Source organism: Sphingomonas sp. LR55, assembly GCF_036856015.1.
Classification (GTDB): domain Bacteria; phylum Pseudomonadota; class Alphaproteobacteria; order Sphingomonadales; family Sphingomonadaceae; genus Sphingomonas.
Genome location: NZ_JASPFO010000001.1, coordinates 290,858 through 406,200, shown reverse-complemented (window position 1 = coordinate 406,200; position 115,343 = coordinate 290,858). Strand labels below are relative to the sequence as shown.

The following is a 115,343-nucleotide window of genomic DNA, read 5'->3' as shown; positions in this document are numbered from 1 at the left end:
GCGCGTATCCACCGGACCACCCATCATCGTCAGCGTCTTCGGTCGACACGGATTCTCGTCCGCGCTCATAAGAGCCGCGGCGGCGTAGCACGGCACTGAAGGCTGGCAGACCGCGAGCATGTGCGTACCGCCCTGCCCTTCGTTCGAGCCGATCTGCTCGAGGAACGCGATCAGATAATCGATATAGTCGTCGAGATCGAACCGCCCCGCCGACACCGGCACGCTGCGCGCATCACGCCAGTCGGTGATGTAGACGTCCGCGAACGGCAGCATCCGCTCGACCGTGCCGCGCAGCAACGTCGCGTAATGCCCCGACATCGGTGCCACGATCAGCAGCTTCGGACCGCCCTCGACATCCTCCCGCACGAAGCGCTTCAGCTGGCCGAAATCCTTCCGCAGCACGATCTCCTCGCGGACCGCGACCTCGCGGCCGTCGATCGTCGTCGAGTCGAGCCCGAAGGCAGGTTTTCCGCGAGTCGCATTCGCGTGTGCGAACACCTCCAACGCCGATCCGATGACCGCACCGCCGCCCAAATAGGAGAACGGGTTTGCCGGATGACTGAGCATTTCCGCACCGAAACTCGCCATTTTGCTGGCGCCCGACAACATCGATCGTTGGAATTCGTAAGCATCGTAGAGCATGCGGTATCCTTTGCCCTAATATGGGCTGCCGAAGTGGTAACGCAAATCCGCTGCGGCGCAATGCGGCATTCCAAGGACGACCCCGGCGGATCTCACGCACGATCGCCCGGTTGTCGTTGAGCGCCACCCCCGCCACTGCTAGGTCCCGCGCATGGCCAAGTCGATACCCGAAGAAAAGACGTCCCGCCGGATGGGCGATCTCGCGATGGTGTGGCGTCACGCCGCGAACTATCCGCGCCAGATCGCCTTCGCCGGTCTCGCATTGCTGACGACGTCTGCGGCGACGATCGGCATCCCGTACGGGTTCAAGCGCGTGATCGATCGCGGCTTTGGTCCCGGCGAGGGCGGATCGGTCGCCAACTCGTTCCATTATCTGCTGATGATCGTCGTCGTGCTCGCACTCGCGACCGCGGTGCGCTTCTATTACGTCTCGTGGCTCGGCGAGCGCGTCGTCGCGGATATCCGCACCAATGTGCAACGCCACCTGCTTCGCCTGACACCGCGCTTCTTCGAGGAGAACCGCCCGTCCGAGATCGCCTCGCGCCTCACCTCGGACACCGCGCTGATCGAGCAGGTCGTCGGTAGCACGGTGTCGATCGCGCTGCGCAACACCTTCACCGGCATCGGCGGGCTGATCTACCTGTTCGCGATCTCGCCGAAGCTCGCAGGCATGCTGATGATCGGCATCCCGCTGATCATCCTGCCGATCGCGCTGCTCGGCAAACGCGTGCGCAACTACTCGCGCACCTCGCAGGACCGCGTCGCCGATGTCGGTTCGATCGCTACGGAAACGCTCGGCGCGATGAAGGTCGTGCAGGCGTTCGGCCAGGAAGACCGCGAGGCGATCCGCTTCTCCGACGCGGTCAGCGCGACCTTCGCTGCCGCCCGCGCGGATCATGCTCCGTGCGGTGATGACCGCGATCGTAATCGGCCTCGTGTTCGGTTCGATCACATTGGTCCTGTGGGAAGGCGCGATCGACGTCGCCGCGGGCCGCATCAGCGGCGGCGCAATCGCCGCGTTCGTGCTGACGGGCGGGATCGTCGCAGGCGCATTCGGCGCGCTGACCGAAGTCTATGGCGACCTGTTGCGCGGCGCCGGTGCGGCCGGACGCCTGTCCGAGTTGCTTCGCGAAAAGCCCGAGATCGCCGCGCCCACCAACCCGCTCGCCCTGCCCCAGCCGCCGCGGGGCGCGCTCGCGTTCGAGAATGTTCAGTTCCACTACCCAACGCGCCGCGACGTCGCCGCACTCAACGGCTTCTCGCTCGACGTGAAGCCCGGCGAGACGGTCGCCGTCGTCGGCCCCTCGGGCGCGGGCAAGACCACCTTGTTCCAGCTGGTCCAGCGCTTCTACGATCCCGACGCCGGGCGTGTGACGCTCGACGGCATCGATCTGCGCGACGCCGACCCGGCGGAGGTCCGCGCTCGGATCGCCATGGTGCCGCAGGAGACGATCATCTTCGGCGCGTCAGCCCGTGACAATCTCCGCTACGGCGACTGGTCCGCGACCGACGACCAGCTTTGGGCCGCCGCCGAAGCCGCCAACGCCGCCGAATTCCTGCGCAAACTGCCCGACGGACTCGACACGTTCCTCGGCGAAGGCGGCGCACGGCTGTCGGGCGGCCAGCGCCAGCGCGTGACGATCGCCCGCGCGCTGCTCCGCGATGCACCGATCCTGCTGCTCGACGAGGCCACGAGTGCGCTCGACGCCGAGAGCGAGCGGCTAGTCCAGGAGGCGCTCGAGCGACTGATGGCAAACCGCACCACGCTGGTCATCGCGCACCGCCTCGCCACCGTGCGCGCGGCGGAACGGATCATCGTGATGAACGACGGGCAGATCGTCGAGGAAGGCTCGCACGGGTCGCTGATGACCAACAGCGGGCTGTATGCCCGGCTGGCGAGTTTGCAGTTCAACGAGGCGGCGTAGAACCGATCGCCGGCAGGCCGTTTTAGGTCGCGATAGTCCCCAAGCTCTCCGTCTCCCCGGACTGGGTAGGTAATCTTACCTGACCGACAATCACCTCCCTGGCGGAGGCCGGGGTCCAGTTGGGAAACGTCGATGACGACGGCTACGCTCCGTTACCGCGACCTCACCAACTGGGCCCCGGCCTCCGCCGGGGAGGTGCACGCGTTTAAAAAGAAGCGGCGTCCTAGCCCTTCTTGGCCTTGGCCTTCTTCGGTTTCGGCACAGGCAATTCCGCGGTCGATATACGGACGAGGTCTGCTAGCCACTCTGCATCGTCCCAGCGATCAGCATCGACCAGCAAACACGGTTTCGCGCCCGGATACGGCGCACCCTCGTCGATCGCCCCCGCAAACGCGCGGCCTCCTAGGGTCGGCTTCACGAACAGCTGGTCGTCGCAGATCAGGCCGACCATTTTGCCATCGCAATATAGCCCATATTCGCCGAACATCGGCTTTGCGGAGACCTCCCCCGCCGCGGCGAGCTGGTCGACGATGAACGCGACGGTTTTTCGATCGGATGCCATCTGCCGATGCTGGCAGATCGGCGCGCCGATGGCGAGCTACTCCGACGATGGTGTATAGCTTGCGACGCCGCGTCCACGCGCGCAAACTCGGCGAAACAGGAGATGGACATGCGCGACTTCGACATCATCGTGTACGGCGCTACCGGGTTCACCGGGCGGCTGGTTGCCGAATATCTCGTCCAGACCTACCCGACCGGCGTCCGCTGGGCGATGGCAGGCCGCTCTCTGGCGAAGCTCCAGCAAGTCCGCGACCTGATCGGTGCGCCCGCCGATACAGCGCTCATCACCGCCGACTCGGACGATTCCGCCAGCCTTCGCGCGATGGCGGAGCGCGGCACTGTCGTCATCTCGACGGTCGGCCCGTACCAGCTTTACGGCTCCGACCTCGTCGCCGCCTGCGCCGCGACCGGCACCGGCTATGTTGACCTCTGCGGTGAACCCGCCTGGATGCGCCACATGATCGACGCGCATGAGGACGAAGCCACGCGAACCGGCGCGCGGATCGTGTTCTCGTGCGGGTTCGACAGCATCCCGTTCGATCTCGGCGTGCTGACGTTGCAGGACGCCGCGAAGGCGAAATACGGCATCCCCGCACCCCGTGTGAAAGGTCGCGTGCGGAAAATGCAGGGGACGTTCTCGGGCGGCACCGCGGCGAGCCTAAAGGCGACGCTCGCCGCCGCCGCGCGATCCCGGCATCGTCAAGTTGCTCACGAGCCCGTTCGCGCTCACCCCCGGCTTCAGCGGCCCGCACCAGCCAACCGGGCTGATCCCCGAATACGACACGACCATTTCTGCGTGGGTAGCACCCTTCGTGATGGCGCCGATCAACACCAAGAACGTCCACCGCACCAACTTCCTGCTCGGCGAGGCGTATGGCGCGGACTTCGTCTATGACGAGATGATGGTCGCGGGACTGGGCGATCTCGGCAAGGTCGCGGCGGAGGCGATCGCGAAGTTCAATCCGTTCTCAAGCGACAAGGGGCCCAAGCCCGGCGAGGGACCGTCGAAGGAGGAGCGCGACGCGGGGCACTATGACCTGTTGTTCGTGGGCATCATGCCCGACGGTGAGCGGATCGACGCGGTCGTCACGGGCGATCGCGATCCGGGGTATGGCTCGACCAGCAAGATGATCGCGGAGGCGGCGTTGTGCCTCGTGCAGGACGTGCAGGGCGATGGCTGCATCTGGACGCCGGGCGCGTTGATGGGGGCAAAACTGCGCGATCGGCTGATAGCGAAGGCGGGGCTGAGCTTTACTGTCGGATGATGTGAAGCGGGCCCCAATCTCGCAACAGCGACCCTTTTGTTCTCCCGCGAAGGCGGGAGCCCAGTCTGGATCCCCGCCTTCGCGGGGAAACAGTCTTTGGTTCGCCGTCAAAGACTGGCGATGTCTCTATGAGCCTATCCGGCTAAACCAAAGGCAGCCTCGCCTCATTCCGCCAGTGCGAACACCGTCGCGGCAGCGGCTGCGCTGGCAACGACTCCCGACGTCGCAGCAATCGCCGCGGCCCGCCGGCGCACCGCGCCGCGAAACGCGCCGAGCCTGCCGGCGTCGAGATGATAGCGCCCCGCGCCGTCGTCGACGATCGCGCCATAGCCGCACAATCGCCGAAACGTCCCGGCGTCTTTAGCCTCATAGGCGATCGCACGGTCCGCCACGGTCGCCTTCGCCGCGACGAAATCGTTGACGATCCGCCGCCGCGATCGGCCTAGACCCAATCCGAACATGCCAGTCTCCCCCGCATGGGTGTCGCATACCGCGAGGGGTTTGCGCAAATCCTAACGCCGCTTGCCCTGATGGCGGATGTTCGCCGGGCGCCCGCGCCGCTTGATCTCACGCACCGGCTTCCGCCCGCCGCGCATGGGGGAGCAGCCCCTTCCCCTCGGGCATCTCGAAGCGCAGCGCGCCCGACACCGGGTTCGCCTCCGCCAACCGCAGTTCCAGCGTCTGGCCCTGCGCGAAGACGTCGCCGCTATGTTCGCCGGTCAGCGTCCGCGCACCCTCGTCGAAGCGGAAATACTCGCCGCCCAGATCACGCACCGGCATCAGGCCATCGCCGCCAATCCCCTCGACCGTCGCGAAGAATCCGAAATTGGTCACGCCGGTGATCCGTACGTCCATCACCTGGCCGACACGCTCCGACAGGAACGCCGCGACATAGCGATCGGTGGTGTCGCGCTCGGCCTCCATCGCACGGCGTTCGAGCCGGCTGATGATCTCGCCGACCGACTCCATGTTCGCCGCATCGTCCGCAGGCAACCCGCCCTCGCCGAGGCCGTATGCCGAGACCAGCGAGCGGTGGACGAGCAGATCGGCATACCGCCGGATCGGCGAGGTGAAGTGCGCGTAACTGCCGAGGCTGAGCCCGAAATGCCCGTGATTGCCGGGCGCGTAATAGGCCTGGGTCTGCGTACGGAGGATCTGCTCCATGACCTGAGGCCGGAAGTCCGCATCGCCGATCCGCTCGATGATATGGTTGAACGTTGCTGGCCGCACGACCTGCCCGAGCGCGAACGGCACGTCGAACGTCTCGAGATATTCCTTCAGCGCCGCCAACTTCTCGCGGCTCGGCGGCTCGTGGATGCGGTACATCACCGGCGCCTTCTTCGCCTCCAGCGCCTTGGCGGCGGCGACGTTGGCAGCGATCATGTAATCCTCGATCAACCGGTGCGCATCGAGCCGTTCACGCGGCGACACCGACATGATCCGCCCCTGCTCGTCGAGCACCACGCGCCGTTCGGGAAGATCGAGATCGAGCGGTGCGCGGGCGTCACGCGCCTTCGCGAGCGCATGCCAACAGGCCCAGAGTGGGACGAGCGATGCAGCCACGCGCTCGTCATCTACCCGGCCGTCATCCCAGCGAACGCTGGGATCTCGTGCCGCGAGGGCGTCCTCTGTGGAGGGAGACCCCAGCTTTCGCTGGGGTGACGGGCTGGGGCTATCGGACAAGATGCTGGGGCTGTCGGACGAGATAGAACCGTCGGACAGGGGGGCATCGTTCGATGCCATCCCGTCGATAATCGCCTGCGCCTCTTCATACGCCAGGTTCGCCGCGATCCGCACCACCGCGCGCGTAAAGCGCCACGACTTGAGCGAACCATCCTTGCCGATCCGCAAATGGCACGCGAGCGCCGCACGATCCGCGCCTTCCTTCAGCGAACACACTTCCGCCGACAGGATCTCGGGCAGCATCGGCACCACGCGATCGGGGAAATACACCGAGTTCCCACGCCGCCGCGCCTCGCGGTCGACCTCCGACTTAGGCCGCACATAGAAGCTGACATCGGCGATCGCGACGATCGCCTTCCACCCGCCAACGTTCGCAGGATCGTCGTCCGCCTCCGCCCACACCGCATCGTCGTGATCGCGCGCATCCTCGGGATCGATCGCGACGATCGGCAGGTCGCGCAAATCCTCGCGGCCCTCCCCCAATGGCAGTTTCGACACGCGCTCCGCCTCGTCGAGCGCCTCCTGCGAGAACACGTCCGGAATGCCAAGCTTATGGATCGCAATCAGCGAGAAGCTGCGCGCGGCAAACGGATCGCCCAGCTTCGACACAACGCGCGCCGCGATCTTCGGCGGCTTGCCCGCAAGTTCCGCCAGCACCAGATCGCCCGGTGCAGCGCCCCCGCATCCGCCACCGCAAACTCCCGCCGCTCGCGCTTGTCGACGCCGGTCAGCCACAGCCGCCCGGCCTCCTCGCGCAACACGCCCAGCACCTGCTCCGAGGCGGGCGCGAGCACCTTCATCGGATGCGCGATCCAGCCGTTTCCAGCTTCCTCGGTCCGCGCAAGGATGCGCTCGCCGACGCCCAACGCACCGCGTTTCCGCTCGCGCACCCGCAGCCGCGGCGGTGGGACTCCTCCGCTTCCCAGCGCTCGGGCACCGCCCAGACGTTACCGCCGTCGTCGACATCCGCGATCCGCAGCACCGTTACCTTGGGAATCCCGCCCATCTTGTGGAACGCGCGACCGGGGGCGCTGTCGATCAGCCCTTCGTCGGCCATGTCCTTGAGCAGCGCTTTCAGCCCGATCTTGTCCTGCGCGCTGAGCCCGAAGCCCTTGGCGATCTCGCGTTTGCCCGCGGGCACGTCGGAAGTGGCGATGAAGTCGAGGATCTGCTCGCGCGTCGGAAGACCGGCTTTTGGTTTGTACATGAGACAGAGATAGTCGGTAGGCCCAGCATTACCAAACGGCTAAAGCTCTGCACATGACGCAAAGTTACGACATTCTCATCGTCGGCGGTGGCATCAACGGTGCCGCGATCGCCCGCGAGGCGGCGCTCAACGGGCTCGCCGTCCTGCTCGTCGAAAAGGGCGACCTCGCAGGTGCGACCTCGTCCGCATCGACCAAGCTGATCCACGGCGGCCTGCGCTATCTCGAATATTACGACTTCAAGCTGGTCGCCGAAGCGTTGCGCGAACGCGAACGCCTGGTGAAGGCCGCGCCGCACATCATCCGCCCGATGCGCTTCGTCCTGCCGCACGAGAACGCGGTACGCCCCTGGTGGATGGTCCGGCTAGGCCTGTACCTCTACGATTGGCTCGGCGGCCGGATGACGCTGAAGCGGTCCCGCGGCCTGCGCAAGAGCGACACCGCCTATACCGCCCCGCTCAAGAACGGCGCACGTGGCTTCGTCTATTCCGATGCGTTCGTCGACGATTCCCGCCTCACCGTGCTGAATGCGATCGATGCGCAGGACAATGGTGCCGAAATCGCAGTCCGCACCGAACTCGTCACCGCCCGCCGCGATGGCGCATTGTGGCGCGCAACGCTGTCCGACGGACGCGACGTCACCGCGCGCGCGCTCGTCAATGCCGCCGGCCCGTGGGTCGCAGAACTGCTCGGTCGCCTCGGCATCAACGCCAGCGCCGGCGTCCGACTGGTCAAGGGCAGCCACATCGTCGTGCCCAAGCTCTACGAGGGCGACCACGCCTATATCCTGCAACTGGCCGACCGCCGCATCGTCTTCGCGATCCCCTATCAGGGCCAGACCGAGATCGGCACCACCGACATCCCCGTCGACCGCCCCGAAGACGCGGTGATCGATGCGGGCGAGATCGCGTATCTGTGCGACGCCGCGAATCAGCATTTCACGCGCCAGATCACACCCGCCGACGTCACCTCGACCTGGTCCGGCGTCCGCCCGCTCTACGACGACGGCGCCAGCGAGGCGAAGGCGGTGACGCGCGACTATGTCCTCGAACTCGACACGCTTGGGGATGCCGGCGGCGCTCCCTTGCTGTCGGTGTTCGGCGGCAAGATCACGACGGCACGCCATCTCGCCGAGGAAGCGCTCGATAAGATCGCCCCCGCGCTCGGTGAGACCGTCCACCCGATGACCCGCACCCGTGCCTTTCCCGGCGGCACGATCCCTCCGTTTGCCACCTATCTCGCGCAGGTCCGCGCGCGCTGGCCGTTCCTCGGCGATGCGCGCAGCGAACGGCTGGCGCATGCTTACGGCGCATTGCTCGACGAGATGCTTGCGGGGGTGAACGACGCAGCGGGTCTCGGCGCAGACCTTGGCGGTGGCCTGACGGAGATCGAAGCGCGCTGGATGCACGACCGGGAATGGGCAAGGATACCCGAAGATGCAATAATGCGTCGCAGCAAGATCGGGCTTGGCCTGAACGCGGAACAAACCGCCGCGTTCGAGGCATGGTGGACCGACGCTTACCCCGCGTAAATCTTACACCTTGCTTGTTGCGGCATTCGGCATATCCTCTTTTCGATCAAGAGAGGAAAACCCTGATGGCAACGTACCCGGACCTCCAAACCGATCCCGAAGACAAGAATCTCGTGATCCTGCAAAGCCTGATCTGCTTGCTTCGCGAGAAGAACGTGTTGTCGCGCGCCGACATCGAAGAGCTCTGTGACACGGTCAAGCGACGCGCGAACGACCATGCCAGCGATCCGCTCCCCTGCCAGATAAGCGGTGCCAAAGCCGCCGCCACCGAAGTGGCGCAGATCGGCGACTATATCGGCCGCAAATATGGCGGAAAGCACCGTCGCTCGATCTGAGTGCGGGTCGGGAGCGGCACGGCTTTGTGGTGCGCAGCGGATCGCGGATTATAGCCATCGCGCGACCGTGTGCGGAAGGCGACCCAACACGATTCCGTCGAGGTCGGTTCGGGCGTCTCGCTAGATGCGCACCTGCCGCCGACAAACTTGGGCGCGTTAGCGAGGTACGACGCTTAGGATCTACAGGGTCGGCTTTGGGACATAGCCGTACCCGCAACCGTTCCCCGCGAGCGCCAACGAGAAGTCTGACCGGCGCCCCGAACAGGCGATTGCAGGGCGACGCCCCCCGATCGTGCCGCGCGATCAGCTTGCGACGAAGCAGGTTTCGCCAGCGACACGCAACCGGCCGCAGATGTCCGCCGCCTGGTTCGCGCTGCCCGCATTGACGCGCAGACGGTACAGCGTGCGACCGCCCGTCGCGACCGGCTGGACCGACTTGCCCAACGCGCCGATATAGGCGAACCGCTTGGAGAAGGTCGTCCAGGCCGCGTTGGCGACCGCCTCGCTCGGATACGCGCCCAGCTGGACCAGCGAACCACCGGAGGCCGTTCCGGCACCGTTCGGCTTCGACGGCGCCAAGGGGGTTGCGGCGACCAGGCGGCCGCCCGATGCGGGCACCTGCGCGACCGCGTTGCGACCAGCCACGTCGGACGTCTTGGTCGCGACTGCCCGCTTGCCGTCGACAGGCGCTTCCGGCACGCCGCGCAGGTCGATCGCGCCGTTGCCCGATTTGCCCGCGCTGGTCGCGATTGCCGAGTCGCCCTCGCCCTTGACCTTCAGGCCGCCGGCGTCGTCGGGCTTGACCTTGTAGTCGCCCTCCTGCGCCGCGATCATCTGGCCATCGCCCGTGGGTGCGCGCTGTTGCAGCTTGTAGATGCCGAAGATGATCGCCGCGAGCACCGCCAGGCCAAGCACGACCAGCGCGATAACGCGACCGATTCCGACCGTATCCTGCTCGTCCGGCTCGACGGTTTCGAGCCAGGGGAGCCGGTCTTCCTCGCGCAGATCCATGTCTTCGGCCATCACTTCATCTCCGAAACCGCTTCGACACCCATGATGGCGAGGCCGTTATGAATAATCTGCCCTATAGCGGACGCCAAGAAAAGCCGTGCCGCAGTCGCCTGTGGATCCTCGATCACGAGGAAACGGCGATCGGGACGATCGTTGCCGACGTTCCACAGCGCATGAAACGCAGCGGCCAAGTCATAGAGATAGAACGCGATTCTATGCGGTTCGCGCGCGGTTGAGGCGATCTCGACAAGCCGCGGGAACTGCGCCGCGAGCTGCACGAGTGCCAGTTCGTCCGTATCAAGCCGGGACAAATCCGCAGAAATAGGCGTAATTCCCGCCTCTTCCGCGCGCCGATGCAGCGATGCGATGCGCGCATGCGCGTACTGGACGTAGAAAACCGGATTGTCCTTCGACGCCTCGACGACCTTGGCGAAGTCGAAATCCATCTGCGCATCGGACCGCCTTGTCAGCATCGTAAAGCGGACGACGTCCTTGCCGACCTCGCGCACGACGTCGGCCAACGTGACGAAATTGCCCGAGCGCTTCGACATCTTGACCGGCTCGCCGTTGCGCAACAGCCGGACCATCTGGACCAGCTTCACGTCGAACCGCGTCTTGCCGCCGGTCAGCGCCGCTACGCCAGCCACGATCCGCTTGACCGTGCCGCCATGATCCGCGCCCCAGATGTCGATCAGCTGATCGGCGCTCTGGCTCTTCTGGAAATGATAGGCGAGATCGGCACCGAAATAGGTCCACGACCCGTTCGACTTCTTGATCGGGCGATCCTGATCGTCGCCGAACTGCGACGAGCGGAACAGCGGCAGCTCGACCGGCTCCCAATCGTCGGGCGTCTCACCCTTCGGCGCTTCGAGCACGCCGTCATAGACGAGATCGCGCGACCGCAGTTCGGCCTCGGCCGCCTCAGGCTTCTTTGCAGCCTGCAGTTCGGCCTCGGACGCAAACACCTCATGCTCGATCCCAAGCAGCGCCAGATCGGCACGGATCATCACCATCATCGCGGCAACCGCCTGCGTGCGAAAGACGACCAGCCATTCGCTCTCGGGCGCGCCGACGTAGCGGTCGCCGAACTCCTTCGCGAGCGACTGCCCGACGGGGACGAGATAGTCGCCGGGGTACAGGCCCTCGGGGATCTCGACGGTCTCGCCGAGCGCCTCGCGGTACCGCAGGTGGACCGAACGCGCGAGCACGTCGACCTGGCCGCCGGCATCGTTGACATAGTATTCGCGGATCACCTTGTGGCCGGCGAACTCCAGCAGGCTGGCAAGCGCATCGCCGACCACCGCGCCGCGACAATGGCCCATGTGCATCGGGCCGGTCGGGTTGGCCGAGACATACTCGATGTTGACGGTGATCCCGTCGCCCTGCTTCGACCGGCCATAGTCGGCACCAGCCGCGGGGATCGCGGCCAATTCGGCGCGCCAGGCGTCATCGGTCAGCTTCATGTTGATGAAGCCGGGGCCCGCCACGCTCGCAGAGGCGACGTCCTCGAGCTTCGACAGTTCGGCGACCAGCGCATCGGCGAGAACGCGCGGATTGGTCTTGGCAGGCTTGGCGAGCACCATCGCGGCATTGGTCGCGAGATCGCCGTGGCTGGTGTCGCGCGGCGGTTCGACCGTGACGTTCTTGCGATCGAGACCGGCCGGCAGCGTCCCCGCCGCGGTCAGCGTGTCGAGCGCCGCATCGATATGCGCGGCGAAACGGGTGTAGAGCGTCATGGCAGTCCCGGTACGTCAAGGAAGCGCGCGCTCTAGACCATCGCGGCGCGGCGCTCAATTTTAATCCCGTTACCGGGTGGCCGTCCGCGCCGCCCAGCGCAATCTGCCACATGGGCAAGCGATAACGGTTCCCCCGCGGACGCGGGGGCCCAGCTAAACCACATCCTCCGCCCGAGATCCTGGCCCCCGCGTCCGCGAGGGAACAGAAGGCCGGGATAGATCTCGCGCTCAGCCCGCCACGCCCCGTCATGCTGACAGCAGCCGGGACCCAAGGTTACAGAGGGCAGCGATTGGTACCCTGGGTCCTGGCTTTCGTCAGGATAACGGGTTTGGGTGCGGGTTGGTGTTGGACAGCGTCAACAAGGACGGGCGCGGTGACGAAGGACATGGGCGAGCGGTACTACTGCCGAGAATGATGCCTCGCTGTTCACCGTCATCCGTACTCACCGTTACCCCTCCTCCCGATCGCCCCCCTACCCATCGTCATCCTGACGAAAGTCAGGATCCAGGGTTACTGGGGGCAACGCTTGGTACTCTGGGTCCTGACTTTCGTCAGGATGACGGATGTGGTTGGGGTTACCGCGGTCAGCGGACAACAATGCCTTCAGGTGCACGACTCGCTGGCACATCTACAGACCGCCTTCCCTCAAACCCGAACCAGCCCCTCAATCGCCGCAGTCCTCGCGCTCGCAGGGAACAATGCCGCCATCGCCCGCGCTGGCTCAACGCCAAAATGTGACGATACCGCGCCACCAATGAACGCATCCAGCTGCATCGTCGGCTTCAGGTCGCGTGCCTCGTAGAGCGCGGCGGGGGCGAGGCCAGGCCAGTCGGATACTACGCGGCCCCCTTCACGCCGCCGCCGAACAACATCGCGGACGTGCCGGTTCCGTGGTCGGTCCCCCCGGTGCCGTTGACCGCCACCGTGCGTCCGAACTCGGTTGCGACCAGGACCATGGTGTCTGCCCATAATGGCCCGAGCCCCGCCTGAAGCGACGCGACCATCGCGTCGAGCCCCTTCAATTGCGCGGTCAGTCGGCCGCGCTGGCCGGTGTGCGTATCCCAGCCGCCCGTCTCGATCATCGCGATCCGTGCGCCGGTGTCGGGCTTGAGCAACCGCGAGGCGAGCGCACCCGTCGCCGCCGCATTGCGCCCGCCGTCCTGCGCGAGATCGCTGGTGAGCTGCCGCGTCTCCATCGCCTCGCTCCACAAGCCGTGGAGTTGCTGGTCGCCGTCGTAGAGCATCGCCACGCGTTGCAGCAGGTCGTCGGACGCGTCGGGCAGGCTCGACGGCGCATAGGATGCCACCTCGCGTCGCCCCCGCAGCGCCATCGGCACAGTCGCCGCCACCGCGATCGCGCGCGCCTCGTCCGCGGGGAGCACGCCGAGCAGTCGGTTGAGCCAGCCGTCGCGGACCTGGTAGGCGCTGGTCCCACCCGTCTCCAGCACGTTCTGCCCGTCGAAATGCGAGCGATCCCGGTAGGGCGAGGCGATCGCGTGCGCGAACAGCGCCTGGCCTTGTTTGTAGAGCCCGGCACTCGCGGTCATCGCCGGGTGGAGCGTGAACATGCCGTCGAGCTTGGTGCCCGTGGCAAAGTCCGCCGCGAGATCGCCGCGCACGCCGGCAAAGGCCGGATCGCCGACCGCGCCGATCGTGCCGAGACCATCGGCTGCGCCGCGCTGGATGATGAACACGAACCGCTTGTCGGTCGCCGCACGCGCGAAGGCGATGCGCGGCGCGAACGCGGAGGCCAGCACGCCGAGCGTACCGGTCGAGAGGAAGGAACGACGGTCGAGCATGACTATCTCCGCAGCGATTCTGGAGCGACGAGCAACAGCGCGAGCGCCTGTGCCGGGCTTTCCGCGCGCGACAGGCTCTGCGCGGTGGTGGGGCTGAGCGCGGCGGGGAACAATGTCGGCGCCAACGCCCGCGCATCGACCGGCCCGGCGCGCGCCGCGAACCGCTCCGCCGCCTCGACCCGTCGCAGGATCGCGTCGGGCCCGGCCCAGGCTGCGGCGACGTCGTCGTAGCCGATCGGCTGCCCCGGCTGCCAGATCGGCTGGCCGAGCTGGTTCATCATCCCCACCGTCACGCCGGGCTGGACCGTCGTCGTGCCGAGCGCGCGCTGGGTCGAAACATACCATTCCCAGGGCGACTTGAACTTCACGGGTTGCGCCACCCATGCCTCGGGCGAGGCGACCAGCGCGCGGTACACCGTCGGCAGGTCGCCGCCCGATTTGAGGAACGCCGTCTTCAGCCGCGCGACCATCGCCGGCGGCGGCGTATCGCCCGCGAAATGCCGCGCGAGCTTGGTCGCGATGTGCGTCGCGGTCGCGGGGTGAACGGCGAGATCGGACAGCACCGCCTGCGCCTGTGCCTCCCCCGCCGCGGGATAGAGCTTGCCCATCACCGTCCGATCGCCGGGCTGGTGAACGTCGTCGAGGAACAGGAACGCGCCCGCGCGCGAATCGTCCTGGATGCGCGCGCCGGGACCGCGACCGATGCCCGCGACCGTCCAGCCGGTCATCGCCCGCGCGAACTCGGTAACGTCGGCCTGGCTGTAGCCGCTGCGGACGCCGAGCGTGTGCAACTCCATGATCTCACGCGCGAGATTCTCGTTCAGCCCGGTGCGGCGGCGGGTTTTCCGTACGGCGAACGAGCTGTCGGGACCGATTGACACCGCCTGATCGAGATACAGGAGCATAGCCGGATGCCGCTCGACCGCGTTCAGCATGTCGGCGAAACTGCCGAGCACGTGCGGACGGATCGCCTCGAACTCCATTGGCCCCGCGAGCGCCATCACCTCGAACTTCTCGGTCGAGACCGCGAAATGGTTGGCCCAGAAATGCACGAGGCGCTCGACGAACGGCGCGTCCCCGGTCAGCGCCGCCATCGTCCGTGCCGCGACGGCCGCGCCGTAATCGTTGCGGCTCTGCTTGCCGATCAATTGGCGCGCCTCCTGCCGTGCGGCCGTAGCCGGATCGATCGCACCCGGCATAACGGGCGGCATAGCGGGAGCCTGCGTCATTGCCGGGGGCGCAACGCCTGGCGACTGCGGCGCGGAGCTCATCGCGCCGGGCATCGTCGAGGCAGCGACGACGGGTTTCGGGTCCGTGCCGCCCATCGCTTTCGGCGTGCGCGGCCCGAACTGTGCGCGGATCGCGTTTTCCTGCGCATAATAGGCGACGAGTCTGACCGAGATGCCGGCCGTCGAGGGGGCGCTGGCGATCACGGCTGGGCGTGGCTCGAACCGTTCGCACTGCGCCATTATCCACTTCGCCGGATCGCCGGTTACGCCATCACTTGGGCCATCCCCCGGCCTTGCGCCGAGACCGAACCGATTGAGCGCGATACTGGAAGCAGACACGACACTCTCCTTCGGCGTTGGAATTAGGCGCCAAATGTCGTGGAAGTATGTCGCCTCCGCCGCTCGTCGCGTCGGCGGCGCGGTTCGTCGTTGCACGCCGTGCAATCGCGACGGATAGGTTTGCAATTGCAACCCATGCTGCACCGCAATATTGCGCTGACTCGAGAGTTGGGTGAAGACCTGATCCGGCTCGACGCACTTCGGGAGATACGATCATGCGCACGACCATCAAGATCATCGCAGCAGTCGCCGCCGCCCTCACCTCGACGATCGGCATGGCCGCCGACGCGAAGCAGAGCTTCGTCCACGAGGGCAGCACGTATGTCTATACCTCGACGCAGGACGGTGGCCGCCAGGTCATCGACGGCCGTCGCTATCCGTCGGGCCAGAAGTTCCACCTGATCGTCCGCGGCGACCGCGTGTCGGGTGTGTCGGGCGGCGTACCGGTCGCGTTCAAGACCGCAGAGGCCAATGGCGCTGCCGGCGGGATCGCTTCGGTCACTCGCTGAGCTAACCGGCTTTTAGGTGGTTGCAGCGGCGGTCGGACCTCGGTCCGGCCGCCGTTTTTGCGTGTGGCTTCGGCCTACCACAACACGTCCTTCATCCTGACGAAAGTCAGGATTCAGAGCCACTGAGGACGTCGTTCGTTACCCTGGGTCCTGACTTTCGTCAGGATGGCGGAGGGGGAGCCCGCTACGTCTCTCTCAAAACCCTTCGGGCAGGTCGATCGGGCCGACTAGGTCTCGGTAGCGCGACACCGCGTACCGGTCCGTCATCCCCGCAATGAAGTCCGCGATATGTCGGCTGCGATCCGGATCTTCCGCAGGTAACCGCTCGCGCCATTCCTCGGGGATCGTCGCCGGATCGTCGCGGTACACCGCGAACAGCCCTGACACGATCCCGTGCGCCGCATCCGCCGCCGCCAGCTGCCGCGGATGATGATAAAGATTGGCGTACATGAAGCGCTTCAGGTCGCGTTCCGCCTCGCGCATCTCGGGCGAGAAGCCGACCAGGCACTGCCCGGCGGCGCGGACGTCGTCGACGCTGCTGACGCCGCTCGCCGTGATCCGCTGGCGGGTTTCGGCGATCAGGTCGTTGACCATCGTCCCGATCTGCGTGCGGACGAGTTCGCCAACCAGCCGCTTCGGCGCGACGTCGGGGAAGCGGCGGCGCACGTCGTCCCAGCCGCGTGCGACCAAGGGCACCGCGAGCAGCTGGTCGAGCGTCAGCAGCCCCGCGCGCAGGCCGTCGTCGATGTCGTGGTTATCGTAGGCGATATCGTCGGCAATTGCCGCGACCTGCGCTTCGAGGCTCGAAAAGCTGGTGAGCGCGAGCGGGTATTCCGCGTCAGCCACCGCGAGTGCCCAGCCCGGATGCCGCACCGGGCCGTTATGCTTGGCCAGCCCCTCGAGCGTTTCCCATGTCAGGTTCAGGCCGTTCCACATCGGATAGGGCCGCTCGATCGTCATGAGCGTGCGCAGCGTGTGGCCATTGTGATCGAACCCGCCCTGGCCGGTCAGTGCCGCCTTCAGCGCATCCTCGCCTGCATGGCCGAACGGCGGATGGCCGATGTCGTGCGCGAGGCACAGCGCTTCGGTCAGATCCTCGTTCAGCGCCAGCGTCCGCGCGATCGTCCGGCCGATCTGCGCGACCTCCAGGCTGTGCGTCAGGCGGACGCGGAAATGATCGCCGTCGGGTGCCATGAACACCTGCGTCTTGTGGCGCAGGCGACGGAAGCTGATCGAGTGGATGATCCGGTCGCGGTCACGCTGGAAGGCGTCGCGTGGGCCACGGACGGACCCGTTCTGTTCCTCGTGAAGCCGTCCTTTGCTGCGCGCCGGGTCCGATGCCCAGGGCGCGCGGTAACTCACTTGGACGGCAGCTTCGTGATGATTTCGCCCGGATCGCTGGTGAAGGTGAACGTTGGGACGCCTTCCTTGGCGAGCTGATTGACGAAGGTGCGTGCCTCGGCATCGGTCTTGAACGGGCCGGCGAGCACCCGGTTGGTCGCCTTCCACGGCGCGGTCCAGCCGCCGCGAGCGCCGAACACCGTCGGTGCCTTGGCCTTCGCCTTCTTCCACGCCTTGGGCAGATCGCCCTCGGTCGCGCCGGTCGACACCTGCACCCAGGTCCGCGCGGGATTGGCGCGCGCGATCCGCTTCTCCTCCGCCGCAGCCTTGTCGGCGGCAAGCTTCTCGGCGGCGGCGGCCTTCTTCTCGGCGAGCGCCTTCTTGTCGGCGATCGCCTTTTTCGCGGCGGCTTTCTTGTCGAGTGCCGCCTTCTTGTCGGCAGCGAGCTTATCCGCGGCCAGGGTCTTCGCGGCTATCGCCTTGGCGGCTGCGTCGCGCTCGGTCTTGGCTTTCGCCTCGGCGAGCACGCGCTCCGCGTCGTCGGTGACCGGAATGGCGGCGGGCGTCACGACGGGTGCGGGATGCATCGGCGCGACGTCGAGTTCGGACGCGGGGATCGACAGACCCGCGACGATCCGCGCGAGGATCGAGTCCTCGCTGGCAGCGACCGCATGGGTCCGCGGCGATGCCGTGGCGGCCACTGCGGTCGAGGCTGGCGGCGCAGGCGTGGACGAACTGGAGAATCCGGGCGTCGGCGTTGCGGCGCTCGCACTCTGGACGGGCGCGTACTGCTGCGGCGGGACCTGCAGCGGCTGCTGCTGTACCCATGTCGGCTGCGTCGAAACCGAGGGCGACGCCGCCGCCGACGCCGCGAGCGCATTGGCCGCGCGGGTGGGATCGACCCGTGCCTGGGTCACTGGGATCGCCGCCATCTGCGTGGCTACGCTCTGGGGGAGCGTTCCCGCCGTCGAAGGCGCGGGTAGAACGCGCGCGACCGAGGTTGCCGGTACCGACGCTGTGCTAGGCGGGATAGTCGCCGCAACCACGGAATTCGTCTCCGCAGCCGGCGTGGTGCGGGCGCTCTGGACCGCGACGGTCGGGGCAGAATAGCTCGGCTGCGGTGTAGGCTGGACCGTGCGAGCCGGAAGCGGCTGGACCATCTGCATCGGCGCGGCTGCGAGCTGGACCGGCGCAGCATAGGGGGCGGGAGCGGCAGTGACAGTACGTGGCGCGGTGGTAGCCACGGGCGTCGCGGGCGTCGCGGGCGTGCGCGTGGCCGCAGCCATCTGGACTCGGTCAGGCTTGGCACGCCGGTCGCGCTTGTCCTTCTTGCCGGTGGTCGCGGCAACGGTCGGCTGCGGCGTCACCGCAGCCATCATCACCGGTGCGGTCGGGTCGGCGGCGAGCATGCCGAGCGGCGGCGCCATCCGTGCGTCGGCGAGACGCGCGGGCGTCGCGTGCACCTCGCCGAAATGCACCGCGAACGCGCGGTCGCTGGCCGGCAGGGTCGGCAGGCGCTGGAAGAAGGGTTGCAGGCCTTGCGCGGTGCCGCGCGGCATCATCGTAGTTGCGATCTTCTCGGCGCCGGCGACGTCGCCGTTCATCGCGATGATGAACGCGCGCGAGCGCCACGCGCCACGATCGCTCTTGAGCAACAACGGGTTGAGCTGCTGAATCGCGAGGTCAGGCTTTCCAGAAATTCCGAGCGACAGCGCGTAGCGCCGGATAGTCTCGTCATCGGGCGCATCGCGAAGAGCAACGCGGTAATCGCGCTGCGCTCGATCCTGCTGGCCGATCAGGTCGTAGGCGAGACCGCGGTCGGCGGCGAAATTGCGCGGGTCGAGGCCTAGAGCTTCGGCTTGCGCATAATAGCGCAGCGCCTCTCCTGGGCGTTCGGACCGGACCAGGATCGAGGCCATCCCCGCCTTGGCCCGACCGTCGCGCGGGTTCACCTTTTCAGCGCGCGCGAACAGGGCTGCGGCACCGCTGAGATCGCCGAGGCCCATCGACAGGTCGCCGGCCTTGATCAGTGCGTCGATGTTGCGGGGGTTGCTCGCAAGCTGGCGCATCACGTCGCCGAGCTTGTCCGCGTCGGTCGTGCCGGGGATCGCCTGGACGACGGCTTGCGCGGACGCGGCGCAGGGCACGGCCGCGAGCACAAGTGCCAGCGCGGCGGTCAGGAGATGATGGGACGAGCGGGTCATGAGGATCATCTGTCTAGACGCCAGCCCGACCGAACCGGCAATGTCTGCGGCGCATGCGCGCGGCGAACTGGGCTGGGGCGGCGACGAGTGAAGCGCCGAGGAGTGAGCAACGGGTGAGGGCTACGATCTGCGGAGACGACATCTGTGATCTTGGAAAAGCGTTCGTTCCGAAACGCCGCCTCCCCGGCGGAGGCCGGGGTCCAGTTGGGAGACGGAGTTAACGATGGAAAGCGCTCCGTTACATCAACCTTGCCAACTGGGCCCCGGCCTCCGCCGGGGAGGTGACGATGTTGGAAACCAATATCCCCGATCAACCCATCTCGTACCGCCGTTCTCCCGCCAAACCGAGAGAACGGCGCCCAGACTTACTGGTTGTTCTGCCGATGCAGAAAACGCGGGATGTCGAGCGGATCCTGGGGAGCCGCTTCGCCGTCTTCCTTCGCCGCGCCGCGTGCCGCATTCGACATGCGTTCGAACAGCGTACCACCCAGCTTCACGCGCGGTGCGGCCGGAACCGCCTCGGGCGCTGCCTCGGCCCCGGGAGCGAGCCAGCGGCGACGTGCACCACCCTCATCGGCAGCCGGGGTCGGTACCGGAATAGCCGGCGCGATCGGCGCACGCGCCGGCGGCACGGCCGATGCCGAGGCCGGACGCGCGATCGGACCACGACCATAGGGCTCGTCGCCATAGGTGCGCGGTGCCTGTGCCGCGTAGGTCGGCGAGGTATGCGTATGCGGCGTAGGCGCGGGCGCCGGTGCCGGAGCAGCCTGCGGAACGATCGTCTCGGCGCCGAGCACGAGTTCGTCATCGGACTTCGACGGCTCGACTTCCGACGACGCGTTCAGGTCGAGCGGCTCTTCGTCGGCGGACGAAGCAGCGGGCGCGGCCGACGAGGCGGCAGGCTCGCTCGGGCGGAACGAGGTGTTCTCGTCGGTCTTGCGCGCACCGAAGCTGAACGAACGGGTCGGCTCGGGTGCAACTTCCGGAGGACGCGCATCGGCATCGATACCGGTCGCGACGACCGAGACGCGGATCTTGCCCTCGAGCTCCTGGTTGAACGCCGAGCCCCAGATGATGTTCGCATCGGGATCGACCAGGTCGCGGATGTGATTCGCGGCTTCGTCGACTTCGAGCAGGCGCATGTCGTCGCCGCCGGTGATCGAGATGATGACGCCCTTCGCGCCGCGCATGCTGACGCCTTCGAGCAGCGGGTTCGAGATCGCCTTCTGCGCAGCTTCGAGCGCGCGGTTGTCGCCGCTAGCCTCGCCAGTGCCCATCATCGCCTTGCCCATCTCCTGCATCACCGAGCGGACGTCGGCGAAATCGAGGTTGATGAGGCCCGGCATCACCATCAGGTCGGTGATGCTGCGGACGCCCTGCTGGAGCACCTCGTCCGCCATCGTGAACGCTTCCTTGAAGGTCGTGTTCGCGTTGGCGATGAGAAACAGGTTCTGGTTCGGGATGACGATCAGCGTGTCGACGTACTTCTGCAGCTCGTCGATGCCGCCCTCGGCCGACTTGGCGCGACGGTTGCCCTCGAACGCGAACGGCTTGGTCACGACGCCGACGGTCAGGATGCCCATGTCGCGCGCCGCCTTGGCGATGACCGGTGCTGCACCCGTCCCCGTGCCGCCGCCCATGCCGGCGGTGATGAAGCACATGTGCGCGCCTTCGAGCATCTTGGCGAGCTGGTCGATCGTCTCTTCTGCAGCTGCGCGACCGATCTCGGGACGCGAGCCGGCGCCGAGACCTTGCGTGATCTTGGTACCGAGCTGGATCCGCTGCGGCGCGGTCGACTGCTTCAACGCCTGCGCGTCGGTGTTCGCCACGAGGAAGTCGACGCCCTGGACGTCGGCCCGCATCATGTTGGCAATCGCGTTGCCGCCAGCGCCGCCGACGCCGATCACCGCGATGCGGGGGGCCAGATCGTCCACTTCGGGACTAAGGAATTCGATGCTCATCGCCGTTCTCCGCACAACCCGGTAGATACGCTACGGCCGGGCCCCTGATTAATCTGTGTGCACCAACGTCACGGCCTGTTCCAGCCGAAATAACGCCAGACGCTTCGAAACTCTTAATAATTCGCGCGCCGCCTGAATCAACTTGCGCACCATGCCCATACCCTTTGGCCGATGCACCGTCGTCCGCTGCGGCGCGAGCCCGCGAAGGTCGATCGGGTTGGTCGCCGCATAGAAGGCCAACCCCGCTAGCGTCGCGAACGCCGGTCCGCCATGCGCCTCTGGCAAGGCGGTCAGCCCGCGCGGTCGACCGATCCGCACCGACCGCCCGAGCGCCTGTTGCGCATAGTCGGCGATGCCCTTCAGCTCGGCACCGCCACCGGTCAGCACGACCTGACGCCCGACCGGCCCCTCGAACTTCAGCTTGGTGAGCGCGTTGCGCACCTCGCCCATCTGATGCTCGAGCCGCTGGCGGATCACGCCGATCAGCTGCGCCTTGGTGATCTGAGCCCCTCGCCCGCGCCGTCCTCGGCGGAGATCGGCATGACCGGGATCATGTCGTGATTATCGCGGGGGCTGGCGTTGGCCGAGCCGTGGAAGCACTTCATCCGCTCCGCATTCTGCCGCCGCGTGCCGAATGCGCTGGCGATATCATCCGTAATGTCCGCCGCGCCCATCGGGATCGAGGTCAGCCCGACCAGCATCCCGCCCGCGAACAGCGACACGTTGGTGATTCCGGCCCCCATCTCGACCAGCGCGACGCCGAGCTCACGCTCCTCCTCGCTGAGGCAGGCGAGCCCTGTCGCGACCGGCGAGGCAATGATCGACTTCACCTCGAGATGCGCGGACCGCACGCAGAGATCGAGGTTGCGGACCGGCGAACCGTCCGCCGCCACGACATGGATGTGGACGCCGAGCCGATCCGCATGCAGACCGAGCGGCGTCTTCACGCCCGTCAGCCCGTCGAGCGTATAGAGCGCGGGTTGCGCGTGCAGCACCATGCGACCCTGTGGATCGATCGAGTTGCGCCCTGCGGCAAGCAACGCATCGATATCCTGCTGTTCGACGCGGTGGCCGCCCAGCTCGAACTCGACCTCGGCGACGTCGGACACGAGCCCACCGGCCGAGAAGCCGACCCAGACATTCTCGATGTTGATGCCAGCGATCCGCTCGGCCTGCTCGACCGCCTCGCGCACCGCCGCCTCGGTCGTCGCCATGTCGGCAATATAGCCGCGCTTGACGCCGCGGCTCTCGCGCTGGCCGGTGCCGAGCACGATCAGCTCGCCGCCGTCCCCCTTTTGCGCGATCATCGCCGAAACCTTCGACGACCCGATATCGAGCGCCGTGATCAGCCCTTCCGGTGCCACCTTCGCCATGTCATCCCTCCCCGCCCGTTACGTTCGCGCCCGCCGTTTGCGACGGATTAGTCGTCTCTGTAGTGCCCGTTACCGGCACGCTCGCAGGCGCCGGCACGTCGACGCTGTGCGCCAGGCTCGCGCCCGGCTTGCGCGCGACCAGCTTGGTCGGATCGCGCATGTCGAACCGGATCCAGCCGCGCCCCAGCAACGGCCGCGCCCCATCCAGTTCGGCGAACTTTACCAGCGCACGAGGTGCACCGTCTTCGGGCAGCGCCAACGTCTCGCCGCTTTCAAACGTGAGGTCCCAGCGCCGGTTGCCGACCCAGGTCGCCGCCTTCACGCGCGGCTTCAGCGCCGGCGCAGCGGCGAGGAGCGTCTGGTACGACGCCTCCTGCCGATCCGCGCCCGGCCCGATGACCAGCGGGAGATTCGGGATCGCATCCGGCTGCACCGGCTCCAGCAGCACGCCCGACGAATCGATCAGCGTCAGCTGACCATTGTCCTGCCACACCGCAGCCGGCGTCCGCTCGACGATATCGACCAGCATCGTATTCGGCAGCCGCCGCGACACATGCGCGTCCGCGATCCAGCCATAACGCAGCAGCTTCTGCCGCACCGCCTCGAGGTCGACGGACAGCATCGACGTCTGGTTCTGCTTGTCCTCCAGGGCGACCGCATAGACCGACATCCGGTCCATCCGCTTGAGGCCCGTCACCTCGATCTGCTCGACCTTGAAGCCCGCGCGCCCGGCCCCTTCGGCCACCGCCGCGCCGATCATGCCAGGGATGCCGACCCACGTCGCCGCCGCGATCGCCACCGCGCCGCCCGCACCGAGGATCGACCAGGTCGCGATTTTCCGAAGCGTGTCCTCGCTGACCGGGAGCATCCCGACCAGCCGGTCCATCACCGACACCTTCTTGACCGCGACCTTACGCCGCGGGGCGGGCCGCTTGGGCGGCGGACCGCGCTTGATCGTGCGGCTCATGGGGAGGGGTTGTCCTGCAACGCCTCGTCGACGATCGCCTGGACCAGTTCGGCATAGCTCATGCCGATATGCCGCGCCTGTTCTGGCACGAGGCTGAGCGGAGTCATCCCCGGCTGCGTGTTCACCTCGAGCAGGAACAGCCCATCGACGCCGCGCTCGTCGTCCCACCGAAAATCGGACCGCGACGCGCCCTTGCAGCCGAGCAACCGGTGCGCTTCGAGCGCGAGGCTCTTGCAGGCGTCGGTGATCTCGTCGGGAATCTCCGCCGGGCAGACGTGCACCGTCATGCCGTCGGTGTATTTCGCGTCGTAATCATACCAGCCGCTCTTGGGCTTCAACTCGGTAACGCCGAGCGCCTTGCCGCCGAGCACCGCGGTGGTCAGCTCGCGCCCACGGATATAGGGTTCGGCAAGCAATTCCTCGAACTCGCCCCACGGCCCGACGCTGTCGCGCGCGATCGGATTGCCGTAATTGCCGGAGTCAGTGACGATCGCCACGCCGACCGACGAGCCTTCGTTGACCGGCTTCAAAACATAAGGCCGAGCCATCGGATCGCTCTCGAACAAGTCCGCCGACTTGACGATCCGCCCACCTGGCATCGGCACGCCCGCGGGGACGAGCAACAGCTTGGTCAGCACCTTGTCGATCGCGATCACAGACGTAGCGAGACCCGAATGGGTGTAGCGCAGGCCCATCAGGTCGAGCAGCCCTTGCACAGACCCATCCTCACCAGGCGTCCCATGCAAAGCGTTAAACACAAGGTCGGGCTGAGCCTGGGCCAGCTTGGCGGCAACATCCCGCCCCATATCAATCCGCGTAACCCGATGCCCGAGCGATTCCAGCGCATCGGCGCAGCCGTTACCCGACATCAGCGAAACCTCACGCTCCGCCGACCAGCCGCCCATCAGCACCGCGATGTGAAGAGGCGCGCTCACTGCTCCCCTCCCGCCTGCGGGAGGGGTCGGGGAGGGGTTGATGCGAGATGCCGGTATCCAGACCGCCCTCCCCGACCCCTCCCGCAAGCGGGAGGGGAGGTATTCACCCACCCGCTGGATTTCCCACTCCAACGTCACCCCCGAATGCGCCTTCACTCTGTCCCGTACCTCTTCACCCAGCGCCTCGATCTCCGCGCTCGACGCGGACCCGAGGTTCAGCAGGAAATTGCAATGCTTCTCACTGACCTGCGCATCGCCGAGAGTCAGCCCCCGACACCCGGCCGCGTCGATCAACGCCCAAGCCTTGTGCCCCTCGGGATTCTTGAACGTCGACCCCCCGGTGCGCGAACGGAGAGGCTGCGAAGCCTCGCGCTCGGCCGCGATCCGGTCCATCTCCGCACCGATCACGGCAGGCTCACCGGGCGTGCCGGAGAATACGGCTTCGACCACGACGGCTCCCGCGGGCAGGTCCGAGTGACGATAGGTGAACCCGAGTTTCTCGGCGGACCAGACTTCGACCGAACCCTCTCGCGTAACCACGGTAGCCTCGACCAGAATATCGCTGACATCGCGACCATAAGCCCCCGCGTTCATCCGAACCGCACCGCCGACCGTCCCCGGAATCCCACGCAAGAACTCAAGCCCGGCGATCCCCGCGTCCCGCGCGGCGCTAGCAACGGTAATCCCCATCGCCCCTGCTCCCGCTCGAACACGCCCGTCCTCAACCGAAACCTTCGCCATAGCCTTGGGAAGCCGTACGACGACCCCCGGCACGCCACCATCGCGCACGATCAGGTTCGATCCTACGCCAACCGGCAGCACTGAAGTCGAAGGGTCGAGGGTCTTCAGCAACTCCGCCAGATCCTCGACATCCGAAGGCCGCACCAGCCACTCCGCCGGGCCACCGGTACGAAACCAGATAAAGTCCGCCAGACTGCCATTAGCCGTCAGAGTACCACGCAGATCCTCCCCGGCACGGGGAGGGGACCGCCAAAGGCGGTGGAGGGGGCGCTGCCAGAAGCGTTACGCTCGTGGACGCCCCCTCCACCATGCCCTGCATGGTCCCCCTCCCCGTACCGGGGAGGATTTGCGACGCGCCACTCACGCCAGCACCTTCGCGCGCTCGGCGGCGATCGCATCGGCCAGCCCGGCCGCCCATTTCGTGATGTCGCCAGCCCCCAGACAAACAACCATGTCGTCAGCCTCGATCGTCGCCGCCAGTTCCACCGCCAGCGCATCCGCATCAGCGACCACACCCGCAAACCTGTGCCCGCGCCGCTTCAGCCCCTCGACCAGCGCCGCCGCATCGACCCCCTCCACCGGCGCCTCGCCAGCCGCGTACACCGGCGTCACCAGCACCCGATCCGCGTCGTTAAACGCCGTCTGGAAATCCTCCATCAGATTGCCGAGCCGCGAATAGCGATGCGGCTGCACAACTGCGATCACGCGACCCTTTACGCCTTCGCGCGCCGCCGCCAGGACGGCGCGGATCTCGACCGGGTGATGGCCGTAATCGTCGATGATCGTGACACCATCGACTTCGCCGACGTTGGTGAAGCGCCGCTTCACGCCGCCGAACTTGGCAAACCCCTGCTGGATCGTCGCATCGGCAATGCCAAGCTCCAGCGCCACGCCGATCGCCGCCAGCGCGTTCTGCACATTATGCCGCCCCGGCATCGGCATCTCGATCCCATGAATCGTCCGCGTCGCCCCATCCCGCTCGCGCACCACGCAATCGAAACGATTGCCGCCCGGGATCGGCGTAACCTCCACCCCGCGCACGTCAGCCTGCGCCGAGAAACCGTACGTCACCACGCGACGATCACGCACCCGTGGCAGGATTCCCTGCACCTCCGGATGATCGAGGCAGAGCAACGCGGCGCCATAGAACGGCACGTTCTCGACGAACTCGACGAACGCATCTTTCACCGCGTCGAACGAGCCGTAATGATCGAGATGCTCGGGATCGATGTTGGTGACGACCGCGATCGTCCCGTCGAGCCGCAGGAAGCTGCCGTCGCTCTCGTCCGCCTCAACCACCATCCAGTCGCTCGCGCCCAGCCGCGCATTCGACCCATACGAGTTGATGATCCCGCCGTTGATTACCGTCGGATCGACCCCGCCCGCATCGAGCAGCGCCGCGACCATTGAGGTCGTCGTGGTCTTCCCATGCGTGCCAGCCACCGCGACGGTCGACTTCAACCGCATCAGTTCGGCGAGCATTTCCGCGCGGCGCACGACCGGCACGCGCGCATTCAATGCGGCCTCGACCTCCGGGTTCGAGCGCACGATCGCGGTCGACACGACCACCACCGCGGCGTCGCCGATGTTCGACGCGGCGTGGCCGATCGCGACCGGAATGCCCTTATCGCGCAACCCCTGCACGACATAGCCCTCGGCCACGTCCGAGCCCTGCACGCGGTAGCCGAGGTTCTTCATCACCTCGGCGATGCCCGACATGCCGATCCCGCCGATCCCGACGAAGTGGATCGTGCCGATATCCGTTGCGACGCCCTTCATGCGAACTGCGCCTTCGGCTTGGAGGGCGCGCCGACAGGGATGCGGGACAGTGGCGCATCGAGGCTCTCTACCAGATCGGCCAGATCGCTCGCCGCGTTAGGCCGCCCGCAACTCCGCGCACGCCCCGCCGCATTCTGCAACGCCGCCGGATCGAGCCCGAGTTTCTGCATCTGCTTGGCCAGTTCCACTGCGGTAAAGTCTCCCTGCGCGATCGTCCGCGCGCCGCCCGCCCGCGTGATCTCGCGCGCGTTCACGGTCTGGTGATCGTCGGTCGCACCCGGCAGCGGCACCAAAATCGCCGGCCGCCCCGCCGCGGTCAGTTCCGAAATCGTCGAAGCCCCCGCGCGTGCGATCACCAGATGCGCCCAGGCCAGTTGCTCGGGCATATCGGGTAGATACGTCGCCAGCTCGGCCGGGATATGATGCTCGGCGTACTTCGCACGCACCGCATCGATATCCTCGATCCGCGCCTGATGCGTCACCTGCAACCGCCGCCGGAACGTCACCGGCAGCATCGCCAGACCATCGGGCACCACCTGCGACAGGATGCTCGCCCCCTGGCTCCCACCCGTCACGAGCACACGGAAGATGCCATCCTCCTCCAGCAACGGATACGGCCGCGAGCGCAATGCCAGCACCGCCTCGCGCACCGGATTGCCGACCAGATGCGCCTTGCCCAGCAGCTTCGGCGCGAGGCGCTCGGTCGGCTCGGACGAGGTCGCAATCGCGTCCACGCGCCCGGCGACGAAGCGGTTCACGCGCCCCAACACCGCGTTCTGCTCGTGCACCGCAGTCGGGATCTTGTCCGCGAACGCTGCCAGCAATGCCGGCAACGCAGGATAGCCGCCGAAGCCGATCACGGCGGCGGGCTTAAAGGTCCGGTAAAGTTCGCGCGCCATCGCCCGCCCGCGCCACATCTCCCGCGTGGCCCGAGCCCACCCGAGCGGTCCACCGGTAAAGCGTCCCGCCGGCAAGACATGCGTCTGGATATCCTCGAACAACCCCGGAAAGCGCACGCCGCGCGCATCGCTGACCAACGCGACGCGGTGGCCGCGCTTCGTCAGTTCGGCCGCGAGCGCCGCTGCCGGGACCATGTGTCCCCCGGTCCCACCGGCTGCGAGGACATAATGCTTACTCATTCACCACTCCAGCGGACGACATAGGGGCTCCGCGTGAGAAACGGATTGCGCCGGGTAAACGCCAGCAGCAACCCCATGCCGACCGACAACGCGATCATCGACGACCCGCCATAGCTGATGAACGGCAGCGTCATACCCTTCGACGGCGCGAGCCCCGTGTTCACCGCCATGCTGACGAGCGCCTGCGCGCCGAACTGCGTCGCGAGCCCGGCAGAGGCCAGCAGCTTGAATTCGTCCTGCTCGTCCAGCAGCTTGACGAACACGCGCACGACGATCGCGAGGAAGATCACGGCGATCACCGAGCACGCGATCAGGCCGAATTCCTCGCCGATCACCGAGAAGATATAGTCGGTATGCGCCTCGGGCAGCCCGAACTTCGCCGCACCCGCGCCCGGCCCCGTCCCGGTCCAGCCGCCCGCAGTCAGCGTATTATGCGCGGCATTCGTCTGGAAATGGTCGCCCGCGCCCTCGCCCTCGACCCCGGGAAACAGGAACGCATCGATCCGCGATCGCGCCACGCCGTAGAAGATATAAGCCGCGACCAGCCCGGCCGGCGCCATCGCCATCAGCCCGAACAGCACCTTTGCCGGCGTCCCCGCGATCATCAGCAGCGTCATCCATACCGTACAGAAGATGATCGTCTGGCCGAAATCCGGCTGCAGCATCAGCAGCACCGCGACGCCCGCAGTCATCGCGCCGGTGATCAGCACGGTCGGCAGCTCGGCATCCTTCGCGCGCAGCGACAACAGCCACGCGACCGTGACGATGAACAGCGGCTTCAGGAACTCGGAAGGCTGGAACTGCGCAAAGCCGACGCCGAGCCAGCGGCGTGCGCCGTTCGCCTCGACCCCGATGAACGGCGTCACCATCAGCATCAGCACGAACAGCGCGCACCCGCCGATCGCCATCCGCCGCGCCATCGACACCGGCATCATCGACACGCCGAACAGCACGGGCAGCGACACGCCGACCCACATCAACTGCCGCCAGAAATAATAAAGTGGCGCAATCTTGTGATGCTCGCCCGAATAGCGGACCGCACTCGCCGGCGACGCCGCGGCGACCGCGATCAGCCCGATCGCGATCAGGAACAGCGTCAGCAACAGCAGCATCCGGTCGATGTCCCAGAACCACGTGCCGAGAGGCGACTGGTCGCCCCGCCCGCCGCGCCGCTTCATCTTCGCGACGATCCCGTTCTTCTGTCCGGACACACCCATATCCATGGTCCCAGCGCGCATATCGGTCATGCCAGCGACTCCACCGCAGCGCGGAACGCCGCCCCGCGTGCTTCGTAATCGCGAAACTGGTCGAAGCTAGCACAAGCGGGGGATAACAACACCGTGTCGCCGGGCTTGGCGTTGGCAGCGGCAGCGCGGACTGCGGCGTCGAGCGTGCCGACGTTCTCGACGGGCATGGAACCTTTCAAAATCTCGGCGAACATCGGACCAGCCTCGCCGATCGTGTAGGCACAGGCGACGTGACCAAAAGCTGGCTTGCACGCGTCGAGGTCGTCGCCCTTCGCGCGGCCGCCGACGATCCAATGGACCCGGTCGAACGCGGCGAGCGCCGGCGCAGTGCTCTCGGGATTGGTCGCCTTGCTGTCGTCGACATAGGCGACGCCGCCATAAGACGCGATCTGCTGCATGCGGTGCGGCAGGCCGGTGAAACTGGTGAGGCCGCGATCGATATCGACCTCGCTCACGCCCAGCGCTTTCACGACCGCGATCGCGGCGAGCGCGTTCTGGGCGTTGTGCGGTCCCTGAAGCGCAGGCCAATTGCCTTGGAACAGGCATACGCCCGGCGCGATCTTGGTGAGATGCTCGCTCTTCGCCGACAGCCCGCGCGCGATCAGCGCCGACGGCGCATCGCCGATGCCGATGACCGCCTCATGCTCGGCCGACTGCATCGCGAACAGCCGCGCCTTGGAGGCGGCATAGCCTTCGAACCCGTCATACCGATCGAGATGATCCGGCGTGATGTTCAGCAGCACCGCGACGTCGCAATCGAGCGTCTGCGTCAGGTCGATCTGGTAGCTCGACAGTTCGAGCACGTAGACGCCGCCCTCGGTGAGCGCTTCCTGTTCGAGGATCGGCAGGCCGATATTGCCGCCCATCAGCGTGGGGATGCCGGCGGTCTTGAGGATGTGGTGGACGAGCGCGGTGGTGGTGGACTTGCCATTGGTGCCGGTGATTCCGACGACCTTGTGCGGGGGAGGTCGGCGCGGGCCTGCGCGAAGAGTTCGATGTCGCCGACGACGGGCACGCCAGCTGCGAGCGCAGCGGCGGCGAGCGGGTGCGTGTTCAGAGGCACTCCCGGCGATACGACCAAAGCGTCGAACCCCGAAAGGTCCTCCAACGGCGCGACGATCAAATCCTCCCCGGTACGGGGAGGGGGACCGCCAGCCGCAGGCTGGGGGTGGAGGGGGCATCCACAAGCGTAACGCCCGTGGCTGCCCCCTCCACCAGCAGAGTTGGTCCCCCCCCGTACCGGGGAGGAATGCGTCGCGCTTGGCTTCGTCGGAGTCCCACGCGACGACCTGCGCCCCGCCAGCCAAGAGCGCCCGCACAGTCGCAGACCCTGACCGCGCCAGCCCCAGCACCGCGTAGCGTTTCCCGCGCCAAGCCTTCGCAACGATCACCGCAGCTTCAACGTCGAAAGCCCGACCAGCGCCAGCACCAGCGCGATGATCCAGAACCGAATCACGACAGTCGCCTCAGCCCAGCCGAGCTGTTCGAAATGATGGTGGATCGGCGCCATCCGGAACACGCGCTTGCCGGTGCGCTTGTAGAAGAACACCTGGATGATCACCGACAGCGCCTCGATCACGAACAGCCCGCCAATGATCCCCAGCACGATCTCATGATGCGCGACGACCGCGATCGTCCCCAGCGCACCGCCCAAAGCCAACGACCCGGTATCGCCCATGAACACGGCAGCTGGCGGCGCATTGAACCACAGGAATGCGAGCCCCGCGCCGACGATCGCCCCGCAGAAAATCGCAAGCTCACCTGCACGCGGCACATGCGGAATGCCGAGGTAATCCGCGAACTTCACGTTCCCGACCAGGTACACGATCACCATGAACGCGACGCTGGCGATGATCACCGGCATCGTCGCCAGCCCGTCGAGCCCATCGGTCAGGTTCACCGCATTGCCGAACGACACGATCGTGAAAGCGGCAAAGACCGGGAAGAACCAGCCCAGATCGAGGTACATGCGCGACGTGAACGGCAGATACAGATGCGGCCCGTTCTGCGACATGATGATCGTCGCGGCGATCCCGGCGATCGCGAACTCGAGCAGCAGCCGCGTCCGCCCGCTGATCCCCGCGGTGCTCGCCTTACGCACCTTGTCATAGTCGTCGAGGAACCCGATCGTCCCGAAGCCCAGCGTCACGAACACGCACGCCCAGACATACGGATTGCTCAAGTCCATCCACAGGAAGATCGCGAGGCACATCGAGGTCAGGATCATCAGCCCGCCCATCGTCGGCGTGCCGCGCTTCGACAGATGCGACTGCGGGCCGTCGGCGCGGATCGGCTGGCCCTTGCCCTGCCGCACGCGCAGCCAGCCGATGAACTTCGGCCCGATGATCAGGCCGATGATCAGCGCGGTCGCGACGGCACCGCCGGTCCGCACCGTCTGGTAACGGATGAGGTTCAGCAGGCCGGGAAACCCCAGATGCTCGGCGAGCCAGTACAACATTCAGTTAATCCCGCCTTTGAGGCCAGCTTGAAGACCAGCCACGACGCGGGCGAGGCCCACCCCGTTCGATCCCTTGACGAGCACGACATCGCCCGGCGCCAGGATCGTCCGTAACGACGCGAGCGCGGCCGCAGCGTCGCCCACATGGACGGTTTCGATCTGTCCCTCAAGCACCTGCGCTAACGGCGCCATCGCTTCACCGACGAGCAGCGCCATTTCAACGCGCGCGGCGAGGATCGGCTCGGCGAGGGCGGCGTGATAGTCGTCGGAGCTCTCGCCCAGTTCGCGCATCTCGCCGAGTACCGCGATGTGGCGGCCGGGTTCATGCCCGAGGACGCTGAGCGTCGCGCGCATCGAGGCTGGGTTGGCGTTGTAGCTTTCGTCGATCACCAGCGCCTGGCCTTCGCCGACGGTCACCAGCGACCGCGCACCACGGCCTTGTAGCCCGCCGAGTTCCGCGAGTGCGAGGCCGGCCAGCCCGAGATCACCCCGGCCTCTTGCACGCACGCAAGCACGCCAAGCGCATTAGACACCCAGTGCGCACCGGGCTGCGCAATCGTGAAGCTCAGCTCGTGTTCCGCCCCCTGCCCCATCCGCGCGGTGACGAACGTCCCGCCGGTCGGCAGCCGCATCGCCTCGATCGCGCGGACATCGGCGCCCTTATCGCTCCCGAACGTGACAATGTGCGCGGCATGCGGCGCGGCATGGCCGAGCAGCCGGTCGCGGTGCGGGCTGTCATAGGGCACGATCGCAGTCCCGTCCGGCTCGAGCCCGGCAAAGATCTCCCCCTTGGCATCGGCGATCGCGCTCTCGTCGGGAAAGAACGCGGTATGCGCAGGCGCGATCGCAGTGATCATCGCGATGTGCGGCCGCACGAGCTGGGTCAGCTCGGCGAGTTCGCCGGCGTGGTTCATCCCCATCTCGAACACGCCGAACTTCGCGTCGCGCGGCATCCGGGCAAGGCTGAGCGGGACCCGGTATGGTTGTTGTAGCTCTTGACCGAGCGGTGCACCTCGCCGGGCGCCGCGCGGTCGAGGCAGGCGAACAGCGCTTCCTTGGCACTGGTCTTCCCGACCGAACCAGTCACGCCGATGATCTTCGCGGACGAGCGCGCGCGGCTGGCGGCGCCAAGCGCGTTTAATGCGACAAAACTGTCCGCGACGAGGACGTGCGGATGATCGCAAGGCTCGGACACGATCGCCCCCGCCGCGCCCTGTGCGAAGGCCTGATCGAGGAACAGGTGTCCGTCGCTGGCCTCGCCCTTCATCGCGATGAACAAGTCGCCGGGGCCGACCTCACGCGAGTCGAACGCAACGCCAATGACGGCGAAGTTACTAGACACCACACCACCGGTAGCGGCAGCGATCTCTGCTGAAGTCCACAAGCTCACTGCTCCCCTCCCGCCTGCGGGAGGGGTCGGGGAGGGGCTGACCAAACAGACCGGACGCCAGTACGTACGTCGCGCCCTCCCCTAGCCCCTCCCGCAGGCGGGAGGGGAATGACGATGCCGTGCCCCTCACGCCGCGCACTCCCGCGCCACCGTCACGTCGTCGAACGGCAGCACCATGTCGCCAACGATCTGCCCCTGCTCATGGCCCTTGCCCGCGATCAGCACAATATCCTCGGGCCCAGCCTCGCGCACAGCTGCCCCGATCGCCGCGCGCCGGTCGCCGATTTCCTCAGCCCCCGCGCGCCCTTCAGGACGTCGCAACGGATCGCGCGCGTCCTCGGTCCGGGGATTGTCGTCGGTGACGATCACGCGGTCGGCGTGTTGCACTGCGACCTGCCCCATCGTCTCGCGCTTGCCCGTATCCCGGTCGCCACCTGCCCCAAACACCACGATCAGCTTGCCGCCGGCATGTGGCTTAAGCGCAGCGATTGCTGCTTCGAGAGCATCGGGCGTATGCGCATAATCAACGTACACCGGCGCACCCGACTTCGCAATCACCGCGCGTTCCAGCCGCCCGCGCACCGGCTGCAACCGTGCGAGATTGGCGATCGTCGCGGCCACATCGCCACCAGTCGCAATCACCAGCCCAGCAGATACCAGCGCATTCGCCGCCTGGTAGGCTCCGATCAGCGGCAGCGTCACCTTGTACGTCTGGCCCTCCGCCTCGATCGTCAGCCCCTGCCCCAGCAACGTCGGATCGCGCCCTACCAGCCGCAACGTCTCGCCCTGCGTCCCGACCGTGATCAGCCGGTTGCCACGTTCGCGCGCCAGATCGATCACCCGCGCCGATTGCGGATCATCCGCCCACACCACCGCTGCGCCGTCGGTCGAAAGCACTTCCGAGAACAGCCGAATTTTGGCGGTGAAATACGCCGCCATGTCGCCGTGATAATCTAGATGGTCGCGGCTCAAGTTGGTGAACGCCGCGGCAGCCACCTTCAGACCCTCGGTCCGGTACTGCGTCAGGCCGTGGCTCGACGCCTCGAACGCCAGATGCGTAACGCCTTCCCGCGCGAGCCCGGCGACATTCGACAGGAACGTCACCACATCCGGCGTGGTGAGCCCGGTCGTAACCCGCTCGTCCGCAGTCGTAACCCCCAGCGTCCCGATCGACGCCGCATGAAACCCCACCATCCGCCACAACTGCCGGGTCATCTCGACGCACGACGTCTTCCCGTTGGTCCCGGTAATCGCCACCGACGTCTCGGGAAACGGCGCGAAGAACTTCGCGGCCAGTTGCGCGAACCGCTCGCGCGGGTTGTCGTCGGCGATGTAGGTGGCGCCCTCGACCGTCAGCCCCGGCCGCGCCACCACCGCGATCGCACCAGACCGGATCGCATCAGCCACGAAATCCTCGCCATTCACACGCGCGCCTTCGAACGCGCCGAACACCGTGCCCGGCGCGACCTTGCGGTGATCGATCGCGAACCCCGTCACCTGCGCCTCTTCCGTCCCGTCGGTCAGCGCTGCGAGTTTCATGCAATAGTCCTCATTGCCCGGTCGGCTGTGTACGCGACGGGTCCTGCCACAAAGTCGGCAGGATGTCAGACTCGTCGATATCGCGGTGCGCGTCGGGCACCACGCCCAGGATCGCACCGACGCGCGAGATCGTCCGTCCGACGACTGGTGCGGTGTTGTACGCCGCAGTCTTCCACCCGCCTGTCTCTTTGGTGCCGAGCGGAGAATCGAGCATCGCGAGCACGACATACCGTGGTCCATCCATCGGAAACGCCGCGGCAAACGTCGCCACGTTGCGCGAATGATCATACCCGCCCGACACAGCGGCCTCGGCCGTCCCGGTCTTGCCACCGACGCGGTAGCCTGGCGCATCGCCCTTGCGACCCGTACCGCGCTGCACGATCAGCCGCAGCATCTGCCGCATCCGCGCGCTGGTCTGCTCGCTGATCACGCGACGACCCGCAACCGCATGACCCGGCGCGACCTTCAGCAACGTCGCCGGCCGCCAGATCCCGCCATTGACCAGCGCCGCATACGCGCTCGCCAGATGCAGCGGAGTCACCGCGATGCCGTGGCCGTAGGCGGTGGTCATCGTCGTCGTCCGCGCCCAGTATTTCGGCCACAACGGACGGCCCTTCTCGCGCAGTTCGATATCGGGCTTGGTATCGAAGCCGAGCTTTTTGAACATCGCCTGCATCTTCGCGGGCCCAACCTCGTCGGCAACCCGCGCCGTCGCGATGTTCGACGAGTAGATCAGCGTCTCGGCCATATTGAGCCAGCGCTTCGGATCGCCGCGCTCGTCGTGGATCGTAAAACGCCCGACCTGGAGCGGATGCGTCGCATCGAAACGCCGCGCGAACGATGTGACGACACCCGTGTCCATCGCGGTCGCCATCGTGATCGGCTTGAACGTCGAGCCAAGCTCGAACACGCTCTGCGTCGTGATGTTGCGGAGCTGTTCGCTGCCCGACATGCCGACGCGGTTGGGATTGAAGGTCGGCAACGAGACCATCGCGATCACCTCGCCGGTCGCCACGTCGAGGACGATACCGCCAGCGCCGCGTGCCGAAAACGTCGTCATCGCACGACCGAGTTCGCTCTCCATCGCCGCCTGGACGCGATTGTCGAGCGACAGCGCGACGGGCGTGCCGTTGAGCGCAGGATTGGTCAGCCGCTCGTCGAGCACGCGCTCCATCCCGCTCATGCCGTGGCCCGCGGTCGACAGGAAGCCCAGCGCATGCGCCGCCATCGTCGACTGCGGGTAGAGCCGCTGCGTATCGCGGTCGAACACGATCGCGGGCTCGCCGATCGCATTGACCTGCTCGACCAGCGCCGGCGACGCGCGCCGCTGGAGATAAATGAAGCTCTTGCCCGACGTCAGCAGCGCATAATAATGCGCCTGGTCGCCCGCTTCCGGCATCAACGCGGCAAGCTTGCTGGCGATCTCGGTCGGATCGCCGATCAGCTTTTTCGGGTGGACCGCGATCGTCCACGCATCGATCGTCCGCGCGAGCGGCGCGCCGTTGCGATCGACGATGTCGCCGCGTGCCGCAATCGCCGCCGAGCGCGCCTGCGGATCGGCGAGCGACGCCTGCACCGCCAGCATCCCGAGCCGACCGACCACCACCAGCACCGCTGCTCCGAACAGGAACATCAGCATCATCAGGCGCGTGTGCGCCGTCGCCACCAGTGCATGACGCTGGTTGGCGCTACGTTGCTGCGATACGGGCCGGGCGACCAAGGCGGTCACCGCCGCTTACGGCTCTCGGAGCGGGCGCCGCTCATGATGTCACCCAGCGTCGTGTCGGACAGCAGCTTGCGGTCGAGCATCGCAACCGCCTGCGGACGAACCTTCGCGACGGCGGCGAGGCGATCGGTCTTGGCAGCGCGAACAAGTGCGGCCTCGGCGGAGCGCGGCGTCGACACCGACGCGCGGATCACGACCGGCTTGAGCGCGGTCTTCGACGCAGCCTGGATCGCGACGTTCATCGCACGCGGTGCGCTAACCTGCGCCATCTGCACCGGAGCAAGCTTCACCACGGCAGGAGCGGCGGTGACCGGGACGATCGACGTGGAAACGACGGACCCCGCCCCCGACGGCACGAGCAGCGCGGCGGTCTGGACCCCATCCGCGCGCAGGCTGTTGACGTCGAGCGCCGCGAGCGCGGCCTCGCTCACGACGAACTGGCCCGCGGTCGGCGCCGACAGCGCCAGCGTGTCGCCATTCCAGCGCTCGAGCTGCGCCAGATTGCCGCGCGTGTCGAACTCGGTTTCCAGCGCGCGGATGTCGCGCTGCGCGGAGCGGATCTGACCATTGACCGCCTCCAGCTTCTTGCGCTCGGCGGCGACCTGCAGCGATACGAGGTAGAAACCAAGCACGACGGCCACGCAGCCCCCGAACCAGCCCACACCCTTCATCCGATACGCCGCCGTCATGTCGTCACCTCTTCCGTCCAAGGTTGCGCGGAGGTCCGCCGCGCCGTCCGTAATGTCGCCGAGCGCGCGCGGGTTGCGTGCGATCTCGGCCTCGCCGGCGCGAACACCGCGGCCGACATGAGAAAAACTAGGTTCCGCAACGGCTTTCACCTGCGGAAGATGACGGGAACCTGAAGGCGAGCCGCCGGAACGGGTGCGCAGGAAGCGCTTCACCATCCGGTCCTCGAGGCTGTGGAAGGTCACGATCGCAAGCCGACCACCGGGCTTCAGCACGCGTTCTGCCGCGAGCAAACCGTCGGCGAGTTCGCCCAGCTCGCGGTTCACATGGATGCGGATCGCCTGGAACGCCCGCGTCGCGGGGTCCTTCTTGTCGTGCGCCTTGTAGCCGAGCGCGCGGCGGACGATGTGCGCCAGCTCGCCGGTCCGCGTCAGTGGGCGCGCCGCGACGATCGCGCGCGACACGCCGCGACTTGGGCTCGTCGCCATATTGATACAGCACGTCGGCGATCTCGTTCTCATCCGCCTCGTTGACGAAGTCCGCCGCCGACATCCCGGCCTGCGCCATCCGCATGTCGAGCGGGCCATCCGACTGGAACGAGAAGCCGCGCTCGGCCTGGTCGAGCTGCATCGACGACACGCCGATATCGAGCGTCACGCCGTCGACCGGCGCGAGGCCACGCGCTTCGAGCTCGGACGCCATCGCCGAGAAATCCGCGGCGATCAGCGTCAGGCCTTCCTCGGCCTCTTCCATCGCGCGACCATTGGCGATCGCGTCTGGATCGCGGTCAAACGCGACGATCCGCGCGCCCGACTTGAGCAACGCCAGCGTGTAGCCGCCCGCACCGAACGTGCCGTCGACCATCGTCTCGCCGGGCTCAGGGGAAAGCGCGGCCAGGACTTCGTCGAGCAGGACGGGGATGTGCGGCGCGTCGGGGCTGCTCACAGCTCCACCCCTTCTCGGCCATGTAGAAGCGCGCCATCTCCTTGACGACGGGGGGCATGCCATCGGTGGCGATCAGCGTCGCGGGGTCCCAAATCTCGATATAGTCGAGCACGCCATAGAAGAACGCATGACCCTTGATGCCCGCATAGAAGCGCGGGAACGCGGGCATGATGAAGCGACCGGAGCCGTCGAACGGCACCGCTTCGCCGGACGCGGCGGCGCGCTTGATGTTGTAGTCGTACTCGCCGTTCTCGGACGTGTTCTCGGATCTCGCGGCGATCGAGGCGCTCGGCGAGAATGTCGACGTAACCGGGATCATACGCGACCAGGCAGCGATTCTTCTGATGCGCGCCGATGATGATGGTCCCGCCGTCCTTGCCGTTCGCCTTTGGTGCATTTGCCGAGAGCATCGTGCGGAGTGCCGAGGGGATGGCTACCCGGCCCTTGTCGTCGACAAGGCCAATACCGTCTCCTTGATAGCGACCCCGTACCGACACGCCAAAACCCTTCGAACTGGCGCGCACGCTTCACCGCTTCGAAAGACAGCCATCGCTACCTTTCGACCGCGTTTTCAGCGAACGATGAAAATGCCCCTGTATTAACCTCCATCTACCATAGCGCTTCGGGGACGCAACGGGATTTTTGGGGATTGTAGGGATTTGCGACGAGTTTCGCGCGCCGGTTTGGAGGGAATTCCGTGCAGATCGGGTTCCATCGGCGTGGCGGTGGCGATCTGGGCGGGGGATTTTCGGGGATAGGGTTATATCGGTGCGCGCGAGCCAGCGTACCCGTCGCCCAACCACGCCACCACCCCGCCATCCGTCACCCCAACCATCCGTCACCCCAGCGAAAGCTGGAGTCTCCTCGCAAGGGGTACGTTATCTGCCTCACGGGAGACCCCAGCTTTCGCTGGGGTGACGAGCTAGGTCGGGGTGACGAGCCGGGCCGCGACGTCACCCCGCCATGCCCTCACCCAGCCATCCGTCACCCAGCCACGCCATCACCCCGCCATCCGAACCATCCGTCACCCAACCACCCGTCACCCCAGCGAACGCTGGGGTCTCCTCGTAGGGCGTGCGTCATCTGCCTCGCAGGAGACCCCAGCTTTCGCTGGGGTGACGAGCTAAACCGAGGAGACGAGCTAGGCCTAGGAGACGAGCTAGGCCGAGGTGACGAGCAGGGTCGAGGCGAAGGGCCGGGTCGAGGCAGCGGGCTGGATCGGGGCACTGGGCTGATCAAGCGACGAGTCAGCTTCAAATCTGACGCAACCGCTCACCAATGGACCGAATGGGGCGTTTCAAATCGATCGCGAGGCCCGTCAAACCGAAGTTGCGGTCACAAAACCAAGGCCAAACCCTATGGCGCAGGCGCCTGGGCGTTCGCGCTCGGGGCCACGCCCATCTCGGCCAGTGGCTCCCCCGCGCTCTTCGTGTCGATTACGTTCGAGACCGCCATGTTGGCGACCACGTCCGCTTGTGCCGTCCCCGCGGTCGCGACCGGACGCTCGCGGCTGGCCGATCCGATGATCGCACTCGCAAGGCCGATCAGCAGCACGACCGCGGCGAGGCCGATCATCCCGACCTTGATGCGCTGCATGCTCTGCGAGGGTTCATGGTTTAGCTTCATCTTGCCGCGCCAGGATACCCGACCGCCGCGCCGCTGTCGATTCCCGCGCATGACGTCGCTCACCCGAGCCCCTTCGCCTCACGCCACGCCGGGTCGTACAAGGTCGACAGGTAGCGGAATCCGGTGTCGCACAGAATCGTCGCGATCCGCTTGCCTGGTCCCAGATGCCGCGCCAGCGCCACCGCGCCCGCGACGTTGATCCCCGACGACAGACCGAGGCACAGCCCCTCCTCGTCGAGCAGACGGCGGACCCAGGCATAGCCCTCCTGATCCGAGATCCGGAACTGCGTGTCGATCGGCGCGCCCTCGAGATTGGCGGTGATACGCCCCTGCCCGATTCCTTCGGCGACCGACGATCCCTCGGACTTCAGCTCGCCGTGCGCATAATAGTTATAGAGCGCGGCGCCGTGCGGGTCGGTCAGCGCGATGCAGACATTCTCGTCCTTCGCCTTCAACCCGAGCCCGACGCCGGCGATCGTCCCGCCGGTTCCTGCGGCGCAGGTGAAGCCGTCGATGCGGCCTTCCATCTGCGCCCAGATCTCCTCCGCGGTGCCGACGATGTGCGCACGGCGGTTGGCGATGTTGTCGAACTGGTTGGCCCACACCGCACCCGGCGTCTCCTCGGCGATCCGCCGCGAGGTGTGGACGAAATGGCAGGGCGAGGAGAAGGCCGCGGCCGGGACGAGCACGAGTTCGGCATTCAACGCGCGCAGGGTGTCCATCTTCTCGCGGCTCTGCGTCTCGGGCATGACGATGATCGTCTTGTAGCCCTTCGCATTGGCGACCAGCGCGAGCCCGATCCCGGTATTGCCCGCCGTCCCCTCGACGATCGTGCCGCCGGGCTGGAGCAAGCCGCGCTGCTCGGCGTCCTCGACGATGAACAGCGCCGCGCGATCCTTCACCGACGCACCGGGATTGGCGTATTCGCACTTGCCGAAGATGTCGCAGCCGGTGGCGTCGCTGGGTCCCTTCAGCCGGACGAGCGGGGTGTTGCCGATAAGGGCGAGCGTGTCGGGTGTCGTTTGCATGGAGCATATGTGGCGTCCCGAGCGACACCGGGCAAGCGAGCGAAACTTTGTCGTATCAAACCGCCGACCGCATGAACCCATCGACCGCCGAATTTAGGTCTCCCGCTTGATCTATGTTACATCGGCGCCTCATCTCTGGGCGGAGGCAAAGCATCGTGGAACCGTATCTGAACGTCCGCGCGCTTCTCGACGAAGCGCTGCACCTCCTCGACGGACTTGGCGAGACGTTGATCGCCGCGCATCTGATGACGCCGATCGCGGTGCTCGACGACCGGATCGATCTCGTTTGGCGACACGCCGGATTTCGTGCCGCCCCATATCCGGTGACGCCGCCGTCGCGAAAACGCCACGGCTCGTCGTCAGGCAAAATCGGCGCGGCGAACGTCTGGGCGAACGAAAGGCCATAAGCCTTGACGCTCCATGCTGCATGCGCGAAGCGAGGTTCCGCTATGAAAATCCTCCCCCTCTCCGCCGTCGCCGCGCTGCTCGTGCTGGCCGCCTGCAACTCCAAGCCCGCTACGCCCGAGGTGCTGGACAGCAATCCCGATCCGATGGCCAACACGCTCGCCAACGCCGCGCCGGTCGAGCTGCCGCCGGCGATCAAGTCCGAGGCGACGCTGCGCTGCAAGGACAACAGCCTGCTCTACGTGACGTTCTTCCAGGGCGACAAGCAGGCGGTGGTCCGCACCAAGAAGGACGGCACCCCGACGACGCTGAAGTCGGATGTCGCCGGCGCGCCGAAGACTGCCGAGGGCGGCTGGTCGATGACCGGCAGCGAGACCAACGTCACGCTGACCGCGCCGGGCAAGTCGGCCCAGATCTGCCACGCGTAAGTCTTTGGCGTTTGTTCGTTCTGAAACGGCCGGCGGATCATCCGCCGGCCGTTTTTCTTTGTGCCGCGCACTCTTGCCCTCGTCGCCGCGGACCGGCACGCTGCCACGATGGCAACAGTTGCGATCTACAGCCTCAAGGGTGGCGTCGGGAAGACGACGCTTTCGGTGAACCTGGCGTGGTGCGCCGCGACCTTGTCCGCACGCCGCACGCTGCTGTGGGACCTCGACCCGCAGGCCGCCTCGACCTGGGTGCTCGGCGGTGCGGGCAAAGTCGATCAGGCGCAGGCGATGTTCTCGAAGGACGTGCCGGTCGCCAAGCAGGCGCGGCCGACCGCCTACCGCCACCTCGACCTGATCGCCGCGGACGCGTCGCTACGCGGGCTAGACCAGCTGTTCCACGATCTCGACAAGAAGAAGCGGCTTGCGAAGCTGCTTACAGACCTGAAGACCTATGACCGCGTGATTCTCGACTGCCCGCCCGGCCTGACCGAGACCGCGGACCAGGTGATGCGCGCCGCCGACCTGATCGTCATCCCGGTGATCCCGTCCCCGCTCTCGACCCGCGCCTATGACGCGGTCGTCGACCATCTCGGTGGCCGGACGGCCTTGCTCCCGGTGCACGTCATGGTCGACAAGCGCCGCGCGCTGCATGCCGAGGCGCTCGAACGCCATCCCGACTGGCCGGTCATCCCAATGGCGAGCGGGATCGAGTCGATGACGGTGAAACGTGCGCCGGTCGGCGTCTTCGCACCGAAGTCGGCAGCGGCGCAGGCATTTGCCGACCTCTGGCGCCGGATCGAACACCGGCTCACCGCATGAGCGACATTTTGGACCCACAACTCGTCCTCGGCGCCTATTCGGTCGGCGTATTTCCGATGGCGGACAGCCGCGATGCCGCCAGCGTCTACTGGGTCGAGCCCCGCCGCCGCGCGGTGCTCCCGCTCGACGGCTTCCAGCTCTCACGCTCGCTCAAGAAAACGATCGCCGCCGACCGCTTCCAGGTCACCGTCGACACCGCCTTCGACCGCGTCGTGCAATTGTGCGCCGAAAGCGTCGAGGGCCGCCCCGAGACGTGGATCAACGACGGCATCGAACGCGTCTTCCAGACCCTCCACGCGATGGGGTTCGCGCATTCGGTCGAATGCTGGGACGGCGGCAAGCTGGTCGGCGGGCTCTACGGCCTGTCGCTCGGCCGCGCATTCTTCGGCGAAAGCATGGTCAGCCGCGCGACCGACGCGTCGAAAGTCGCGCTCGCACACCTCGTCGCCCGGCTACGCGCGGGCGGGTTCACGCTGCTCGATTGCCAGTTCCAGACCTCGCATCTCGCCTCGCTCGGCGCGATCGAGATCGACCGCGCGGATTACGTGGCGTTGCTGGGCGCGGCGCTCGACGGTGCGCTCAAGCCGTCGTCCGCCGCCGGGGTCTCGGCGGCTGCGGGCGATTTCCGCGCGCTCGATCGCTTGGCGGGCAAGGCTTCGGCAGGCGGCGCGGTATCCGGCCCGGTCGCTGGGAAGGTCATCGCGCAGCTCTTGGTCCAAACGTCGTAGATCGGATGCTGCACCGCGTTCAGCACGGGGCGTTCCTTGTACAGCCAACCCGAGAACGTCCGCCGCCAATGCGCATCGACGCCGCGCACCAGCACCTGGACGAACGCGCCGGTCAGCTGCTCCTGCTCCCACGGCGCGGTCTGCTCGCACGCGCGGAGCCGCAGCACGACATCGCCCAGCCGAGTCGCCTGACCGGGCCTCAGCGTCACTTCGCGGGTTTCGCCGTTACGCTTGTTGAGCAGGCCGAGCACCGCGACGCGCTGCGCCATCGGCGTGCCGCCATTGGCGATCGCGGCGGCGCCGGTATCGATCGTCTCGATCGAGGAATTGCCGGCGTCATCCGCGCCGGGCAGGTCCTGCTGGACCGCGGCAACCGGACTCGCAGGCTTGATGAGCGCGCGGTATCCGAACCAGCCGCCCACCGCCAACGCCACGACCAACACGGCCGCGGCGAGCCAGCGCATGATCACCCTTCGGGCGTCCAGGCTTCGTAATCGCCCGTCGCAGCGGCACGGTGGCCACCCTTTTCGAGCGCGCCGGCAGGCCGATAGGCGAGCGCGGTACCGGTCATGTTCGGCACGGCAGGCTTCTGCCAGGCGCGGATCGGCGGCAATGCGCGATCGGGCACGTCGTCGACCTGGTGATGCAGCCAGCTGAACCACGCCGGCGGCACGCGGCTCGCGTCGGTCGCACCCTGATAGATCACCCAGCGACGCGGGTTGCCCGCGGTGTCCTTGCCGCCCTGGTAATAGACGTTGCCAAGCGCGTCCTCACCCATCTTCGCCATGCTGCGCAGGCCGAATTTGGTGCCGAGGGTGGCGCCGTTCCACCACGTGAATGTCGATGCGAGAAAGCCCATGACGGGCGCTTAACCCGAGTGGGGGCGGGCTTCAACCTCGATGATAGGGGAATACAGCCACCGATGCGGTCAGGATTGATCCTCCCCCGCAAAGGGAGGTGGCTGGCGAAGCCAGACGGAGGGGTGGCGCCCCCTCCATAACGAACTCCCCCTCCGTCAGCCCAAGCGTCCTTGGACCGTAATCACTCGCCTCCATTATTCCGGCACCCCCACTATTCCGTCACCCCAGCGAAAGCTGGGGTATCCCCGTTGGCGAGCGCTGGCCTGGAACGGGGAGATCCCAGCTTTCGCTGGGATGACGAGCTTTTGGTGGAGCGTTTTTTGCCCACCCCGGAGGAGGCGCCTACTTCGCCTTGTCCCACGTCACCAGATCACCCTCGGCGATCCCCAGTTCCGCAGCCCGGCCGCCCATCAATTCCAGCACCGCCCCGACCGGCTCTCCCGACGGAATCGGCGTTTCCGAGAACGGCACCGTATTCTCGGCGATCCGCGCGATCGTGCCGTCGGCGCGAATGTAGATGATATCCAGCGAACTCGGCGTGTTCTTCATCCAGAAGTTCGCGACCACAGGCGCGCCACCGGCCGGCGGATAGGGCCAGAACAGCATGCCGCCATCGGGCTTCAGGTCGGTACGGAACATCAGCCCCCGCGCCTGCGCGTCGAGCGTCTTCGCGCTCTCGACCGTGAACGCATGCGTCCCGTTCGTGCTCTTGATCGTGAGCGCGAGTGTGCCGTCCTTGGTCACCTCGGTATCAGCGCCGCTATTCATGTACGCGACACCCCCGGCGCCGGCGCCCAGCGCCAGCACCGCCGCCAACGCGGCCTTGACAGTGAAACTCATCCCAGATCCTTTTCGACCGCAACGGCCAGCGGCCCCTTGCGCCCGTCGACGACGCGCACGCGCAACGGTTGATCGGGTTCGACCGATTCGATTCCCGCGCGACGCAGCGTTTCCATATGCACGAAGATATCGCTGCCATCGGCGCCGCGTATCAGAAAACCATAGCCCTTCAAACGGTTGAACCATTTGACGGAGGCCGCTTCGAACGGTCCGGCGGCGTCGATCATCGCGATGGGATCGATCCGGTCGGGTGACGACGGGGCACGGACCGTCTCCTCGACCGCGTTGGTCATGTCGATCGAGACGATCTCGCGTGCCTGGAACCCGCGGCCGCGTTGCACCGACAACGTCTCGACTCGCGCGCCTTCGGGAAGGCTGCGGCGGCCATGCGGTTGCAGGACCGAGAAATGCACCAGGATATCGCCGACGGTCTCGTCGTCCGCGACCGCGAACCCGAAGCCGCGCGTCACGTCGAACCATTTGATGACCCCGCCGATGGCACGGGCCTCCGGCACGACACCGCCGACGATCACGGCACTCACGCGCTCGCCGCCCCCCACGAGGCTACTACTAGCTACGCCGTCCCCCACGAGGCTACCGCTCGTCAGGCCGCCGCCCACAAGACCACCGGTCGCGAGGCCACCGCTCGCAAGCGTCGTCGTTCCCGCCTCCACTGGCCCCATTTCTACCGGCATGTCAGCACCTGCTGCGTGTCGTTACGCATTGTTACACCCCTGAGCGCCTTGCTAGCACGGTTCGTCGCAGCCGCAATGAATCCGTTGTGGTGTTCACTCGAAATCGAGCAACTCGGGGGTATCGGACGGCGGTGCAGCAACAATTTTGCGTGCGAGATCGAATTTGTGCCCCGCGCGCAGCATTCCCGCGAGCTGCTTTTCGTGCAGCTTCCGATCGCCCTCGCCGCTGCCATATGGTCCGATTCGTTTGCGCCGTGCATAGGCCAGTGCCGATTCGACCGCGCGGTCCGCGATCGCCGGCGCCACCGACTCCGCGTCGCCTTCGTCGATGCCGGCCTCACGGAATGCGCCGGCAACCCGCCGCGCCCCCAAGCCACGTCGCTGCATCGCAGCAGCCCGTTGTTCGGCGAAGGCGCGGTCATCGACATAGCCGAGCTCGGCCATCCGCTGTGCAAGGTCGCCAGGCTCCGCCAGTGCCGCACCGTCGCCCCCGTCCCAACCGCGCTCGCGGATTTTCCGCATCAGGTAATCGGTGAGCCGCCCCCGCGTCGTCGCGAATCGCTCGACATAGCGCAGCGCCATCTGCTCGAGCGCCGCGGCATCGAGCGGTTTCGGCGCGGGACGCTCGCGGGATCGCTCCTTGCTGCCGCCTTTCCCGCCGCCTTTGCCCCAGCTCTTGCCGCCGCGCCGCTTCGTGGTGCCGCTGTCGTCGAACGCGCCGTTTTCCGGGTCGCCGGCATCCAGCGACGAGGGAAACGCGTTGCTTGCGCTGTGGCTATCATCGGTCACGCCATCATTGTGCCACACTGGCACCCGAAGTTGAACGGCTAGACTGAAGATAGGTGTGGTGTGCGAGCACCGCGACCAACCAAGGCAGGAACTGCGATGACGACCGACACGGCCAACAAGGGCGGCACGACCGTAGCGACGATCGTTGCGACGCCGACCCAAGACGCCCTGCCGCGCCGCTTCGCCGATTTCGGCACGCTGGGCGAAGCCCTCGATTACGCGGCAAGCGGTAACCGCGGGCTTAATTTTCACGACGCGCGGGACATTGTCGCAGCCCTACCCGTATTCGCAACTTCGCACCGATGCCCGCGCGATGGCCGATCGCCTGATCGCCGCCGGCGTCGCCCCTGCCGATCGTATCGCGCTGGTCGCGGAGACCGGTCCCGAGTTCGCCGCGCTGTTCTTCGGCGTCGTCTACGCCGGTGCATGGCCCGTCCCGCTACCGCTGCCGACCTCGTTCGGCGGTCGCGATTCGTACATCGAACAGCTCCGCGTCCAGCTTGCGAGCTGCGATCCGAAGATGCTGATCTTCCCGCCCGAACTGGCGCAGATGGCCGGCGAGGCCGCACGCCTGTCGGGTACCGTCGGCATCGACTGGTCCGAGTTCGCCGTGCGCGAGGCACCGGCCGCGACGCTGCCCGAGGCCAAGCCCGACGACATCGCCTATCTGCAATATTCGAGCGGCTCGACGCGCTTCCCGCACGGCGTCGTCATCACCCACGCGGCGCTGCTCAACAACCTCGCCGCGCACAGCCACGGCATGGAGGTCTGCGACACCGATCGCTGCGTTTCCTGGCTGCCCTGGTATCACGACATGGGGCTGGTCGGCTGCTTCCTGTCGCCGATCGCCAACCAGGTCTCGACCGATTACCTCAAGACCGAGGATTTCGCGCGCCGTCCGCTCGCGTGGCTCGATCTCATCAGCCGCAACGAAGGCACGACGCTCAGCTACTCCCCGACCTTCGGCTACGATATCTGCGCCCGCCGCATGTCGTCGCAGACCAAGGCGAGCGACCGCTTCGACCTGTCGCGCTGGCGGGTTGCGGGCAATGGCGCCGACATGATCCGTCCCGACGTGATGCAGTCGTTCGTTGATGCCTTTGCCGATGCAGGCTTCAAGGCAACCGCGTTCCTGCCGAGCTACGGCCTTGCCGAGGCGACGCTCGCAGTATCGCTGATGCCGCCTGGCGAAGGCATCCGCGTCGAACTGGTCGAGGAAACCCAGCTTTCGGGTGGCTCGCGCGGCGGGGACCGTCCTCAGCGCTACCGCGCGATCGTCAACTGCGGCAAGCCAGTGCGCGACATGCAGATCGAGATCCGCGAAGAGGACGGCACGCCGCTCCCCGATCGCGCGATCGGCAAGGTGTGGTGCAGCGGCAAGTCGGTGATGGTCGGCTATTTCCGCGACGACGCCGCGACCGAGGCATGCATGGCGGACGGTTGGCTCGATACCGGCGACATGGGCTATATGTCCGACGGCTACATCTACATCGTCGGCCGCGCCAAGGACATGATCATCGTCAACGGCAAGAACCACTGGCCGCAGGACATCGAATGGGCGGTGGAACAGCTCCCCGGCTTCAAGGCCGGCGACATCGCCGCGTTCGCGATCACCACGCCCGGTGGTGAGGAGACGCCTGCGGTGCTGGTCCAGTGCCGCAGCTCGGACGAGGCCGAACGCCTGCGCCTGCGCGACGAGATCCGCGAGCGCGTCCGCTCGGTGACGGGCATGAACTGCCTGATCGAACTGATCCCGCCACGTACTTTGCCGCGCACGTCGTCGGGCAAGCTCAGCCGTGCCAAGGCGCGCAACCTGTATCTCAGCGGTGACATCAAACCGTATGATATTGCCGCCTGACAGGCCGACCGCGCTAAAAATGATCGTGTTCTGGTTAGATTTGACCAAAACGACAGCAATTAGATCCAGTTTGGTGTGATGCATACGTTCCGCTAACCAACGCGTGGTTATGCCATTGGCGTGACCAAGACCCCGCCTTCCGCGTCGAGCCGCATCGTCGTCGACCTCGCCACGCTATTGGCGATCCGCGAAGGCGGCGATCCGGTCGTGTGGGGCCGGATCCGCGCGGCGCAATTGTTCGCCGGGCGCCGCGTGGCGCTGTTCCTGCTCACCAGCAACATCGTCGCGATGCTGGCGATCGCGTTCCTGCTGCGGGGCGTCGTGCCGCACTGGCAGATCGCGGCATGGGCGGCGCTGGTCGCCGCTGCGGCGGTTTGGGTGGGGTTTCGCCGGCTCGCCACCGATCATCGCGGCGACGGCTATGCGAGCCTGCGCCAGCTTCGTCACACGATCTGGGACGGCTTCGTTCTTGCGCTCGTCTGGTCTGCGGTGCCGGTCTTCTTCTGTACGCATGCACCGACCGGGACGACCGCGGGGCTGGGTCTCACACTTGCGGTGCTGATGGCCGCCGCCGCCCTGGCGATGGCGCCGCTCGCACCCGCGACGCTCGTATTCCTGGGTTATCTTGGTGTGGCAATGGCCATCCAACTCGCCTTCGCCAGCAGTTTCGCCGCCGCGCTCGGCCTGTTGCTGTTCACCGGGTTGCTGATGGTCGCATGCATCCATCGCGCGCGCTCTGATCATGCTCCGCGCGAGCGAGATCGTTCTAGACGATCGCAACGAGACGGTCAGCCTGTTGCTCGGCGAGTTCGACGGCACCGGCGCCGACTGGCTCTGGGAAACCGACGCGACCCGCCGCGTCGTCAAAGCCAGCCCGCGGTTCGCCTTTGCGTGCGGCCTCGATCCGGCCAGTATCAATGGCCTGCCGCTGTTGCAGCTGCTGGCCGGCCCGAGCTGGGAAACCGGCGAGTTCGATACCGCATTGCGCACTCTGGCGGAGCGGCTGAAACGGCGGGAAAGCTTCCGCGATCTACGCCTTCCCGTCCAGATTGGCGGGGAGGATCGCTGGTGGAGCATGGCTGCGTCGCCACGTTTCGACGATCACGGCGAGTTCTACGGCTTTCGCGGCGTCGGCTCCGATGTGACCGAACAGCGTGCGTCGGCGGACAAGATCAACCGGATGGCGCGCTTCGACACCCTGACCGGCCTGCCGAACCGACTGATGGTGAATGAGACGCTCGTGAAGGCGATGGCGGATGCCGATCGCTGGGGCGGCCGCTATGCGTTCATGATGCTCGATCTCGATCGCTTCAAAGCGGTCAACGATACGCTTGGCCACCCGATCGGCGATCGACTGCTTGGCCGTGTGTCGGAGCGGATCCACGCGCTGATGGGCGTCAACGAGACCTGCGGACGCCTGGGCGGGGACGAATTCGCGGTGGTGGTCCGCGACGCGAGCGACGCCGCCGCGGTCGAGCGGCTTGCCGAGCGGATCATCGCCTCGCTGTCGCGTCCCTATGAGATCGACGCCCATACACTCCATATCGGTGCCAGCATCGGCCTTGCGATCGGTCCGCGTGACGGCCGCACCGCCGACATGCTCATCCGCTCGGCCGACCTCGCACTCTATCGCGCCAAGGACGCCGGACGCGGCGTGTTCCGCCGGTACGAACCGGAACTCCACGTTCAGGCGGAAGAGCGGCGGATACTCGAAATGGCTTTGCGCGACGCCATCGAGAAGGGCGAGATGCACCTCGTCTACCAGCCGATCGTCGAGACCGACAGCGCGCTGCCCTGCGGTTTCGAGGCGTTGCTGCGCTGGACCAGCGCCGAATTCGGCTGCGTATCGCCGGCCAAGTTCATTCCGCTTGCCGAGGAAACCCGGCTGATCGGTCCAATCGGCGCCTGGGTAGTCAGGACCGCCTGCGAAGAAGCCGCCCGCTGGCCATCGGACATGCGGATCGCGGTCAACGTGTCGGCAGACCAACTCCGCAATCCCAGTTTCGTGACCACGATCGCGTCGGCGCTCGCGAGCACGGGCGTGTCACCCGAACGGCTTGAGCTCGAAGTGACCGAAGGCGTCTTCATGCATGAAGGCCTTGGTGCGACGCAGATTCTCGATCGTGTGGCCGAACTCGGCGTTCGCCTCAGTCTCGACGATTTCGGCACAGGTCATTCCTCGCTCGGCTATCTCAGCCGCACGCGCTTTTCCTCGCTCAAGATAGATCGCAATTTCGTGCGCGACGCGGCCTGCGGCGTGCGCGAGGCCGTGGCGATCGTCCGCGCCGGGATCGCCCTTGCGACGAGCCTCGGCATGGCCACCACGGCCGAGGGTATCGAGACCGAAGCCGAACTCAGAGCCCTACGCGATCTCGGCTGCACCAATGCGCAGGGGTTCTATTTCGGGCGGCCGATGTCAGCCGAGGACGCCCGCACACTCGCCAACCGCGGTTGGAAAGATGCGGTCGCCGCCTGATCGCTACCTAGCTAGCGGACGATAGCAGGCCCGGCGCGAGCCGGACCCACCTCCCGAATACGCGCGGTCAGCGGCGGCGTTCGCGTCCCGCAAAACTTACCAGGCTTTCCGCGCCATCGGCCGAAACCGCCGAGATGCCGACGAAATTGTCGTCGACCGGCACCTGCGACAGCACCGTCTGCGGATTTGGTCCGGTCGCTGCCACCTCGCGCACATCGGTCCAGTCCTGGACATCGTTGCGACGCCAGCGAACCCTGTACTTCACGGCGCCCGGCACTGCGTTCCACTTGATCGTCGTGTCGCGCGACAATGCTCCGGCCATCGACACGTCTTCGGGAGCCGCGGGTGCCGCCGCGATCCGAGCCAAGGTCGCGACGTTGATCGCCGTCACCTTGGCCAGATACGGAAAGTCCATGCCCTCGATCGTGTCGCCGTAGACGACGCCCTTTTCGGTGCGGAGGTCCTGGTGCTGGCGGTCCCAGTTTTCGGCCGCGACCGAAAACCGTACGGCGGGATAGCCGAGTTTCAGAAATGGCTCGTGATCGCCGCCGCGCCCGAACCGGTCCGGGCGGCGATCGAGCATCACGTCGAGCCCGCCCGGCACATCGCCTGCGACTCCGTCGATCATTTTTGCCAGCGACCGACTGGGGCCATCATCCTCGCCGCCGTCCGCACGACGCCCCTGTTGCGCGGCCAGATCCTCCGAGGCGCGGATACCTTCGGAAAAGACCCGGACCTTTTCGGCAACGCGGACCCCGCCCTGCCCCAAGGTGTTGCCGACGATATCGTTGTTCAGCATCGCCGAGACCGACCAGCCACGCGCCTTGGCGGTGTCGGCGAGCAATTCGGCACCCCAAAGGCCCTGTTCCTCGCCTGAGAACACCGCGTAGACGATGGTCGCGTCGAACTGCCGTTGCGACAGCAACCGTGCCGCCTCCAGCACCAGCGCGACGCCGGACGCGTTGTCATTGGCGCCGGGCGCGTCGGAGGTGGCGTTCATCACGTCGGTCACGCGGCTATCGATATGCGCGCCGACGATCACCACGCGGTTCGGATTGCGGCCTTTCTGGATGCCCAGCACATCCTCGACCACGACCCCGGCCGGTGCACGCGGCCCGGTGAACGAGCGGGCGATCCGGTCGACGACGATACAGCCGCCACACGATGCGCCGATCTGCGTGAAACGTTCTGCGGCCCAGGTCCGAGCCGCGCCGATCCCCGCCTCGGATCGGTCGTCGTCGACGCAGTATGCCGGGTACCGAAACCGACCATCGTCGTGACGTCCGCCTGCAACCGTTTCACAGACGGTGCGGGCATTGGCGTTGGAGCAGGAAGCGGGGCCGCGGCAGCGGCGGCAAGCAGCGACGGGAGAGCGTATATCGACATTGGCAGACCGTGCCGCGATCGGCACCGCTGCTCAAGCCAATAGTAAGGCACCGGTCGATCAGCGATAGCGGCAGGCGTACCAAGCTCCGCTTTGATGTCAGACCCTTACAAAAACTCGAACTGGTCGAAAACTGATCGAAGTATGATAAATTTTTCATATATATGCTAACCATATGATTGTCTTGAGAGGACGATCGATGATCATCGGGCATTCAGTATCGAACAGCGAGGGCGTCATACAGGCTATCGACGGCCCCGTCGCAACACTGCTGCAGCGCGAGCGAGATCAACTTATCGGTATTTCGTATATGTCGATCACACATCCCGACGATCTTGCGCTAAACTTGGCGAAGGTCTCCGCACTCCAAGCCAACGGACAATCCGCAAAAATCCGCAAACGCTATATCGGTGGCAGGGGAGACATCATCGCGGTGGACGTTCAGGTTTCCCGGGTGATGGGATCCGATGGTGGCCATCTGGTCGGAACCTTGTCGACGATCGACGACATCCTCGATCAAGACCCCGCGCCCTATCGACTGTGGCGTCGCGCTCGGGAACTCCTCGACATCATGCGCGCGCGTGACGACATCCTTGGGGCGGACCTGTTCGCCGATCACGCCTGGACGATTCTGCTGCTGACCTATGTCGCCGAAGCCGAGGGCCGGATCGCATCGATCGCGACGGTCGCCAACCATATCCCGCTATCGCAGACCACGATCGTGCGTTGGCTGCGCGTGCTGCAGTCCAAGGCACTCTTCGAACCGACGCTTCCCGGCATCGATGCGCTACAACTGACGCAGACCGGTATCGACAAGGTGGAATTGTTGCTGGATCAGAAGATCGCCGTACCTGTCGGCTGATCGACCTTCTTAGCGGCATCAACGACACTGGCCGCTATCGCCAACGGCCCGCCCCGGGCGCTCAGCTCAGCCGGTCGATCGCCTCGCGCGTCAGCGAACCCGGGATAATCATCACCGGCACCGGCAACGCGCCCGCATCAGCCCCGGTGAAATGCGCGATCAGTTCGCCCGGCGCGCCGGTGGCCGCGGCGCCCAACACCAGCGCCGCAATCTCGGGATTGGCCGCGATCATCTCGCGGATGATTTTCGGCCCCTCGCCCTCGCGCACCGTGATCGACGGACGCAAGCCGGACTCTTCGATCAACGTGCCCGCGGCCCCGGCGACCAGCCCCTCGGCATGCAGGCGCGCTTCCTCCTCGATCGTCGCCTGGACGCCGCCGAACGCGATGAACTCCTGCGGCGGGATCACGGTGAGGATCTCGACGCCGCCGCCAGTCTTTACCGCACGCCGTGCCGCGAACCGCAACGCGATGCCGGCTTCCGGACTGTCGTCGATAACCACCAGATAAATGCGCATTTTAGCCCCCGTTATTGCCGGTAATTGGGCCGAGGCGGGTCGATACGCAAGTGCGCCGGGGTTGACCCGAGCGGACGAGGGCGCGAGTAGGCATGCCGTTACGTCACGCCCTGGGGAAATCCATGTCGATCGAGATCAAGATGCCTGCGCTGTCCCCGACCATGGAGGAGGGTACCCTCGCCAAATGGTTGATCAAGGAGGGCGACGTCGTGAAATCCGGCGACCTGATGGCCGAGATCGAAACCGACAAGGCGACGATGGAGTTCGAAGCCGTTGACGAAGGCACCGTGGTCAAGATCCTCGTCGCCGAGGGTACCGACAACGTAAAGGTCGGCACGGTCATCGCGATCATCGCCGAAGAGGGCGAAGATGCTTCGTCGGTTTCCTCGGCGCCGGCGAAAAGCGAGACGCCCGAGCCCGCTGCCAAGGAGTCGGAAGCCAAGCCTGATCCCAAGGATCCGAACGACACCGGCAGCGAGGCCAGGCCGGTCGAGCGGACCGAGGCTTCGGCCGAGGATCACGGTCGTCCCGCAGATGCCGGCCCGGCCTCGTCGGGTGACCGCGTGAAGGCGAGCCCGCTCGCGCGCCGTCTCGCCGCCGATAAGGGGATCGATCTCGGCGCCGTGGCGGGTTCGGGCCCGAAGGGTCGTATCGTCAAGGCCGACGTCGAGAGCGCCAAGCCGGGTGCGGCTCCCGTTGCTGCGAAGACCGAAGCTGCTGCTCCGACGGCTGCCGCTGCTCCGGCCCCTGCCGCGAAGCCAGCGACCGTGCCGGATATTCCGCACGAGGCGACCAAGCTCAGCAACGTGCGCAAGACCATCGCGCGTCGCCTGACCGAGTCGAAGCAGACCGTCCCGCACATCTATCTGACCGTGAACATCCGCCTCGACGCGCTACTGAAGCTGCGCGGTGAGCTGAACAAGAGCCTCGAATCGCGCGGCGTTAAGCTGTCGGTCAACGACCTGCTGATTAAGGCGCAGGCCGTGGCCCTGATGCAGGTGCCGACCTGCAACGTGATGTTCACGCCCGACCAGCTGATCACGTTCCAGCGTGCCGACATCTCGGTCGCCGTGAGCACGCCGTCGGGTCTGATCACGCCGATCATCGTCGGCGCGGACACCGCGTCGCTGTCGTCGATCTCGACGCAGATGAAGGACCTCGCCGCCCGCGCCCGCGACGGCAAGCTCAAGCCCGAGGAATATCAGGGCGGCACCGCCTCGATCAGCAACATGGGCATGTTCGGCATCACACAGTTCGACGCGGTCATCAACCCGCCCCAGGCGATGATCCTCGCGGTCGGCGCGGGCGAGAAGCGTCCGTACGTCGTCGGCGACGAACTCACCGTGGCGACCGTCATGTCGGCGACCGGCAGCTTCGACCACCGTGCGATCGACGGTGCCGACGGCGCGCAGTTCATGAAGGCGTTCAAGCACCTCGTCGAGAACCCGCTGGGCATGCTGGCGTAAGCGCGAAAGCATGACCGCCGCACCCCGCACCCCCACCCCGTTCGTGCTGAGCGAAGTCGAAGCAGGTGAGTCTGACACCCTTCGACTTCGCTCAGGGCGAACGGGGTGTGCGGTTCTGTTTCGACATGAAGAACACGACCATCGAGATCCTGCACATACTCGCGGGGCTCGCCGTTGCCGTCGCGATCACCTGGGCGGCGGCATGGTCCTATCCGCTCGGGCAGGACGTGATCTGGGCGTGCGGGGCCGCGGCGATGGTCGCGACCGTGCTGATGGGCGTGGGGCCATTGCGCCGCGCGCGTCGTCTCGACGGAACTACCCGCAGGAGTGAAGCGTGACCGAATTGCCGCCTGAAAAGGCTCCGACGATCCGCGTCACCGCGATGCCCGCCGACGCGAACCCGTACGGCGACATCTTCGGCGGCTGGCTGATGGGTCAGATGGATCTTGCCGCCGGCTCGGTCGCGTCCAGGCGTAGCGGCGGTCGCGCCGTTACGATCGCGGCGGACGCGATGAAGTTCCACATGCCGGTCGTCGTCGGTGACGAGGTGTCGGTCTACGCAGAGCTTATCGCGGTCGGCCGCACCTCGATGACGATCGAGGTCGAGGCGTGGCGCCGCGCTCGCCACAGCAACGACAGCTGCAAGGTGACCCAAGCGCGCTTCATCTTCGTAGCGGTCGGCGACGATCGCAAACCGCGGCCCGTGCCGCCCGAAACCAACTGATTTTCAAAGGACTCTACCGTGGCTGATACCTATGATCTCGTCATCCTCGGCTCGGGCCCCGGCGGCTACGTCGCCGCGATCCGCGCGTCGCAGCTCGGCCTAAAGGTCGCGATCGTCGAGCGTGAGCGCTTGGGCGGCATCTGCCTCAACTGGGGCTGCATCCCGACCAAGGCGCTTCTGCGGACGTCGGAAATCTATCACTACATGCAGAACGCCGAGAGCTACGGCCTCAAGGCGGACAATGTCGGCTTCGACCTCGCCAAGATCGTTGACCGCTCGCGGAAAGTCGCGGGCCAGCTGAATGCGGGCGTCAAGGGCCTGATGAAGAAGAACAAGGTGACCGTCGTCGAAGGCGTCGGCACCGTGACGGCCAAGGGCAAGTTGAGCGTCAAGCAGGGCGACAAGACCGTCGAGCTCGAAGCCAAGAACATCATCGTCGCGACCGGCGCGCGCGCACGCGACCTGCCGTTCGCCAAGGCCGACGGCGAGCGGATCTGGACCTATCGCCATGCGATGGTGCCGACCGAGATGCCGACCAAGCTGCTGGTCATCGGCTCGGGCGCGATTGGCGTCGAGTTCGCCAGCTTCTACAACGACATGGGCGCCGACGTGACGATTGTCGAGATGCTCCCCCGCATCCTCCCCGTCGAGGACGAGGAAGTGTCGGCGTTCATGAACAAGGCGCTGTCGAAGCAGGGCATCAAGCTGCTGACCCAGACCGGGCTCGAAGGTCTCGTCCCCTCGGCAAACGGTGTGACCGCCAAGATCAAGGCGAAGGACGGCAAGGTTTCGGAGGAGACCTTCAGCCACGCGATCATCGCGATCGGCATCGTCCCCAACACCGAGAATATCGGGCTGGAGGCCTTGGGCGTCGAGACCGACCGCGGCCATATCAAGATCGACGGCTATGGCCGCACTAACGTCGACGGCATCTGGGCGATCGGCGACGTCACCGGCGCGCCGTGGCTCGCGCACAAGGCCAGCCACGAGGGCATCATCGCGGTCGAGAAGATCGCCGGTGGCTCGCCGCACCAGATGGACAAGGCCAATATCCCCGGCTGCACCTATTCGCGCCCGCAGGTCGCGAGCGTTGGCATGACCGAGGCGAAGGCGAAGGAAGCCGGCTACGAGCTGAAGGTCGGCAAATTCCCCTTCATCGGCAACGGCAAGGCGATCGCGCTGGGCGAGGCCGAGGGCTTCGTGAAGACGGTATTCGACGCGAAGACCGGCGAACTGCTCGGCGCGCACATGGTCGGCGCCGAAGTGACCGAGCTGATCCAGGGCTATGTCGTCGCGCGCCAGCTCGAGACCACCGAGGCCGAGCTGATGGAGACGGTGTTCGCGCATCCGACGCTATCCGAGATGATGCACGAGAGCGTCCTCGCCGCCTACGGCCGCGCGATCCACTACTAATGCCGGTATCATCCCCCGCCAGGGGGAGGTGGCAGGCGCTTGCCTGACGGAGGGGGCGGAAAGGGAAACCTCCGTTCCGCATCCTCCCCCTCCGTCGCCTTCGGCGCCACCTCCCCCTGGCGGGGAGGATCAGAGTTCGAGCATGCCCCCTCCCCGTCATCCCGACGAAAGTCGGGGCCCAGGGGTACCACCCGCAACGCTTTTGGTTCCGACTCCTGACGATCGTCAGGATCACGTTGCGTGATACCCAACCAACCGACCAGACCGGGCAAGCCATCCCGTTTCGGCCCTAACTCTCTTGACCCTCGCGCACGAGCCTCCGAAAGGTCGCCCTGCCCCGACGTCCGGCTCTCAGGAGGTCGCGGCGCATGAGCCACCGGTGCAGGACCCGCGAATGTCGATCGACCCTGCCTGCCGCCTCACCCCGCGCCCCATCGCGCTCGTCGCGACGGCGCTGTGCGTGGCCTCGCTCGCGCTCTTCTGGCCGGGGGTCGCGATGTACGACACCGTCGCGCAATATAAGCAGGTCCTGTCGGGGGTGTACGACGACTGGCATCCGCCGGCGATGGCGCGTGCCTGGGCGCTGCTTGCACCGCTCGGGTCGGCTGCGACGCCGATGCTGGTGCTGCAGCTCGGCACCTACTGGCTCGGCCTTGGCCTGATCGCCGCCGCGCTGGCGCGAGCGGGGCGCAGCCGCAGCGCGGTGGCGATCATCGTCATCGGCCTGTTGCCGCCGTTTCTCGGCTGGCAGGGCGTCGTCCTCAAGGACGCGCAACTGACCGGCGCGCTGCTCGGGGCATGCGGGATCATCGGCTGGTACAGGCTCTCCCACCGGCCCATGCCACGCGCACTCTGGGTCCCGACCGCATTGCTGCTGGCCTATGCGGTCCTCGTCCGAGCAAATGCCGTCTTCATCGTCGTGCCATTGGTGGTAACGCTCGCCCCCCGCCCCGCCGGAACCGTCGCCAAGATCATCACCGGCCTGATTGCGGTCGTCGTCGTCCTCGGCGTGGCGCCGGTCGTCAATCACCAGATCCTGCGCGCGCAACGCAGCGGCGTGGAATCGACGCAGGCGCTGTTCGATCTGGCCGGGATCGCCGCGCGCGTACCCGACGGGACCGCGATCGGCCTGACCCGCGCCGAAGCGGACGCCGTGGTCGCGCGCCACTGCGCCTCGCCGTTCTTCTGGGATCCGCTCGGCGACGACGCGCATTGCGGAACGACGATGGCGCGCCTTCGGGCGCTACCCGTCGGTACGCTCTACCTGACACTTGCCGGATCGGCGCTGCATCATCCGATCGCCTATGCGGCGCACCGCTTTGCGCATCTGAACTCGACCGATCGCTGGCTGGTCCCGTTCCACTGGCCGAGCGCAGCCCCCGACCATGTCGGAGCCCAACACGGTCGGTCTCGCCAGCCCGAACGCCGCCGCCAGGCACTGGGAAAGCCTGACCGCCATGATCGTCGAGACGCCGCTGGGCTGGCCGATCAGCTGGATCGTGATCGCGATCACCGCGCTGGCGACAGGCCTGTCGCGTCCCCCCGATCCGGCCCCCGATCCAGTCCGCGATCTTGCCACGGCGCTGCTCGTCTCCGCGCTCGCCCTGGAAGCGAGCTTCGCGGTCCTCAGCATCGCGTCGGACCTGCGCTATCACCTGTGGCCGATGATCGCGACCGCGGTGGCGGTGGTTTTGCTGGCCGATCGCGCGCCGCCCCGACACATCGCCCGCGCCGGTATCGTCATACTGCTGCTGGTACTGGCTAGCGGCGGCGCCGCGCGGGTCCTGTTGCCGCCGCCGCCGCAGACCTATGCGGGTATGTTGGGTTGATTGCCGGTGCCCAAGAGAGGCGCGTGACGCTGTACATCAGGGCGATCGGCATGGCGTCGTGCGGAAGAGATCACACCGTGCCGTCGCATCCGAACCGGACGAAACACGCCGCTTTCGCTTGCCTCCTCAAACCAGTCATCCTAACTTAGATCATGCTAACACGTTCTCAAACCGCTGTTTCGCTGATGAAGATGGCGCTCGCGTTGCTCGACCGCGACCGGGCCGATCTGGCCGCCTGTCATCTTCACCGTGCGATCGAAGTCGCCGAGGACGATGTCGAGATCGGCAGCATTGCCACCAGGTATGCCGCCGCAACGGAGCCAGTCGACAAGTCGATCCGCTGACTCGTCCCAAGCGTGTGATCCTATTGCCGCATCGCTGACATCCTGCCTAAAAGGTCCGCATCGGCCGTGCGGTGATCATCGCACACCCTCGGATGACTGTTCTGCCGAACACAGATTTCGCGCGAACAACCCGTATAGTCTCCACGGCGCGCTATGCGTATTCGAGCGCACTAGCCGGTTAAACTATAGTATACCGGGTCTATTGATCCCCATCAGCACGATTCACGATCTGTATATGGGTCTTCTATCGATGCACGCTCGTTACGACGCTGAACCATAAAGGGGACGCTCGAGCTCGATCATGCGTATCGCGATTATCTCTCATCTGAAGCATGCGATCGTCGAGCCGTTTGCCGGTGGACTCGAGATGCACACGCATCTTCTTGCCACCCGGCTTCGCGCACGTGGCCATGATGTCGTGCTGTTCGCGTCGACGCGGTCCGATCCCGCGACCGGGCTGACCGCGATTTGCGACGAGACCGCGCTGATGGCGACCGGCGTCGCGGAAGCGACCGACATCGCGTTCTTCCGCGAACATCACGCCTATCTGCGGCTGATGTCCGAACTGCGTCGCGGTGGCTTCGATATCGTCCACAATAATTCACTGCATTATCTGCCGGTTGCGATGGCGGATACGTTGCCGATGCCGATGGTCACGACGCTGCATACCCCGCCATTTTGCTGGCTCGAGAGCGGCATTCGGTTGTGCCGCGCCGAAGCGACGCGGTTCGTCGCCGTATCGGAGGCGATCCGCACGATGTGGTCGCCGATCGTCCCGATCGACCGGGTCGTCGGCAACGGTATCGATCTCGACCGCTTCCCCTATCGGGCCGTCCCCGACGCCGATCCCTATCTGGTCTGGTATGGTCGCATCGTCCCCGAAAAGGGTCTTCATCTGGCGATCGCGGCGGCCCAGAAGGTCGGGCTGCCGCTGCGTATTGCCGGTCCGATCTCCGATCCGGACTATTATGCCGCGGAGGTGGCCCCGCATCTCGGCGATGCCGTGCGCTATGTCGGCCATCTCGATCACGCGGCGCTATCGTTGCTGATCGGAGGTGCCCGGGCATTCCTGTGTACGCCGTGCTGGGACGAACCTTACGGTCTGGTCGTTGCCGAGGCACTGGCGTGCGGCACACCGGTTGCCGCGTTCGCGCGCGGTGCGATACCGACCTTGCTCGACGACGGTAGTGGCGTGCTGGCAACCCCCGACGATGTCGGGTCGCTCGCCGCCGCGGCCGGACGGGCGATGCACCTCGACCGATCGGACAGCCGCGCGCGCCGTTGCGATCTGCGATGCCGAAACGATGATCGACGGTTACGAGGCGCTGTATGCCGAGATGTGCGCGGAAATGCGCGCGGAAACGGCTGCTCCGCCGATGCCGCTCTCCATATCCGGGCCGATCCCGGAACCGCTGGCGTCGGCGATGTGGCCCGCCCTGGCAGCCAGCAGACCAGCGCCTGCAAACCGCGCGCTGCGCCGATGAGGCCGTTCTGTGTCTGCGTACCTGCGCGCAACGAAAGCCTGCGCCTGCCGATATTGTTTGAGGCACTTGCCGCGCAAACGATCGACGGGCGTATCCCGATTGCGCTGTGTATCAACAATAGCGACGACGACAGCGTCGGCGTCATGCGTAATATCGCGATACGGTACGCCGGACGGCTGGACATCATAGTCGAGTCTCGCACCTTTGCCCCGGCGCTAGCACATGCCGGGAGCGCGCGTGGCCACGCCATGGAGATGGGATATCGCCATGTCGTTAACGGTGGGATCGACGGCGGCGGTATCGGCGGCGACCACCGCAGCGGCGTGCTGATTTCCACAGACGCGGATTGTCGTCCTCCCGCTGGCTGGCTCTCCGCCAACCTCGCCGCGATCGACACGGGTGCGGATATCGTTGGTGGACGGATCGTCCTCGACGACGCCGAGCCGATTGACGCGGCGATCACCGCGATGCGCGAACGGTTCGATCGATATTGGGCCGCGGTCCGCGCGATCGAGGACGCGGTCGACCCATCCCCGCACGATCCGCCGCCGCGTCACGGCGACCACACCGGGGCAAGCATCGCGATCGACGCAGCCTTGTACCGCATGATCGGCGGGGTCCCGCCAATCGCATCGGGCGAGGATCGATCGATGGTCATCGACGCGGTCGCGGCGGGCGGGCGGCTGGTCCATCCGCCTTCGGTCTGGACCCGCGTGTCGGCGCGCACCGAGGGGCGTGCCGCAGGGGGCATGGCGCTCGCGATGGCCGAACTCGCAGCAACGCTCGATCGGGGCGCGGATCCGTGGGTACCTGCGTTCGAGCATTGGCGGACCCGTGCTCATTGGCGGCGTGCAACCCGCCACGCACACGGCGTCGCGGCGATGCTGGCACGCGAGGCGGACCTGCCGCCAATGCCTAGCGACATGCCCCTGCCCCAATATCCCGGCGCGATCTCGATCGAGCCCGCCACGTCCTTGCTTGCATCATGAGCCGACGTCCGATCGGCTATTACGTCCATCACCACGGCGCCGGACACCGCATGCGAGCGTCGGCGATCGCGGATCATGCCGACGGGCGAGATCACTTTGATCGGCACGAACATCGCCGGGCGGAGCGGTGCCCACCGCTATGTCGACCTTCCGGACGACCGGCTTGCTTGCGGGTTCGACGGTCGCGACGATGCCGCGGATCGGCCCGCGGCGCTGCACTATGCACCGCTCGACCATGACGGCATACGTCGCCGGGTCGCGGCGATCACGCACTGGATCGCCGAACAGCAACCCGCGCTGATGATCGTCGACGTATCGTGCGAGATCGCGATGCTGGCGCGGCTGGCGTCGGTACCGACCGTGTACGTCAGGCTCGGCGGCCGGCGTGACGACGCCCCGCATCATGACGCGTTTCGCGCCGCGATCGCGATCGTTGCGCCATTTGCCGAAGCACTCGACGATCCGGCCACCCCCGATTGGGTCCGACGAAAGACCGTCTATGCCCCCGGCCTCGTCGACCGTGTCGGGACGACATCGATCGAACCCCGATCGGTCCTTGTCGTTAGCGGCAGGGGCGGCTCGGCGATCGATGGCACGGTCTGGGCCCGCGCGGCGCGTGCCACGCCCGACCGTATGTGGCGGATCATCGGCGATTGCCCGCCAGTCGTCGACGCGCCAGCCAATCTCGAGCAATCAGGCTGGGTCGACGATGCCGCGGCGTGGATCGCACGCGCCGCGATCGTCATCGGCAGCGCAGGGGACGGCGTGGTCGGTGCGGTGCTGGCGGCACGCCGACCCTTTATTTGCCTGCCGGAGGATCGACCGTTCGACGAACAGCGATCGAAAGCCGAGCGACTGGTCGCGGCGGGTGCGGCGTTGATGTGCGACGATGCCGCCGTAGCGGACTGGCCGATGCTGCTCACGCATACGGAGCAGCTCGATCCCGCCGCACAGGCGGCGCTCGACGACCCGGATGGTGCAGCCCGTCTGGCAACGTATGTGATGGCCCTGGCCGATGGAGAGCGCGGATGAGCGAACGAATGACGACGGTGCTCGACGATCCGCTGGTCGCTGCGCTCGCCAGGCTGGGCGAACGCTATGATGCGGAGCGCAGGCATCCCGCCGACAGCATCGCGCTGCTCGCGGAGGCGGGTTTGCTACGCCGGTTCGCACCGGTCGATTCGGGTGGCGAGGCGTTTGCCGACGCCGGCGCCCGCCATCGCGCAATGTTCGACGCACTGCGTCGGGTCGGTCGCGGCGACCTGAGTGTGGGTCGGTTGTTCGAAGGCCATGTCAACGCGATGGCGCTGTTCGGCTGGTATGCGACCGCCGGCCAGAAGGACTGGCTGCGCCGCGTGCTCGATCATGGCGCCGCGTTCGGCGTATGGGCAACCGAGCCGGCGCCGGGGGTCGCGTTGATCGAGAATTTGGGCGGGCGAACATTGCAGGGCGCGAAGAGCTTCGCCAGTGGCGCAGGCGGGATCGGCTATGCGATCGTCACGATCCAGCCCGATAGCGGCGACCGCCGACTGGCCATCGTCGGCGCCGACGATCCCGACCGGACCGATGCCAGCGGCTGGCGTGTCCGGGGCATGCGCGCGAGCATGAGCGGCGCCTATGACCTGACCGGCTATCCGATCGACGAGGATGCACTGCTGGGCCAGCCCGGCGACTATGATCGCGAACCGCGCTTCACCGCGGGTGCGTGGCGGTTCACCGCGGTCCAACTCGGCGGGATCGAGGCGCTGCTGGCGGAGACTCGCGCGGCGCTCTCGGGGGCGGCCCGCGCCGATCCGCTGGTGCGTGCGGCATTCGGGCACGCGGTCGTCGCAACCCGTACCGCCGGGCTGTGGGTGCGCGAGGCGGCGGTGCGCGCGGCGCGCGAGGATGCCGACGCGGCGGCGTTCGCACGGATGACCCGCGGCGTCGTCGAGCGCGCCGGGCTCGACGTGATGGAGCATGCGGCACGGCTTGTTGGCACCCGCAGCACGTTCGAGGGGCAGCGCATCGACAAGATCATCCGCGATCTCAGCCTGTACCTGCGTCAGGCAGGGCCCGACCAGGTCCGCGACGCCGCCGTGCGCGACTGGATCGATCATGATTGCTGGGGCGAGGATCGCCTGTGGTAGGCATTGCCCGCCCGCTCGCGACAAGCAGGTTCGCACGCGCGCTGGCTGGTGCTGGCGCCGCATGCCGATGACGAGACGCTGGGCGCAGGCGCGCTGGTCGCCGAGGCGGCGGCGGCACGTCGCCTTGCGGGGGTCGTCTACCTGACCGATGGCGCCGGATCGCACGACGCGGGCGGCGTCTGGCTGGCACGGGTGCGGCGGCGCGAGGCGGCGTTGGCGGTCCGGCGGCTGGCCGGACGCGATGCGGCGTTGCCCGTGTTCCTCGACTGGCCCGATGCGCATCCCCATCGCCCCGACAGCGCGGCATGGCGCGCGACGGTCCGGCGCCTTGCATCACTGATCCGCTCACGTGGCGTCGATGCGATCGCGGTCACCGGCGCCGACGAACCGCATTGCGATCATACCGCGTTCCGGACGATCGCGCTCGCCGCAATCCGTGCCGCCCGGCGCACGGTGACGATATTCGACTACCGCGTATGGACCGATCCCGCCGTGCCGCCTGCGCGTACGACATTCCGCACGCGCCCGATGCCGGTCGGCCAGCGTCGCCGGGCACTGCTGGCGCATCGCAGCCAGACGGGTGCAGCCTATGGCGCGGGCTTTCGCCTCGCGCGGACTGCCTGGCGGATGCCGGCGGAGGACGTCCTTCATCTGAACGGAATTGCCGATGCCCGATAAGCCGCCCCAAAGCGGGGGCAGCCTGACTGCCGCCTATTTCGAGGATATTTTTGCCGGCGACGACGATCCATGGTCGCTCGCCAGCAGCCCATATGAAGCGGCCAAGTTTGCGCGCACCATCGCCGTGCTGGACGATCGTCGCTATGCCGCCGCGCTCGAGATCGGCTGTGCTCACGGTGTGCTCACACGGCAATTGGCGCCTTTATGCGACGATCTCCTCGCCATCGACATTGCCGCGCAGGCGATCGATTATGCACGCAAGCGGTGCGAAGCCCTGCCGCAGGTTCGCTTCGAGAAGGTCGTTTTCCCCGATCAGGTTCCCGCGACCAACGCGCTCGATCTCGTCCTACTCTCCGAGGTCGTGTATTATTGGAGCGATGACGACATCACCACCGCCGGGGCGTGGTTACGGGCGCATGTCGTCCCCGGCGGACGGATATTGCTGGTGCACTGGATCGGCGACACCGACTATCCGCAGACCGGAGACGCGGCCGTCGACAAGATATCCGCGGCGATCGGCAACGCCATCACGGTCGAGCGGGCGGAGCGGACGGCATCGTACCGACTGGATCTGTGGACCCGGCGGTAGGGAAGTCAGAGGGCTGAGGTCGACAGCGATCGGTCACATCGCCGCGTGGAATGTGCGAGCCGACGCGGATGGTAGATCGCCTCGCCTTGCACAAATGTGCGGCGAAGTGCGGTGGTGCCCCTGGCCGGAATCGAACCAGCATGCCTTGCGGCAACCGATTTTGAGTCGGTCGCGTCTACCAATTTCGCCACAGGGGCAGCGGCGGGTTGGCTAGACGAAGCTTTCGTTTGCCGCAAGCTGTCTTGATCGGAAAACGTATCGGTTCAGTTTCTCGGCGGTTGGCGACGATAGCTGAGCGCTTCGGCGATGTGGATGCGGCCGACGGTGTCGCTGCCGGCGAGATCGGCGATCGTGCGACCGACGCGGAGGATGCGGGTGTAGCCGCGCGCGGTCAGGCGCATCGCCTCGGCCGCTTGGGCGAGCAGTTTCCGGCCGGCTTCGTCGGGCGTGGCGACCGCATCGAGCAATGCCCCATCCGCCTCGGCATTCGTGCGCACCGGGTGATCGCGGTAGCGGTCGGACTGGATCGCGCGGGCGGCAGCGACGCGGACGGAAACCTCTGCCGAGCCTTCGGTTGGTGGCGGTAGGATCAGGTCTGCGGCACTGACCGCCTGGACGTCGATGTGGAGGTCGATCCGATCGAGTAGCGGCCCCGAGACCTTCGCCTGATAGTCTGCGGCGCATTTCGGGGCTCTCGCGCAGGCCAGGCTCGCATCGCCAAGGTGCCCGCACCGACACGGGTTCATTGCGGCGATCAGTTGCACGCGGGCCGGGAAGGTTACGTGTGCGTTGGCGCGCGCAACGCTGACCGTGCCGGTCTCCAGCGGCTGTCGAAGCGAGATCGAGGACGGCGCGCTGGAACTCCGGAAGTTCGTCCAGGAACAGCACGCCGAGATGCGCGAGGCTGACCTCGCCCGGCTTCACCTTCAGACCACCGCCGGTGAGCGCCGCCATCGATGCGGAGTGATGGGGCGCGCGGAAAGGGCGCGTGCGGGTCAGGCGACCGCCGGAGAGCGTGCCCGCAACCGACTGGACCATCGACACTTCGAGCGCCTCGGTAGGGTCGAGCGGTGGTAGGATACCGGGAAGGCAGGAGGCCATCAGGGACTTTCCGGAACCGGGCGGGCCTACCATCAATAAATTATGTGATCCCGCAGCGGCGATCTCCAGCGCACGCTTGGCCGTCTCCTGCCCTTTGACCTGCCGCAAGTCCGGGCCGTGGTCGGCCTGGTCGGCGATGCCGGGCTTGGGTGGGCTGAGCAGACCGTGGCCTTTGAAGTGATTTAGCAGCGACAGCAGGTCGGGCGCGGCGATCACTTCGATCTCTCCAGCCCAAGCCGCCTCCGAACCCTGGGCTGCGGGGCACACGAGCCCCTTCCCCACTTCCGAGGCATGCAGCGCGGCCAGCAGCACGCCCGGCGACGCTGTGATCCTTGCGTCGAGACCGAGTTCGCCGACGATCACGTAATCTGCCAGCGCCTCGGCATCGACCACCCCCATCGCAGCCAGCAACGCGAGCGCGATGGGTAGATCGAAATGCGATCCTTCTTTCGGCAGATCGGCGGGCGACAGGTTCACCGCGATGCGTTTCGGCGGCAGCGACAGCCCCATGCCCGCGATCGCACCACGCACGCGTTCGCGGCTTTCGCCGACCGCCTTGTCCGCAAGGCCGACGACGTTCGTAGTTGACGCACAGTGCAAGACGCTTTTCAGCCATTTTTATCGATTTCCGCCCCTCACCAGCATAGCCGAAAACGGATGGTTATGTTAAGGAAGCGCGGGTTTCTCTTCGGACTGCCTATGTCTGAAAACGCCCAATGGCGGACATCCCCACATCTGGTATGAGGGCCTATGGCAACGCGCAAATGGGTATCGATCGCGCTGGTGCTTGGAATCGTAGCTGCGTGGATCATCATTCTCTCGACTGACGAACCACGATTACCTGCGACCAGTGCAGATGGGACTTATTACAATCCCTGCTGTGGCGTTTTGACCCTGCAAGGTGGTGAATTGCGGGGCGGGAACGAAGCTGTCTCCTATGTTGTCGAACAGGATAAGGGCGGCGCTTACGTCCTGCCAAAAGCCCTTGTAAGTGTCGCCAGCAACCGGCTCGATATCGATCGAAGTGCATATCCGCTCAAGCTGCGACTTGATCGGGAGCGCGATCCGTCCAGCATTGAGGTGATGGATCGAAGCAACGCGCCGTCCTACATTTTCGCACGCCGCAACGTCCGCTAACCTGCCCATCTCGGACATTCCGCGACGTTTGACGCACAGTCGGCAATCCACCGCGACGCGCTAAGCCATTGTTTTCGTGCGCAGATTTTCCAATGTCCCGCAGTTCGATGATTTTGAACGCAGGAAGTCCTGGAATCAGTTGGACTTGCACCTCGACCGCACGCGCCTCGAGTCCCAGATACGCCACCGTCGCCACGATCGCCGCCATGCCCGCTCCCCCGCGACACGACGTCACGCCTTATTCATACCCGATTTGCCATGTCTGCAAGGACGCGCGGCCCAACGCCGTCGATCCGCGCCGTCTTGCCATCCTAATACACCGGACCCACATGCCTTCCGTGAAAGCAGTCCGCTCCCCGTCCTCCGCTTCGGCCAGTTGGTGCTCGGGATGCTGTTGATCGTCGCAGCGCCGCTCCTTGCGCCGTTGCCGGGACCGGCGGGCATCTTCCTGTTTGCGGGCGGGATGGTTCTGGTCCTGCGCAATTCGCGCTGGGCGCGGTTGAAATGGGCGCGGCTTAAGCGGCGCTGGCCGCGGACCGGGCATTTCGTCGACCGGATGATGCGGCGACAGAGCGCGATGCGGCGCCACGAGCGAGCGAAGGCGTCGAAAAGCGCTGCTGCCAAGGCCGGTGCGAATTGACTTACTGCCGCCCTTTCCGTAAGCGCCCAGCCATCAAGGCCGTCCCTGTGGCGGCCGTTTTCTATTTGATGACCTAGGGAATGACCAATGAAGCGGACCTTTCAGCCGAGCAACCTGGTACGCGCACGCCGTCACGGCTTCCGCGCACGGATGGCGACGGTCGGCGGCCGGGCAGTGATCCACGCACGCCGCGCCCGCGGTCGCAAGAAGCTGTCGGCCTAACTATTCTCGACAAACGCCGCGATTTTCTCGCGGCGAATGCGGGGAAGCGCGCACCGATGCCGGGATTCGTCCTGCTCATGCGCCCCCGCGATGACGGTGACGCGACGATGCGAATCGGCTTCACCGTCACCAAGAAGATCGGCAACGCCGTCGTCCGGAACCGCATGAAACGGCGGTTGCGGGCGCTGGCGCGCGAGCTGTTGGCGGAACGCGGTGTTGCCGGGGCCGATCATGTTTTGATCGGGCGGAATGGCGGTGTCGAGCGCGATTTCGCTTTGCTGCGGACCGAGTTGGGCAAGGCGTTCCGCAAGGTCACGCCACAGGCCACTGATACCGCATCGGCGCAAGCCACCACCCCGGCGAAGGCCGGGGCCCAGGTGGGAAAGCGGCCGTGATTCAGCGCCGCCATTCGTTAGCGACGTCCCCCAGCTGGGCCCCGGCCTTCGCCGGGGTGGAAATGCCTCACTCGAAGCGGTCCTCTTGGCCCTTGTTCTCCCGCGAGGGCGGGAGCCCAGTCTGGGTCCCCGCCTTCGCGGGGAAACAATATTGTGGTGTCGGCGAACGTCGGTTTTGACATGCTAGCCCGCCTCTTCATCCTTATCGCCCGCGCGTGGCAACTCGGCCCCTCGCTCGTCCTGCCGTCGAGTTGCCGCTACGATCCTTCCTGTTCAGCCTATGCAATAGAGGCGGTTGGGCGCTATGGCGCGCTCAAGGGGGCTGGGTGGCGGCGAAGCGTATTGCGCGGTGCCATCCGTGGGGCGGGTACGGCCCCGATCCGGTCCCAGAGCTGAAGCCTAAAAAATTGAAAGACGCCGCCCTGTGAAAGACGACAAGCAGAATTTCGTGCTGTTCGCGGTGATCGCGGCGCTGATCCTGTTCGGATGGCCGCTGATCCAGGGCAAGTTCTTCCCGACCGCGAATCCGCCGGTCACGAAGATCGAGGGTGGCAAGACCAAAGCGATCGCCAACCCCGCCGCCGATCCGGCTGCGGACGGTGCCGCCGCGATCGGCGATCGTAACGCCGTGATCGCCAGCACCCCGCGTATCCGCATCGAGACGCCGCGCGTGTCTGGCTCGATCAACCTCAAGGGCGCGCGGATCGATGATCTCGTGCTCAAGGGCTATGACGAGACCGTCGCGAAGAACTCGCCGCCGATCCGTCTGCTCTCGCCCGCCGGCGCGCCCGACGCGTATTTCGCAAGCTTCGGCTGGCGCGCGCAGGGCCTGACCCCGCCTGCTGCCGACGCCGTCTGGACGCCCTCGGGCGCGACCACGCTGACGCCGACCACGCCGGTCACGCTCGACGCGACCAACGCCACCGGCCAGCGTTTCCGTATCCAGATCGCGGTCGACCAGGATTACATGTTCACGGTCCGCCAAACCGTCCTGAACGCGGGCACCGCGCCCGTCCCCGTCGCCACCTACGGCCTCGTCAATCGCGTCGGCATCTCGAAGGATCCGTCGTCGATGACGATCCATGTCGGGCCGATGTCGGTCGACAATGGCGGCGCGCATTACCGTCCCAACTACAAGGACATCGACGAGGCTGCGCAGAAGTTCACGACGACCGGTGGCTGGCTCGGCTTTACCGACAAATACTGGCTGACCGCGATCATCCCCGACCAGGGCCAGGCGTTCGATGGCCAGTTCCGCGCCGGCGCCAACAAGGCGTACCAGGCCGACTACGCGCTCCAGCCCAAGCAGGTCGCGCCCGGCCAGGCGATCACGCAGACCTCGCGCTTCTTCGCGGGCGCGAAAGAAGTCCGCCTGCTCGATCGCTACACCGATCAGCAGGGCGTGGCGAAGCTCGATTACGCGATCGACTGGGGCTGGTTCCGGATCGTCGAGAAGCCGATCTTCTACTATCTCGACTGGCTGTTCCGGATGATCGGCAATTTCGGTGTCGCGATCATCCTGCTCACCGTGACGATCCGCGGCCTGCTGTTCCCGATCGCACAGCGCCAGTTCAAGTCGATGGCCGCGATGCGCGCCGTGCAGCCGAAGATGAAGCTGCTGCAGGAGAAGTATAAGGACGACAAGGTCCGCATGCAGCAGGAAGTGATGGCGCTGTACAAGACCGAGGGCGTCAATCCGCTCGCCGGTTGCGCGCCGACGCTGTTGCAGATCCCGATCATGTACGCGCTGTACAAGGTGCTGATGCTGACGATCGAGATGCGTCACCAGCCATTCGTCGCGTGGATCAAGGATCTGTCGGCGCCCGATCCGCTGACGCCGCTCAACTTGTTCGGCCTGCTGCCGTTCACGCCGCCGCACATGATCGCGATCGGCGTCGTGCCGATCATCCTCGGCATCAGCATGTACTTCCAGTTCAAGCTGAACCCGACGCCGATGGACGACACGCAGAAGCAGGTCTTCAAGCTGCTGCCATGGGTGCTGATGTTCGTGATGGCGCCATTCGCGGTCGGCCTCCAGGTGTACTGGATCACGTCGAACTGCCTGACCATCATCCAGCAGAAGCTGTTGTACGCCCGCCATCCGGGCCTGAAAGTGCCGGTGACCAAGTGAACGACGTTCCTAACCCCGGCTCGGATCTAGGTCCCGACCTCGAGCAGACCGACGCGCCGTTCACGCCCGAGATGCTCGAGCACGCGCGAAAGCTGTTCGCGGGGCATGTCGGCTTCCTGAAATCCGCGCCGACGCTCGAATTCCTGCCCGATGCGTTGGTGCCGGAGGTGGCGTTCGCCGGCCGCTCGAACGTCGGCAAGTCGTCGCTGTTGAACGCGCTCACCGGGCGCAATTCGATGGCACGCACGTCGAACACCCCGGGCCGTACGCAGGAGCTGAATTTCTTCGACGTCGGCGCCCCGCTCGCGTTCCGTCTCGTCGACATGCCGGGCTACGGGTTCGCCAAGGCTCCCAAGGACGTCGTCAAGAAATGGCGTTTCCTGATCAACGACTTCCTGCGCGGGCGTGATGTTCTCAAGCGTGCGCTCGTGCTGATCGACTCGCGCCACGGAATCAAGGACGTCGACCGCGAGATCCTCGAGATGCTCGACAAGGCCGCGGTCAGCTACCGCATGGTCCTGACCAAGGCGGACAAGATCAAGGCGTCCGAGCTCGTCGAGGTCACCGAGCGCACCGCGATCGAGGCGCGCAAGCGTCCCGCCGCGCATCCCGACATCCTCGTCACGTCGAGCGAATACGGCATGGGCATTCCCGAACTGCGTGCGGCGGTCGTCGAAGCGGTCAGCTAAGCGATTCGGTCCTCATCGATCCTCCTCCGCGAGCGGGAGGATCGAAGGTCGGCATGACCGGCGCACCGAGAAAGAACCGACTTTCGATCAATCTGATATTTCCGCCTGACACGGTCCGTCAAACTTCGTAGCCTCTCGTCAAAGGGGACCGTGGGTATGCGTAGGACATTGGTGGGGCTGTTGGCGATGACGGCAATGCTGTCGGGCTGTGGCGGCAGCGATAACGGTTCGATCTCGACGGGCGGCAGCACGCCTTCGCCAACGCCTACGAGTACCGCGGGCTGTTCGCTCCGCGAACGCCAGGACTGGGCCGCGGCACAGCTTCGCGAATGGTATCTGTTCCCCGATACGCTGCCCGCCAGCCTAAGCCCGGCGGCGTACACGACGGTCGACGACTATATCGACGCGCTGACCGCCACCGCGCGAGCGCAGCGCAAGGATCGGTATTTCACCTATCTGACGTCGATCAAGGAAGAGACCGCCTATTATAACGCCGGGTCCAGCGCCGGGTTTGGATTCCGACTCGCATTGGATCAAACCGGCCAACGCCTGTTCTCGGCGGAATCGTTCGAGGGCGCGCCCGCGCTTGCCGCCGGGATCGATCGCGGGACGGAGATTTTGGCGATCGGGACGACGGCTGCCACTCTGCGCACCGTCAGTGCGATCGTCGCCGCGGAGGGTACCGCCGGACTAACCGCCGCGCTTGGCCCCGATACCGTTGGAACCTCGCGGGTCCTCCAGATCAACGACGCCGCGGGTACGCGTACCGTCACCGTCGCCAAGGCGGACTTCTCGCTGTTGCCGGTGTCGACTCGCTATGGTGCGAAGGTCATCCAGGATGGCGGACAGAGCGTCGGCTACATCAATCTTCGGACGTTCATCAAAACCGCGGAACCCGCGCTGAAGACGGCGTTTGCCGATTTCCGCGCGAAGGGCGTGACCAAGGTCATCATCGATCTGCGCTACAACGGCGGCGGCCTGATCGAGACGGCGGAGTATCTGGGCGATCTGCTCGGCGGTGCGCGATCGACATCGGAGGTCTTCGATTACGTCACGTTCCGTACCGAAAAGGCCTCGAACAACACGACTCGGTTCTTCGCACCGCAGCCCGAATCGATCGCGCCAACGCGGATCGCGTTCATCGGCACCGGCGGAACGGCGTCGGCGAGCGAGCTCGTGATCAACGCGTTCACGCCGTATCTGCACACCAACGCGGGGCTGATCGGCACCAACACCTATGGCAAGCCGGTCGGACAGATCGCGCTCGACAAGGAAGCGTGCGACGATCGCCTCCGCGTGGTGGCACTGGCGACGCAGAATGCCGCGCGCACCGGTGATTACTATGATGGGCTCGCCACCAAGGTCGAGGCGTCCTGTCAGGCCTCGGACGATATCGGCTATCAACTCGGCGATCCGCTTGAATCGTCGACGCGTCAGGCGCTGAACTTCCTGGCCGGGCGCAGTTGCACGCCGATCACCGGCGACGCGAGCGCACGGTCGTTGCGCACGTCGGAGCCACGGCGCGACCTGCTGATGCCGGATCGGCCCGGCACCGCGCAGCGTGAGGTTCCCGGCCTGTTCTGACCGCTGGAGCCAAGAGGGCGGCGGCGAGCGAGTTGCCTCTCGCCGCCCCCTAGCCTAGCACCGCGCGCATGAAACTCATCATCGGCAACAAGGCCTATTCCTCCTGGTCGCTGCGCGGCTGGCTCGCCTGCAAGCAATCCGGTCTTCCCTTCGAGGAGGTAGTCGTGCCGATGTACGACGCCGACTGGGAAAAGCGCCGCTCGGGCGACGAGTTCGCGCCGTCGTCGGGCAAGGTGCCGATCCTGTGGGACGGCGACGCGGTGGTGTGGGACAGCCTGGCGATCGTCGACTATCTCGCCGACAAGGTCGGGCGCGAGCGCTTCTGGCCAGAGGACAATGCCGCACGCGCGATGGCACGGTCGATGGCCGCCGAGATGCATTCGAGCTTTGCCGCGCTGCGTCGCAAGCACAGCATGAACGTGCGCCAGGTGTTCCCCGCGCAGCAACCCGACGATGACGTCCTGATCGAATTGCAGCGGATCATGGAATTATGGGCGCAGGCGCGCGCGCTTCGGTGGCGGGGGCGATTTCCTGTTCGGCCAGTTCGGCGCGGCGGACATCATGTTCGCGCCGCTCGTCACGCGGATCGTCACCTATCAGTTGCCGATCGCCCGTTTTGCGGCAGGCTATATGCAGGCGATGTTCGAACATCCCTTCATGCAGGACTGGATCGCCGCCGCGCAGGAAGAGGAATGGGTCCTCGAACAATTCGAACAGCCGGTTGCGACGCCCGCTTGATCGGGAGGACAAGATGATCGACCCCGTCCAACTGACCCAGGCGCTGTTGCGCGCGGACAGCGTAACGCCCGCGCGGGGAACCGTGTTCGACGTGCTGGAGGCGGCGCTCGCGCCGATCGGCTTCGCGGTCGACCGGTTCGTGGTCGGTGACGCGCCTGACGGCCCGGTGGAGAATTTGCTCGCCGCGCGTGGCGCAGGTCCGCGTCATCTGGCGTTTGCCGGGCATGTCGACGTCGTTCCACCCGGTGAGGGCTGGACCGGATCGCCCTGGTCCGGCGAGGTCCGCGGCGGACTGCTGTACGGACGCGGTGCGGTCGACATGAAGGGCGCGGTCGCCGCCTTCGTGGCCGCCGCCAGCCGCAGCGATGCGGGAACGCTGTCGCTGATCATCACGGGTGACGAAGAAGGGCCAGCGACCTACGGCACCGTTGCGCTGATGGAGCGGATGGCGGCGCGGGGGATCGTGCCCGACCTGTGCCTGGTCGGCGAGCCCACCTCGACCGCACGGCTCGGCGACATGGTGAAGATCGGGCGGCGCGGTTCGGTGAACATCTGGATCGACGTCCCGGGGCGCCAAGGGCACGTCGCCTATCCGCATCTCGCCGACAACCCGATCCCGCGGCTGATCGCGATCCTCGCGGAGATTGAGACCGTGGTGTTCGACCAGGGCACCGACTGGTTCCAGCCATCGAACATCGAGGTCACCGACATCACCGTCGGCAACCCAGCGCACAACGTCATTCCGGCCAAGGCGATGGCGCGGCTGAGCATCCGGTTCAACGACCGCCACCGTGGCGCGGATCTGATCGACCGCATCCGCGCGATCGCCGAGCGTCATGCGCCGGGTACGATCGTGACGGGCAAGGTATCCGGCGAGGCGTTCCTGACCGAGCCGGGTGCGTTCTCGGCGCTGCTGTCGGATGCGATTGCGGATGCAACCGGCATCACACCAGAGCTGTCGACAACCGGTGGCACCTCCGACGCGCGGTTCTTGTCGAAGCTGTGCCCGGTGGTCGAGTTCGGCTTGGTCAACGCGACGATGCACAAGGTTGACGAAGCGGTCGCGGTCGAGGATCTGCGGACGCTGACGGATATCTATGCAGGCGTGATTACGCGGGCGTTGCGGTAAATCGGCGAACGCGACCCGTATCGCTAGCTTCGCAACGCCCCCAGGAACCCGTCACCCCAGCGAAAGCTGGGGTATCCCCGTTTGGCATGCGACGCGCGTATCGTGAAATATCCCAGCTTTCGCTGGGATGACGAGGGCATGTAGGTCAGCGTTCCCTTACGCTCTCTATCCCCCCGTTCCGAGTAGCGAGAAAGAACGCCTACTCCCGCCCGCGACGCAGAACGATGTACAGCGCCCCCTGCCCGCCGTGTCGGGGATGCGCGCCGCGGACCGCGGCGATCGAGTCCGCGTGACGCGACCCTGCCAGCCAGTCCGCAACCGCCGACCGGATCGCGCCACGCGCGTGCGGGCGTTCGCTTTCGGGGCGCGGTGGCTTGCCGGTCACCAGCAGCAGCACGCGGTCGCCCCGCGCGATGGCCCTGCCCAGCCCGACGTCGAGCATCGCATGCGCCGACGCCAGCGTATGCCCGTGCAAGTCGATCGAACTGTCAGGACTGACCACGCCGCGCGTCAGCCCTTTGTCCCAGCCGCCATCGAGCGTGTTCGCGGTGATCGGCTTCGCAACCGGCCGCGGTGCCGCCACCGGCTTCGCACCCGGTCGGCTAGCGAACGGCGTGACGACAGTGGGGACGAGCGGCTTTACCCGCCCCATCGGCGCGGGGGCGGCGGCACAACCTTGCCATTGGGTCCGATCACCGGTTTCGGCGGAGGCGGTAGCGGCGGGGCGCGCTCTGGAATGCGGATTGCGACCGTGCGCATCGGCCGGACGCTCGCCATCACGCGCGCCCAGAGCTGCGCCTCCTCGGGGGTGAGGGGGTCAGGGTTGAGGGGTCGACCCGCCATCTTGCGCCCCATTCGCTAGACCGTTGAACCGCTGGCTGTTGAGACGTTGTACGGTACCGATCGGCAGCAACAGAAACGCGGTGCCGCGCCCCGCCATGCCGCCCGCGGTTGACTCGGCTGCTGGGCCAGCGCCCCAGAACGTATCAAAGCGGTTGCTGCCCTTGATCGCGCCGCCAGTATCCTGCGCGACCCACAAGCCACTCGCATCCTGCCGATCGAGCGACAGGAACACCGGTGCGCCAAGCGGCACGAACTTTACGTCCGCCGCCGCGCTGACCTGGCCAGTCACTGGCAGGCCGAGTGCCCCCAAGGGTGCGCCGTCGAGTTCGCGGAAGAAGACGAAGCTCTTGTTCTCGCGCATGATCGCCTGCCCCTCGGCCGGATGCGCGTGCAACCAAGCGACGATCCCCTGCATCGAGGTCTGTCCCGGTTGCAGAAGCCCGCGCGACTTCATCAGCGCACCGATGCCGGTGTAATCGCGGCCATTCTGCGTCGCGTAGCCGATCCGCAGGATCTCGCCATCGGGCAGCCGAAGCCGCCCCGACCCCTGGATCTGGAGGAAGAACAACTCCACCGGATCGCGCGCCCAGGCGAGGATCGGCGCACGCCCCGAAATCGCGCCCTGCTCGATCGCGGTGCGGTCGTAATAGGGCACCAGATTGCTGCGATCGACACGACCGCGGATCTTCTTGCCCTTCAAGCTCGTCGAGAACGCGCCGAGATCGACATCGATCAGATCGTTCGGCCGCCCGTAGATCGGCGCATAACCGTCGCGACGCTCGAGCGAGCCGGCAATCTCGGGCTCGTAATAGCCCGTCGCGAACGCCTTGCCGTCGCCGACCTGGACCGCCTCGAACCACTGCGTGAAGAAATTCCGCGCGCCACCGCGGGGGACGGACGCCGCCGCCGCACAGGCCGGCTGCCAATCGGCACCGCGCGTCAGTCCCGACGCATCGTTGCGGCGCACCAGCGACGGGCAACTCGTGACGAAAGCCGCGAGCGCGGACTGCGCTTGCGTATCGTCGATCGGCAGGCTCGCGATCGCCGGACCAGCGGTGACGCCGGCGGTCGCCGCGTTGACGGGGGCCGCGGGTGCAAGGGCGGGAGCCGGTAACAGCGGCACCGCGCCGACGATCCGCGCGGGCATCTGAATGCCACGGATATTAGGCGATGCACCGGTATCGCGCGACGGGTGGACGCGGACCGGCTCGCGCGAAGGCTCTCGGTCGGAATTACCGCCGCGATCGACCGGCGCGGGGCCTGCGCGCGGTGGCTCAACGCCGCCGACGCACGCGCTAAGCGCCAAAGCTAGACCCAGTGCGCTTAGCCCCGCCCCCTGAAACGCACGGTCACGCCTCGTCGGTGTCGGCAAGCTTCCAGTTCGGATCACTGCTCTTTAGTGTCCGTGCGAAGGTCCAGACATCGTGCGTCTCTACCGCGTCGGTCAGCGAGCCGGCCAGGACATTGCCCTCGCCATCACGCGTAACGGCAGCAATATCCGCGTCGAACCGCACCGTGATCCGCGCGTCGCGACCCGACACGCTCGCATCGGCAATCACTGCGCGTTCGATCGAGACAAGACGGTTGTCGAGCACTTCGCCCGCCGCGATCCGTGCGGCGATCGCCTCGGCAAAGGCCGTCCGGACATCGTCTTCGGCCAGATAGCCAAGTTCTTCCTCGTCGCCCTTCCAGAACGCCTCAAGCACCATGCGGTACGCCGCCTGTGCGCCTTCGAGGAACTGGTTGACGTCGAACCCAGGTTCGGCGGCGACGATCGAACGCAGGCCTGCCTCGGCGCGCGGCTCGATGTTGCGGCTGACGATCTCACGCGGCTCAGGCGTCGCATCGACCGTTCGCGGAACCGCGGCGAGCGCAGGCCGATCCTCGGCAGCGCGCGGCAAGGGCTGTTCATGCCCTGTCCGCTTACCGAGCACGCTGTACAGTCGCATCGCCAAGAAGCCTGCAACCATCGCGAGAAGTACTACGTAAAACAACCGTGCCTCCGATCTTCGGGCTAACATAGGCCAAAGCTGCGGTTATTCAAACCCGCGCCCGTTGAAACGCCTCTCGGGCACTGCTAATCGCACCGCCTCGACCCAATGGAACGCACGAGCATTCCGCTTCGGTCCCATCTTTGCGCATTTCAAGGACATGACGAATGGACGATCAGGACAACGGCATCACCATGCCGGACCAGGCTATCGCGAATGGCGAGGACACGATTCCAGCCGCCGGGCTGATCTCGCAGTACGTCAAGGATCTGTCGTTCGAGAACCCGAACGCTCCCGCGGTCTACCAGAACCAGACCCCGCCGGCGATCGATGTGCAGTTCAACATCGGCGCGGCGCAGGTCGGCGACGAGGTGCATGAGGTCGTGCTGAAGATCGACGTCCGCGCGGAGACCGACGGGCAGGTCGCGTTCATCGTCGACCTTTCGTACGCAGGGCTCTTCGGACTGCGCAACATCCCGGCCGAGCATGTTCAGCCGTTCCTGCTGGGCGAGGCTCCGCGCCTGCTGTTCCCGTTCGCGCGCCGCGTGTTGTCGGATGCGGTGCGTGACGGTGGTTTCCCGCCGCTGCTGCTCGAGCCGATCGACTTCGGCCAGCTGTACCTGACGCAGTCGGAGCAGCAGGGCATCCAGCCGAACGTCGGCGATTTCGGCCAAGCCTGATCGAACGGAGGCGGAGCGGTATTAGATGAACCTGACCAAGGCGCTGGGATCGGTCGGCGGGCTGACGCTCGCCAGCCGTGTCCTGGGGCTCGTGCGCGACTCGCTGTTCGCGCGGTTCGTCGGCGCCGGCTTCGCGTCGGACGCGTTCCTGATCGCGTTCCGCCTCCCCAACATGTTCCGCGCGCTGTTCGCGGAGGGCGCGTTCTCGGCCGCGTTTATTCCGATGTTCAATCGGAAGGTCGGCGACAAGGATGGCCGCGGGCTGCCCGACGGGATCGCGTTCGCCGAGGACGCGCTGTCGGTGCTGCTGCCGACGCTGATCCTGATGACGGTGCTGTTCGAACTCGCGGCGTGGCCGATGACGTGGCTGCTGACCTTCGGGTTCAATGGCGCGAGCGCTGAGCGGTTCGACTATGTCGTCCACCTGTCGCGGATCATGCTGCCCTACCTACCGCTGATCAGCCTTGTCTCGCTGCTTGGCGGCATCCTCAATTCGCTGCACAAATTCTGGATCAACGCGGCCGCGCCAATCCTGCTTAACGCGACGCTGATCGCCGCGCTGTTGCTGTTCCACGAGCACCAGCCACTGCTGACCGCGCGCAACCAGGCGATCGCGGTGACGATATCGGGCGCGTTGCAGCTCGGATGGCTGATCTACGCGTGCCGGGCGTCGGGCGTGAAGCTCCGGCTGAAGCGTCCGCAGCTTAACCCCGACGTGAAGAAGCTCATGTCGCTGATCTGGCCCGCCGCCGCGGGAGCCGGCGCCGTGCAGATCAACCTTGTCGTCTCGACCGCGCTTGCTGCCGCTTTGCTGCCGGCGGGATCGGTCTCGTACATCTATTTCGCCGACCGGCTGAACCAGCTCCCGCTGGGCCTGATCGGCATCGGTCTCGGCACCGTCCTGCTTCCCACTATCTCACGACAGCTCGGCCGCGGCGAGGATGCGGAGGCGATGGCGACGCAGAACCGGGGCATGGAGCTTGCGCTGTTCCTGACTCTCCCCGCAACGGTCGCGCTGATCGTGTGCGGCGTGCCGATCGTCGGCGCGCTGTTCCAGCACGGCAAGTTCGCACTCGACGATAGCGTGCTCACCGCACAGGCGCTCGCCGCGTTCTCGATCGGATTGCCGTCGTACATCCTCGTGAAAGTGCTGACACCGGGCTATTATGCGCGGTCGGACACGCGCACGCCGGTGCGGTATGCGACGATGTCGATGGTCGTGAACCTCGTTCTCAATCTCGCCTTCATCAAGCCGCTCGGGCATATGGGCCCGCCGCTCGCCACCGCGATCGCGAGCACGGTTAACGTTGCGATGCTCTACCGCACGCTCGTCCGCCGCGGGCATTTCACGCCTGACGCACGGCTTCGTCGGCGGACGTGGCGGCTGTTGGTCGCCGCGCTGATCATGGGGGTCGTGATGTTTTTCCTCAACGACCTGTTCCAGCCGTTCGTGACCGGCACCAGCATCCAGCGCTGGGGTGCCATGCTGGTGCTGGTTACCACCGGCGGGGTGGTCTATGCGATCGCGACATTGCTCACCGGCGCGTTCCGGCTGGGCGACATCTCCACGCTTCTGCGTCGTTCCAAGTAAGGTTTTTCCATGCGCGTCGTCTCCGGCATCAAGCCCACCGGTAATCTCCATCTCGGCAATTACCTGGGGGCGGTGAAGCAGTGGGTGAAGCTGCAGGACGATGTCGCGGCACAGGGCGGCGAGTCGATGTTCTTCATCGCCGATCTCCACGCGCCGACCGAATGGATCGCGCCGGCGGAATTGTCGGCGCACACAATCGAGGTCGCCGCGACGATGATCGCGGCGGGGATCGATCCGGCCAAGTCGATCCTGTTCAACCAGGCGCGCGTGCCCGCGCACAGCGAGATGGCGTGGCTGCTCAACACGGTCGCGCGCGTCGGTTGGCTCAATCGCATGACGCAGTTCAAGGACAAGGCGGGCAAGAACCGCGAGGGCGCGAGCGTCGGGCTGTACGACTACCCGGTGCTGATGGCGGCCGACGTTTTGCTCTACAACGCGACGCACGTGCCGGTCGGCGAGGACCAGAAGCAGCATCTCGAACTCGCGCGCGACATCGCCACCAAATTTAACGGTGATTACAAGGTGGACCTGTTCACGCTCCCCGCCCCGCTGATCAGCAAGGCCGCGCCGAGGATCATGAGCTTGCGCGATGCGTCGGCGAAGATGTCGAAGTCGAACCCGTCCGAGCAGTCGGTGGTCAAGCTGATCGATAGCGACGACACAATCGCCGACAAGTTCCGCAAGGCGAAGACCGACCCCGACGTGCTGCCGGCGACCGTCGAGGAACTGGGCGACCGCGCCGAGGCCCGCAACCTGCTGACGATCTACGCGGCGCTGGCGGATAGCGACGTGGCGACCGTGCTCGGCGAGTTCGGCGGCAAGGGCTTCGGCGCGTTCAAGCCTGCGCTGGCGGATCTCGCGGTGGCGAAACTCGGGCCGATCCGTGACGAGATGGTGCGGATGCTCGACGATCGCAGCGCGGTGACGGCGGTGTTGCAGGCAGGCGCGGAGAAGGCGCGCGCGCTGGCCGCACCAGTGCTGAAGCAGACGCAGGACGCGATGGGGTTGCAGGCCTGACCCCATATTCCGTCATCCTGACGAAAGTCAGGATCCAGAGCCATAAAGCGCAGCGCCCGTAACTCTGGATCCTGACTTTCGTCAGGATGACGGCGATTTTTGGTGTGCCGGGGAAGTTTTTGGTGTGCCGAGTCACGCGGCCACATGCCGCGATATCGCGCGCACTAGCGTGTTCCCCCGCGAAGGCGGGGGTCCAGTCTGGGCTCCCCCTTCGCGGGAGAACATGAAAGCGTAGGCTAGCCTAGCCTTCCAGCTCGCGCATCAGCACGCGGACCGCAGCGTCGATATCCCGGTCCGAATCGCGCAGTTCCTCGATCTTCCGCACCGCATGGATCACCGTAGAATGATCGCGCCCGCCGAACTTCCGCCCGATCTCCGGCAGCGACCGCGTCGTCAGCCGCTTCGCCAGATACATCGCGATCTGCCGCGGCCGCGCCACCGCCCGCGCCCGCCGCGCCGAAATCAGGTCGAGCGGCTTCAGTTCGAAGTGCGCCGACACCAGCTTCTGGATCTCGTCGATCGTCACGCGCTTCTGCGCGCCGCGAAGCACCTCGCCGAGCGTCGCGACCGCGAAGTCTAGGTCGATCGTGTCGCCCGTCAGCTGGGCATACGCCACGACCCGGTTCAGCGCGCCCTCGAGCTCGCGGATGTTCGCATGGATGCGCGCCGCGAGCAGGTCGAGCACGTCGGTCGGCACGCGCATGTCGGGCAGGTCGACGAGCTTCCGGTCGAGGATCGTCCGACGCAGCGTCAGGTCGGGCGCCTTGATATCCGCAACAAGGCCGACAGACATCCGGCTGACGATCCGCGCCTCGACGCCTTCCAGCGCCTGCGGGCAGCGATCGGCAGAGATGACGAGCCGCTTGCCCGCCGCCATGATCTCGTTGACCGTGTGGAAGAATTCTTCCTGCGTCGCATCCTTGCCGGCGATGAACTGGAGATCGTCGATCAGCAGCAGGTCGGCACCGCGCAGCCGCTGCTTGAAGGCATGCGTATCGCGCGCGCATCGACGCGACGAAATCGTACATGAACCGCTCGGCGGACATGCACAGCACGATCGCGTGCGGGTTATGCTCGAGGAACGCGTGACCGATCGCGTGCATGAGGTGGGTCTTGCCCTGGCCCGTGCCGCTGTGGAGGAACAACGGGCTGAACCGGACCGGGCCCGGCTCGGCGAGCACCTTGGCCGCGTTGAACGCGACCTTGTTCGACGGATCGACGACGAATCGCGCAAACGTATAGCGCGGGTCGAGCGGCGGCCGCTCGGCCGGCACGCCGACCGGCGCGGAGACCACGATAGGCGCCGGTGCAGGCTTCAGCGAAGGATCGACGCCGAACTTCATCGAAACCTGCGCAGGCTCGGCGACCGGCTTGGGAGCCGGCTTGGCCTCGACCGGCACCGGATCGGCGACGGGCTTGGCCGGAATGGCATCGGGCACCGGTTCGATCGCCAGCACGACGGGCGCACGGCCCGGCGCACGGGTCTCGATCTGGACGGTGCGGACATGGGGCAGGATCTGCTTGAATTCGAGCACGAGTCGGTCGGCATAGTGATTGCGGACCCAGTTCGTCATGAACGCCGACGGCAACGCGAGGCGGATCGTGTCGCGATCGTCACCCGGAACGAGTTCGATCGGTTTCAGCCACTGCTCGAACAGTCGCGCCCCCGCCGACTCGCGCAAGGATGCACGCACGCGGGCCCAGGCCTTCTCGGCCTCGGTCGCGTGCGTCATTGATCCTTGCCACTTCGTCACGCGCACGCTTCTCCGACCCCGCGAGATTGCTCGCGCGGGTGATATAGTCCCGACAGAAAATGGTCCCCCGACGACCCCAAGGGTCATCCGGCATCTTCGCCCTGTGTGTTTGATGCAGCGGTGGAAACCACCGTCGCTGTGAGCCCCGTTATGAAGCGATCGGCGATCCGGGCAAGACCCCGACGCGTCACATTTTCGAAATAAAGCGGGTTGACTTGATCAAGCCGCGGAAATGCGTCGATATTTTTATAAGTGGCTGTGTTTACGTATTTTTTGCGAATTCCATCATTCCATGACTTGACTTCGGGCCACTCGAATCGCGGGGAATCCGTGGGTTACGCACCGTCGCACTTGGTTCCCTTCGCAGACGCAAAAAACCCGCCGGGAATGTCCCGACGGGTGATCCGCTTTCGACAGTGATCGGTCGCTTATGCGAGCCCGGTCACGGCCTTGGTCAGACGCGCGAACTTGCGGCTCGCGGTGTTCTTGTGCAGCACGCCCTTGGCGACGCCACGCTGAAGCTCTGGCTGTGCCGCTGCGAGTGCGGTGGTCGCTGCGCCCTTGTCGCCCGAAGCCAGTGCGGCCTCGACCTTCTTGATGAAGGTACGGATACGGCCGACGCGGTTGCCGTTCACTTCCGCGCGACGGTCGTTGCGACGGATACGCTTTTTCGCCTGCGGCGTGTTCGCCATGAAGCCCTCTGGATGTTCGAATGAATAAAAAGGGGCGCCGGATTGCTCCTACGCCCTCTCGAAGCCGCGGCCCTACTCACTTTGTCCTGGCACGTCAACTGATAGGCTCAACCGCGTTGGCACTTCGGACACCAGAACGTCGAGCGCCCGCCCTCCGTCCGCCGCTTCACGGTAGCCCCACATTCGCACGGCTCGCCTTCGCGCCCATAGACGCGCCACTGCTTGGAGAAATAGCCGAGCTCGCCATCGGGCCGGACGTAATCACGCAGCGACGAGCCACCCGCGAGGATCGCCGCGGTCAGCACCGTGCGAGATCGCCTCGACGAGTCGCTCGAGTCGAAACAGCGAGATGCGTCCCGCCGCGCGTGACGGCGCGATCTTCGCCATGTGCAGCGCCTCGCACACATAGATGTTCCCAAGCCCCGCGACGACTCGCTGGTCGAGCAGCATCGCCTTGATCGACGCCCCCCGCCCTTCGAGCGCCTCCAGCAGATAGGCCGCGGTCAGGTCGGGGCCGAGCGGCTCCGGCCCCATGCTGAGGAACGGCGGGTAATTCGCGATGTCGTCGGTCGCCCACAGATCGAGAAAGCCGAATCGCCGCGGATCGTTGAGCGCGACCGTCCGCCCTGCCGCGGTGCCGATCAGCAGATGATCGTGCGCGAGGAGTTCACTCGGATCGACTCGCCAGCGCCCCGACATGCCAAGATGGAAGACGAGCGTATCGCCACGATCGGTATCGATCAGTCCGTATTTTGCGCGCCGCCCGAGCGTCGTTACCGTTGCCCCGGTCATCCGCTGGCGCAGGTCGACCGGGATCGCTTTGCGCAGGTCGGCACGACGCGGCTCGACCGAGGTCAGGCGCTGGCCCTTCAGCACGGGCTCCAGCCCGCGCACGGTGGTTTCGACTTCTGGTAATTCTGGCACGGTTTGCAGCTAGGTTGCGTTTGCTCGCGCCACAAGGCGCGGCTAGAGCGCAGGATATGAACGACTTGATCGCGCCCGCGCCCGCACTCACGCCCGATACCGTCTCCTTCGGCTACGAAGACATCCCCGCCACCGAGAAGACCGCCCGCGTCGGCGGCGTCTTCTCGAACGTCGCAGGGAAATACGACCTGATGAACGATGCGATGTCGGGCGGCATGCACCGGCTATGGAAGGACCGCTTCGTCCGCCGCGTGAAACCGCGCGAGGGCGAGCAGATCCTCGACATGGCCGGCGGCACCGGCGACATTGCCTTCCGCATGGAGCCGTCGGGCGCCTCGATCACAGTCGCCGACATCAACCCGCAGATGCTCGAAGTCGGCATGCAACGCGCCCAGAAGCGCGGCATCGACGGCCTAGTCTGGACCGAAGCCAATGCCGAGACGCTAACCTTTCCCGACAAGTTCTTCGACGCCTACACGATCGCGTTCGGCATCCGTAACGTGACCGATATCCCCAAGGCGTTGCGCGAAGCCCACCGCGTGCTGCGGCGTGGCGGGCGGTTCTACTGCCTCGAATTCTCGACCACCGTGTGGCCGGGGTTCGCCGAGGTGTACGATGCCTATTCGCACAAGATGGTGCCGAAGCTCGGCCAGCTGCTCGCACAGGACGCCGACAGCTACCGCTACCTGATCGAGTCGATCCGCCGCTTCCCCGACATGCCGAAGTTCAAGGGCATGATCGCGGATGCCGGCTTCGTGCAGACGAAGGTCGAACCTCTGCTGGGCGGTTTGGTCGCGATACACTCGGGGTGGAAGATCTAGTGATCACGCGAAGGCGCGAAGGCGCGAAGAGTGGTTCACGCGGAGACGCGGAGACGCGGAGAGTAAGTGGACGCGAAGGCGCCAGGTTTCTCGCGCGTCAGCGCTTTGCTGCCGCTATGTTGGTTATGAAAAGCCGCAAGCGCGGCGAGGCGCCACATCTCTGCGCCTCCGTGCCTCCGCGCGAACCACTTCTTCTTTCTCTCCGCGGCTCCGCGTCTCCGCGTGAACCAATTTCTCTTCGCGCCTTCGCGCCTTCGCATGAACAAACCCCTTCTCAAGGCGCTCGACCACAGTGACCGCCTCAACCACCCACGTCTGGCGACTCCTCAAATGGGGCCGCATCCTAGCCCGCCATGGCGCGCTGCGCGGCATCGAGCGTGACCCCAACACGCCCGCCCCCGTCCGTCGCCTCGCGCGGATCGCACGGTTCGGCGCACGCGTGCCGGCAGTCCCGCGGTACGCCGATGCGTTCCAGGCGATCGGCCCCGCGGCGATCAAGCTTGGCCAGACGCTCGCCACCCGCCCCGATCTCGTCGGTGAAGACGCCGCGCACGATCTGCTCAGGTTGCAGGACCAGCTCTCCCCCGTCCCCTACGCGACGATCGAGGCGGCGATGCTGGCGAGCTTCGGCAAGCCGCTGGAAACGCTGTTCTCGCGCATCGAACCGATCCCGGTCGGCGCCGCGTCGATCGCGCAGGTCCACCGCGCCGTTACGACGGATGGCCGCCAGGTCGCGGTGAAAGTCCTCCGGCCCGGCGTCGAGGACGATTTCGCGCGCGATCGACACGTACAGTTGGGCCGCAGCTCAACTTGAGGCGCTCAGCCCCGAAGCGATGCGCCTGCGTCCGCGCCTCACGATCGAGACGTTCAAGCGCTGGACGCTGCGCGAACTGAACTTCCGCCGCGAGGCCGCCTCGGCCTCCGAACTCGCGGAGGGCATGACCGCCGAGCCAGACTTCGTCATCCCCGCGATCGATTGGGCGCGCTCGACCAATAAGGTCATGACGATCGAGTGGATCGACGGCATCAAGCTGTCCGACCGCCCCGCACTGGTCGCCGCCGGCTACGACCTTCCCGGCCTCGCCAACACGCTCGTTCGCGCATTCCTGCGCCAGGCGATCGCCGACGGGTTCTTCCACGCCGACATGCACCAGGGAAACCTGTTTGCGCTTCCCGGCAACCGCATCGCCGCGATCGACTTCGGCATCATGGGCCGGATCGACCGCCGCGCCCGCGTCTGGCTAGCCGAAATCCTCTACGGCCTGATCACCGGCAACTACAAACGCGTCGCCGAGATCCATTTCGAGGCGGGCTATGTCCCCGCCTATCACGACGTCGCCGAGTTCGCGACCGCGCTGAGGGCGGTCGGCGAGCCGATGCGCGGGTTGCCGGTCAAGGACATGTCGATCGGGATGATGCTCGACAGCCTGTTCTCGATCACGCGCGATTTCGACATGGTCACGCAGCCGCACCTGCTGCTGCTCCAGAAGACGATGGTGATGGTCGAGGGCGTCGCGACCAGCCTCAACCCCGACATCAATTTGTGGGAAGCGGCCGAGCCGTTCGTCCGCGACTGGATCCGCGGCGAACTCGGCCCCGAGGCGATGATCGCCGACCGGCTGATCGCGGACTTCCAGACGCTCACACGGCTGCCTGAGCTGGTCCGCCGGATCGAGGCGCATTACCCCGCGCCCGGTGGCGCGCCGCCGACGATGCCGCTGCGCGAGATCGAAGTGATCCGGATCGGCGGCGGCTGGCGCTACATGGCGGTGGCGCTCGCAACCGCGCTGACCAGCGTGGGTGCGACCTGGCTCTTGCTGCGGTGATATCCGCCTGCCGGACCGGATGATGCGCCGTCCCGTAGCGCCTTTGTGGCTGACGAGACCGTCGCGGTTTGCGGCGATGTCGCAGTCGGGTGCACGCGCGACGCTGGCGGTGTTCGTCATCGCGATCTTGGCGACGTGGCTTGCCCTTTCGGTACCGACCGCGCGCCGCGCAACCGGTGCCGATCACGGCACGGACATGGCGCTCTACGCGGGAATCGTCGACGGTGTTCGGCACGGCGGCCCCTATTATGCGGTCGCGGCCGATGCGATGCGCGCGGGCAACTATCCGATGAAGCCGTTCGTCACGATGCGCCTACCGACCCTCGCGGTCGTGGCCGCAGCGTTGCCCGCCTTCGCGGTTGTCGCCATGCTGTACGCACTGGCGACCGCGACGTTGATCGCCTGGTGTCGCCGCCTGCGCCCCGCGTTGAGCCAGCCGGCGCTCGCCATCGCGATGATCCTGCTGCTCGGCGGAATGCTAGCGTTCTTCCAGGCGGGCCTGGTGCTGTTCCACGAGATCTGGGCAGGATTGCTGATCGCGCTGTCGCTCGCGCTGCGTCGTCCAGGCTATTGGGTCGAAGCGGTCGCATTAGGCCTTGCCGCCGCGCTTGTCCGCGAGACCGCCGCGCCGTATCTCGTGTTGATGGCGGTCTTCGCGCTCGTCGAAGGAAGCCGCCGTGAGGCCGCCGCCTGGATCGGATCGCTCGCCATCGTCGCGATCGTTCTGGTGCTCCACGCGCATGCCGTGTCGCTCGTCGTGCATCCGCTGGATCCGTCGTCGCCGGGCTGGGCCGGCATGCTCGGGGTCGGCTTCGTCGTCCGCGCGATCGTCGATGCCTCTGCGCTCAGCCTGTTTCCGCTCGTGGTTGCCGCGCCGATAGTCGGTATCGCGGCGTTCGGCTGGACCGCCTGGCACGATCCGCTCGCCGGGCGGATGGCCGCGCTGCTCGCCGGCTATGGCCTGATGCTTGGCCTGTTCGGGCGGATCGACACATTTTACTGGGCCTTGCTGATCGCGCCGGCCTCGCTCGTGGGGATAGTCTTTGCAGCCGACGGACTGCGCGATCTGGTACGAGCCGCGAGCGACGGGCGACGCATTACGGTCCGCCGCGTAATACGCTAAGACGCCGTCCATGACGCGTATTCTCCTGATCGTCGGCGGCGGGATCGCCGCCTACAAGGCCGCCGAGCTGATCCGCCTGCTCAAACGCGATGGCCACGCGGTACGCTGCGTGATGACCGAGGCAGCGCATCATTTCGTCACGCCGATGACGCTCGCCGCGCTCAGCGAGGACAAGGTCTACACGACGCTGTGGGACCTCAAGGACGAGGCTGAGATGGGCCATATCCAGCTCAGCCGGCAGGCCGACCTGATCGTCGTCGCGCCCGCTACCGCCGACCTGATGGCCCGCATGGCCGCGGGCCTCGCGAACGATCTCGCGACGACGCTGCTGCTCGCCACCGACAAGCCGGTGCTCGTCGCGCCGGCAATGAACGTCCGCATGTGGGGCCATGCCGCGACCGTCCGCAACGTGGCGCAGCTTCGCGCGGATGGCGTCACGGTGATGATGCCCGACGAAGGCGCGATGGCGTGCGGCGAATACGGTCCCGGCCGCCTGCCCAAGCCGCCCGCGATCGTCGCCGCGATCGAGGCCTTGCTCTCGCCTGCACTGCCGAAGCGCCTTGCGGGCCGCCACGTACTCGTCACCGCCGGACCGACTCACGAGCCGATCGATCCGGTGCGCTACATCGCCAACCGCTCGTCGGGCAAACAGGGCTTTGCGATCGCCGCAGCGCTGGCACGGCTCGGCGCACGCGTGACGCTGGTCGCGGGCCCGGTGACGCTGCCGACTCCACACGGCGTCGACCGGATCGACGTCGAGACCGCGCGCGAGATGGCGCACGCGGTGGACCGCGCGCTGCCCGCCGATGCCGCGGTCATGGTGGCTGCCGTGGCGGACTGGCACGTCGAGTCCTTCCAGCAGAAGATCAAGAAGGGCGATGCCACGCCGACGCTGACGCTCGCGGAAAATCCCGATATTCTCGCGACTTTGGCGCGCAGCCCCTCCGCCCTCGCCTGCTGATCGGGTTCGCCGCCGAGACCGAGCGCGTCATCGAACACGCCGTCGCCAAGCGTATCCGCAAGACCGCAGACTGGATCGTCGCCAACGACGTCTCGGGCGACGTGATGGGCGGCGCCGACAACAGCGTGCACCTCGTCACCGCCGCGGGCGTCGAGAGCTGGAAGCGCATGCCCAAGGACGCGGTTGCCGCACGACTGGCGGACCGCATCGCCGATGCGCTAGAAGCCGCATCATGATCCGTATCGAACTGAAGCGCCTGCCGCATGGCGAGGGCCTGCCTTTGCCCGCCTATGCGACCGAGGGTGCCGCCGGGATGGACGTCGTTGCCGCCGAGGCGTTGACGCTCGCCCCCGGCGACCGAGCCGCGGTCGCGACAGGTTTCGCGATCGCCATTCCCGCAGGCCATGAGGTGCAGGTCCGCCCCCGCTCCGGCCTTGCGCTGAAGCACGGCGTCACCTGCCTCAACACCCCCGGCACGATCGACAGCGACTATCGCGGCGAAGTGAAGGTGATCCTCGCCAATCTCGGCCAAGCCCCATTCGAGATCGCACGCGGCGACCGCATCGCGCAACTGGTCCCCGCGGTCGTCCTCCGCGCGACGCTCGCCGAAGTCGATACGCTCGACGACACCACCCGCGGCGCAGGCGGCTTCGGATCGACCGGGCGATGATCGCCGCGTTTCTCCTGCTGCTTCAGGCCGTCGCCCCGCCAGGCGTCGCGACGCAGGTCGCGCCGGCCGCACCATCTGCCGCCACGCCGACCGCCAGCGTTCCCCTGCCGCCGCAGGATTGGAGCGGGCTGCCAATTCTTCCGATCCGCCGGTCCGCGACGATCCAGGCGAACACCTCGATGTACGTCCACGGCGAGGTGATGGCGGGACGCTGTGCGAAGGCGGTGCGGACCGCGCAGGGCTGGACGCTCACGCTCGACCTCGCCGTCCTCGCGACGCCGCAGGGCCGGTTTCGCCGCGTGACGCCGCGCGCGATCGATTGCCCGACGGTCGAGCAATATGCTGCCGGCGTACTCGTCGGTACGCCGCGCGACGCGATCGACCTCGACGATACGCAGACCGACACCTGGTATCGCACCAGCATGACCTTCACCTGGGCAGGCAGCTGAACCGCATGATGCTCTCCGACGACGAGCTCGTCCGCTACGCCCGACACATCGTCCTGAAGGAATTTGGCGGTACCGGTCAGGCGAAACTGAAGGCGGCCAGCGTTGCAGTCGTCGGCGCGGGCGGGATCGGCTCGCCCGCGATCCAGTATCTCGCCGCGGCGGGCGTCGGCCAGATGATCCTGATCGACGACGACAGCGTCGAGCCCTCGAACCTTCAGCGCCAGACGATCTTCACGACCGCCGACACCGGCCTCGCCAAGGTCGAGGCCGCCGCCGCCGCCGCGCGCCGGATCAACCCGCATGTCGAGATCGCCGCGCATTGCATCCGGATCGACCCCACCAACGTCGCGGACCTGCTGGCCGGGGCGGACGTCGTGCTCGACGGCTGCGACAATTTCGCCACCCGGTTCTGCGTCGCCGATGCCGCCCACGCGCTGCACATCCCGCTGGTCTCCGCGGCGGTCGGCCAGTTCGAAGGCCAGCTCGCCACCTATCGCGGGTGGGAAGCCGACAAGCCGTGCTATCGCTGCTTCGTCGGCGAAGATCCCGAACGGGCGGAAACGAGTTGTGCGGAGGACGGCGTGCTCGGCCCCGTCACCGGCATCCTCGGCAGCCTTGCCGCGCTTGAAGTGCTCCGCTCCATCGCGCCCTTCGGCGACGATCAGGCGGGCAAGCTGCTGCTCGTTGACCTGCTGGCGCTGCGGTTCCGCACGATCCGGTTGCCGAAAGACCCCGGTTGCCTGCGGTGCGCGCCCTCGCCGATGATCTGAAAGCGACTATAGGCCCTTAGACCGGCCGCGACGTCCATCGCCGATTGACTCCGCCGCCAATTCCGCTAAGGCGCGGGCTCGTTCGGCGGGCTTGCTCGTCGAACTCCGTCCGAGACAGTGGGTGCACAGGGTTTGCCGGTGCTTAATCTCCCACCTAGACGGGGAATGAGATTTTGCGGAGCGCTTCGTGCGCCTGCCCTCTCCCATGCCCCATCGACGAGACACCCCGGAAGCGCGGGCTTGTCTGCGCCTCCGGTTAGTAACCGGGTTCCCTGCGCAAGCGGTGAACTCGTAAAACGTGGAGAATGGCATGGATCGTGATCAAAAGACCGCGGCCGTAGCCGAGCTGAACCGCACCTTTTCCGAGGTCGGCGTCGTCGTTGTCACGCGCAACCTCGGCCTGACCGTCGCACAGTCCACTGTGCTGCGGAACAAGATGCGCGACGCCGGCGCGACCTACAAGGTCTCGAAGAACAAGCTTGCCAAGATCGCAATGGACGGCACCGACTACAGCTCGCTGGGCGACATGCTCACGGGTCCGGTCGGTCTGGCCAGCTCCATCGATCCCGTCGCGGCCGCCAAGGTGGTCGTGGAATTCGCGAAGACGAACGACAAGTTCGAAATCGTGGGTGGGGCGATGGGCGCGACGACCCTCGACGTCGACGGTGTGAAGGCGCTCGCAACGCTGCCCTCGCTGGACGAACTGCGTGCCAAGATCGTTGGCCTCATCGTGGCACCCGCCACGAAGCTGGCAACGATCACGCAGGCTCCGGCAGCGCAGCTCGCGCGCGTGCTTTCCGCCTACGCGGAGAAGGAAGCCGCCTGATCTTGCAGGCCTTTCGTTACCTTTTTGAACTGATGGGGCACGAGCCCCGAGATGGAGATTTATCATGGCAGACCTGAACGCGCTCGTTGAGAGCCTGAGCGAACTGACCGTTCTCGAAGCAGCTGAGCTTTCGAAGCTGCTCGAAGAGAAGTGGGGCGTTTCGGCCGCAGCAGCGGTCGCAGCACCGGCAGCAGGCGGCGGCGCCGCTGCTCCTGCAGCAGAAGAGCAGACCGAATTCGACGTCATCCTGACCGGCGACGGTGGCAAGAAGATCAACGTCATCAAGGAAGTCCGTGCGATCACCGCGCTCGGCCTGACCGAAGCCAAGACGCTGGTCGAGTCGGCTCCCAAGGCCGTCAAGGAAGGCGTGTCGAAGGACGAAGCCGCCAAGATCAAGGCTCAGCTCGAAGCAGCTGGCGCGACCGTCGAGGTCAAGTAAGCCGCAGCGGGAGAGACGGGCCATACTGGCCCGCACTCCCGCAAGGCCGGCCGGCGGCATTCATGCCGACCGACGAAGCAGGGGCTTTGCCCCTGCTGGCCGCAGCTAAGAAAAAGGGCGGCCCCAGCGATGGGGTCGCCCTTTTTCGTGTCTGGTGATGGTGGGTCGTCCTGCGTACGCGGGCGTAGCGCGCGGAACCTGTGCTTCGATACGAGCCCTCGATACGCTTCTACGAAGCTACTCGGTCTCTACTCAGCACGAACGGGGAGAGCTAGCGACGTCTCGCTTCCCGCCCCCTTTAATTCACCGCTCGAACGTCGCGGCATGCGGCCGGGCGGCGACCGTCGTGAACATCTTTGCGGGGGCATCCAGCCAGAACGGTGCGAGCTTGGCGGAGTCGACGCGTTCGATGCCGACGACCCACGCGCGGGCGGTCTGCGCGTCGTCACCGGCAGTGGTGTAGAGGATATTGGTGGCGACGACGGGGACGAACATCGGGCGGTTGGCAGCGGTCATGGTCTGGATCGCCTCGCGCGCGATCGCAACGACGGTGCGGATCGTGCGGGTCTCGCCAGGCGCCAGCGCGAACGGTGGCGTGGCCGGGCGGCCGATCGGAGCGGCATTGAACTGGGCGAGGTCGGTGTCCTGACGAGCATGCGCGGTCAGCAGCGCGATGCCGGTGCGGATCGCTTCGGCGGCCACGGTGCCGGTGTTGGTGACGACGAGTTCGCACTCGACCGTCGCGCTCAGCAGGTTGAGACCGGCGCGCAAGGGACGGAGGTCGCAGGTTACGCGAGCCCGCGGAACGGCAGGCGGCGGCGGTGGCGTTTTTGCCCGCGGTTCGAGGAATTTCGGCGCGGCCGCCGCGGCCACGGGAATTGCGACGGACGTAGCAGGCGCGACCGGGACCGCTATAGGCTCGATCGATGAGGCGGGGCCGACGGCGGGTTCCGGCGCAGCGGCGGGCTCAGGCGCGAACGGCTCCGGTGTCGGCTGGACGACGGTTTCGACCTCTACGCGGTCCTGCCTACGGCCGCGGGGTTTGCGGCGGAGCAGCCAGAGCGCGCCGATGACTACGATGACGACTGCGAGCGAAAGCCAGAGCGGCATCGCCCTGCCCGTCTCTGGTGCAGTGACCGTCGATTGTGTCGTTGCGTCGGGCGTGGGCGTAGGTTGCGGGACTGTGGGTTGCGGGGCAGCGACTTGCGGGCCGGACTCCGTCGATTGAGCTTCCGACGGCGGCGGGGCCGATGCCGGCTGGGGCGTAGGAGTCGCTATCGGCGCGGGTTCGGTGGAGCCCGATGAACGTGTCGGCTCGGTCGAGGTACGGGCTTGCGACGGTTCGGATTCGTTGCGCGCGGCGGGCCGTGTAACGACGGCTTTTTCCGCAGCAGCTGGTTCCGCGGCGCGGGAACGCGATGCGCGGCGGGACGCGGGCGTCTCGCTCGGCAGGACAATCGTCGGCGCGTCAGGGATCGGGACCGCGGTGCTGGTCTGCGGCGCTGGGTTCGCCAAGCCCTCCAGGCCACGGACCGGCGCGGTCTGCTCGGTCTGTGCCGTTGCCGGACTGGCCGATGCGAGCATCGTCATGGTGGCGAGCAGGGCGGCCAGCGCCCCGCGATCGGTCGTCATTGTCGAAAATCCCCTGCGCGCGGTCGTCGCGGCGTTGTGGGCGGGGGAGGCTGAACACGGCCCGACGGCAACCCGCGTTGCGACGAGTTGCGCCTTGGTAGCGGTGAAACGCGGCTGGCGTAACGACGTCAAATATTAATCCTCCCCCGCCAGGGGGAGGATTCGGAAGGCGAGTCTACTTTGGTGCGATGACCACTGCCCCGCCCTTCATGACGAAGCTGGGATGCTCTAGCTCGCGGACATCGGCGAGCGGATCGCCATCGACTGCGACCAGGTCGCCGAAGCGGCCGGGCTGGATCGCGCCGACGTCCGCTGTCCTGCCGAGCGCCTGCGCCGCGCTGGAGGTAGCCGCCTGGATCGCCTCGATCGGGGTCATGCCCCATTCGACCATCTTGGCGAACTGCAGCGCGTTGTTGCCGTTGGGATAGACCCCGCCATCGGTACCGAAGAGCATCTTTACCCCGGCGGCGTGCGCGGCGCGGAAGGTCTGACGCTGCTTGAGGCCGACCTGGCGCTCCTTCTCGAGACTCTCGGCGAAGACGCCGTTCTTGGCGCCCTCGGCGAGGATATAGTCGTCGTCGTAGATATCCATGTCGAACCATGCGCCGCTGGCCTTGGCGAGCCTGAACGATTCGGCTTCGGCGAGGCTGGCGTGCTCGATCGTGTCGACGCCTGCGCGGAGTGCGTCGTTGATGCCCTCGACGCCGTGCGCGTGGACCGCGACCTTCATGCCGAGCATGTGCGCCTCCTCGACGATCGCCTTGATCTCTGGGAGGCTGATCTGCTGCGCACCGACGCTGTCGGTCTTCGAGAGAACGCCGCCGGTCATGCAGACCTTGACCACCTCGGCGCCATATTTGCGGATCGTGCGAATGGCGCCGCGAAACTCGTCGGGGGTGTTGGCGATCTGCGGATGGGGGACCTGGATCGAGGGCGGAAATTCGGTCGCATCGCAGTGCCCGCCGGTCGCGCCGAGCGCGTAGGTCGCTGGGACGATGCGCGGGCCGGGGACGTAGCCGCGATCGATCCCTTGCTTGATCGCGACGTCATCATAATTGGCGGAGCCGACGTTGCGCACCGTGGTGAAGCCCGCGTCGAGCGTCTTCCGCGCATTGGCGACGCCGACGACGGTCCAGAAATTGTCGGTGAACTCGAGCGTACGGTACCCGCTGAGCGTCGGATCGCTGGTCAGGTGGACATGCATGTCGATCAGGCCGGGGAGCAAAGTGCGCGTCCCGAGGTCGACGCGTTCGGCGCCGGCGGGGACCGCATCGCCTTTGCGTCCGACCGCGGTGATGCGGCCATCGACGATCGTGACCTGCGGGTTATCGACCTGTTTGCCGGCGAGGACGTCGATCATGTGCGCGGCGGTGACGACCACCGTCTTCGCGTCTGCGGTGGTGGCGGTGGTTGCGAGCAGCGTGGCGGTTAGAATCGTAGCGATCTTCATGAAGTTATCCCCTTCCCCGAGTTGGGCTTCGTGTGCGTCACCAAGCGTGATCGGACAAGAGTGGGATCGATCCTCCCCTGCCGGGGGAGGTGTCGCCGAAGGTGACGGAGGGGGAGGACACGCAACCCACGTGGCCGCTTACCTCCCCCTCCGTCTGGCGAGTGCCCCCCCTGGCGGAGGAGGATCGTGCGGTGGCTGGCCTTGCCCTATTCTCGACACCGGTACAGGCCATCGGAGATGTTCCAGACGACGAGGTCGCCCCTGATGATGCTTCGCTTTCTTCCGTTCTGCGCACTGGCAGCCGCGCTCGTGCCGGCCACCGCGAGCGCCGATCCCGCGCCGTTCGACCTGACTGGCCCGAGTCTGCGCGTCGGGGTGACGCACGGCACGGCGACTTTGCCGATCGCGCAGGTGCCGAGGCTGGCGACCGGCGACCGCGTAACGATCGCGGCGGATTTACCGACCAGCAAGAGGGACGACGCCGAACGCTATCTGCTGGTCGCGGGGTTCCTGCGCGGTGCGACCGAACCGCCACCGAAGTCGTGGTTCTTCAAGGCGGAAACGTGGAAGGTGAAGAAGGCCACGCTCGCGTTGAAGGTGCCGGAAGGGGCGCGCCAGCTGGTGGTTTTCCTGGTGCCCGACAGCGGCGGGTTCGATGCGGTCGTCTCGGCGGTACGCAAACAGCCTGGTGCGTTCGTGCGTGCGGTACAGGATCTGGATCAGGCGTCACTCGATCGCGCGCGACTCGACACGTTTCTCGACGGCATCCATGCGCTCGAACGGACCCGGCCGGAGCGGATCGAGGCGGTGTCGCCGCTGCTGTCGCGCAGCCTTGCGGTCAAGCTCAAGGCCGAATGCCTCGATCTCACGGCCGATCTGCAAGCGTCGTGCCTGACGCAGAACCGTGAGTCGCTGCTGCTCGCGGATGGCCAGAGTTCGACACTGGCCGATACGCTCGTCGGCGCGCCCACAGACCTGGCGTTGCAACTCAGCGCGACACCGGCGGGCGGGCTCGGCTATTACAGTCCGTATATCGGCGTGGTCCGCGATCTGGCGAAGATCTTCGGTGCGTTCCAGTCGACGCAGTTCCGCTACATCCCGGCGCTGGCGCGGGTGCGCGAAGATCGGATGGCGCTGCTGCTGAACGCGGCGCCGTCGTTCGCCAGCCCGAAATCGGTCATGGTGGTGGCGATGCCGGTGATCGAGACGGGCACGCCGAAGACACCGACGTTGCGTCGTGCGGAGGCGGACCGGCTGGTCTGCGCGGCGAAGCCCGATCTGGTGCTGCCGGTCGAGGGTGCGCCGCTGATCTATGCGACGAAGTTCGCGCATGCCATGAGCCTGCGCGTGACGACGCCGCAGGGTGGTGCGGTCGAGCTGCCGGTGCAGGCCGATGCCGAGCGCGGCGGCTACGTGCTCGATCAGGTCGGCATGCGGACTACCGGGCTGAGCGCGGTGACCGACGCGACGCTGCACGGGCGCTGGGGGTTTACGCCGTTCGACGGGCCGCGGTTCCGCTTGCAGGTGCCGAGCGCTGGTGGCTGGCAGATGGTCGATACCGACCCCGAGAATTTGGTGGTCGGGCGCGACAACCCGGTGGCGCTGGCCGGGCCGACGCCGAGTTGCGTCGAGGCAGTGACGCTGGTTGGTTCCTCCGGTGAGGTGCCGCTGGCGTGGACGACTAGCGGCGACCGGATCGGACTGACACTGCCGCTGGGGAAGACAGCGCCGGGGAAGCTGACGCTGCTCGTGAAGCAATACGGGGTCGTGGCGCCGGAGAAGATCGCCCTGACCGCGTTGGCCGAGGCGGGGCGGATCGATGGCCTGACGCTATACGCGGGCGATACGGCGGGGACGCTCGCGGGGACGCGGCTCGACCTGGTCGCGTCGATGGCGGTCGACGGGGTCGCATTCAAGCCGGGCGAAGTGATGCGCGCGGACAAGGGCGATCTGCTGGGGCTCACCGCGGATGCGGCGCCGAATTTCGCGGCAGGTCAGACCAAGACCGCGCTCGTCACGCTGACCGATGGGCGCAAGCGGTCGGTGAAGGTCACCGTCGCCGCGGCACGACCCAAGGCGACTCTGATCGCCAAGAGTGTGATTGCACCGCCCTCCCCCGGCCTCGCAGTGACCTTGGCGGGCGACACCGCAATCGCGCAGGATGCCCGGATCACCTTCTCGCTGCGCGCCGAAGGGACCACGCGATTTGCGGCGGGGGACAGCGTCGAGATCGGGGCGGTCGCTGGTGGACCGACGATGACCGTCGCGTCGGGTCGCGGGCTGACCGTACAGGACGAGCGGATCGCGGTGATCTCGGTCGAGCCGGGCAAGGCACTAGGCGTGTCCGCGCATGGGCCGCTGCGGTGGCGGCTGGTGCAGAACGGCGTCGCCGGCGACTGGGTGCCGTTGACGAGCCTGGTGCGGGTGCCTGCGCTGGCCGGGGTGACGTGCAAGGATGCGTGCACGCTGGCGGGGAGCGACCTGTTCCTGATCGATTCGGTGGCGGCGAATGGGGGGTTCGCGGACGCGGTGCGGGTGCCGGAGGGGTTTACCGGGGCTTCGTTGAACGTACCCAAGCCGGTTGGCGGGGCGCTGTTTCTGAAGCTGCGGGATGACCCGGCGGTGGTGGCGACGGTGGCGGTGAAGAACTAGAATTCGACTTCGCGATCCTCCCCCGCCAGGGGTAGGTGTCGCCGAAGGTGACGGGGGGGAGGATACGGAACGTCGCTTACCTCTTACCGCCCCCTCCGTCTGGCAAGCGCCAGCCACCTCCCCCTGGCGGGGGAGGATTTCGATCGTGGGTTCCGCACCGTCTCAAGATTTACGGGATCAGGCGATCCGCGCGCAGCTCCGTGAACAGGTCGAAGAACGCGTCGTCGGTGGGCTGATATTCCTTGAACCCCAGGCGGCGGCTCTTGCTCATGTCCGTCACTACCTCGATCGGGCGGCCGAGATCGGCGTCGGTGTGCCAGGGCGATGCGAGCCGCGACAGGTCAGCCTCGGCCAAACCTTCGCGCGCCGCGATCTCGCGCCAGATGCCCGCATCGTCCTTCATCTGCTCGTCGAGCGTCAGCACGGTACCGTCGAAGGGTGCGGCCTCGATCCCGAACCACTCGGCGATCCGCCCCCACATCCAGCTCCAGCGGAAGACGTCGCCGTTGACGACGTTGAATGCCTCGTTGCGTGCCGCGGAGGTGGTTGCGGCCCAAATCAGGTGGTCCGCGAGCAAAGTCGCGCTGGTCATGTCGGTGAGACCGTTCCACTGCGCCGCCGAGCCTGGAAAGCGGAACGGGCGGCCGGTCTCGCGGCACAGAGCCGCGTAGACCGCGAGCGTGGTGCCCATGTTCATCGCGTTGCCGACCGCCTTGCCGATGATCGTGTGCGGGCGGTGGATGCTCCAGCCGAAGCCGTCCCGCTCCGCCGCCTCGAACACGGCGTCTTCCTGCGCATAGTAGAAGTTCTCAACGTCGAGGCGGCCCTGCTCCTCGCGGAACGGGGTCTGCGGGAGTGCGCCCTTGCCGTACGCCTCGAAAGGCCCAAGGTAATGCTTCAGGCCCGTCACCAGTGCAACGTGGTCGACGCTACCCGCTGGCGAGAGCGCGCCGAGCAGGTTGCGGACCATGCCGCCGTTGACCCGGATGTTCTCCGCCTCGCTGTCTTGACGCGACCAGGTGGCGATGAAGACCGCATCGGGCTTGAGGCCAGTGAGTGCTTTTTCGAGGCTAGCGGGATCCTGGAGATCAGCCGCGACCGGCTGCACGCCGTCCTGTTCGGTCGGGCGCCGCGCGAGTCCGTGGACAGTCCAGCCCGACTCCACCAACGCCGCGGCGGTCGCGCTGCCGACGATTCCGCTCGTTCCCACTACCAATGCCGTCCTGGCCATGTGCAATTCCCGTTATTCCTACGATGTGTTCCGATCCCAAACGCGCCGTAATTTGGAAGGGATCCACCTTACGCCATTTGCGGTGGCGGCGGCCGGGCGATTGTCGCTATGGGGCGCGGATGACCGCATCGGATCTCCAGAGCCTGTTCGTCACCAACCTCGTCCGATACAATAGCGGCGATCGGCGGCGGTGGCGGCTGATCGTCGGCGACGTGAAGGTCTACAGCCTCGCAACGCACGCACATTGCAACTGGGCGGTGACGCCATCGGGCAGCGCAAGCGAGGTCGACTCGGTCGAGCGGCTGGCGGACCGGCTGCGCGAGGATCACCCCATCATTACCGCCGGCTGACGGCAGCATTTCTCAGGAGTAGACCATGGCGAAGCAATATTGGGCGCAGATCATCGAACTCGATGAGGAAATGACCGCCGCGACGATCCCCGGCGCGACCGATCACGAGGATGCGGCGGATTCGCTGGTGGCGGATTTCGTCGGCGCGATGGGCGGCGAGATCACCGAGGGCGCGGTCCGCGTCTGGGTGCAGGGCGGGGTGGAGAAGGTCTACGACTGGAAGGCCGACTTCACGATGCCCGACATGGACGAGATGGGCGACGAGGACGAGATGGAGGTCGAGGGCGAAATCGAGCTGACTGAGCGGGTTTGATTTCGAGCGGCGGCTAAATACACGCGCCACCCCGGCGAAGGCCGGGGCCCAATTGGCAAGGTCGGCGGAACCGAGCGCCGCCGTCCATTAGCGACGTTGCCCAATTGGGCCCCGGCCTTCGCCGGGGTGGTGTTAAGGTACGGTTTGTCCTGCCGGGGCGAGTTCGTGCCAGGTGTGGCCGTCGTGCGCGAGCAGCGCATCGGCTGCGGCCGGGCCGAGCGTGCCGGCTTCGTAGGGCTCGGGCGCGCTGGTATCCTGCGCCCACAGGTCGAGAAACGGCTGCACTGCGGCCCAGCCTGCCTCGATCGCATCCGCCCTCTGGAACAGGGTTTGGTCACCCACGAAAAGGTCGTAAATTAGCGACTCGTAACCGGTCAGGTGGCCGATATCGAACGCGTCGGCGTAGCGGAAATCTAGGGCGATCGGTGCGGTTGCGACTTCGAGGCCGGGGCGTTTGATGTTGATGTCCATGCTCAGCCCCTCGTCGGGCTGGATCTGGATGATCAGGCGGTTGGGCGGCAGCATATCCGCCGCCGCACCCGGGAACGACGCGAACGGCACCGGCTTGAAGGTGATCGCGATCTCGGTATCCCGGCACGTCATCGCCTTGCCGGTGCGCAGGTAGAACGGCACGCCGGCCCAGCGCCACGTATCGACCATCAGCTTCAGCGCGACATAAGTCTCCGCCCTGCTGTCGGGCGCCACGTCGGGCGAGGCGGTGTAGGCGGGGACGTCGACCCCCTTCACCTTGCCCGCGGTATATTGCCCGCGGACGCCGTTGCGCTTCGCCTTGCCGGGCGAATAGACGCGGACGGCTTTGAGCACCTTGCCCTTCTCATTGCGGATCGCCTCGGCGTCGAAGCTCGCCGGCGGCTCCATCGCGACCATCGACAGCAGCTGGAACAGGTGGTTCGGCACCATGTCGCGGAGTGCGCCGGTGCCGTCGTAGAACTTGCCGCGGGTGCCGACGTCGACCGTCTCGGCGGCGGTGATCTGGACGTGCGCGATGCAGTCCGAATTCCAGACGCGCTCGATCATCATGTTGGCAAACCGCGCAGTCATGATGTTCTGGACGGTTTCCTTGCCGAGGAAATGGTCGATCCGGTAGACCTGCGCCTCCGACACGCGCGCGAGGATACGCGCGTTGAGATCGCGGGCAGAGGCGAGGTCGTGGCCGAACGGCTTCTCGATCGCGATCCGGCGGAAGCCGTGCGGCGTCTCCGCCATCAGGCCGTGGTCGGCGAGCTTGTCGACGATCGTTCCGAAGAACTTGGCCGGCACCGCGAAATAGAAGGCAACGTTACCGTTCACCCGCGCCTTGAGCTGCTCGTAGACGTCGTCCGTGGTGAAATCGCCCTGGAGATAGCCGACGCGGTCCTTGAGCCGCGCCCAGGCGTCGCCCTTCTCGCTATCGCCCTCGCCGCCCTTCGCATCGAAGCTGCCGAGTGCGTCGCGGAGCGACTGGTCGTTACCCTCGTCGATACCGACGCCGAGCACATGGAAATCGTTACCGACCAGCCCCAGGCGGGTCATGTTGATCAGCGCCGGCATCAACAGACGGCGGGTCAGATCACCAAAGGCGCCGAAAATCACGAGCGTCGTCGGCGGTGCGGGCTTCACGGACTTGCTCACGAATTCGCCTCGGACATGCATCGACCCTTTCTTCGGTGGTTCCTTCAAACAGCGTAGCGGGCGCCGATGTTCCCGACACCCATTTCCAAGGTGGCATTTCAGGGTGGCATTTCAGGGTGGCGTTTCAGGTGGCGGTGAGGATGTTGTCCCCGAAGGCGCGCGCGTCGACCTCCGCCCAGTCGAGTTCCTCCTGCAGGCGGCGATACACGTCTTCGGCCACCTCGCCCCTGTCGCGCATCTGGTGCAGCACGACCCGCTGGCAGGCGATCATCTCGAGGTGGAGTTCGTCGAATTCGGAGGTCGCCTGCGGATCGTCGGCCTCGGCGGTGACCTTGCTCGCCGCGCCGTAACGAAAGCGCAACGCGTCCGCCGCCTCGCCCGCACGCGCCGGTAGCACTGCAAGCCCGGCGTCGATCAGTCGCTTGCGTGCGGGTGCGATCTCGTCGGCAAGCCCGGTGTCCTCGCCGAGATCCAGGCGCCGGATCAGCGGACCCAGCGTCAGTCCCTGCAGTACGAGCGTGCCGATCACCACGCCGAACGCGGCCAGCACGATCAGGTCACGGCCCGGCACCGACCGTGGCAGTGCGAAGGCGGTGGCCAGCGTCAGCAGGCCACGCATCCCTGACCAGGACAGGATCACCGACGCGTTCCACGGCGGCGGCTTGGGCAACCAGGACGGCGCATAGCGATTGGCGATACCGCCTTCGACGAAGCGGACGAGAAACACCCAGGCGATCCGCGTCGCCAGCACGGTGGCCAGGACCGCGGCGGCAAAGCCGATCGCGGGCCACCGCTCCGCGCTCGGCAGCCGGATCAGGATGTCGCGCGATTGCAGCCCCATCAGTGCGAAGGCGATGATGTTGAGGACGAGGACCGCTGCCGACCAGACCGCGGCGCTCTGCAACCGGTCGCGCGCGGGCTGTTTGATCGGGCGGCGCTGGGACACGATCATGCCAAAGGTGACGACGCCAAGTACCGGCGAAATGTGGAGACGCTCGGCCATCAGCCAGATCCCGAACGTCACGGCGAAATCGGCGAGGCTTGCCCCCAGTGTTCGTGCGAACAGCGGCGTGACGCGAAGATACGCCCACGCCGCCAACGCACCGAAGACGATCCCGCCTGGCACCGCAGCGGCCAGCGCGAGCGGCGTGACGGGCGTATCCGAATGCGTCGCGAACGCACTGGCGAGCCCGAACAACAGCAGCGCGGTGGCGTCGTTGAGCAGGCTTTCCCCCTGCAGCAGCAGCAGGCCGCGACGGGGAATGCCGACTTCGCCCAGTACCGCTTCGGACGCGGCCGCATCGGGCGGCGCGACGATCGCCCCCAGTGCGAACGCGGCCGCGAGCGGTAGCCCGCCGAGCGTCACGCCGACCAGCGCGACCGTCGCCGTGGTGACGAGCACCGCGAACACCGCCAGCGACAGGAGGGGAACCAGAACCGCCGCAACGCGCGGACTGGTGTTGTAGGAGGCGTGAAGCAGCGCCGGGGCGATGAACAGCGCGAGCGCCAGATGCGGTTCGACCGCGATCTTCGGCGCGAACGGTAGCATCGCGAAGCCGAGTCCCGCCACGGCGAGCAACGTCGGATACGGGACGTTCAGCTTGCGCGCGAGGACCAGCAGGACCAGCGCGGCGAGCAGGATGATGTCGAGGGATTCGAAGAGTTGCACCGGGGCGCAACGGTCGGCGCCGCGCTATGGGCCCGATCGCTAGCCTGGCGACAGGGTCTGAGGCCAACCGCCATTCGCCACTTACGATCCTCCCCCTGACGGGGGAGGATCATTGGGTTAGTTTTGCGGGCGCGGGTCCGGGGACTGGGTCGTCGTTACCCCGCCGCCAAGGGCGCGGTAGAGTTCGACCGAGTTGCTGTCGCGGGTCAGGCGCGCGGCAAGCAGGCTTTGCTGCGCGGTGTAGAGCGAGCGTTGCGAGTCGAGCGTGTTGAGGAACGTGTCGATCCCCGCACGGAACCGCAGTTCCGACAGCTTGAACGCACCTGCCGCATTGTCGCGGAGCGAGGTCTGCGCCTGCAACTGCGCGCCGATCGTGCCGCGGCGGGCAAGCGCATCGGCGACTTCGCGGAAGCCCGTTTGGATGCTCTTCTCATAGGTGGCGACCGCGGCGTCGCGCGTCGCCTGGGCGTAGCGGAGATTGCCCTTGTTGCGGCCGAAGTCGAACAAGGTCTGGCTGACCGATGGCGCGACCGACCAGTTCTGCGATCCGTTGCCGAACAGGTTCGACAGCCCGAGGCTGATGGTACCGAAGGCGGCGGTCAGCGAGATGTTCGGGAAGAACGCCGCGCGCGCTGCGCCGATATTGGCATTGGCGGCGATCAGCTGATGCTCGGCCGATGCGATGTCCGGACGACGTAGCAGCACCTGCGACGGCAGGTTGGCGGGCAGGTTCTCCAGCGTCGGGCTGGTCGTATCGAGCCGGGCCGGCAGCATGTCCGCGGTCAGGGTCGTGCCCGCGAGCAGGTTCAACGCGTTCTGGTCCTGCGCGATCAGCGTGGTCGCGTCGGCGATGTCCGAGCGGGCCTGATCGTAGCTGGTGCTCGCCTGGCGCACTTCGAGTTCGGATGCGATGCCGATCCGGAAGCGGTCCTGCGTCAACTTGACGGTCTGGCCGAACGCACGTTCCGTATCGCGCGCGATCTTTAGGCGATCCTGGTCGGCGGCCATCGTCAGCCACTGCGTTGCAATCTCGGCGATCAGCGACACCTGGGCGGCGTTACGGTTTTCCTCCGCCGCGAAATACTGTTCCTGCTGCGCCTGAGTGAGGTTGCGGACGCGGCCGAACAGGTCGATCTGCCACGCCGATATGCCGACGTTCGCCGAATAGATGTCGGCACGACCGCTCGAGACGACGCTGGACCCGGTCCCGCCAGTCCCGCCGCCGGTACCGCCCGTGCCGGTACCGCCCGTACCAGTACCGCCCGTTCCGGTGCCACCCGTCCCGGTGCCGCCGGTACCCGTACCGCCCGCAAGCCCGCCGCCAACCGCGCCGAACGGCGACTTCTGGTAGGTCGCGCTACCGCTTGCCGCGATCGTCGGGAAGAGGTTCGAGCGCTGGACGCTGTATTGCGCGCGAGCCTGCGCAACGTTGGCGACCGCGACGCGGAGGTCGCGGTTGTTTTCCAGCGCGGTGCGGATCACGCGGCGCAGGCGGTCGTCGGTGAAGAACACCTCCCACGACGTGTCCGCCGGCATGATCGCGCCCGCCGCGTCGGTGGCGGCATAGGCGGGCCCTGAAGGCGTCGCCGCCGGCACGGACAATTCGGGCCGGACGTATTTCGAGGCGAGATTACAGCCGGCGAGCGTGAGCCCGGCGGCGAACGTCAGCGCGGTGCGGCTGGAGATCTTGGTCGAGAACATCTGGATCAGGCCTCCTGCGGCCGCTGGTCGTGGGGGGCGTGGTGCCACCGTCACGGTTGTCGTCACGGTTGCCGTCGCGGTCGGGCACCTGGTCGCGGTCCTGCCCCGAGCCGGCCTTGTCTTGCTTGAAGACGCGCTTCACGAGCAGGAAGAACAGCGGCACGAAGAAGATCGCGAGGACGGTCGCGGACAGCATGCCGCCGACCACCGCCCAGCCGATCGCGTTCTGGCCGCCGGCGCCGGCACCGCTCGACAAGGCGAGCGGCAACACGCCGAAGATGAACGCGAACGACGTCATCAGGATCGGGCGAAGGCGAAGCTTGGCCGCCTCGACCGCGGCATCGGCCGCGTTCATCCCGTCGCCCATCTTCTCCTCGGCGAACTCGACGATAAGGATCGCGTTCTTCGCCGCCACGCCGATCGTCGTGATCAGCCCGACCTGGAGGTAGATGTCGTTGTTCAGCCCGAAGATCATTGCCGCACCGACCGCGCCGAGGACGCCGAGCGGCACCACCAGGAGGACGGCGATCGGGATCGACCAGCTCTCGTACAGCGCCGCGAGGCAGAGGAACACGATCAGCAGCGACAGCGCATAGACCGTGGTCGACTGGCCGCCCGACAGGTTTTCCTCGTAGCTGAGGCCGGTCCACTCATAGCCGATGCCGGGGGGCAGCTTGGCCGCCATCTCCTCCATCGCCTTGATCGCGGTGCCGCTGCTGACGCCCGGCGCCGGCGAACCCATGATCTCGAACGAGGCTACGCCGTTGTACCGTTCGAGTCGCGATGGCCCATAGTTCCAGCTCGTCGTCGAGAAGGACGAGAACGGTGCCATCGCGTTGCTGGTCGTGCCGCGGACGTAGAAGTTGCCGAGATCGGCAGGCGTCGTGCGGAACGGCGCGTCGGCCTGCACGAACACCTTCTTCACGCGACCGCGGTCGATGAAGTCGTTGATGTACGCGCCACCGAACGCGGTGCTGACGGTGGTGTTGATGTCTTGCTGGCTGAGGCCGAGCGCGCCAGCCTGTGCCTGGTCGACGTTCAGTTTCAGCTGTGGCGCATCCTCCAGGCCGTTCGGGCGGACCTGCATCAGGCGCTTGTCCTGGCTGGCCATGCCGAGCAGCATGTTGCGCGCTTCGAGGAGTTTCTCGTGACCGACGCCGGCATTGTCCTTCAGCATGAAGTCGAAGCCGTTGGCGTTACCGAGTTCCTGCACGGCGGGCGGCACGAAGCCGATCACCATGCCGGCACGGATTCCGGCCAGCGCCTGATTGGCACGGGCCGCGACCGCAGCGACGCCGTTCTCTGCGCCGCTACGATCTTCCCACGGCTTCAGCTGGATGAAGGCGATGCCGACATTCTGGCCCTGACCGACGAAGCCGAAGCCGCTGATCGTGAAGATGCCCGCGGTGTTGGCTTTCTCGTCGATCATGAAGTGATCGCGGACCTTGTCCATCGTCCGTGCGGTCTCCTCCATCGGCGTACCCGACGGCATCGAGACCTGTGCGAACATCACGCCCTGATCTTCCTCGGGGAGGAAGCCCGACGGCAGGCGCACGAAGATGAAGGCCATCGCGACGACGATCACGGCATAGACCAGCATCGTGCGGACCCAGCCCTTCTCGACGCGGCGCAGGCCGTTGCCGTACTTGCCGACGCCCTTGTCGAAGGTGCGGTTGAACCAGCCGAAGAAGCCCTTCTTCTCGCTATGACCTTCCTTGGCAGGCTTCAGGATCGTCGCGCAAAGCGCAGGCGTCAGAATCAACGCGACCAGCACCGACAGCGCCATCGACGACACGATGGTGATCGAGAACTGGCGGAAGATCACGCCGGTCGAGCCGCTGAAGAACGCCATCGGCAGGAACACCGCCGACAGAACGAGGCCGATGCCGACCAGCGCGCCGCTGATCTCGTCCATCGACTTCTTGGCGGCTTCCTTGGGACTGAGCCCTTCCTCCTGGATCAGGCGCTCGACGTTCTCGACGACGACGATCGCGTCATCGACGAGCAGACCGATCGCCAGCACCATGCCGAACAAGGTCAGCGTGTTGATCGTGAACCCCGCGACCTGGAGCACGGCGAGCGAGCCGAGCAACACGACCGGGACCGCGATCGTCGGGATCAGCGTGGCGCGGAAGTTCTGGAGGAACAGGAACATCACGAGGAAGACGAGGACAATCGCCTCGATCAGCGTGTGGATGACCTGCTCGACCGACAGCCGCACGAACGTCGAGTTGTCGATCGGGAACGCGACCTTGACGTCGGGCGGGAACTGCTTGGCGATCCGGTTCACCTCGGCCTTCACCAGCTTGACGGTATCGAGCGCGTTGGCACCCGGTGCCAGCTTCACGCCGAAGCCCGCCGCCTGCTTGCCGTTATAGCGTGCCTGGAAGCTGTAGTTCTCCGAACCCATTTCGACGCGGGCGACGTCCGACAGGCGCACGGTCGCGCCGCTGGTCGCCGAGCGGACGATGATCGCACGGAACTGCTCTGGCGTCTGGAGACGCGATTGCGCGGTCACGGTCGCGTTGAGCGACTGGCCCTTCACGGCAGGCAGACTGCCGACCTGGCCGGCCGAGACCTGGGCGTTCTGCGCGGTCAGTGCGGAGGTGATGTCGGTGACGGTGACGCCGAGGTTCGACATCTTGAACGGGTCGACCCAGATCCGCATCGAATATTGCGCGCCGAACACCTGCGTGTCGCCGACGCCCTTGATGCGGCTCAGCGGATCCTGGAGCTTCGAGGCGATCATGTCGCCGAGATCGACCTGGTCGTGGTCGCCGTTTTCCGAATAGGCGGCGATGATGAGCAGGAAGTTGGCGGTCGCCTTGGTCACGCGAAGACCCGCCTGCTGCACTTCCTGCGGCAGGAGGGAGTCGCCTGCTGCAGCTTGTTCTGCACCTGGACTTGCGCGATGTCGGGATCGGTGCCCTGCTCGAAGGTGAGCGTGATCGCGAGGTTGCCCGAGCCGTCCGAGGTCGAGGCGAAGTAGCGAAGGTTGTCGATGCCCTTCATCTGCTGCTCGATGATCTGCGTCGTCGTGTTCTCGAGCGTCTGTGCGTCGGCGCCCGGATAAGACGTCGCGACCGTCACCTTGGGGGCGGCGATCTCAGGGAACTGCGCGATCGGCAGCGACCGGATCGCGAGGATACCGGCCAGCATCAGGATGATGGCGATGACCCACGCGAAGATGGGTCGATCGATGAAATAGCGTGACATGGGCGGTTACTTCCCGGCCTGCGCGGAACTGTTGCTGGTCGCACCGGACGCGTCGCCGCCTCCGGGTGCAGCGCCGGCGGGCTTGGCGACCTGCTGCGGGGCAGCGGGCTTGACGGTCGAGCCGGGACGCAGGTTGAGCAGGCCCTCGACGATCAGCTTGTCGCCGGGCTTCAGGCCGCTGGTGACGATCCACTTGTCGCCGATCACGCGATCGGTGGTGACATTACGCTGCTCGACCTTGTTCTGCGCGTTGACGACCAAGGCGGTCGCACCGCCGCGCGGATCGCGGGTGATGCCGGCGGTCGGTGCCATGATCGCCTGGCGGCGAGTCCCTTCGACCAGCTTGGCGCGGACGTACATGCCGGGCAGCAACAGGCCGTTGGGATTGGGGAACGTCGCACGCAGCGTCACCGCGCCGGTGGTCTGGTCGACGGTGACTTCGGCGAACTGGAGGCGACCCTCGATCGGATAGGTCGTGCCGTTCGGCAGGATCAGCTGGACGCGCGCGCTGCCGTCGCCGCGGGTCACGCCGCCGCTTGCCATCGCCTGCTTCAGATCGAGCAGCTGCGCCGCCGACTGGACGACGTCGACATAGACGGTGTTGGTGCGCTGGATCGTCGCGAGCGGATCGGTCTGGCCCATCTGGACCAGCGCGCCGACGGTCACGAGAGACCGGCCGATGCGACCCGAGATCGGTGCCTTGATCCGCGTGAAGCCAAGATTGACGCGCGCCGACTGGACCGCTGCCTGCTGCGCTGCAACATTGGCGCGAGCCTGTTGTGCGGAGGCATTTGCGTTGTCCGCTTCCTGCTTGCTGACCGCGTTCAGCTGCACAAGCTGGCCGTAGCGCTGCGCCTGGAGGCGGGTCGCGTTGATCTGCGACTGGGCCGCGCCGAGCTGCCCCTGCGCGCTGGCGAGTGCGGCGCGATAGGGGGCGTCCTCGATCGCGTAGAGCACCTGGCCCTTGCTGACCATCGCGCCCTCGGTGAACAGCCGATCGCGGACCACGCCGCTGACCTGCGGACGGACTTCCGACGTCTCTACCGCGGCGATACGCCCGGGGAGCTCGGAGGTTAGCACGACCGCTTCCTCACCGACGGTAACGACGCCGACGGTCGGTGTAGGCGGAGGCGGCGGAGCCTGCTCCTTGCCGCAAGCCGACAGCAGGGCGAGCGCGAAGAGCGCCACCGATCCCTTGAGGTTCAATTGCTGCATGTTAAGCATCCCGACGTCCGTGCAGATTAGGTTCACCGGAATGAACGTTCATTCCGCTTGCTTGCCCGCTAGGATTGTGCGAGCGGCCGGTCAACCAAAAACGCGTCGGGAATATAGTTTTGAGTGCAGTGCAGCATGAGATGGGAAGCCGGGAGCGCATCGTCGCCGCAGCTCGTCATCTGTTTGCGACCCAAGGGTTTCACCAGACGCCGATGTCCGAACTGGCCGTTGCGGCGGGTGTGTCGGTCGGTCAGATCTATCGCCTGTTTACCGGCAAGAACGCCGTGATCCAGGCGATCGTGATGGAAGATGCGGCGGCGAAGATGGCCGAATTGCAGACGATGAACGACTCGGTCAAATCGGAACGATTCTCGATCGAAGAAGGGTTCGTTGAACTGGCACGGCGTGCGTTGTCGAAGGGTGACGAGGCGCTCTCGTTCGAGATCATGGCAGAGGCGCATCGCAATGCCGACGTCGCCGACACGATCGCCGACCTGTGCCGCGATTTCCGGCGGATGATCCGCGAGCTCGCCTGCGTCGCCAACCCGGACTTGCAGGAGAATGAACTGGAAGGCGCCGAGGAGCTGATTCTCGCCTTCATGTTCGGGCTCGGCCACCGGACCCTGTCGCGCCCGCGGCTGTCCGAGGACCAGACGGCGCGGCTGACGGGACGGATGATCCTGGCCGCGGTACGCGCTCTATAGGTGCAACGTTTGCGAGCACGATGATCGCTCCTACATAGCCCCTGCCCCCGACCGATGCGGGGCGGACCACGGCTAGGAAGCGACATGACCAGAACCGTCCTCATCACCGGCGCGACCTCGGGAATCGGCGAGGCCGCCGCGCACGCGTTCGCGAAGGCTGGCTGGCGCGTGATTGCGACCGGGCGCCGTGCCGAACGGCTGGAGGCGCTGGTCGCCGCCCTCGGCGCGGACAAGGTCCATCCGGCGGTCTTCGACGTGTGCGACGAGCGCGCGCGTGATGCCGCACTCGACGCGCTGCCCGAGGCGTTTCGCGACGTCGATCTGCTCATCAACAATGCCGGACTGGCGCTGGGGACGAAGCCCGCGGACCAGGCGGAAGTCGATCAGTGGAAGACGATGATCGCAACCAACGTCACCGCGCTCGTATCGCTCACGCACAAGATGCTGCCGGGGCTGATCGCGCGGAAGGGTGCGGTGATCAACATCTCGTCGGTGGCGGCAACCTATCCGTATACGGGTGGCAATGTGTACGGCGGCACCAAGGCGTTCGTCGAACAATTCTCGCTCGGGCTTCGATCCGATCTCCATGGCAAGGGCGTGCGCGTCACATCGATCGAGCCGGGCATGATCGAAACCGAATTCACGCTCGTCCGCACCGCCGGCGATCAGGCCGCCTCGGACACGCTGTATGGCGGCGCCGATCCGATGACCGGAGGCGACCTTGCCGCGACGCTGTTGTGGATCGCCGAACTGCCGCCGCATCTGAACATCAACCGGCTCGAGATCATGCCGGTGAGCCAGTCGTTTGCAGGGTTTCAGGTGGCGCGAAATAGCTGAGGGACAGCGCCCCTCGTCGAACGCCGCGAGCTATGAGCTTTTACAATCGCTGGCGTGCAGCGCTGAGAGCTCGCCGCCCATCGCGTTGGGATCATTGGGCTTTTGAGGTAGGTGTCGATCACGATACGCGATCGATCGACGACGCGAACTATCACTTAACCATGCCGCCCGTATGCAGCGTCATGACCCACCGCCCTACCTCCGCGACAGATAGACCTCAAAATGGATCTATTCCGACCGGGCCTGAGCGATCGTCGGACGGCGTGCCATCCGCACTCGCGATCCTGGACATGCTGCCGGGGCTGGTCGCGTATTTCGATCGGGACCTGACCTATCGCTACGCCAACGCGACCTACGCAGCGTGGCGCGGGATCGCGCCCGACCAGATCGTTGGACGGCATTGTCGCGAGATCGTCGGCGAGGGTAACTTTCCGACCGTGCTGCCGCGGTTGACCGAAGCATTGGCCGGCACACCCGTGACGTACGAATATACGCTGTTCGATGGGGGCGACGCGCGCCGCGTCCAGGGAAGCTACGTCCCCGATGTCGATGCCGATGGGGTCATCCGTGGTGTCGTCGTGCTGGTGACCGATATCAGCGTCCGGCGCGATCTCGAGGCCCGCATCGCCGAGAAGGAGATCATGTTCAACGATGCGTTCGAGCATGCCCCTGTCGGCATGGCGGTCACCAATGCCGATGGGCGGATGGAACGCGTAAACGCTGCGTTCGCCGCCATGCTCGGGCTAACGGTCGTCCAGCTTGCGGGTCTCGATTTCCGGACGATCACGCATCCCGACGATCAGGAGGCCGACGCACGGCTGTTCGCCGAGGTCGTGGCAGGCGGGCGGGACGACTACACGCTCGAAAAGCGCTATATTCACAAGAACGGCGAACCGGTCCATGCGTCGCTCGCGGTATCGGCCGTCCGCGCGCCCGACGGCGCGCTGATCCGGGTAATCGCGCATATCCAGGACGTCACCGAGCGACGGCGCGCCGATCGCGCGCTCCAAGAGATCAACGCGCGGATGACGCTGGCCATGGAGGCGGTACGCGGCGGCTTCTGGCACATCGATGTGGAAACCAAACGGTTCGAAACCTCCCCGAGTTTCTCGCGCTTCGTGCGTGGACCGGAAAGGTCAGGGCCGATCGGTCTCGATACGTATGGCGACTATATCGCGCCTGCCAACCGCGATGCGGCGTCGGTCCAGACCTTGCTCGACGGTGAGATCGACAACGCCTCCGTCGAATATGAATTGTCGACGATCAATGGCCCGCGCTGGATGCGGTGCGATCGCAAGCTGCTTCGGGCCGCCGATGGCAGTCCGTTGCGGATCGTCGGCGTGACGATCGACATCTCCGAAGATCGGGAACGCCAGTTGCGCGCGGTCGTCGCCGCGGAAACGGACCCGTTGACGGGATTGCTCAATCGCCGCGGTCTCGATCAGCGCCTCGCGCAGACCAGTCCCGGCGTGGCGGTCGGCATCATCGCGATCGACCTGGACCGGTTCAAGGCGATCAACGATCGCTTTGGGCATAGTGTCGGCGATACGGTTCTGGTCGAGGTCGCGAGGCGTCTGCGCAGGGCCGTCCGCGCCAGCGACCATCTCGCGCGTCTGGGGGGCGACGAGTTTGCCGTCCTGTTGCCCGACGCCGACGACGCCCGGCTGTCCGTCGTCGCCAATCGTATCGAACGCGCATTGTGCGAGCGGATGACCAGCGACGGCATCACGCTTCCGGTCGGAGGCAGTGTCGGGGCGGTGCTTATGGATGGCTCGACGACAAGCTCCGCCGTTCAGAACTTCGCTGCAGCCTGGGGACGCGCCGATGCGGCGCTATACGCAGCAAAACGTGATCGCACCGCGCGCAGTATCCGCCTGGTCTAACTTATGTTATACGCATGGTGACTAATATTCACATTCACTTAAGTCATATTTGACAGAGTGTTGCCATGACTGAACTGGTAAACGAAGCGGCGCGGCTCGACGCTCTCAGGCAGCTCGATATCCTCGACAGCCCTCCCAGCGAGAGTTTCGACCGTATCACGCGGATGGCGAGCCAGATTTTCGGGCTGCCCGTCTCTGCCATCTCGTTGACGGACGACGATCGCCAGTGGTTCAAATCCCGGGTCGGTATCGAGCACACCGAACTCAGTCGCGACCGTGCACCGTGTGCAGAGGTCGCCGAGACCACCAAGCCTCTCGTCATCCCCGATTTGCTCGATCATCCGTTCTATGCCTCGAGCCAACTCGCCAGTTCGGGCACCCGGTTCTACGCCGGGGCGCCCCTCACGACTCGCGATGGCTATGGTTTGGGCTCGTTGTGCGTGCTCGGCTCGGAACCGCGGACCGCAACCACCGCCGAGATGGGAGCGCTGCGCGATCTTGCGGCGATGGCGATGGCGCAGATCGAGCTGCAACATGCATTTGGCCGGATCGATCCGATCAGCGGGTTGCCGAACCGCCAGCAGTTTCTCGACGATCTCGCCGACCTGACGCGCGATCACTGCGGCGAGCGCCGCCTGCTGGTGATGCTCGATCTGGCGAGGACCGATCAGATCGACAACATGACCCGCGTGCTCGGCTCCGAGCATGTCGTTGAAATGGTCAAGACCGCCGCGCTGCAACTCCGCGACGCATTGTCTGCAAATCGTCGCGCGTACCATGTCGCCGCGACGCAGTTCGTGTTCTTCGCCGAACCCGATGTGGATGATGCCGCCTATGTCACGCTGCTGACGGACAAGGTCGCGGATTGCAGCGTGAAATCGTCGCTGCGTTTTGCCACCACCGGCGCGGTGGGCGTTGCGCCGATCACGCTCGGCATGGTCGAACCGACCGACGTCCTGCGGTTCGCGCACGGTGCCGCGCAGGATGCGCGGGCACAGGAAGCCACCGTGTGCTTCTTCTCGTCGGCGAACGACACCGCGCATCGCCGTCGCTACGAACTGCTGCGCGACTTCGAGGCGGCGTTGGCGAGCGAGGATCAGTTGAGCCTGGTGTATCAACCCCGGGTCGACCTGGTGTCCCGCCAATGCCTTGGTGCCGAAGTGCTGTTGCGCTGGACGCATCCGGTACTGGGCGACGTGTCGCCCGCCGAGTTCATCCCGTTGATCGAACAGACCTGGCACGCCAAACCGCTGACTCACTGGGTCGTCGATCGGGCGCTGGAACAACTCGGTCGCTGGATTGCCGAAGGCTTTACAGGTAATTTGTCGATCAATCTGTCGGCGAACAATCTCGAGGAACCCGATTTCGCTGCGCGGGTCCAGCTGCTGCTGCTCAAGCACCGGATCCGTGCCGAGCGGATTGAGCTCGAGGTTACCGAAAGCGCGATCATGCGGAACGTCGCGCAGGCGCGCGAACAGCTTGCCGCCCTCCGGGACGCCGGGGTGCGTTTGGCGATCGACGATTTCGGCACCGGCTACAGCAGTCTCGCCTATCTTCAGCAATTGCCCGTCGACGTCGTCAAGATCGACCAGAGCTTCATGCGCGATCTCGATGCGACCATCAGCGGCGGCGACGAACAGACGCTCGTCCGAACGATGATCCGGTTATCGCACGAACTCGGCTACCGCGTGGTTGCCGAAGGCGTCGAGACCGAGGGCGTCGCGGCCTGCCTCTCGACGATGGAGTGCGACGAGGCGCAGGGGTTCCTGTTCGCGCGACCGATGCCGGCAGAGCCGTTCCGCGCATGGTGCATCGCGCATCCGGGGGATCCGGCGACGACGCCCCGCGCCGCCGCCTGAGACTTGCGGCCGATCCGATACCCTGGTCAGGCGCCGCTGACGTCGGCGATAAACAGATAGCCCTTCCCGCGGACCGTACGGATGATCTCGGTCCGGTCGAAGGCCGCCAATTTGCGGCGGAGACGGCTGATGTTGACGTCAATCGTGCGATCCTTCGACGACGTATCCGCACGCCCCGACAGCGCGATCATGTCTTCGCGCGTGTGGACCGCATGGGGATGCGTGACAAAGGCATCCATCATCTGGAACTCGCCCTCGGTCAGCGACACGATCTCGCCGCCGGGCGCCTGCAACGACCGCATCCGGCAATTGAGCGTCCAGCCTGCAAACCGATAGGTCGTATGGAATCGCGGCGTGTCACCCGCCTCGACCATGCCACCGATGTCCGTACCGAGAGGCACCGTCCGATTGCGCCGCCGCAGCACCGATCGAATCCGCGCGAGAATTTCGCGCGGGGTCGATGGCTTCGTCACGTAATCGTCCGCGCCCATCTCCAGGGCGACCACGCGGTCGACCTCGCTCGACAAGGCCGACAGCATGATGACACCGGGCGGATCGTCGGACTGGGCAAGCCCGCGCAGGACGGACAGGCCATCCTCGCCGGGCATCATCATGTCGAGGATGACGAGATCGCAGGGCCGCTGGACGAGACGGGCGCGCAACGCCGCCCCGCTCGACACCGCCTCGACACCC

At 66.3% G+C, this 115,343-nt stretch carries 83 protein-coding genes, 1 tRNA gene and 21 pseudogenes (2 of these 105 running past the window's edge); 53 read left to right on the top strand and 52 right to left on the bottom strand.

What is annotated here, in order from left to right; genetic code table 11:
- Positions 1–642, bottom strand: the 5' portion of a protein-coding gene (locus tag QP181_RS01980) for a polyhydroxyalkanoate depolymerase (protein ID WP_132738713.1). It extends 591 nt beyond the left edge of the window; only the first 642 of its 1,233 coding nucleotides appear in the window; it begins with the start codon at positions 640–642; the stop codon falls past the left edge of the window.
- A 151-nt stretch (positions 643–793) separates the two neighbouring features.
- On the opposite strand from QP181_RS01980, the pseudogene QP181_RS01975 reads away from it, so the two are divergent.
- Positions 794–2,567: pseudogene (locus QP181_RS01975) on the top strand (ABC transporter transmembrane domain-containing protein).
- A 223-nt stretch (positions 2,568–2,790) separates the two neighbouring features.
- Here QP181_RS01975 and QP181_RS01970 read toward each other — a convergent pair.
- Positions 2,791–3,129 (bottom strand): TfoX/Sxy family protein, encoded by a 339-nt coding sequence (locus tag QP181_RS01970; RefSeq protein ID WP_132738719.1) that lies wholly within the window; start codon positions 3,127–3,129, stop codon positions 2,791–2,793.
- A 108-nt stretch (positions 3,130–3,237) separates the two neighbouring features.
- On the opposite strand from QP181_RS01970, the pseudogene QP181_RS01965 reads away from it, so the two are divergent.
- Positions 3,238–4,393: pseudogene (locus QP181_RS01965) on the top strand (saccharopine dehydrogenase family protein).
- Between the two features lie 164 nt (positions 4,394–4,557).
- On the opposite strand, the gene QP181_RS01960 reads toward QP181_RS01965, so the two are convergent.
- Positions 4,558–4,854 (bottom strand): hypothetical protein, encoded by a 297-nt coding sequence (locus QP181_RS01960; RefSeq protein ID WP_132738725.1) that lies wholly within the window; start codon positions 4,852–4,854, stop codon positions 4,558–4,560.
- A gap of 51 nt (positions 4,855–4,905) precedes the next feature.
- Positions 4,906–7,283, bottom strand: a pseudogene (locus QP181_RS01955) (ribonuclease R family protein).
- 53 nt (positions 7,284–7,336) lie between these two features.
- Between QP181_RS01955 and glpD the strand changes: the two are divergent.
- On the top strand, positions 7,337–8,812 hold the full coding sequence (gene glpD / locus QP181_RS01950; RefSeq protein ID WP_333927380.1) for a glycerol-3-phosphate dehydrogenase: 1,476 nt from the start codon (positions 7,337–7,339) through the stop codon (positions 8,810–8,812).
- A gap of 65 nt (positions 8,813–8,877) precedes the next feature.
- A complete protein-coding gene (locus QP181_RS01945; protein ID WP_132738734.1) occupies positions 8,878–9,147 on the top strand; it encodes a hypothetical protein in 270 nt (89 codons plus the stop codon).
- Between the two features lie 303 nt (positions 9,148–9,450).
- Here QP181_RS01945 and QP181_RS01940 read toward each other — a convergent pair whose 3' ends face one another.
- The 4 genes and pseudogenes from QP181_RS01940 to QP181_RS01925 form a co-directional block, all read right to left on the bottom strand.
- Complete coding sequence (locus QP181_RS01940; RefSeq protein ID WP_132738737.1) at positions 9,451–10,170, bottom strand: SPOR domain-containing protein; 720 nt, start codon at positions 10,168–10,170, stop codon at positions 9,451–9,453.
- The gene (argS, locus tag QP181_RS01935) at positions 10,170–11,894 is read right to left on the bottom strand and encodes an arginine--tRNA ligase (RefSeq protein WP_333927379.1); all 1,725 of its coding nucleotides are present in this window, start codon (positions 11,892–11,894) and stop codon (positions 10,170–10,172) included. Before argS ends, QP181_RS01940 begins: the two co-directional genes overlap by 1 nt.
- 646 nt (positions 11,895–12,540) lie before the next feature.
- Positions 12,541–13,694, bottom strand: a pseudogene (locus tag QP181_RS01930) (DUF1501 domain-containing protein).
- A gap of 2 nt (positions 13,695–13,696) precedes the next feature.
- The gene (locus QP181_RS01925) at positions 13,697–15,262 is read right to left on the bottom strand and encodes a DUF1800 domain-containing protein (protein WP_333927378.1); all 1,566 of its coding nucleotides are present in this window, start codon (positions 15,260–15,262) and stop codon (positions 13,697–13,699) included.
- A gap of 215 nt (positions 15,263–15,477) precedes the next feature.
- On the opposite strand from QP181_RS01925, the gene QP181_RS01920 reads away from it, so the two are divergent.
- Positions 15,478–15,771 (top strand): hypothetical protein, encoded by a 294-nt coding sequence (locus QP181_RS01920; protein ID WP_333927377.1) that lies wholly within the window; start codon positions 15,478–15,480, stop codon positions 15,769–15,771.
- Between the two features lie 195 nt (positions 15,772–15,966).
- Here QP181_RS01920 and QP181_RS01915 read toward each other — a convergent pair whose 3' ends face one another.
- The 20 genes and pseudogenes from QP181_RS01915 to QP181_RS01820 form a co-directional block, all read right to left on the bottom strand.
- A complete protein-coding gene (locus tag QP181_RS01915) occupies positions 15,967–17,133 on the bottom strand; it encodes a deoxyguanosinetriphosphate triphosphohydrolase (protein WP_333927376.1) in 1,167 nt (388 codons plus the stop codon).
- Positions 17,130–19,316 carry a tetratricopeptide repeat protein gene (locus QP181_RS01910; RefSeq protein ID WP_333927375.1) on the bottom strand — a complete coding sequence of 729 codons (2,187 nt, stop codon included), beginning with the start codon at positions 19,314–19,316 and terminating at the stop codon, positions 17,130–17,132. The genes QP181_RS01915 and QP181_RS01910 overlap by 4 nt, the downstream gene beginning before the upstream one ends.
- Before the next feature lie 365 nt (positions 19,317–19,681).
- Positions 19,682–21,277: a cell division protein FtsZ gene (gene ftsZ, locus QP181_RS01905; RefSeq protein WP_132897833.1), complete on the bottom strand. Its 1,596-nt coding sequence runs from the start codon at positions 21,275–21,277 to the stop codon at positions 19,682–19,684.
- A 123-nt stretch (positions 21,278–21,400) separates the two neighbouring features.
- Positions 21,401–22,650 (bottom strand): annotated as a pseudogene (gene ftsA, locus QP181_RS01900) (cell division protein FtsA); the annotation flags it as partial.
- Position 22,651: 1 nt separating this feature from the next.
- The gene (locus tag QP181_RS01895) at positions 22,652–23,617 is read right to left on the bottom strand and encodes a cell division protein FtsQ/DivIB (protein ID WP_132738764.1); all 966 of its coding nucleotides are present in this window, start codon (positions 23,615–23,617) and stop codon (positions 22,652–22,654) included.
- Positions 23,614–24,552, bottom strand: a complete 939-nt coding sequence (locus QP181_RS01890; RefSeq protein WP_277982324.1) for a D-alanine--D-alanine ligase — start codon at positions 24,550–24,552, stop codon at positions 23,614–23,616. The genes QP181_RS01895 and QP181_RS01890 overlap by 4 nt, the downstream gene beginning before the upstream one ends.
- Before the next feature lie 114 nt (positions 24,553–24,666).
- Positions 24,667–25,515, bottom strand: a pseudogene (gene murB, locus QP181_RS01885) (UDP-N-acetylmuramate dehydrogenase); the annotation flags it as partial.
- Positions 25,516–25,653: 138 nt separating this feature from the next.
- On the bottom strand, positions 25,654–27,072 hold the full coding sequence (murC, locus tag QP181_RS01880) for a UDP-N-acetylmuramate--L-alanine ligase (protein ID WP_333927374.1): 1,419 nt from the start codon (positions 27,070–27,072) through the stop codon (positions 25,654–25,656).
- The gene (murG, locus tag QP181_RS01875; protein WP_056486645.1) at positions 27,069–28,211 is read right to left on the bottom strand and encodes an undecaprenyldiphospho-muramoylpentapeptide beta-N-acetylglucosaminyltransferase; all 1,143 of its coding nucleotides are present in this window, start codon (positions 28,209–28,211) and stop codon (positions 27,069–27,071) included. Before murG ends, murC begins: the two co-directional genes overlap by 4 nt.
- Complete coding sequence (locus tag QP181_RS01870) at positions 28,208–29,389, bottom strand: FtsW/RodA/SpoVE family cell cycle protein (protein ID WP_132739552.1); 1,182 nt, start codon at positions 29,387–29,389, stop codon at positions 28,208–28,210. Before QP181_RS01870 ends, murG begins: the two co-directional genes overlap by 4 nt.
- Positions 29,390–29,454: 65 nt before the next feature.
- Positions 29,455–30,849: pseudogene (gene murD / locus QP181_RS01865) on the bottom strand (UDP-N-acetylmuramoyl-L-alanine--D-glutamate ligase).
- Positions 30,846–31,916, bottom strand: coding sequence for a phospho-N-acetylmuramoyl-pentapeptide-transferase (mraY, locus tag QP181_RS01860; RefSeq protein ID WP_056486650.1), 1,071 nt, complete (start codon positions 31,914–31,916; stop codon positions 30,846–30,848). The pseudogene murD and the gene mraY overlap by 4 nt, the downstream one beginning before the upstream one ends.
- Positions 31,917–33,306, bottom strand: a pseudogene (locus tag QP181_RS01855) (UDP-N-acetylmuramoyl-tripeptide--D-alanyl-D-alanine ligase).
- A 126-nt stretch (positions 33,307–33,432) separates the two neighbouring features.
- A complete protein-coding gene (locus tag QP181_RS01850; RefSeq protein WP_333927373.1) occupies positions 33,433–34,845 on the bottom strand; it encodes a UDP-N-acetylmuramoyl-L-alanyl-D-glutamate--2,6-diaminopimelate ligase in 1,413 nt (470 codons plus the stop codon).
- A 10-nt stretch (positions 34,846–34,855) separates the two neighbouring features.
- A complete protein-coding gene (locus QP181_RS01845; protein ID WP_333921940.1) occupies positions 34,856–36,574 on the bottom strand; it encodes a peptidoglycan D,D-transpeptidase FtsI family protein in 1,719 nt (572 codons plus the stop codon).
- Complete coding sequence (locus tag QP181_RS01840) at positions 36,571–37,260, bottom strand: hypothetical protein (protein ID WP_333927372.1); 690 nt, start codon at positions 37,258–37,260, stop codon at positions 36,571–36,573. Before QP181_RS01840 ends, QP181_RS01845 begins: the two co-directional genes overlap by 4 nt.
- Positions 37,257–38,203 (bottom strand): annotated as a pseudogene (gene rsmH, locus QP181_RS01835) (16S rRNA (cytosine(1402)-N(4))-methyltransferase RsmH). Before rsmH ends, QP181_RS01840 begins: the two are co-directional and overlap by 4 nt.
- Positions 38,136–38,522: an MraZ C-terminal domain-containing protein gene (locus QP181_RS01830; RefSeq protein ID WP_333927371.1), complete on the bottom strand. Its 387-nt coding sequence runs from the start codon at positions 38,520–38,522 to the stop codon at positions 38,136–38,138. Before QP181_RS01830 ends, rsmH begins: the two are co-directional and overlap by 68 nt.
- 1,037 nt (positions 38,523–39,559) lie before the next feature.
- Positions 39,560–39,799 carry a hypothetical protein gene (locus QP181_RS01825; protein ID WP_132739559.1) on the bottom strand — a complete coding sequence of 80 codons (240 nt, stop codon included), beginning with the start codon at positions 39,797–39,799 and terminating at the stop codon, positions 39,560–39,562.
- An 89-nt stretch (positions 39,800–39,888) separates the two neighbouring features.
- Entirely contained in the window at positions 39,889–40,857 is a 969-nt protein-coding gene (locus tag QP181_RS01820; protein WP_333927370.1) for a cysteine synthase A, read from the bottom strand.
- A gap of 155 nt (positions 40,858–41,012) precedes the next feature.
- On the opposite strand from QP181_RS01820, the gene QP181_RS01815 reads away from it, so the two are divergent.
- The 4 genes from QP181_RS01815 (at position 41,013) to aat (ending at position 43,237) form a co-directional block, all read left to right on the top strand.
- Complete coding sequence (locus QP181_RS01815) at positions 41,013–41,264, top strand: hypothetical protein (RefSeq protein WP_333927369.1); 252 nt, start codon at positions 41,013–41,015, stop codon at positions 41,262–41,264.
- A 42-nt stretch (positions 41,265–41,306) separates the two neighbouring features.
- Positions 41,307–41,690 (top strand): hypothetical protein, encoded by a 384-nt coding sequence (locus tag QP181_RS01810; protein WP_132897821.1) that lies wholly within the window; start codon positions 41,307–41,309, stop codon positions 41,688–41,690.
- Positions 41,691–41,798: 108 nt separating this feature from the next.
- A complete protein-coding gene (locus tag QP181_RS01805; RefSeq protein WP_333927368.1) occupies positions 41,799–42,509 on the top strand; it encodes a ParA family protein in 711 nt (236 codons plus the stop codon).
- Entirely contained in the window at positions 42,506–43,237 is a 732-nt protein-coding gene (aat, locus tag QP181_RS01800) for a leucyl/phenylalanyl-tRNA--protein transferase (protein ID WP_333927367.1), read from the top strand. The genes QP181_RS01805 and aat overlap by 4 nt, the downstream gene beginning before the upstream one ends.
- Positions 43,238–43,272: 35 nt before the next feature.
- Here the strand turns inward: aat and QP181_RS19855 are convergent.
- The 5 genes and pseudogenes from QP181_RS19855 to QP181_RS01775 all read right to left on the bottom strand — a co-directional run.
- Positions 43,273–43,506, bottom strand: a pseudogene (locus QP181_RS19855) (DUF2155 domain-containing protein); the annotation flags it as partial.
- 197 nt (positions 43,507–43,703) lie between these two features.
- Positions 43,704–44,096 (bottom strand): NADH:ubiquinone oxidoreductase subunit NDUFA12, encoded by a 393-nt coding sequence (locus QP181_RS01790; protein ID WP_093399499.1) that lies wholly within the window; start codon positions 44,094–44,096, stop codon positions 43,704–43,706.
- Positions 44,097–44,439: 343 nt separating this feature from the next.
- A complete protein-coding gene (locus QP181_RS01785) occupies positions 44,440–44,865 on the bottom strand; it encodes a DUF192 domain-containing protein (RefSeq protein WP_332755404.1) in 426 nt (141 codons plus the stop codon).
- A gap of 68 nt (positions 44,866–44,933) precedes the next feature.
- Positions 44,934–45,632, bottom strand: coding sequence for a cold-shock protein (locus tag QP181_RS01780; protein WP_333927366.1), 699 nt, complete (start codon positions 45,630–45,632; stop codon positions 44,934–44,936).
- A gap of 93 nt (positions 45,633–45,725) precedes the next feature.
- The gene (locus QP181_RS01775) at positions 45,726–46,421 is read right to left on the bottom strand and encodes a regulatory protein RecX (RefSeq protein ID WP_333927365.1); all 696 of its coding nucleotides are present in this window, start codon (positions 46,419–46,421) and stop codon (positions 45,726–45,728) included.
- A 96-nt stretch (positions 46,422–46,517) separates the two neighbouring features.
- Between QP181_RS01775 and QP181_RS01770 the strand changes: the two are divergent.
- Together QP181_RS01770 and QP181_RS01760 are read left to right on the top strand one after the other, a co-directional pair.
- A pseudogene (locus QP181_RS01770) lies at positions 46,518–48,279 on the top strand (fatty acyl-AMP ligase).
- A gap of 120 nt (positions 48,280–48,399) precedes the next feature.
- A pseudogene (locus tag QP181_RS01760) lies at positions 48,400–50,755 on the top strand (putative bifunctional diguanylate cyclase/phosphodiesterase).
- Positions 50,756–50,822: 67 nt separating this feature from the next.
- Here the strand turns inward: QP181_RS01760 and QP181_RS01755 are convergent.
- Positions 50,823–52,141: pseudogene (locus QP181_RS01755) on the bottom strand (M20/M25/M40 family metallo-hydrolase).
- Between the two features lie 197 nt (positions 52,142–52,338).
- Between QP181_RS01755 and QP181_RS01750 the strand changes: the two are divergent.
- Positions 52,339–53,001: a PAS domain-containing protein gene (locus QP181_RS01750; protein ID WP_333927362.1), complete on the top strand. Its 663-nt coding sequence runs from the start codon at positions 52,339–52,341 to the stop codon at positions 52,999–53,001.
- Positions 53,002–53,062: 61 nt separating this feature from the next.
- Here the strand turns inward: QP181_RS01750 and QP181_RS01745 are convergent, their stop codons facing one another.
- Positions 53,063–53,518 (bottom strand): universal stress protein, encoded by a 456-nt coding sequence (locus tag QP181_RS01745; protein WP_333927361.1) that lies wholly within the window; start codon positions 53,516–53,518, stop codon positions 53,063–53,065.
- 122 nt (positions 53,519–53,640) lie between these two features.
- Between QP181_RS01745 and QP181_RS01740 the strand changes: the two genes are divergently transcribed.
- The 11 genes from QP181_RS01740 to QP181_RS01690 all read left to right on the top strand — a co-directional run bounded on the left by QP181_RS01740 (position 53,641) and on the right by QP181_RS01690 (position 65,163).
- A complete protein-coding gene (locus QP181_RS01740; protein WP_333927360.1) occupies positions 53,641–54,984 on the top strand; it encodes a pyruvate dehydrogenase complex dihydrolipoamide acetyltransferase in 1,344 nt (447 codons plus the stop codon).
- 65 nt (positions 54,985–55,049) lie between these two features.
- On the top strand, positions 55,050–55,322 hold the full coding sequence (locus QP181_RS01735; RefSeq protein WP_333927359.1) for a hypothetical protein: 273 nt from the start codon (positions 55,050–55,052) through the stop codon (positions 55,320–55,322).
- Between the two features lie 44 nt (positions 55,323–55,366).
- Positions 55,367–55,708 carry an acyl-CoA thioesterase gene (locus tag QP181_RS01730; RefSeq protein ID WP_056487075.1) on the top strand — a complete coding sequence of 114 codons (342 nt, stop codon included), beginning with the start codon at positions 55,367–55,369 and terminating at the stop codon, positions 55,706–55,708.
- A gap of 18 nt (positions 55,709–55,726) precedes the next feature.
- Positions 55,727–57,121: a dihydrolipoyl dehydrogenase gene (gene lpdA / locus QP181_RS01725; RefSeq protein WP_333927358.1), complete on the top strand. Its 1,395-nt coding sequence runs from the start codon at positions 55,727–55,729 to the stop codon at positions 57,119–57,121.
- A gap of 394 nt (positions 57,122–57,515) precedes the next feature.
- Positions 57,516–58,886, top strand: a complete 1,371-nt coding sequence (locus QP181_RS01720) for a hypothetical protein (protein WP_333927357.1) — start codon at positions 57,516–57,518, stop codon at positions 58,884–58,886.
- Positions 58,887–59,135: 249 nt separating this feature from the next.
- Complete coding sequence (locus QP181_RS01715) at positions 59,136–59,294, top strand: hypothetical protein (protein ID WP_277982345.1); 159 nt, start codon at positions 59,136–59,138, stop codon at positions 59,292–59,294.
- Positions 59,295–59,595: 301 nt separating this feature from the next.
- The gene (locus QP181_RS01710) at positions 59,596–61,767 is read left to right on the top strand and encodes a glycosyltransferase (protein ID WP_333927356.1); all 2,172 of its coding nucleotides are present in this window, start codon (positions 59,596–59,598) and stop codon (positions 61,765–61,767) included.
- 75 nt (positions 61,768–61,842) lie between these two features.
- Entirely contained in the window at positions 61,843–62,799 is a 957-nt protein-coding gene (locus tag QP181_RS01705) for a glycosyltransferase (protein WP_333927355.1), read from the top strand.
- A complete protein-coding gene (locus QP181_RS01700; protein ID WP_333927354.1) occupies positions 62,796–63,896 on the top strand; it encodes an acyl-CoA dehydrogenase family protein in 1,101 nt (366 codons plus the stop codon). Before QP181_RS01705 ends, QP181_RS01700 begins: the two co-directional genes overlap by 4 nt.
- A 48-nt stretch (positions 63,897–63,944) precedes the next feature.
- Positions 63,945–64,574 (top strand): PIG-L deacetylase family protein, encoded by a 630-nt coding sequence (locus QP181_RS01695; protein WP_333927353.1) that lies wholly within the window; start codon positions 63,945–63,947, stop codon positions 64,572–64,574.
- Entirely contained in the window at positions 64,564–65,163 is a 600-nt protein-coding gene (locus QP181_RS01690) for an SAM-dependent methyltransferase (RefSeq protein WP_333927352.1), read from the top strand. Before QP181_RS01695 ends, QP181_RS01690 begins: the two co-directional genes overlap by 11 nt.
- A gap of 112 nt (positions 65,164–65,275) precedes the next feature.
- Here QP181_RS01690 and QP181_RS01685 read toward each other — a convergent pair.
- Together QP181_RS01685 and QP181_RS01680 are read right to left on the bottom strand one after the other, a co-directional pair.
- Positions 65,276–65,360 (bottom strand) — tRNA-Leu (locus QP181_RS01685).
- Positions 65,361–65,426: 66 nt separating this feature from the next.
- A pseudogene (locus QP181_RS01680) lies at positions 65,427–66,840 on the bottom strand (YifB family Mg chelatase-like AAA ATPase); the annotation flags it as partial.
- Between the two features lie 174 nt (positions 66,841–67,014).
- Here QP181_RS01680 and QP181_RS01675 point away from each other — a divergent pair.
- From QP181_RS01675 to dapE, 10 genes and pseudogenes are all read left to right on the top strand, one after another.
- On the top strand, positions 67,015–67,401 hold the full coding sequence (locus tag QP181_RS01675; RefSeq protein WP_333929688.1) for a hypothetical protein: 387 nt from the start codon (positions 67,015–67,017) through the stop codon (positions 67,399–67,401).
- 388 nt (positions 67,402–67,789) lie between these two features.
- A complete protein-coding gene (locus QP181_RS01670; protein ID WP_333921918.1) occupies positions 67,790–68,041 on the top strand; it encodes a hypothetical protein in 252 nt (83 codons plus the stop codon).
- An 87-nt stretch (positions 68,042–68,128) separates the two neighbouring features.
- A complete protein-coding gene (rpmH, locus tag QP181_RS01665; protein ID WP_031393806.1) occupies positions 68,129–68,263 on the top strand; it encodes a 50S ribosomal protein L34 in 135 nt (44 codons plus the stop codon).
- A gap of 56 nt (positions 68,264–68,319) precedes the next feature.
- On the top strand, positions 68,320–68,658 hold the full coding sequence (gene rnpA, locus QP181_RS01660) for a ribonuclease P protein component (protein WP_435368393.1): 339 nt from the start codon (positions 68,320–68,322) through the stop codon (positions 68,656–68,658).
- 180 nt (positions 68,659–68,838) lie between these two features.
- A pseudogene (gene yidD / locus QP181_RS01655) lies at positions 68,839–69,086 on the top strand (membrane protein insertion efficiency factor YidD).
- Entirely contained in the window at positions 69,083–70,789 is a 1,707-nt protein-coding gene (gene yidC, locus QP181_RS01650; RefSeq protein ID WP_333927351.1) for a membrane protein insertase YidC, read from the top strand. Before yidD ends, yidC begins: the two are co-directional and overlap by 4 nt.
- A gap of 71 nt (positions 70,790–70,860) precedes the next feature.
- Positions 70,861–71,478: a ribosome biogenesis GTP-binding protein YihA/YsxC gene (gene yihA, locus QP181_RS01645; protein ID WP_132739574.1), complete on the top strand. Its 618-nt coding sequence runs from the start codon at positions 70,861–70,863 to the stop codon at positions 71,476–71,478.
- A gap of 156 nt (positions 71,479–71,634) precedes the next feature.
- Positions 71,635–73,062 carry a S41 family peptidase gene (locus tag QP181_RS01640; protein WP_333927350.1) on the top strand — a complete coding sequence of 476 codons (1,428 nt, stop codon included), beginning with the start codon at positions 71,635–71,637 and terminating at the stop codon, positions 73,060–73,062.
- Between the two features lie 68 nt (positions 73,063–73,130).
- Positions 73,131–73,800 (top strand): annotated as a pseudogene (locus QP181_RS01635) (glutathione S-transferase).
- A 13-nt stretch (positions 73,801–73,813) separates the two neighbouring features.
- Complete coding sequence (dapE, locus tag QP181_RS01630) at positions 73,814–74,929, top strand: succinyl-diaminopimelate desuccinylase (protein ID WP_333927349.1); 1,116 nt, start codon at positions 73,814–73,816, stop codon at positions 74,927–74,929.
- A 199-nt stretch (positions 74,930–75,128) separates the two neighbouring features.
- Here the strand turns inward: dapE and QP181_RS01625 are convergent, their stop codons facing one another.
- The 3 genes from QP181_RS01625 to QP181_RS01615 form a co-directional block, all read right to left on the bottom strand.
- A complete protein-coding gene (locus QP181_RS01625) occupies positions 75,129–75,581 on the bottom strand; it encodes a Smr/MutS family protein (protein WP_333927348.1) in 453 nt (150 codons plus the stop codon).
- A 165-nt stretch (positions 75,582–75,746) separates the two neighbouring features.
- Positions 75,747–77,078 carry a murein transglycosylase A gene (mltA, locus tag QP181_RS01620; RefSeq protein ID WP_333927347.1) on the bottom strand — a complete coding sequence of 444 codons (1,332 nt, stop codon included), beginning with the start codon at positions 77,076–77,078 and terminating at the stop codon, positions 75,747–75,749.
- Positions 77,079–77,121: 43 nt separating this feature from the next.
- On the bottom strand, positions 77,122–77,766 hold the full coding sequence (locus QP181_RS01615; RefSeq protein WP_332755210.1) for a Tim44/TimA family putative adaptor protein: 645 nt from the start codon (positions 77,764–77,766) through the stop codon (positions 77,122–77,124).
- 164 nt (positions 77,767–77,930) lie between these two features.
- Between QP181_RS01615 and secB the strand changes: the two genes are divergently transcribed.
- From secB to trpS, 3 genes are read left to right on the top strand one after another with little or no spacing between them, the layout of a single operon-like run.
- Positions 77,931–78,443 (top strand): protein-export chaperone SecB, encoded by a 513-nt coding sequence (gene secB, locus QP181_RS01610; RefSeq protein WP_132738851.1) that lies wholly within the window; start codon positions 77,931–77,933, stop codon positions 78,441–78,443.
- A 25-nt stretch (positions 78,444–78,468) separates the two neighbouring features.
- Positions 78,469–80,034 carry a murein biosynthesis integral membrane protein MurJ gene (gene murJ, locus QP181_RS01605; RefSeq protein ID WP_333927346.1) on the top strand — a complete coding sequence of 522 codons (1,566 nt, stop codon included), beginning with the start codon at positions 78,469–78,471 and terminating at the stop codon, positions 80,032–80,034.
- A 9-nt stretch (positions 80,035–80,043) separates the two neighbouring features.
- Positions 80,044–81,051, top strand: a complete 1,008-nt coding sequence (gene trpS, locus QP181_RS01600; protein ID WP_333927345.1) for a tryptophan--tRNA ligase — start codon at positions 80,044–80,046, stop codon at positions 81,049–81,051.
- Positions 81,052–81,292: 241 nt separating this feature from the next.
- Here trpS and dnaA read toward each other — a convergent pair.
- The 3 genes and pseudogenes from dnaA to mutM form a co-directional block, all read right to left on the bottom strand.
- Positions 81,293–82,784, bottom strand: a pseudogene (dnaA, locus tag QP181_RS01595) (chromosomal replication initiator protein DnaA).
- Positions 82,785–83,233: 449 nt separating this feature from the next.
- Complete coding sequence (gene rpsT / locus QP181_RS01590) at positions 83,234–83,497, bottom strand: 30S ribosomal protein S20 (RefSeq protein WP_031394736.1); 264 nt, start codon at positions 83,495–83,497, stop codon at positions 83,234–83,236.
- A 107-nt stretch (positions 83,498–83,604) separates the two neighbouring features.
- A pseudogene (gene mutM, locus QP181_RS01585) lies at positions 83,605–84,421 on the bottom strand (bifunctional DNA-formamidopyrimidine glycosylase/DNA-(apurinic or apyrimidinic site) lyase).
- 56 nt (positions 84,422–84,477) lie between these two features.
- Here mutM and QP181_RS01580 point away from each other — a divergent pair.
- The 9 genes and pseudogenes from QP181_RS01580 to rplL all read left to right on the top strand — a co-directional run bounded on the left by QP181_RS01580 (position 84,478) and on the right by rplL (position 92,306).
- Positions 84,478–85,242 carry a class I SAM-dependent methyltransferase gene (locus tag QP181_RS01580; protein ID WP_056051226.1) on the top strand — a complete coding sequence of 255 codons (765 nt, stop codon included), beginning with the start codon at positions 84,478–84,480 and terminating at the stop codon, positions 85,240–85,242.
- A gap of 292 nt (positions 85,243–85,534) precedes the next feature.
- Positions 85,535–87,068 (top strand): annotated as a pseudogene (gene ubiB / locus QP181_RS01575) (2-polyprenylphenol 6-hydroxylase).
- Between the two features lie 22 nt (positions 87,069–87,090).
- Positions 87,091–88,191: a phosphatidylglycerol lysyltransferase domain-containing protein gene (locus tag QP181_RS01570; protein ID WP_333927344.1), complete on the top strand. Its 1,101-nt coding sequence runs from the start codon at positions 87,091–87,093 to the stop codon at positions 88,189–88,191.
- Positions 88,192–88,201: 10 nt separating this feature from the next.
- Positions 88,202–89,388: pseudogene (gene coaBC / locus QP181_RS01565) on the top strand (bifunctional phosphopantothenoylcysteine decarboxylase/phosphopantothenate--cysteine ligase CoaBC).
- Positions 89,385–89,822 carry a dUTP diphosphatase gene (gene dut, locus QP181_RS01560; protein ID WP_132897762.1) on the top strand — a complete coding sequence of 146 codons (438 nt, stop codon included), beginning with the start codon at positions 89,385–89,387 and terminating at the stop codon, positions 89,820–89,822. Before coaBC ends, dut begins: the two are co-directional and overlap by 4 nt.
- The gene (locus QP181_RS01555) at positions 89,819–90,271 is read left to right on the top strand and encodes a hypothetical protein (RefSeq protein ID WP_132738881.1); all 453 of its coding nucleotides are present in this window, start codon (positions 89,819–89,821) and stop codon (positions 90,269–90,271) included. Before dut ends, QP181_RS01555 begins: the two co-directional genes overlap by 4 nt.
- A 5-nt stretch (positions 90,272–90,276) precedes the next feature.
- The gene (locus tag QP181_RS01550) at positions 90,277–91,041 is read left to right on the top strand and encodes a HesA/MoeB/ThiF family protein (RefSeq protein ID WP_132897760.1); all 765 of its coding nucleotides are present in this window, start codon (positions 90,277–90,279) and stop codon (positions 91,039–91,041) included.
- Between the two features lie 310 nt (positions 91,042–91,351).
- Positions 91,352–91,867, top strand: coding sequence for a 50S ribosomal protein L10 (gene rplJ / locus QP181_RS01545; RefSeq protein WP_055879768.1), 516 nt, complete (start codon positions 91,352–91,354; stop codon positions 91,865–91,867).
- A 64-nt stretch (positions 91,868–91,931) separates the two neighbouring features.
- Positions 91,932–92,306: a 50S ribosomal protein L7/L12 gene (gene rplL / locus QP181_RS01540; protein ID WP_056047577.1), complete on the top strand. Its 375-nt coding sequence runs from the start codon at positions 91,932–91,934 to the stop codon at positions 92,304–92,306.
- A gap of 303 nt (positions 92,307–92,609) precedes the next feature.
- On the opposite strand, the gene QP181_RS01535 is transcribed toward rplL, so the two are convergent.
- Positions 92,610–93,416, bottom strand: a complete 807-nt coding sequence (locus QP181_RS01535; protein ID WP_132897759.1) for a hypothetical protein — start codon at positions 93,414–93,416, stop codon at positions 92,610–92,612.
- 181 nt (positions 93,417–93,597) lie between these two features.
- Between QP181_RS01535 and QP181_RS01530 the strand changes: the two genes are divergently transcribed.
- A complete protein-coding gene (locus QP181_RS01530; protein WP_132897758.1) occupies positions 93,598–94,077 on the top strand; it encodes a hypothetical protein in 480 nt (159 codons plus the stop codon).
- Positions 94,078–94,113: 36 nt separating this feature from the next.
- Here QP181_RS01530 and QP181_RS01525 read toward each other — a convergent pair whose 3' ends face one another.
- Positions 94,114–95,388: a Xaa-Pro dipeptidase gene (locus QP181_RS01525; RefSeq protein ID WP_333927343.1), complete on the bottom strand. Its 1,275-nt coding sequence runs from the start codon at positions 95,386–95,388 to the stop codon at positions 94,114–94,116.
- A 267-nt stretch (positions 95,389–95,655) separates the two neighbouring features.
- Here QP181_RS01525 and QP181_RS01520 point away from each other — a divergent pair, with 267 nt between their 5' ends.
- A complete protein-coding gene (locus QP181_RS01520; protein ID WP_333927342.1) occupies positions 95,656–98,040 on the top strand; it encodes a hypothetical protein in 2,385 nt (794 codons plus the stop codon).
- Positions 98,041–98,209: 169 nt separating this feature from the next.
- Here QP181_RS01520 and QP181_RS01515 read toward each other — a convergent pair whose 3' ends face one another.
- Complete coding sequence (locus QP181_RS01515) at positions 98,210–99,271, bottom strand: SDR family oxidoreductase (RefSeq protein ID WP_333927341.1); 1,062 nt, start codon at positions 99,269–99,271, stop codon at positions 98,210–98,212.
- A 119-nt stretch (positions 99,272–99,390) separates the two neighbouring features.
- On the opposite strand from QP181_RS01515, the gene QP181_RS01510 reads away from it, so the two are divergent.
- Together QP181_RS01510 and QP181_RS01505 are read left to right on the top strand one after the other, a co-directional pair.
- Positions 99,391–99,621 carry a hypothetical protein gene (locus tag QP181_RS01510; protein ID WP_333927340.1) on the top strand — a complete coding sequence of 77 codons (231 nt, stop codon included), beginning with the start codon at positions 99,391–99,393 and terminating at the stop codon, positions 99,619–99,621.
- Positions 99,622–99,646: 25 nt separating this feature from the next.
- Positions 99,647–99,934 (top strand): hypothetical protein, encoded by a 288-nt coding sequence (locus QP181_RS01505; protein ID WP_131585933.1) that lies wholly within the window; start codon positions 99,647–99,649, stop codon positions 99,932–99,934.
- 132 nt (positions 99,935–100,066) lie between these two features.
- Here QP181_RS01505 and zwf read toward each other — a convergent pair whose 3' ends face one another.
- From zwf to QP181_RS01480, 5 genes and pseudogenes are all read right to left on the bottom strand, one after another.
- Positions 100,067–101,566 carry a glucose-6-phosphate dehydrogenase gene (gene zwf / locus QP181_RS01500; RefSeq protein WP_333927339.1) on the bottom strand — a complete coding sequence of 500 codons (1,500 nt, stop codon included), beginning with the start codon at positions 101,564–101,566 and terminating at the stop codon, positions 100,067–100,069.
- 124 nt (positions 101,567–101,690) lie between these two features.
- Positions 101,691–103,235 carry a cation:proton antiporter gene (locus QP181_RS01495; protein ID WP_333927338.1) on the bottom strand — a complete coding sequence of 515 codons (1,545 nt, stop codon included), beginning with the start codon at positions 103,233–103,235 and terminating at the stop codon, positions 101,691–101,693.
- A gap of 117 nt (positions 103,236–103,352) precedes the next feature.
- Entirely contained in the window at positions 103,353–104,936 is a 1,584-nt protein-coding gene (locus QP181_RS01490; RefSeq protein WP_333927337.1) for an efflux transporter outer membrane subunit, read from the bottom strand.
- Positions 104,866–108,152 (bottom strand): annotated as a pseudogene (locus tag QP181_RS01485) (efflux RND transporter permease subunit). Before QP181_RS01485 ends, QP181_RS01490 begins: the two are co-directional and overlap by 71 nt.
- A 6-nt stretch (positions 108,153–108,158) precedes the next feature.
- On the bottom strand, positions 108,159–109,367 hold the full coding sequence (locus tag QP181_RS01480; protein WP_333929525.1) for an efflux RND transporter periplasmic adaptor subunit: 1,209 nt from the start codon (positions 109,365–109,367) through the stop codon (positions 108,159–108,161).
- A 140-nt stretch (positions 109,368–109,507) separates the two neighbouring features.
- On the opposite strand from QP181_RS01480, the gene QP181_RS01475 reads away from it, so the two are divergent.
- The 4 genes from QP181_RS01475 to QP181_RS01460 all read left to right on the top strand — a co-directional run bounded on the left by QP181_RS01475 (position 109,508) and on the right by QP181_RS01460 (position 114,650).
- The gene (locus tag QP181_RS01475) at positions 109,508–110,071 is read left to right on the top strand and encodes a TetR/AcrR family transcriptional regulator (RefSeq protein WP_333921895.1); all 564 of its coding nucleotides are present in this window, start codon (positions 109,508–109,510) and stop codon (positions 110,069–110,071) included.
- 84 nt (positions 110,072–110,155) lie between these two features.
- Positions 110,156–110,908, top strand: a complete 753-nt coding sequence (locus tag QP181_RS01470; protein ID WP_333927336.1) for an SDR family NAD(P)-dependent oxidoreductase — start codon at positions 110,156–110,158, stop codon at positions 110,906–110,908.
- A 263-nt stretch (positions 110,909–111,171) separates the two neighbouring features.
- On the top strand, positions 111,172–112,791 hold the full coding sequence (locus QP181_RS01465; protein WP_333927335.1) for a GGDEF and EAL domain-containing protein: 1,620 nt from the start codon (positions 111,172–111,174) through the stop codon (positions 112,789–112,791).
- Between the two features lie 65 nt (positions 112,792–112,856).
- Positions 112,857–114,650, top strand: a complete 1,794-nt coding sequence (locus tag QP181_RS01460; protein WP_333927334.1) for a sensor domain-containing phosphodiesterase — start codon at positions 112,857–112,859, stop codon at positions 114,648–114,650.
- Between the two features lie 26 nt (positions 114,651–114,676).
- On the opposite strand, the gene QP181_RS01455 is transcribed toward QP181_RS01460, so the two are convergent.
- Positions 114,677–115,343, bottom strand: the 3' portion of a protein-coding gene (locus QP181_RS01455; protein WP_333927333.1) for a response regulator. 182 nt of this gene lie beyond the right edge of the window; only the last 667 of its 849 coding nucleotides appear in the window; its start codon lies off the right edge, out of view; the stop codon is at positions 114,677–114,679.

What these genes read in the sequence shown, in the direction of transcription:
- glpD (WP_333927380.1), top strand. Translation starts at nt 7,337, where the DNA reads ATGACGCAAAGTTACGACATTCTCATCGTCGGCGGTGGCATCAACGGT.
- trpS (WP_333927345.1), top strand. Translation starts at nt 80,044, where the DNA reads ATGCGCGTCGTCTCCGGCATCAAGCCCACCGGTAATCTCCATCTCGGC.
- QP181_RS01740 (WP_333927360.1), top strand. Translation starts at nt 53,641, where the DNA reads ATGTCGATCGAGATCAAGATGCCTGCGCTGTCCCCGACCATGGAGGAG.
- rplJ (WP_055879768.1), top strand. Translation starts at nt 91,352, where the DNA reads ATGGATCGTGATCAAAAGACCGCGGCCGTAGCCGAGCTGAACCGCACC.
- QP181_RS01810 (WP_132897821.1), top strand. Translation starts at nt 41,307, where the DNA reads ATGAAAATCCTCCCCCTCTCCGCCGTCGCCGCGCTGCTCGTGCTGGCC.
- QP181_RS01480 (WP_333929525.1), bottom strand. Translation starts at nt 109,367, where the DNA reads ATGCAGCAATTGAACCTCAAGGGATCGGTGGCGCTCTTCGCGCTCGCC.
- QP181_RS01675 (WP_333929688.1), top strand. Translation starts at nt 67,015, where the DNA reads ATGGCAACGCGCAAATGGGTATCGATCGCGCTGGTGCTTGGAATCGTA.
- QP181_RS01790 (WP_093399499.1), bottom strand. Translation starts at nt 44,096, where the DNA reads ATGGGCTTTCTCGCATCGACATTCACGTGGTGGAACGGCGCCACCCTC.
- yihA (WP_132739574.1), top strand. Translation starts at nt 70,861, where the DNA reads ATGCTCGAGCACGCGCGAAAGCTGTTCGCGGGGCATGTCGGCTTCCTG.
- QP181_RS01625 (WP_333927348.1), bottom strand. Translation starts at nt 75,581, where the DNA reads ATGGGGCGGGTAAAGCCGCTCGTCCCCACTGTCGTCACGCCGTTCGCT.
- QP181_RS01850 (WP_333927373.1), bottom strand. Translation starts at nt 34,845, where the DNA reads ATGAAACTCGCAGCGCTGACCGACGGGACGGAAGAGGCGCAGGTGACG.
- QP181_RS01750 (WP_333927362.1), top strand. Translation starts at nt 52,339, where the DNA reads ATGATCATCGGGCATTCAGTATCGAACAGCGAGGGCGTCATACAGGCT.
- QP181_RS01910 (WP_333927375.1), bottom strand. Translation starts at nt 19,316, where the DNA reads ATGACCCGCTCGTCCCATCATCTCCTGACCGCCGCGCTGGCACTTGTG.
- QP181_RS01780 (WP_333927366.1), bottom strand. Translation starts at nt 45,632, where the DNA reads ATGCCGGTAGAAATGGGGCCAGTGGAGGCGGGAACGACGACGCTTGCG.
- QP181_RS01920 (WP_333927377.1), top strand. Translation starts at nt 15,478, where the DNA reads ATGCGCACGACCATCAAGATCATCGCAGCAGTCGCCGCCGCCCTCACC.
- QP181_RS01470 (WP_333927336.1), top strand. Translation starts at nt 110,156, where the DNA reads ATGACCAGAACCGTCCTCATCACCGGCGCGACCTCGGGAATCGGCGAG.
- QP181_RS01840 (WP_333927372.1), bottom strand. Translation starts at nt 37,260, where the DNA reads ATGACGGCGGCGTATCGGATGAAGGGTGTGGGCTGGTTCGGGGGCTGC.
- QP181_RS01940 (WP_132738737.1), bottom strand. Translation starts at nt 10,170, where the DNA reads ATGGCCGAAGACATGGATCTGCGCGAGGAAGACCGGCTCCCCTGGCTC.
- mraY (WP_056486650.1), bottom strand. Translation starts at nt 31,916, where the DNA reads ATGTTGTACTGGCTCGCCGAGCATCTGGGGTTTCCCGGCCTGCTGAAC.
- QP181_RS01720 (WP_333927357.1), top strand. Translation starts at nt 57,516, where the DNA reads ATGTCGATCGACCCTGCCTGCCGCCTCACCCCGCGCCCCATCGCGCTC.
- QP181_RS01830 (WP_333927371.1), bottom strand. Translation starts at nt 38,522, where the DNA reads ATGATCCCGGTTACGTCGACATTCTCGCCGAGCGCCTCGATCGCCGCG.
- argS (WP_333927379.1), bottom strand. Translation starts at nt 11,894, where the DNA reads ATGACGCTCTACACCCGTTTCGCCGCGCATATCGATGCGGCGCTCGAC.
- QP181_RS01525 (WP_333927343.1), bottom strand. Translation starts at nt 95,388, where the DNA reads ATGAAGATCGCTACGATTCTAACCGCCACGCTGCTCGCAACCACCGCC.
- QP181_RS01715 (WP_277982345.1), top strand. Translation starts at nt 59,136, where the DNA reads ATGAAGATGGCGCTCGCGTTGCTCGACCGCGACCGGGCCGATCTGGCC.
- QP181_RS01960 (WP_132738725.1), bottom strand. Translation starts at nt 4,854, where the DNA reads ATGTTCGGATTGGGTCTAGGCCGATCGCGGCGGCGGATCGTCAACGAT.
- ftsZ (WP_132897833.1), bottom strand. Translation starts at nt 21,277, where the DNA reads ATGAGCATCGAATTCCTTAGTCCCGAAGTGGACGATCTGGCCCCCCGC.
- QP181_RS01510 (WP_333927340.1), top strand. Translation starts at nt 99,391, where the DNA reads ATGACCGCATCGGATCTCCAGAGCCTGTTCGTCACCAACCTCGTCCGA.
- rpsT (WP_031394736.1), bottom strand. Translation starts at nt 83,497, where the DNA reads ATGGCGAACACGCCGCAGGCGAAAAAGCGTATCCGTCGCAACGACCGT.
- QP181_RS01550 (WP_132897760.1), top strand. Translation starts at nt 90,277, where the DNA reads ATGATGCTCTCCGACGACGAGCTCGTCCGCTACGCCCGACACATCGTC.
- QP181_RS01520 (WP_333927342.1), top strand. Translation starts at nt 95,656, where the DNA reads ATGCTTCGCTTTCTTCCGTTCTGCGCACTGGCAGCCGCGCTCGTGCCG.
- murG (WP_056486645.1), bottom strand. Translation starts at nt 28,211, where the DNA reads ATGAGTAAGCATTATGTCCTCGCAGCCGGTGGGACCGGGGGACACATG.
- QP181_RS01730 (WP_056487075.1), top strand. Translation starts at nt 55,367, where the DNA reads ATGCCCGCCGACGCGAACCCGTACGGCGACATCTTCGGCGGCTGGCTG.
- rpmH (WP_031393806.1), top strand. Translation starts at nt 68,129, where the DNA reads ATGAAGCGGACCTTTCAGCCGAGCAACCTGGTACGCGCACGCCGTCAC.
- QP181_RS01570 (WP_333927344.1), top strand. Translation starts at nt 87,091, where the DNA reads ATGCGCCGTCCCGTAGCGCCTTTGTGGCTGACGAGACCGTCGCGGTTT.
- QP181_RS01700 (WP_333927354.1), top strand. Translation starts at nt 62,796, where the DNA reads ATGAGCGAACGAATGACGACGGTGCTCGACGATCCGCTGGTCGCTGCG.
- dut (WP_132897762.1), top strand. Translation starts at nt 89,385, where the DNA reads ATGATCCGTATCGAACTGAAGCGCCTGCCGCATGGCGAGGGCCTGCCT.
- rnpA (WP_435368393.1), top strand. Translation starts at nt 68,320, where the DNA reads ATGCCGGGATTCGTCCTGCTCATGCGCCCCCGCGATGACGGTGACGCG.
- QP181_RS01475 (WP_333921895.1), top strand. Translation starts at nt 109,508, where the DNA reads ATGGGAAGCCGGGAGCGCATCGTCGCCGCAGCTCGTCATCTGTTTGCG.
- aat (WP_333927367.1), top strand. Translation starts at nt 42,506, where the DNA reads ATGAGCGACATTTTGGACCCACAACTCGTCCTCGGCGCCTATTCGGTC.
- murJ (WP_333927346.1), top strand. Translation starts at nt 78,469, where the DNA reads ATGAACCTGACCAAGGCGCTGGGATCGGTCGGCGGGCTGACGCTCGCC.
- QP181_RS01870 (WP_132739552.1), bottom strand. Translation starts at nt 29,389, where the DNA reads ATGAAGCGGCGCGGCGGGCGGGGCGACCAGTCGCCTCTCGGCACGTGG.
- QP181_RS01460 (WP_333927334.1), top strand. Translation starts at nt 112,857, where the DNA reads ATGACTGAACTGGTAAACGAAGCGGCGCGGCTCGACGCTCTCAGGCAG.
- secB (WP_132738851.1), top strand. Translation starts at nt 77,931, where the DNA reads ATGGACGATCAGGACAACGGCATCACCATGCCGGACCAGGCTATCGCG.
- QP181_RS01705 (WP_333927355.1), top strand. Translation starts at nt 61,843, where the DNA reads ATGCCGACGGGCGAGATCACTTTGATCGGCACGAACATCGCCGGGCGG.
- QP181_RS01670 (WP_333921918.1), top strand. Translation starts at nt 67,790, where the DNA reads ATGCTGTTGATCGTCGCAGCGCCGCTCCTTGCGCCGTTGCCGGGACCG.
- QP181_RS01515 (WP_333927341.1), bottom strand. Translation starts at nt 99,271, where the DNA reads ATGGCCAGGACGGCATTGGTAGTGGGAACGAGCGGAATCGTCGGCAGC.
- QP181_RS01690 (WP_333927352.1), top strand. Translation starts at nt 64,564, where the DNA reads ATGCCCGATAAGCCGCCCCAAAGCGGGGGCAGCCTGACTGCCGCCTAT.
- QP181_RS01945 (WP_132738734.1), top strand. Translation starts at nt 8,878, where the DNA reads ATGGCAACGTACCCGGACCTCCAAACCGATCCCGAAGACAAGAATCTC.
- QP181_RS01640 (WP_333927350.1), top strand. Translation starts at nt 71,635, where the DNA reads ATGCGTAGGACATTGGTGGGGCTGTTGGCGATGACGGCAATGCTGTCG.
- QP181_RS01895 (WP_132738764.1), bottom strand. Translation starts at nt 23,617, where the DNA reads ATGAGCCGCACGATCAAGCGCGGTCCGCCGCCCAAGCGGCCCGCCCCG.
- QP181_RS01580 (WP_056051226.1), top strand. Translation starts at nt 84,478, where the DNA reads ATGAACGACTTGATCGCGCCCGCGCCCGCACTCACGCCCGATACCGTC.
- QP181_RS01970 (WP_132738719.1), bottom strand. Translation starts at nt 3,129, where the DNA reads ATGGCATCCGATCGAAAAACCGTCGCGTTCATCGTCGACCAGCTCGCC.
- QP181_RS01505 (WP_131585933.1), top strand. Translation starts at nt 99,647, where the DNA reads ATGGCGAAGCAATATTGGGCGCAGATCATCGAACTCGATGAGGAAATG.
- dapE (WP_333927349.1), top strand. Translation starts at nt 73,814, where the DNA reads ATGATCGACCCCGTCCAACTGACCCAGGCGCTGTTGCGCGCGGACAGC.
- QP181_RS01785 (WP_332755404.1), bottom strand. Translation starts at nt 44,865, where the DNA reads ATGAATAGCGGCGCTGATACCGAGGTGACCAAGGACGGCACACTCGCG.
- QP181_RS01825 (WP_132739559.1), bottom strand. Translation starts at nt 39,799, where the DNA reads ATGCAGCGCATCAAGGTCGGGATGATCGGCCTCGCCGCGGTCGTGCTG.
- QP181_RS01805 (WP_333927368.1), top strand. Translation starts at nt 41,799, where the DNA reads ATGGCAACAGTTGCGATCTACAGCCTCAAGGGTGGCGTCGGGAAGACG.
- QP181_RS01490 (WP_333927337.1), bottom strand. Translation starts at nt 104,936, where the DNA reads ATGTTCTCGACCAAGATCTCCAGCCGCACCGCGCTGACGTTCGCCGCC.
- QP181_RS01555 (WP_132738881.1), top strand. Translation starts at nt 89,819, where the DNA reads ATGATCGCCGCGTTTCTCCTGCTGCTTCAGGCCGTCGCCCCGCCAGGC.
- QP181_RS01710 (WP_333927356.1), top strand. Translation starts at nt 59,596, where the DNA reads ATGCGTATCGCGATTATCTCTCATCTGAAGCATGCGATCGTCGAGCCG.
- QP181_RS01745 (WP_333927361.1), bottom strand. Translation starts at nt 53,518, where the DNA reads ATGCGCATTTATCTGGTGGTTATCGACGACAGTCCGGAAGCCGGCATC.
- QP181_RS01535 (WP_132897759.1), bottom strand. Translation starts at nt 93,416, where the DNA reads ATGCCGCTCTGGCTTTCGCTCGCAGTCGTCATCGTAGTCATCGGCGCG.
- QP181_RS01820 (WP_333927370.1), bottom strand. Translation starts at nt 40,857, where the DNA reads ATGCAAACGACACCCGACACGCTCGCCCTTATCGGCAACACCCCGCTC.
- rplL (WP_056047577.1), top strand. Translation starts at nt 91,932, where the DNA reads ATGGCAGACCTGAACGCGCTCGTTGAGAGCCTGAGCGAACTGACCGTT.
- murC (WP_333927374.1), bottom strand. Translation starts at nt 27,072, where the DNA reads ATGAAGGGCGTCGCAACGGATATCGGCACGATCCACTTCGTCGGGATC.